Annotated in this window: 64 protein-coding genes (1 of these 64 running past the window's edge); 32 read left to right on the plus strand and 32 right to left on the minus strand. The window is 46.6% G+C overall.

All coding sequences use genetic code 11. From position 1 onward, the window contains the following. The 4 genes from QUA90_RS08610 to QUA90_RS08625 all read left to right on the plus strand — a co-directional run. Positions 1-327, plus strand: the 3' end of a protein-coding gene (locus tag QUA90_RS08610) for a DNA-binding protein (protein WP_333324099.1). Its footprint begins 435 nt before the window's first position; the window shows 327 of its 762 coding nt (coding positions 436-762); its start codon lies off the left edge, out of view; it ends in the stop codon at positions 325-327. A 334-nt stretch (positions 328-661) separates the two neighbouring features. Continuing rightward, positions 662-1,360 carry an aquaporin Z gene (gene aqpZ, locus QUA90_RS08615; RefSeq protein WP_333324101.1) on the plus strand — a complete coding sequence of 233 codons (699 nt, stop codon included), beginning with the start codon at positions 662-664 and terminating at the stop codon, positions 1,358-1,360. Beyond that, complete coding sequence (locus tag QUA90_RS08620) at positions 1,357-1,479, plus strand: hypothetical protein (protein WP_333324103.1); 123 nt, start codon at positions 1,357-1,359, stop codon at positions 1,477-1,479. The genes aqpZ and QUA90_RS08620 overlap by 4 nt, the downstream gene beginning before the upstream one ends. Before the next feature lie 9 nt (positions 1,480-1,488). Then, complete coding sequence (locus QUA90_RS08625; RefSeq protein WP_333324105.1) at positions 1,489-1,977, plus strand: gluconokinase; 489 nt, start codon at positions 1,489-1,491, stop codon at positions 1,975-1,977. Between the two features lie 319 nt (positions 1,978-2,296). Here QUA90_RS08625 and QUA90_RS08630 read toward each other — a convergent pair whose 3' ends face one another. Beyond that, positions 2,297-3,274 carry a carbohydrate kinase gene (locus QUA90_RS08630; RefSeq protein ID WP_333444940.1) on the minus strand — a complete coding sequence of 326 codons (978 nt, stop codon included), beginning with the start codon at positions 3,272-3,274 and terminating at the stop codon, positions 2,297-2,299. Positions 3,275-3,717: 443 nt separating this feature from the next. On the opposite strand from QUA90_RS08630, the gene QUA90_RS08635 reads away from it, so the two are divergent. From QUA90_RS08635 to QUA90_RS08650, 4 genes are all read left to right on the plus strand, one after another. Continuing rightward, a complete protein-coding gene (locus QUA90_RS08635) occupies positions 3,718-3,993 on the plus strand; it encodes a photosynthetic electron transport-dependent transcriptional regulator PedR (RefSeq protein WP_006633901.1) in 276 nt (91 codons plus the stop codon). Between the two features lie 34 nt (positions 3,994-4,027). Continuing rightward, complete coding sequence (locus tag QUA90_RS08640; RefSeq protein WP_333083165.1) at positions 4,028-4,309, plus strand: hypothetical protein; 282 nt, start codon at positions 4,028-4,030, stop codon at positions 4,307-4,309. Between the two features lie 108 nt (positions 4,310-4,417). Then, the gene (gene hisS / locus QUA90_RS08645) at positions 4,418-5,695 is read left to right on the plus strand and encodes a histidine--tRNA ligase (RefSeq protein WP_333444942.1); all 1,278 of its coding nucleotides are present in this window, start codon (positions 4,418-4,420) and stop codon (positions 5,693-5,695) included. Positions 5,696-5,959: 264 nt separating this feature from the next. After that, positions 5,960-6,730 (plus strand): Uma2 family endonuclease, encoded by a 771-nt coding sequence (locus tag QUA90_RS08650; RefSeq protein WP_333444944.1) that lies wholly within the window; start codon positions 5,960-5,962, stop codon positions 6,728-6,730. A 110-nt stretch (positions 6,731-6,840) separates the two neighbouring features. On the opposite strand, the gene QUA90_RS08655 is transcribed toward QUA90_RS08650, so the two are convergent. The 3 genes from QUA90_RS08655 to QUA90_RS08665 form a co-directional block, all read right to left on the minus strand. Then, positions 6,841-7,164, minus strand: coding sequence for a hypothetical protein (locus QUA90_RS08655; RefSeq protein WP_333444946.1), 324 nt, complete (start codon positions 7,162-7,164; stop codon positions 6,841-6,843). A 298-nt stretch (positions 7,165-7,462) separates the two neighbouring features. Then, complete coding sequence (locus tag QUA90_RS08660; RefSeq protein WP_333444949.1) at positions 7,463-9,631, minus strand: hypothetical protein; 2,169 nt, start codon at positions 9,629-9,631, stop codon at positions 7,463-7,465. Continuing rightward, positions 9,607-11,205 carry an ATP-binding protein gene (locus QUA90_RS08665; protein ID WP_333444951.1) on the minus strand — a complete coding sequence of 533 codons (1,599 nt, stop codon included), beginning with the start codon at positions 11,203-11,205 and terminating at the stop codon, positions 9,607-9,609. The genes QUA90_RS08660 and QUA90_RS08665 overlap by 25 nt, the downstream gene beginning before the upstream one ends. A gap of 175 nt (positions 11,206-11,380) precedes the next feature. Between QUA90_RS08665 and QUA90_RS08670 the strand changes: the two genes are divergently transcribed. Next, complete coding sequence (locus QUA90_RS08670; protein WP_333444953.1) at positions 11,381-12,514, plus strand: DNA cytosine methyltransferase; 1,134 nt, start codon at positions 11,381-11,383, stop codon at positions 12,512-12,514. Between the two features lie 79 nt (positions 12,515-12,593). Further along, on the plus strand, positions 12,594-13,241 hold the full coding sequence (locus tag QUA90_RS08675; protein ID WP_333444955.1) for a hypothetical protein: 648 nt from the start codon (positions 12,594-12,596) through the stop codon (positions 13,239-13,241). A gap of 26 nt (positions 13,242-13,267) precedes the next feature. Here the strand turns inward: QUA90_RS08675 and QUA90_RS08680 are convergent, their stop codons facing one another. Together QUA90_RS08680 and QUA90_RS08685 are read right to left on the minus strand one after the other, a co-directional pair. After that, complete coding sequence (locus tag QUA90_RS08680) at positions 13,268-14,482, minus strand: class I SAM-dependent methyltransferase (RefSeq protein ID WP_333444958.1); 1,215 nt, start codon at positions 14,480-14,482, stop codon at positions 13,268-13,270. Positions 14,483-14,714: 232 nt separating this feature from the next. Then, a complete protein-coding gene (locus QUA90_RS08685; RefSeq protein WP_333324118.1) occupies positions 14,715-15,899 on the minus strand; it encodes an NAD(P)H-quinone oxidoreductase subunit H in 1,185 nt (394 codons plus the stop codon). Positions 15,900-15,956: 57 nt separating this feature from the next. Here QUA90_RS08685 and rsmH point away from each other — a divergent pair, with 57 nt between their 5' ends. The 3 genes from rsmH (at position 15,957) to QUA90_RS08700 (ending at position 20,028) form a co-directional block, all read left to right on the plus strand. Then, positions 15,957-16,859, plus strand: coding sequence for a 16S rRNA (cytosine(1402)-N(4))-methyltransferase RsmH (gene rsmH / locus QUA90_RS08690; protein WP_333444960.1), 903 nt, complete (start codon positions 15,957-15,959; stop codon positions 16,857-16,859). 562 nt (positions 16,860-17,421) lie between these two features. Then, positions 17,422-19,095 carry a SpoIIE family protein phosphatase gene (locus QUA90_RS08695; protein ID WP_333083089.1) on the plus strand — a complete coding sequence of 558 codons (1,674 nt, stop codon included), beginning with the start codon at positions 17,422-17,424 and terminating at the stop codon, positions 19,093-19,095. 510 nt (positions 19,096-19,605) lie between these two features. Further along, positions 19,606-20,028, plus strand: coding sequence for an ATP-binding protein (locus tag QUA90_RS08700; protein ID WP_006633914.1), 423 nt, complete (start codon positions 19,606-19,608; stop codon positions 20,026-20,028). A gap of 355 nt (positions 20,029-20,383) precedes the next feature. Here the strand turns inward: QUA90_RS08700 and QUA90_RS08705 are convergent, their stop codons facing one another. Together QUA90_RS08705 and QUA90_RS08710 are read right to left on the minus strand one after the other, a co-directional pair. Then, positions 20,384-20,809 (minus strand): nuclear transport factor 2 family protein, encoded by a 426-nt coding sequence (locus QUA90_RS08705; RefSeq protein WP_333324123.1) that lies wholly within the window; start codon positions 20,807-20,809, stop codon positions 20,384-20,386. A 347-nt stretch (positions 20,810-21,156) separates the two neighbouring features. Then, on the minus strand, positions 21,157-22,119 hold the full coding sequence (locus QUA90_RS08710; protein ID WP_333444962.1) for an orange carotenoid protein N-terminal domain-containing protein: 963 nt from the start codon (positions 22,117-22,119) through the stop codon (positions 21,157-21,159). A 207-nt stretch (positions 22,120-22,326) separates the two neighbouring features. Here QUA90_RS08710 and queG point away from each other — a divergent pair, with 207 nt between their 5' ends. Then, the gene (gene queG, locus QUA90_RS08715; RefSeq protein WP_333445014.1) at positions 22,327-23,292 is read left to right on the plus strand and encodes a tRNA epoxyqueuosine(34) reductase QueG; all 966 of its coding nucleotides are present in this window, start codon (positions 22,327-22,329) and stop codon (positions 23,290-23,292) included. A gap of 171 nt (positions 23,293-23,463) precedes the next feature. After that, positions 23,464-24,102 carry an HAD-IA family hydrolase gene (locus QUA90_RS08720; protein WP_333444964.1) on the plus strand — a complete coding sequence of 213 codons (639 nt, stop codon included), beginning with the start codon at positions 23,464-23,466 and terminating at the stop codon, positions 24,100-24,102. Between the two features lie 151 nt (positions 24,103-24,253). Here QUA90_RS08720 and QUA90_RS08725 read toward each other — a convergent pair whose 3' ends face one another. Together QUA90_RS08725 and QUA90_RS08730 are read right to left on the minus strand one after the other, a co-directional pair. Next, positions 24,254-25,081 (minus strand): SWIM zinc finger family protein, encoded by an 828-nt coding sequence (locus QUA90_RS08725; protein ID WP_333324128.1) that lies wholly within the window; start codon positions 25,079-25,081, stop codon positions 24,254-24,256. A gap of 213 nt (positions 25,082-25,294) precedes the next feature. Beyond that, positions 25,295-28,657 (minus strand): DEAD/DEAH box helicase, encoded by a 3,363-nt coding sequence (locus QUA90_RS08730; protein ID WP_333444966.1) that lies wholly within the window; start codon positions 28,655-28,657, stop codon positions 25,295-25,297. Between the two features lie 311 nt (positions 28,658-28,968). Here QUA90_RS08730 and QUA90_RS08735 point away from each other — a divergent pair, with 311 nt between their 5' ends. From QUA90_RS08735 to QUA90_RS08750, 4 genes are all read left to right on the plus strand, one after another. Beyond that, a complete protein-coding gene (locus QUA90_RS08735) occupies positions 28,969-29,151 on the plus strand; it encodes a hypothetical protein (RefSeq protein WP_333324132.1) in 183 nt (60 codons plus the stop codon). Beyond that, on the plus strand, positions 29,105-31,258 hold the full coding sequence (locus QUA90_RS08740) for a polyribonucleotide nucleotidyltransferase (protein ID WP_333444968.1): 2,154 nt from the start codon (positions 29,105-29,107) through the stop codon (positions 31,256-31,258). Before QUA90_RS08735 ends, QUA90_RS08740 begins: the two co-directional genes overlap by 47 nt. Before the next feature lie 376 nt (positions 31,259-31,634). After that, positions 31,635-31,850, plus strand: coding sequence for a hypothetical protein (locus tag QUA90_RS08745; RefSeq protein WP_333163907.1), 216 nt, complete (start codon positions 31,635-31,637; stop codon positions 31,848-31,850). Positions 31,851-31,854: 4 nt separating this feature from the next. Beyond that, on the plus strand, positions 31,855-32,232 hold the full coding sequence (locus QUA90_RS08750; protein ID WP_333444970.1) for a hypothetical protein: 378 nt from the start codon (positions 31,855-31,857) through the stop codon (positions 32,230-32,232). 61 nt (positions 32,233-32,293) lie between these two features. Here QUA90_RS08750 and QUA90_RS08755 read toward each other — a convergent pair whose 3' ends face one another. From QUA90_RS08755 to QUA90_RS08790, 8 genes are all read right to left on the minus strand, one after another. After that, positions 32,294-33,607: a Rid family detoxifying hydrolase gene (locus tag QUA90_RS08755; protein ID WP_333444972.1), complete on the minus strand. Its 1,314-nt coding sequence runs from the start codon at positions 33,605-33,607 to the stop codon at positions 32,294-32,296. Between the two features lie 163 nt (positions 33,608-33,770). Then, positions 33,771-39,074 (minus strand): response regulator, encoded by a 5,304-nt coding sequence (locus QUA90_RS08760; RefSeq protein WP_333444974.1) that lies wholly within the window; start codon positions 39,072-39,074, stop codon positions 33,771-33,773. Between the two features lie 51 nt (positions 39,075-39,125). Further along, positions 39,126-40,028, minus strand: a complete 903-nt coding sequence (locus tag QUA90_RS08765; RefSeq protein ID WP_333444976.1) for an HNH endonuclease — start codon at positions 40,026-40,028, stop codon at positions 39,126-39,128. A gap of 57 nt (positions 40,029-40,085) precedes the next feature. Beyond that, a complete protein-coding gene (locus tag QUA90_RS08770) occupies positions 40,086-43,178 on the minus strand; it encodes a methyl-accepting chemotaxis protein (protein WP_333389463.1) in 3,093 nt (1,030 codons plus the stop codon). Positions 43,179-43,325: 147 nt separating this feature from the next. Beyond that, complete coding sequence (locus QUA90_RS08775) at positions 43,326-43,859, minus strand: chemotaxis protein CheW (protein ID WP_039887356.1); 534 nt, start codon at positions 43,857-43,859, stop codon at positions 43,326-43,328. Beyond that, positions 43,859-44,023, minus strand: coding sequence for a hypothetical protein (locus QUA90_RS08780; protein ID WP_333324146.1), 165 nt, complete (start codon positions 44,021-44,023; stop codon positions 43,859-43,861). Before QUA90_RS08780 ends, QUA90_RS08775 begins: the two co-directional genes overlap by 1 nt. 534 nt (positions 44,024-44,557) lie before the next feature. Continuing rightward, positions 44,558-45,796 (minus strand): response regulator, encoded by a 1,239-nt coding sequence (locus tag QUA90_RS08785; protein ID WP_333324148.1) that lies wholly within the window; start codon positions 45,794-45,796, stop codon positions 44,558-44,560. A gap of 478 nt (positions 45,797-46,274) precedes the next feature. Beyond that, positions 46,275-46,439 carry a hypothetical protein gene (locus QUA90_RS08790; protein ID WP_333324150.1) on the minus strand — a complete coding sequence of 55 codons (165 nt, stop codon included), beginning with the start codon at positions 46,437-46,439 and terminating at the stop codon, positions 46,275-46,277. A gap of 988 nt (positions 46,440-47,427) precedes the next feature. Here QUA90_RS08790 and hmpF point away from each other — a divergent pair. Beyond that, a complete protein-coding gene (gene hmpF, locus QUA90_RS08795) occupies positions 47,428-49,173 on the plus strand; it encodes a pilus motility taxis protein HmpF (RefSeq protein ID WP_333444978.1) in 1,746 nt (581 codons plus the stop codon). Here the strand turns inward: hmpF and tilS are convergent. The 3 genes from tilS to ccsB all read right to left on the minus strand — a co-directional run bounded on the left by tilS (position 49,170) and on the right by ccsB (position 52,216). Then, positions 49,170-50,315, minus strand: a complete 1,146-nt coding sequence (tilS, locus tag QUA90_RS08800) for a tRNA lysidine(34) synthetase TilS (protein WP_333389459.1) — start codon at positions 50,313-50,315, stop codon at positions 49,170-49,172. The genes hmpF and tilS overlap by 4 nt on opposite strands. 127 nt (positions 50,316-50,442) lie before the next feature. Then, a complete protein-coding gene (locus QUA90_RS08805) occupies positions 50,443-50,868 on the minus strand; it encodes a KGK domain-containing protein (protein ID WP_333444980.1) in 426 nt (141 codons plus the stop codon). Positions 50,869-51,145: 277 nt separating this feature from the next. Continuing rightward, positions 51,146-52,216, minus strand: a complete 1,071-nt coding sequence (gene ccsB, locus QUA90_RS08810) for a c-type cytochrome biogenesis protein CcsB (protein ID WP_333389455.1) — start codon at positions 52,214-52,216, stop codon at positions 51,146-51,148. Positions 52,217-52,898: 682 nt separating this feature from the next. On the opposite strand from ccsB, the gene QUA90_RS08815 reads away from it, so the two are divergent. Continuing rightward, positions 52,899-53,807: an Rpn family recombination-promoting nuclease/putative transposase gene (locus QUA90_RS08815; protein WP_333444982.1), complete on the plus strand. Its 909-nt coding sequence runs from the start codon at positions 52,899-52,901 to the stop codon at positions 53,805-53,807. 175 nt (positions 53,808-53,982) lie between these two features. Beyond that, on the plus strand, positions 53,983-54,162 hold the full coding sequence (locus QUA90_RS08820; RefSeq protein WP_333444984.1) for a hypothetical protein: 180 nt from the start codon (positions 53,983-53,985) through the stop codon (positions 54,160-54,162). A 106-nt stretch (positions 54,163-54,268) separates the two neighbouring features. On the opposite strand, the gene QUA90_RS08825 is transcribed toward QUA90_RS08820, so the two are convergent. The 5 genes from QUA90_RS08825 to QUA90_RS08845 all read right to left on the minus strand — a co-directional run bounded on the left by QUA90_RS08825 (position 54,269) and on the right by QUA90_RS08845 (position 64,472). Beyond that, positions 54,269-55,510, minus strand: a complete 1,242-nt coding sequence (locus QUA90_RS08825) for an ATP-binding protein (RefSeq protein WP_333444986.1) — start codon at positions 55,508-55,510, stop codon at positions 54,269-54,271. A 99-nt stretch (positions 55,511-55,609) separates the two neighbouring features. Next, complete coding sequence (locus QUA90_RS08830) at positions 55,610-56,044, minus strand: DUF262 domain-containing protein (RefSeq protein WP_333444988.1); 435 nt, start codon at positions 56,042-56,044, stop codon at positions 55,610-55,612. 144 nt (positions 56,045-56,188) lie between these two features. Next, positions 56,189-60,166, minus strand: coding sequence for a CHAT domain-containing protein (locus QUA90_RS08835; RefSeq protein WP_333444990.1), 3,978 nt, complete (start codon positions 60,164-60,166; stop codon positions 56,189-56,191). 1,207 nt (positions 60,167-61,373) lie between these two features. Further along, on the minus strand, positions 61,374-63,128 hold the full coding sequence (locus tag QUA90_RS08840) for a DUF3352 domain-containing protein (RefSeq protein WP_333444992.1): 1,755 nt from the start codon (positions 63,126-63,128) through the stop codon (positions 61,374-61,376). A gap of 252 nt (positions 63,129-63,380) precedes the next feature. Continuing rightward, positions 63,381-64,472 (minus strand): hypothetical protein, encoded by a 1,092-nt coding sequence (locus QUA90_RS08845; protein ID WP_333389446.1) that lies wholly within the window; start codon positions 64,470-64,472, stop codon positions 63,381-63,383. A 262-nt stretch (positions 64,473-64,734) separates the two neighbouring features. Between QUA90_RS08845 and QUA90_RS08850 the strand changes: the two genes are divergently transcribed. The 3 genes from QUA90_RS08850 (at position 64,735) to QUA90_RS08860 (ending at position 68,717) form a co-directional block, all read left to right on the plus strand. Next, positions 64,735-65,973 (plus strand): LL-diaminopimelate aminotransferase, encoded by a 1,239-nt coding sequence (locus QUA90_RS08850; protein WP_333445016.1) that lies wholly within the window; start codon positions 64,735-64,737, stop codon positions 65,971-65,973. Positions 65,974-66,277: 304 nt separating this feature from the next. Further along, complete coding sequence (locus QUA90_RS08855; RefSeq protein WP_333444994.1) at positions 66,278-67,786, plus strand: AAA family ATPase; 1,509 nt, start codon at positions 66,278-66,280, stop codon at positions 67,784-67,786. Continuing rightward, positions 67,776-68,717, plus strand: a complete 942-nt coding sequence (locus tag QUA90_RS08860) for a hypothetical protein (RefSeq protein ID WP_333444997.1) — start codon at positions 67,776-67,778, stop codon at positions 68,715-68,717. The genes QUA90_RS08855 and QUA90_RS08860 overlap by 11 nt, the downstream gene beginning before the upstream one ends. A 31-nt stretch (positions 68,718-68,748) precedes the next feature. On the opposite strand, the gene QUA90_RS08865 is transcribed toward QUA90_RS08860, so the two are convergent. Continuing rightward, positions 68,749-68,991, minus strand: a complete 243-nt coding sequence (locus QUA90_RS08865) for a helix-turn-helix transcriptional regulator (RefSeq protein ID WP_333444999.1) — start codon at positions 68,989-68,991, stop codon at positions 68,749-68,751. Positions 68,992-69,122: 131 nt separating this feature from the next. Here QUA90_RS08865 and QUA90_RS08870 point away from each other — a divergent pair, with 131 nt between their 5' ends. Beyond that, positions 69,123-69,470 carry a hypothetical protein gene (locus QUA90_RS08870; protein WP_333445001.1) on the plus strand — a complete coding sequence of 116 codons (348 nt, stop codon included), beginning with the start codon at positions 69,123-69,125 and terminating at the stop codon, positions 69,468-69,470. A gap of 166 nt (positions 69,471-69,636) precedes the next feature. Continuing rightward, positions 69,637-70,299, plus strand: a complete 663-nt coding sequence (locus QUA90_RS08875) for a Uma2 family endonuclease (protein WP_333445003.1) — start codon at positions 69,637-69,639, stop codon at positions 70,297-70,299. 44 nt (positions 70,300-70,343) lie between these two features. Here the strand turns inward: QUA90_RS08875 and cofH are convergent, their stop codons facing one another. Continuing rightward, positions 70,344-71,489, minus strand: coding sequence for a 7,8-didemethyl-8-hydroxy-5-deazariboflavin synthase subunit CofH (cofH, locus tag QUA90_RS08880; protein WP_333445005.1), 1,146 nt, complete (start codon positions 71,487-71,489; stop codon positions 70,344-70,346). A gap of 140 nt (positions 71,490-71,629) precedes the next feature. Here cofH and QUA90_RS08885 point away from each other — a divergent pair, with 140 nt between their 5' ends. Both QUA90_RS08885 and QUA90_RS08890 read left to right on the plus strand, forming a co-directional pair. Then, positions 71,630-72,847 carry a glycosyltransferase gene (locus tag QUA90_RS08885; protein WP_333445007.1) on the plus strand — a complete coding sequence of 406 codons (1,218 nt, stop codon included), beginning with the start codon at positions 71,630-71,632 and terminating at the stop codon, positions 72,845-72,847. Positions 72,848-72,964: 117 nt separating this feature from the next. Further along, on the plus strand, positions 72,965-74,740 hold the full coding sequence (locus tag QUA90_RS08890) for a glycosyltransferase family 39 protein (protein ID WP_333445009.1): 1,776 nt from the start codon (positions 72,965-72,967) through the stop codon (positions 74,738-74,740). 153 nt (positions 74,741-74,893) lie between these two features. Here the strand turns inward: QUA90_RS08890 and QUA90_RS08895 are convergent, their stop codons facing one another. The 3 genes from QUA90_RS08895 to QUA90_RS08905 all read right to left on the minus strand — a co-directional run bounded on the left by QUA90_RS08895 (position 74,894) and on the right by QUA90_RS08905 (position 77,571). Continuing rightward, a complete protein-coding gene (locus QUA90_RS08895; RefSeq protein ID WP_333389432.1) occupies positions 74,894-75,166 on the minus strand; it encodes a hypothetical protein in 273 nt (90 codons plus the stop codon). Positions 75,167-75,213: 47 nt separating this feature from the next. Next, on the minus strand, positions 75,214-75,819 hold the full coding sequence (locus tag QUA90_RS08900) for a DUF3318 domain-containing protein (RefSeq protein ID WP_333389430.1): 606 nt from the start codon (positions 75,817-75,819) through the stop codon (positions 75,214-75,216). A gap of 210 nt (positions 75,820-76,029) precedes the next feature. Next, a complete protein-coding gene (locus tag QUA90_RS08905) occupies positions 76,030-77,571 on the minus strand; it encodes a nucleoside transporter C-terminal domain-containing protein (protein ID WP_333445010.1) in 1,542 nt (513 codons plus the stop codon). A gap of 221 nt (positions 77,572-77,792) precedes the next feature. Here QUA90_RS08905 and QUA90_RS08910 point away from each other — a divergent pair, with 221 nt between their 5' ends. Continuing rightward, entirely contained in the window at positions 77,793-78,083 is a 291-nt protein-coding gene (locus tag QUA90_RS08910) for a hypothetical protein (protein WP_333210323.1), read from the plus strand. Positions 78,084-78,193: 110 nt separating this feature from the next. On the opposite strand, the gene QUA90_RS08915 is transcribed toward QUA90_RS08910, so the two are convergent. Beyond that, positions 78,194-78,388, minus strand: a complete 195-nt coding sequence (locus tag QUA90_RS08915) for a hypothetical protein (RefSeq protein ID WP_333085563.1) — start codon at positions 78,386-78,388, stop codon at positions 78,194-78,196. Positions 78,389-78,787: 399 nt separating this feature from the next. On the opposite strand from QUA90_RS08915, the gene QUA90_RS08920 reads away from it, so the two are divergent. Continuing rightward, on the plus strand, positions 78,788-83,638 hold the full coding sequence (locus tag QUA90_RS08920; RefSeq protein ID WP_333445012.1) for a CHAT domain-containing protein: 4,851 nt from the start codon (positions 78,788-78,790) through the stop codon (positions 83,636-83,638). 356 nt (positions 83,639-83,994) lie between these two features. Beyond that, positions 83,995-84,960 (plus strand): protein kinase domain-containing protein (locus tag QUA90_RS08925; protein ID WP_333389424.1); only part of this gene is annotated, 966 nt, incomplete at its 3' end.

An 84,960-nucleotide genomic window follows, 5' to 3' on the forward strand; every position in this document is an offset into this window, starting at 1 on the left:
ATTAATCGGCTTCAAGTGGGCGAACTTTTGTATTTAGCCCACGAATTTCAAAATCCGCGCGCTTCCCGTCTGCTTCTGTGTACTAAAGATCACTGGATTGTCGGCTATTGTCAGCGCTATCTGGTGGATGATATTTTTGAAATTATTTCGCAGCATCGAGAATTGGTTCGCGTAGAAGTCGATCATCTCAATCAACCCCCAACGCCGCTAAATTTCCGCTTGCTGTGCAAGATGACTGCCGATTGCCAGCAAGGCTTCCGCCCCTTCCAAGGCCCGATGTACCAGCCGGTTAGCAGTGATGTTTTAGCTGCAAGTGCGATCGGATAATCAGCAACAATAAGTAAAATTACGATCGCCGAATTAGGGAAGAAGTCAAGTTAATTGTTGTGAATTGAATACATAAAATTGCACAATTTAGACGAATAATTAGCTATGTCTTGACATTTTTTACATAATAGAGTATGTTTGAGCTAATTTATCGATTCCAAATTTCGCATTCTCAGTTAAACCCATACAATTTCTGAAAATTAGAGCTACACATTGCTAATGATTTGGATTAGTATTGTTGCGCTGAGTGAAACAAATTCGAGTTCTATTTTTTATACTTAGAACTCATATTGATGTGAAATTGAACCATCACAAACTTCAGATAATTATGAGTATGAACAAAAAAATAAAGATTGGGGTTGCTGAAGCTTTTGGTACTTTTGTGTTGGTATTAGGTGGATGCGGCAGTGCGGTTTTAGCTGGAGACAAAATCGGATTTTTGGGAGTATCGATCGCTTTTGGTCTATCCCTCTTAATCATGGTTTATACCATCGGCCCTATCTCTGGATGCCACATTAATCCGGCGGTAAGCATCGGTTTAGTAGTTGCCAAACTGATCGATGCTGTTTTGCTTCCTTATTATATAGGAGGTCAGATTGTAGGGGGAATTTTAGGCGGTCTTGTTTTGTACATGATAGCATCAGGAAAACCCGGTTTTGATGCGGCTGCTTCGGGATTTGCATCTAACGGTTTTGCAGAACATTCTCCCACTGGTTACGGACTTTTGGCAGCAGCATTGACAGAAATTGTACTAACTGCTTTTCTGTTATTTACAATCATGGGTACTAGCCATCCCAATTATCCCGTCGGTTTGGGCGGAATTCCCATCGGCTTGATGCTGGTCTTGATTCACTTAGTCGGAATTCCCGTAACCAATACTTCAGTTAACCCCGCTAGAAGTATCGGTGTCGCACTTTTTCAAGGCGGATGGGCAATCCAACAGTTGTGGGCGTTTATTGTATTCCCAGTGATAGGTGGAATTATCGGCGTTTTGGCTTATAATTTCATTAAACCCACTATGGAAGAAATTTGAGCAAAAATCAGAAACAAACCGGGTTTATTGAATTTTTTATGGTGGTAGAATTCATCCTGCAACTTAATAAACCCGGTTTGTCGATCGCACAAGTTGATAAAATTGCAAGTATTCGGTAAATATGCGCCATGATTACGATCGTGATGGGAGTCTCAGGTTCTGGGAAAACTACTGTTGGCAAGTTGCTGGCGCAATCTCTCAATTGGGATTTCAGCGATGCCGACGATTTTCACCCATCAGCTAATATCGAGAAAATGAGTCGGGGCATTCCTTTAGAAGATGCGGATCGCCTTCCTTGGCTATTACAATTGCAAGCTACAATAGACAGGTGGCTGTTAGAAAATAAAAATGTGGTTTTGGCTTGTTCTGCTTTAAAAACATCTTACCGCGAAATGCTCTACCGAGACCACAAGCGAATGAAGATAGTTTATCTAAAATGTTCTTTTCAGCTATTAGCCACAAGGTTAAAAACTCGCGAAAATCACTACATGAAAGCAGATTTGCTGTTAAGTCAGTTAGACAGTCTCGAAGAACCTGAAGATGCAATTATCATAGATGCTTCGCAGCCGTTAGAGTTAATCTTGCGCCAAATTAAAAATTATCTGAGGTGCGGTTAATTGCCCACAATAAAACCTCTAATACCAAATCTGACTTAAATACCCCTTGATTTCTTAGTTTTTCTCAGCTAGAAGGAGAGTTTGTATAACAATCCTCGCATCATTTGTGAATTTCTTACTCCCGAGCGGGTTCGGAGAGGGTTGCGCTGGGGTAAAAAATTTACGACTCCTGCAAGGATTGCTATATAGTATGGATTTCAAACAGCCGGATTGAGGTTTTTTAAGGCGGATTTAGTATAAGAGTTATTTTTTCTGATTAACCGAGTTTCTGAACCACATTTAGCCTCCTCTCCGTTTCCAGGCTGATAGGTTTGCGGCCCTAATTTTTGTACAAATACAAGAAAGCTTCTACTTCAGCCCCAGTAGGTTGAGCTCTAATTGCCCCGGGTTTCATCGCTGTCATCGCACCTACCGCACTGGCATAAGTTACAATTGTTTGGGCTATTTTTGGATCGGCTAAATTCTTAATTCCCTGCTTGCACAACTGTCGCACAAAACCAGCCAGAAATGCGTCGCCTGCACCTGTTGTATCCTCAACATCTACTGTAAATGCGGGGATTTTTCCTTCATTTTCCGAGATACAATAAGCGCAACCTTTCTCGCCTGCTGTTACCAAAACGCCTTCTACAGAATCGAGACGGTAGGTAATAGCTCCAGCGTCGGTAGTGTCAAACAACCATTCGGCTTCTTCCTCAGATAACTTGACAAAATCAACTTTTTTTAAGATTTTTCTAATGCGCGCTTTTGCTTCGTCTGGATTTGGCCAAAATACGGGACGCCAATTGATGTCAAGTATAATTTTAACGTCATATTGTTCTGCTAGTTCGATCGCTCGGACGATCGCCTCTCGACTTTCAGGATAAGCTAATTCTAAAGTGCCTAGCACTAAATATTCGGCATTTTCAAACAGCACTTCGGGTAGTTGTGCAGCGAGGAGGCGGGTGTCAGCAAAATCCGCAGTATCAAATTTGCCAAAACCGGCAAAAGATCGATCGCCCGCTTCATTCCGCAAGACATAAACTTGTCGCGTCGGCGCACTTGGATGTCGCTGCAATCCAGCAAGATCAACCCCTACTTCTTGCAATACCTGCACTAGGGAATTCCCCAATTCATCCCCACCTACAGCACCGATAAATCCCGCCGCCGTCCCCAATTTAACCAAAGCACAGGCAACATTAGCAGGAGCTCCGCCGGGATATGCCGTCCAAGATTCTACCTCTTCGAGAGAGACTCCTGGTTTGTCTGCTAAACAATCAAATAAAACTTCACCCAGACATAGAACGCGAGGATAAGTCATAGGAATTTTAGATTTTAGATTTGAGATTTTAGACCAGCAGTAGACAGGTCAATAATGATTTTTAACCCATCCCAGAAAAATTGCCAGCTATTTTTTTATGGCTGCTCCTATAATATCAGACTTAGTGATATTGGCAGTTACTCTCTCAACGCACAAGTGCAGTGCGGGCGTATCAGTTGTTTTACCTGAAAACATCTGCGGGTTTTGCCCGGATGTCAGATGCGCGCAGGTAAAGGGATCACCCGCCACCCTCCGGTGCCAGCAGTGCAAGTCGGTGCGACTCATGCTGTGTCAGCGCTGGGTTTGCACTCCTGGCGATTCTGCAAGCGAGTTGGTGCTTCGGGCCCGAAAGAGTAGCACAGCAAATTTAATTTTCTCTTCATACTTGATCCCTCATCCTTTAGAATTGTAGATAGGTAAATATGCAGACATAGGAAAAATTTATGAGTGGGATTGTCTCTGGAACCCCTGTCACCCTGTCGGACAGAGAATTGCAAGTGGTAGAGTTAGTAGCGGCGGGATTGACTAATGAGAAAATCGCCGAAAAGCTAGAGATTAGCAAGCGTACTGTTGACAACCACATTAGCAATATCTTGAACAAGACGCGGGCTGACAATCGAGTTACCCTTGTACGCTGGGCGTTGCAGTGGGGAAAGGTATGTTTGGACAATATTAACTGCTGCCCTTTACCGCGGCCGATCGATAAAGAAGTATCTTAAGTAGGGATTTTGGTTGGGGACAGGCAAAGAAATGATGCAAACGGCACAAGAAAAACAACTCCGCTATCAAATTCAAAGCCCTGGATTGCCGCTGGCGGTGTATCGCGAAGTGGCGACCCATTTGCGTCAAGTTGAAGGGGTGCAAACCGGTTTAATTCCGCAGCAGTCGCAGCGGTTTGATTACTACGACAGCCAAGTTGGGGGTTTGTGGATACAGTATCCTGAAGGGTTCGATTTGGCAGGTCGCGAGCGGGTCGATCGCATTTTGGCTTATTATGGCGATCGTTACGGAGCGTGGGAATTATTAAGTCATTAGTTATTGGGAATTGTTAGCTGTTGACTGTTGACTGTTGACTGTTAACTAATAACTAATGACTATTACTAATGACAACTGACAACTGCCAACTGACAACTGACTAACAAAATGAGTGCAATTAAAACTTTACCGGGAACGCGGGATATTTTGCCCGCTGAAATTGAATATTGGCAAAATATAGAAGAAGTCGCTAGAACAATTTTGAAAAAAGCGGCTTATCGAGAAATTCGGACGCCAATTTTTGAACAGACATCTTTATTTGAACGTGGCATTGGCGAAGCTACCGATGTTGTGGGCAAAGAAATGTACACTTTTAAGGATAAGGGCGATCGATCGACTACTTTGCGACCAGAAGGCACAGCCGGAGTAGTTCGAGCTTTTATTCAAAACAGTTTGTACGCGGCGGGAGACGTGCAGCGTCTGTGGTATGCGGGGCCGATGTTTCGCTACGAACGCGCGCAAGAGGGAAGACAGCGGCAGTTTAATCAAATTGGCGTGGAAGTCTTGGGGAGTGCGAATCCTCGTGCGGATGTCGAAGTAATTGCGATCGCCTGTGATATCCTGCAAACTATCGGTTTAAAAAATTTGCGACTCGATATTAACTCTGTCGGAAATAAGCAAGACAGACAAAATTACCGCCAAGCTTTGATCGATTATTTTACACCGCACAAAGACGAATTAGACGCCGATTCTCAAGACCGCTTAACTCGCAATCCGCTGCGGATTTTGGACAGCAAAAATCAGCGCACTCAAGAAATTGTAGCTGGTGCGCCGAGCATTTTAGAATATTTGGGCGACGAGTCGCGATCGCACTTCGAGCAAGTGCAGCAAATGCTCACAAATTTAGGAATTAGCTATCAGTTAAATCCCAGATTAGTGCGCGGTTTAGATTACTATACCTACACCGCCTTTGAAATTATCTCCGACGATTTGGGAGCGCAAGCCACAGTTTGCGGCGGCGGTAGGTACGACGGTTTAGTCGAGGAATTGGGCGGCCCAGATACGGCGGCAGTCGGTTGGGCAATGGGTATCGAAAGGTTGATTATCCTACTGCAAAAGTTGCAACCTTTGCCCGCGCCCAAGCAGGATTTTTATTTGGTATCCAGGGGCGAAAAAGCCGAACAGCAATCGGTATTGTTAGCTCAAAAATTGCGAAGTGCCGGGTTTAGCGTAGAGATAGATTTGAGCGGTAGTGCTTTCGGAAAACAGTTTAAAAGGGCCGATCGCAGTGGTGCTGTTGCGTGTTTAGTTTTGGGAGATGCGGAAGCTGAAAACGAGACGGTACAATTGAAGTGGTTGGCGAGTGGTGAACAAAGTGCGATCGCCCAATCAGAACTACTAGCAATGACCACCGAACTACAGCAGAGGATCATAGCTGCATATTAAGTCCGGCAGGGAATGAATTCCCTGCCTCAAAGCTAAAGTCCTCTAAAGAGGACTAATTATTTTAACAGTCTTCTTCTCAGTCCTCTTAAGAGGACTTTCGCTATTAGCCAGGGGTTTCAACCCCTGGCGGACTGTCGGCTTAAGTCGTTACTAATTAGCTCTGCTTGGCAAGCCAGATCCTTTGGATCTGCCTCGCCATTAACATGAATCCCAAAAACCAAAAGATATAATTTAAACATTAAAACATTTAACCTCTGATAAACTATGTCTGTAGCAACTAAAAATTATAAAACACAAATCACAATCACCTGGCCGCTACTACCAGAAGATTTTCAACTACCAGACGACCCCGTGGAAGACGAAAGCCAACCATTATTAGCCGCCGCTTTGCGCCAGCCGCTAACAGGATTTCCTGAATTAATGCAGGATGCCTTAATTGTTTCCAACTTTGCTTTGTGTGCCGGCATAAGTTTCCCAGGTTCAAGCAGCGACGAACAGCGCATTATTTGCAAATCACCAGATTGGATGTACGTGAAACCAGTCAATCCAAAAAATGTCTCTCAAATACGCCGTAGTTACACGCCACACACAGAAGGAACCATCCCCCAAATCGTGATGGAATTTCTTTCAGAAACCTATGGAGAAGAATACTCCGTTGAATTTACGTCGCGGGTGGGAAAGTGGTATTTTTACGAGCAAGTAATCAAAGTCCCCAGATACGTCATATTCCGAGCAAAAACAGCTCATTTAGAAGTTTACGCTTTAGAATCAGATCACTACAAATTGCAAAAACCCGATGAAAATGGACGTTATTGGATACCGGGATTAAACTTGTTTTTAGGAGTTTGGGAAGGAACCCACGAAGGGAGAACAGGCTGTTGGTTGAGATGGTGGGATGCAGAAGGCGAGTTGTTGCTGTGGTCGGAAGAACGAGTAGAACAAGAACGCCAGCGGGGCGATCGCGAACGACTCCGCGCTGAAAAATTGGCCGAAAAACTGCGTCAAGCGGGGATCGAGTTAGATGATGAAGAGTGACCAAAAATTTGGGTTGCCAGATTAATATCTTCAAATAACTCTTGAGGCGATCGCCCCTTTAGAATAGAAAGGAGCGATCGCGTTTGTCGAGTGAACGTAGAGAGTGATCGCTAAACAGTCACCTTTAACAAGTTTTGCTTAAGTAGCTCGATAATTTCTTCGCCCCACTTAACTTGATTGCCACTCCAGTTGCTATAACTGGATTCTACTTTATAGACTCGTCCGTATTTTTTGCCTTCTTCTGTCAGTTGCCACTGCCACTTACCTCCTGTGCTCTTTAATTTTTGCTGCAAGCCCAGTTTTTCCAAAGTCTCGTTGACTTTGATGCAGGAAATCTTTTTTCTTGTCTGCTGGCTGAGTTTGGTGGAAATTTGCGTTGGAGTCAAATCGACATTTGACAGCAAAGCCGAGTCAGCTACCTTGTGTTTAGACATGGTAAACTCCTTTTAAGTTAATTAATTGAACTTCAGCCAGACACCCGCGACGGCAATCGCTAGGGCTGGCTTTTTCATTGCCAAGCTGCAACAGATCGGACAATCGCTTTTCGGAAGCTATTTGTCGCTGCTTGCTGCAATATCACTTACAAGAAATAATTATTGCAAAAATTGATGTAGGTGTCAAGTCTGTTTGCCCTTGTAATTGCGGATTTCTCAAAACCCTGACAGCATGGACACTGGCTGTATCGCGACCCGATTTAACCATCAATACTGAGAAAATCAGGCTGCTACATCCTCAGCGTGCCTTTTCAAGACGTTTTCTCAATTCGGCAATCAGTGCTCTAATGCGATCCTGTACCTCTTCACCCAACCTGTCGCGGGTAAAGGTCGCAGCTTCATGGGCGCGAACAATCACATCAGGCACTAGGATAGGAAGGCTATGTTCTTGATTTCCCGTATCAAAACCTGATTGCGTATGGCTGCGATCGAGCTCTATATGTCCCGCCGCTAACCAGGAAAGCAAACCATCCAAACACTCTTGTTCGTGGTGTTCTGCCTCCTGTTCCAATCGCTGTGTATTGATGGCGACTTCCAGTCGCGGTAGCAAGAAATGTGCTGAAATACCGCTGTTTCCTGACAACAATGCGTAAGCAGAAGAGGGAGCAGCGTAGCACATAGAAACGCCAACTTTAGAACAAAGATAAATGAACGGTCCGTAGTCGTCTATATCTAGATTGGTTGACTGATAATGCTTTCTTTTCTTATTAATGTGCTGCTCGATAAACTCCGTCCAATCTTTCGGATTGTTCTCGATCACTCGCTTAATTTCATCGCCTTCTGAGATTACTGGAGACATTTCCTCTGCTTCGAGGGCAATATCTGAGAAACGTCGCAGAACTCGGCAGGTAATAAATAGGCGATCGGGAGAGAAGTTTCTCGCATTCTTTGCTACACCCAAAAATAGTAAATGCGATACTGCTGTATCTGCAAAAGGATATTGATAAACTTCCTCAGCATTGCTAACTGCAACTCTCCCGTCTACGGCACATTTATTAACGTACAGATACCAAAATACCAAAGGTGCGAGCCACGACATCCCAGGATTTTTAACAGCAGCACCGTACACAATATTATCTAATCCTGAGCCTAATAGAGTATTGTGAAAAACTTGCATGAATTTCTCAATCTCGCTGCGAACAATTTGCCCATACAAACCGCCAGTTTCATAATCTCTCAATCGGTGTACCAAGGGAAAGATTCGACCATCACGTATAATCAATGTCGGCTTGTTTTTAGTTCCTAACTCTGGCGAATTGCCCATTGGTCGCCAATCCGCTTCTTTAGTAGCAATCCGAAAATCCTGCCAGTATTGGCGGAGATCCATTGCAGCCTTGCGAGTATGCTGTAAATTACTCTCTTCCACAAAGTTTCGTGCCAGAGTTGGCGACAAGACTAAGCCATTTGCAGCAGCGGTATGGTCGTCATAGTCCTTGAGTTTATCTGGAAAGATATCGAAATCTTGGTATTCGTCTGGAAAGCCGTATTTGGAGTTAGTCACTAACGCTGCCGCTGAAGTGGGAACCACCACAGGATCGGGGGGAATAAAACTGCCAGATGTGTGTTCTAAAAACAAGTCTGCTACAGAGGCATCTGTACCTGCTGCTGATTTGTGCAAGTTGGTGGGCAACAGTTTTTCTTCTATTAACCGATCGCCAAAAATGCGTTTTTTCAGTTGATACCTAGCTTGTTTTTCATCTAATTTAGCAGTTTCTCCGTACAAGCGAAAGCGCTTGGCTTGAGACGGCAATTCCAAAATACCAGGCAGTTCTTCGACGCGATCGTATAGCTTCCAGAATTCTTGAAAATAACGCTTTGCCCATCCTAACTGCGAATCGAGTTTCACAGCCATTTTTTTCGCTTCATCTACTGCCCCACGTTTCAATTTGCGCTCTATTTCAGCCGCCAGCTTGTTCAGATCGTCAACTAGCCAACGCGCCATCCCAATTACTAACTCTACCGGATTTTCGGCTGCTAACTTAGGCGCAGCTTCAATAATTGCTCGCGCGTAAGATTCTTGATGTAAATGACCGCTGGCGATACTTTCTAAAACAGAAACAGCTTTTTGCTGTTGCTGTCGTTCTTCCTGATTTAATTCCCCAATTTCAAACTCTGTTTTACTATGAACTCGATACTCTTTAATACCCGGAATTTCAAGTTGGCGCGGTTGGGTTTTAGGGTGACAGTAAATATAAGGCTGTGCGCCCGGTTTTGTACTCCAACCTTTGCGTCTAATTAGCTTTCCTTCTTTTGCCAGTCGGTTGAGGAGATTGCGTACACCTCTTTCTGAGCCTACATCTTGGGCTCGACTGAGTTGGTCGAAAATCTCTGCAAATTCTAATCCATCTGGCTCTTTATCCAGCAATTCCATAACATTTTGAATTAGAATTCCTGCATCTTTCGCCATTTCATTACCTCCTCTGCTAAGTTGGGCGTTGGCGCGCCGTGCCTGGTTTGGCGCTGGCGAACTTTAATAAGCGCTGGATGGCGCATGATATCGGTAGCAGACGAGATAATGGCAGTTCCTTTTGCTAATTTGGGAATGCGGGCTTTCATCTCTTCTGAAACATCTCCCATCGTACCTGACACTAATCTAAGGTCATCTGGATCGAGGGCAAATACTACCCGCGTATTGCACGTTAAAATTACTTGTTTGTCCATAGATGCTGGACTTTGAGTAATTAATGCGATCCCGATTCCGTCGTGGCGAGCAGTGCGGATCATCTCTCGAATCACCAAAGTTGATGGCGTTGTTTCTCCTGCTGACGGCAAGAAGAAATGAGCTTCATCCAGAACAAATACAAAGGGCGGAACTTGTTCTCGCTTTCGGAGTGCTTGCAGCAGTCGGGCTGTCGCTCCTACTATTAAATTGCGCTGCTGTTGGCTCAAATGTCCGACAAAGATGTTAGTTATCGGTTTTTTTACAAATTCGCTCAACCATTCTTCGGTTTTCGCAGTTAACAGCGAGTTGCGGTTGAAAGCAGTTTCAACCTTCTTTGCCGCCCGCCCTCCTACGGCAGTTTGACCAAATTCTGCGGCTAGGTTCTGAATTTCGCCGAGTAGATTTTTAATGGGAATGTTGACTGCTGCTGTCTCGTCTAAGGTCTTGAATGCTTTGTTGAACAGAGCATCATAAGCAAAAGACACTATCTCCAGTTGGTCGGGTGTTAAATTTGGGACAAATCCCAGAAATTCTTTCCCTCCAATAACAGAATAGGGTACTCGAAAGTTTTCTCCTGCTTTAAAGTTGCAACCTCCCAAATCTTCTGTTGCTTTGACCATATCGCCGAGCACGTCAAAGGCAATGACGGGAATGCCATGTCGTACCAATTCCTCCACCAAAACCCCGACAAAATAGCTTTTACCTACGCCAGTTTTTCCAACTACTGCCAAATGCCGCGCGATCGCCTCCATTGGCAATATAAAGTCTACTGAACTATTCCCCGATTCGATTCGCCCAATGTGAAATCCCCGATCGAATGAGTCGGGATCGGATGAGTCGGGAATATTGAGCAAATGCGGAATCTTATTTGCTGGTAATTCATAGACACCTTTGCCAGTTTGTGCTAAATGATTTGGCTCTTTGACAGTTATATTTTTGTCATCGTGCAGGTGTATTTCGCCCAAGACTTCGGCGGCCATCACGCGGGTAACGTGAGGTGCTTTATCCGTTGGTCTCGGATCTCTCAAACCTACTTGAAAAGCCTGATTTTGTTGCAGGGATGATGGGTTGGCACGCGGGTTATTTTCTGTACCGCTGATGATGCGTCCGTAGTGAACAAACTCGTCAGCATCACCCACGATAATGATGTACGTACCCAAAGCGGGCCTGCATCCTACATGAACGTGAAACGGCACCTCGTCAAAGGTTGGAGAACCCAAATAGGGGTCTGAGGAGGTTGTCCCAATCTGCATCTCCTCTGTCAAACCCAGTATTGCTTTGATGCCTGTGCCAGTGTCACTTCGCTCGGCTACCTGCATAAATTATTTGTTGTAATTTTACCTGTATTGTGATTATAGCAGGCTCTCCTGGCTGCGACCACCCCACAAATTTTCTGTTACAAAGCTTTACATTTAGGCTGTGATCCCTCATCTATGATGAAAAAGCTGTTACTGCCTCAGTAGGAAAGGAGGCTAAAAGGAAGCGATCGCCTCTATGTCACTCGAACGTCTCAAGCGCACCTGGGAGAAGCCACCAAAACTGATATCCTTGTTTTCAGGTTGCGGTGGCATGGATTTGCCATTTAAGATGGCGGGATTTGAAGTAGTTTGGGCAATAGACTCAAATAAATATGCTTGCGAGACTTTCAAAAGGAATATTTCTCCGGTAATTATCCATAACTCAATAGAAAAAATTAATGATATTAAACAAGACGTTCCCGATGCCGATATTATTATTGGAGGCTTTCCCTGTCAAGATTTTTCTCTGATTTGGAAGCGTTACGGACTGGATGTAGAGAGAGGAAATTTGTACACATACTTCCGAGAGTTTGTTAAACAGAAACAGCCTAAAGCATTTGTGGCTGAAAATGTCAAAGGTTTGTTAAGTGCTAATAATCATCAGGCTATCAAGCAGATTATACAGGACTTTGAAAACATAGAACCTGGATACCTAGTCAAGCCTAAGCTATACAACTTTGCAGATTACGGAGTTCCCCAATTTCGGGAAAGAGTGTTATTAGTCGGAATTCAGAAGGATACAGGATTTAACTTTATTCATCCTCAACCTGAATATGGACTAAATCGTAACCCTTACCGAACTGCTGCTGAAGCACTTAAAGGTGTCGAGAAAGTACGAGAAAACAATGAAAATCATAAAATTCATCCAAAAACTCAACAAAGATTGGCACAGATAAAACCCGGTGGAAATTTTAGTGATATTCCCAGAAATAGTCCACTCTACGTTAAAGGCTTGATCAGTCACGTTTATCGGAGATTAGATCCGAATCAACCCTCTAGCACAATCATTGCTGGTGGCGGCGGTGGCACTTGGGGATATCATTATAAAGAACCGAGAGCATTGACTAACCGAGAGAGAGCAAGATTGCAAACATTTCCCGATGATTTTGTTTTTGAAGGTTCTACGACTGAAGTGCGGCGGCAGATTGGGAATGCAGTGCCGCCGGAGGGAATTGCTGCTGTTGTTGATGCTTTAATTCCGCTATTTAAGGGGGATTATCCGCAAGTGGATTTATATGAAATGAGTAAAAAGTTGCAGGGGATGTCTATTCAACAACGATTAAAATGGGCTGAATCCGAGGGATTCGAGCAGAGTTTGCAGTTAATTTGAAATGGGCGGTAGATGGGAAGCTTAAGATTAGCTTTTTTTGGGTTTATGATTAAAAAAAATACATCATGAGGGAAAGTCAATGATACAGTTTGACATAGGTCATTACACCGATTTCAAGTTGCCCAACAATTCAGATATTCCAGAGCAATTACAACAAACACTTCATACAGTTTGGGACAGAAAGTATCGCGATTTATACGAACGAGATGGAAAGTGCAATGTAGAAGAAGCTTTTGTAGAAGTAATGACAGCCTTTGGAATGCCTAATGATGCAATATCCCATCAGCGATACGTCTATATGGCTTATGGAATAGCATTAGCAGCTAAACCGACTATTAAACATTACTTTCCTGAAGAACACAAAGCTGATATCGTTGAAGGAATTGTATCTTGTTGGCTGAAGAATAGTTGTGAAATCCCAGAAACTTGGGCTGATACGTTGTTTCCTAATATCAACAAAATCGGAAAATATCAAGCTACTGACGAAGCTTACAATATCTTTTACGGCTTGCTGCAAACACTCAATACGAAAACAGCTTATAATGCCATCTTAGATATTCTGTATGATGGGATTACTGGTGATGCCATTTCTGGTTTTACTGAAGCCAGACGAGATATGTTTAATTGGTGGCTGATCGAAGTAATTCCTGCTGCTTATTGTTTAAAGCTGCCATCTACTTTATATTCGGGAAAATGGGAATTTCCGCCGTTGAGTAAGCTTGCGTAATCGATATAAGCAAATCGATCGAATAACTAATCAGGCACCATCAAACCCTTCAATATTCTCCCCTTTTCCTCCTCCCTCAACCCCTTCGACTGCACCAAAACCCCAAAACCCCCCAAACCCATCGGATCGATTAATTGATGCAAAGCCTCCCGGCGCCGCAAAAACGTTGCCACATCCAATACTTCGGCATCATTTGTAGACAGAGAAGCAAGGCGATCGCCCAAACCCAACGCCATCAAAAACAAAGCCTGCTGAGTAAACCCTACTACCTCCAAGCCGCACAATTCACCCTGCCTTTCCAGCGCCGTAAAATTAACATGAGCCGTTAAATCCTGCCACCCCACATTAATATAAGGATTATTGTGATATCGGTGCAGATAATAACACTGTAGCGTCCCCTCCCTGCGCCTCGGATTGTAATAGCGGTGCGCCGGATAACCGTAATCAATAGTTAACAAATATCCCCGCTGCAACTTTTGAGAAACTGTACTCATCCAGTCCAAAGCCGCCAAATTCACCTCACTGCGATAACCATCCCCGTAAACACTCGCCGACAAATCGAGTCCCACCAAATCAAAATATTCAGCAATTTTAGGCGTAGAAACTTCGCCAACTATCTCAACAAATTTTATTTCTTCTTGCTCATTTTTTGGTGTTTCTGCGGCAACGTAAATCTCCCTAACTTGCCCTTGTTCCAGAATAAATTGATGCACGGGTAAAGCATCCACTAACTCATTAGAAAAGAAACAACCCACAATTGAGTTATTAATTAACTCATCCCAATTACACCACTTAACACACTTGATATCGGCTAACATTTGCCGCTGTTCCGCTTGGAGTACAGGGGAAACTTCAATAATGATATATTCTAAAATCTGAAATAAATCGGGATATTGCCGTTGCAGATATTGCAGCACATTTTCGGCAAAATTTCCCCGCCCAGCGCCCATTTCTACGATCGCAAAATTGAAAGGGCGATCGAGCAATTCCCACATTTCCACAAACTGCTCTGCCAAAACCTCCGCAAAATCAGCCCCCCAATGAGACGACGTGATAAAATCGCCTTGTTTGCCGATCGACGGGCGATCGCTATTATAATAACCGTGCTGCGGATGATATAATGCCAAATCCATATATTCAGCAAAAGTAATACGCTGCTGGGGACTGGCGGCAATTCTTTCGCAGATTAAAGCACACAGTTCCGGGTTGCTGTCATTGATATCTGGTTGCTGAACTTTCATAATTTATCGAATCAAAGTTGATGTTATTTCATTTGTGAAGGAGAGATTTTTTTTATTGACCGCAGAGGGCGCAGAGGGCACAGAGGAAGAGAGAAGAGAGAAATAAGGTATATTTTAGCTACGTTAACAGCAAAGTTAATCGATATCTATCCGCGTTTATCTGCGGTTCTAAAAAATCAACCCGGTTCCCTAAAAAAACCGGGTTAAATTCTCAGATTAAAACCGACAAAACCTACCTGTCAACCGAACCCATAATAATGTCGATACTCCCCAAAATCGCCACCAAATCGGCAATCTTCACGCCGCGCACAATGTGAGGCAAAATCTGCAAATTATTAAAATCCGCAGCCCGAATCTTCCAGCGCCAAGGAAACACACTATCATCCCCGATAATATAAATCCCCAACTCACCCTTGCCGCTTTCAACGCGGACATAATGTTCGCCCTTGGGAATCTTAAAAGTCGGGGCAACTTTTTTGCCAATAAATTGATAGTCAAAACCATTCCATTCCGATTTTGGCCCGCTTTCTAAGCGCTTCGCTTCCAAATTCTCGTAAGGGCCGCCGGGGAGTCCTTTCAAGGCTTGATAGATAATCTTAACAGACTCGCGCATCTCCCGAATCCGTACTAAATACCGGGCTAAACAATCGCCAGCAGCTTCGGTACAAACTTCCCAGTCGAAGTCGTCATAACATTCGTAATGGTCAACTTTCCGCAAATCCCAATTTACGCCGGAACCGCGCAACATGGGGCCGGAAAGTCCCCAGTTAATCGCTTCGTTGCGAGAAATCGTACCCAGGCCTTCAATCCGGCGGCGGAAGATTGGATTGTTGGTAATTAAACGTTCGTACTCGTCAATTTTGGGAACGAAATAATCGCAGAAATCTTGGCACTTATCTACCCAACCGTAAGGCAAATCGGCGGCAACTCCGCCAATGCGGAAATAGTTATTATTCACCATGCGATAACCTGTGGCTGCTTCCCACAAGTCGAGAATTGGTTCGCGATCGCGCATAGTATAGAAAAAAGGAGTTTGCGCGCCCACGTCCGCCAAAAACGGCCCTACCCACATCAAGTGGTTAGCAATCCGGTTCAACTCCAGCATAATTACCCGAATATAACTAGCCCGTCTGGGGACAGCAATATTTGCCAACTTTTCCGGTGCATTCACTGTCACCGCTTCGTTAAACATCCCGGCAGCGTAGTCCCAGCGACTCACGTAGGGCACGTACATCACGTTGGTGCGGTTTTCGGCAATTTTTTCCATCCCCCGGTGCAGATAGCCCAAAACTGGCTCGCAGTCCACCACATCTTCCCCGTCCAGGGTGACAATTAACCGGAGTACCCCGTGCATTGAAGGGTGGTGCGGCCCCATGTTGAGTACCATCGGTTCGGTTCTAGTCTCAATTCTTGACATAATTAAATGAATTAATGATTACTAGCTATTGTTGATTTTTGTTTGGCTTTTATGATTATGAAGGATATCGAGCTCTCTGAGAAGGATACCCCTGGATCAGATGTCAGTATTGACACCTATCACGTTCCAGTTTTGGGTCAAGAGTTAATTGCCGGTTTAGCTGTGCGTCCCGGCGGCCGCTATTTGGACGCGACGCTTGGGGGCGGCGGACACACGAGTTTGATTTTAGCGGCAGCGGCTGATGTTACAGTGGTGGTGATCGACCGCGATGAACAAGCCATCCGTTTTTGCCAAGCCCGATTTGCCAACTCGCCCGTTGAGTTTTGGCACGGCAACTTTGCTGAATATCAGTCCCCAGAGGCTGAATTTGATGGTATCATAGCAGACTTGGGCGTCAGCTCTGCTCAGTTCGATACACCGGAACGAGGATTTAGTTTTCGCCACCCAGCTCAACTAGATATGCGTATGAACCAGCAGCAATCTTTGACGGCAGAAGAGATTATCAACCACTGGGAAGAAGTTAAACTAGCAGATATTATTTACAGGTACGGCGAGGAGCGACTGTCGCGGCGCATCGCAAGGCGGATTGTGCAAGGGCGCCCTTTTCAAACTACAACAGAACTTGCAGGGGCGATCGCCTCCAGCTTCCCCCCCAAGCAGCGCAACGGCAGAATCCATCCGGCCACCCGTACTTTCCAAGCTTTAAGGATAGCTGTCAACTCCGAACTCGCTTCTTTAGAAACTTTCCTCAACCAAGCGCCCAGGTGGTTAAAACCAGGTGGGAGAATCGGAATCATTACATTTCACAGTCTCGAAGACCGACCAGTCAAGCACCAACTCAGAGGAACACCCAATTTGCAGGTACTGACAAAAAAGCCGATCGTCCCACAATCCGAAGAAGTCGCTAGAAATCCCCGCTCTCGTTCTGCTAAGCTCAGACTGGCAGAAAGAATAACTTGATTCGGCAGTAGTAATATGCTTGCTGCAAAAAGTTCAGAGATTAAGGAGACTTGCATGCAGCAATCAAGTACGATTCGGCAAAGATGTAGGCAATAGCGCCAACAACCAACCACTAACCCTCCGGGTACAGTGGGGCTTGAAATACAGCCGGTGTTGACCAGACTTAGGTAGCAATACCTGCCTTAGTAGTAAGTGTTAAAATTCACACCGAGGACAGTGCCCAGCTAGTTAAGAACTCTGCAATCAGAGCATTAATTAGCCGTTTTGAATGCTGGTGTGTTTAGAAAAGTACCAACTGCTAACAAGATCATTGCTCGTATCACAGCGTGAAAGCTGACTCGGGAATTTTCCCTATTGAAGCGGCCTACCGAGGCGGGTTACAGTATCGAAAGCCTCTCATCTGTGCGAACAGATGGTGCGAAAGGAATGCTCACCTTGAGGTAAAACGGGTTTCTTTAACTCAACTTGACGTAACTGATATGTTGCATATATCCAGCCCCCCTTTTCCTCCCGCCACCTTGCTGATTACAGCTATGGTGGGGGTTTTCAAGGGGGAAGAAAGATGAGTCGGGGAGATGGAAGCAAGCTGAAACTGATGGTAGTCGATGACGAACCCGACAACTTGGATTTATTGTACCGGACGTTTCGACGCGACTTTCAGGTTTACAAAGCAGATAGCGCCCTCAGCGCCCTGGAAGTTCTAGACGAACAGGGTGAGATGGCGGTGATTATATCTGACCAGCGGATGCCAGAAATGAATGGCACCGAGTTTTTGGGGAAAACAGTCGAGCGATTTCCCGATACGATTCGGATTCTGCTAACGGGATACACCGATGTTGAAGATTTGGTTGAGGCCATCAACTCAGGTCAAGTTTTCAAATACATCACCAAACCGTGGAATCCAGAAGAACTCAAATTGGTGATCAATCAAGCCTCAGATACTTACAAATACTACAAGCAGCGCAGCGTTGCATTGCGCCGCGCTTTACGCAAGGAATCTCTGTTCAATGAGGTAATGAGCGTGATTCGCGGGTCGCTTGATTACTCTAGTATGGTACAAACTATTGTTCAAACCGTAGGTCAAACTTTTGAGGCCAACTATTGTATGCTGCGGCCGGTAGAAGCCGATCGACTATTGCCAAGTACCTTCCCCTACCAATCCCAAACCTCTGAAGCCAGTAGCTTTTCTTTTGATGAAAATTTGCTGGTTCAAGCCGTAGCCAGCCGCCAAACTCAAGTGAACCCAAACAGTGGGGGGGATGGTAACTCGGTTGAGATTGCCGTGCCCCTGACTTACCAGCAAGAATTGCTGGCGGTACTGGCTTTGTGCCAGATTGGCGGCGCTAACCCTTGGTCGGCAGAAGATATAGAGTTAATAGAAGGTGTAGCAGCTCAAGCTGCTCTCGCCCTGTCTCAAGCTAAGCTCTACCAGCGGACTCTGGATTTAGCCAAGCAGATGCAAAACGAGTTGGAAGTGGCTCGCCAAATCCAAACAAACTTGTTGCGCCAAAGTTGGCCGGATTTTGAAACAGTCAGGGTGCAAGCTTGCTGTTATCCCGCGCGGGAAGTTGGCGGCGACTTTTTTGAAGTCTACGTTCACTCTCAGGGGGATATTTGGATAGCGGTGGGAGATGTTTCGGGTAAGGGAGTTCCGGCTGCTCTATTTATGGCCAGCGCGATTTCGGTGATGCGGCGGGAACTTTCCCAAGAAGTTTCTCCAGAGCCCGATCAAGTTATGCAGAACATGAATAGCACTATGTCTGACGACCTGATCGGCAACAACCATTTTATTACAATGGTTGTAGCTCGTTACACTCCGTCAACCGGACACCTCGCCTTTGCTAATGCCGGTCACATTTACCCGATCGTGTGGTCTCACTCGGAGGTGAAAGCTCAAGCCGCTAGCGGTAAAACGCCTGTCGAGCCGAATTTCCTGAAAGCTCGTGGCATTCCCTTGGGGATACTACCAGTTTGGAGAGGCAAAGCAGGTACGATCGAACTAAAGTCAGGAGATGTATTTCTGCTGACGAGTGACGGAATTACTGAAGCTAGCGTGACAAGTCAAGCGGTAGCAGGGGGTGTACCAACCCGTTCTATGCTACAACAAGAAGGGCTTTGGCAACTCTTGATTCAGGAACCTGGTTCTTTCAACTTGGACAATTTGTTGGCTCACATCCGAGCCGATAATCCCGTTCAGGAAGACGACCAAACCATACTCTCTCTGGAGGTTCTTTGAATCTGTCAGCGACTCCCGACGCATAGTCGGGGGTGAGAGCCGAAAAAACTTAAGCCCTGCTTGTTGACGGCCCATAGGGTAGTCCTGCAAAAGACGGCGTTATCGTCAACAGTCAAAAACCACAGTAAAAAACCTAGCCAGCGATGGCGCTGCTAGTTTCCTGAATCGCTTTCCTGGGGGATTAAATACCTGTCAAGGGTTAAGGTAGAAGGCATTCGTCAGAAAAAACCAACGCTTAAAAGCCAAGGATTGAAACACAGATTTTTTATACCTCGCTGCTTGCAGTCTCGGTATAATTATCAATTGTTAATGGGTTTTAAGCCCATAACAAAAATTTTCAACTATACTCTTAACTTCTGCCTTCTACCGACTGACGAATGCCTGATTTTTAAACAGAAAAGGCTAGTATCCCCCGAGTAGCGACAAGTATTGAGGCCGAATCCATTCGGCGCGTCGTGTTTCATACCTGGTGTGAAGACACAGGGGTTTTCAAACTTACGGGATTTTTTTATGAATACTGAGCTTCATGTGCCAAGCGACTTGCGGTTTTTAACAATTGTTGAAAACTGGTTGCTGAGCAGTTTGGAAGTAGAGCTAGGAGAGCACGTCGATTGGCCACGTCAGTCGAATCGTTTGCGCTTGGTGTTAGCAGAAGCCTATTCTAACGTGATCCGCCATGCTCACAAAGATCAACCCAATTTGCCCGTGTTAATTCGCTTGAATTTAAAAAATAGGGATATTGGTTTAGAAATTTGGGATTACGGTAAAGGTTACGAAATGGATACTTACAATCCCCCGAGGCCGGAAGCTAAACAGGAAAGCGGCTACGGCTGGCTGATTATGAGTAGACTTATGGATCGGGTGGACTACACTTTGCAAATAGACGGTCGCAACTGTCTAAAGTTGGAAGCGAGTTTGCCGGAAAAATCTTAATTAGTCGTTAGTCATTAGTCATTAGTCATTAATGATTGGCAATGCACTTTTAGACTCGCTTTGGCTGTCTGTCGCACGCGCTGCGGTGACAGCCAATTTTCCGTGCAGTAGCGTCAGCCCAAGGCGAGACTGTAAGATTGTAGGGGTACAGTCCCGATCGCACAAATACCGCAGAAACGGGATTTTTATACCGTGAGTGGCACTTTACCAAAGATTTGGAAAAAACCCGGTTTCTGCCTGATTCTGGCGATAAAGAGCCGATTAACCTGGCGATCGCACGACTTTAGCTATTACGTGCGATCGACAGGTCAAACCCAAATAGGCAATTTAAATCTGAAACAGATTATCAAACAGCTTATTTCTTATGTGACCGCAGATTTAGCAATTCTTGGGGAGAAGCTAACAGTTTGACCGTAACAGAAAGGATTTTTTGGTCAGAATTGAGCAAGAACAGCCATCCGACATTAACACCAAAGGCGGAAGTTTGCACCCGGCCGCTGACCTGAACTTCCACATTGCCATCTTCTAAAATTTTGCTGACACCTTTCTGGGGTTCTAGCTGCATTCCTCGTGCTTCTTTTTTTAGATAAGTGGCGATCGCAATCCTGCCGATAATTGGATCTTCAAACGGCGCGTGCAGAACCCCATCATCGGCAAACAAATTAGCCGTCGCTTCAAAATCCCCCGCGTTTAAAGTTTCAAAATATTGCAGTATCCCTGGCATTGTGATGCCTGCAATCTTTATAGAGTTAGTTAAAATAGGTCGAGTTGTTGCGGTCATAAAACAAGTGATTTCAAATGAATGATTATACTGTAATCATTCTCTTTGTCGCAGCAAATCCCTCAAAAGATATAAGTAGGGGTAGGAAAATAATTCTCCGACAAAAGGAGGAATCGGGAACCGGAGAGCGTCGATCGCAGATTTCAGAGCGATCGACCAAAATCAATCCTACTTTCAAAAAATACAAGTGTAGCCAAGCTGTAAACCCTGATACAATCAGTCATTTTTCATCCTTCAATTCTTGAATCTAAAATTTAAAATCTAAAATCTAAAATGATAGAAACCCAGATGCCTTCAGGTGTCTGGGTTTCTGGCCAAGTCTGTTTGACAGACCGAACCCGAATATTCTATTTACGCATCAGATTGAGCAATTCTTTAGGAGATGCCAACAAGTCGATCGCCACAAAGAAAATTTGACCTTGGGGATCGAGCAAAAACCGCCACGCGATGTTCATACCCACATTCGATCCGAACCAGGGAGTTTCGACTTTGCCAGTGACTTTCACTTGGCGGTAGCCATCTTCTGCGGGTTCCGATACGCCTCGCTCGGGCATCATTTTCAGTCCGATGCACTCTTCGCGCATATAGTTGAGGATAGCGTCGCGACCAACGATCGGCTTTTGGAAAGGTGGTTGCAGGGCACCTTCTTCAGCAAATAAACCGACGGCTGGGGTGAAGTCGAAGGCGTTCATGTAGTCGATGTAGCTGAGCACTGTCTGCTCGCTGATACCCTCAATTTGGGTTTTCACCCGCTCTTCTGGAGCGGTGGGAGTGCTGCGGGGGGCTGAGCGTTTGCCGTACTCTTGGTTAAAAGCAGGGTCATAGCCCATGTTAACTACGGTATTCCGAAGTACGGTAATTTGTTGACCCGGATCGAGTTTTTTGATGGTTTCGAGAACTGTAGTGGCTTCGGGAGACATTTGATAGCCAGCGGGGATCGGAGCGACAAGGCCCTGTTTCATCAACTGTCCCAACTCGTACCAGAAACCGAGTTTGGTATTGACGCGCAAAGAAGTGTAAATCCGGCCAATTGTTGTGTCGGCGTTGCTGGCTAGGTCAAACATGGTTTTGCTTTGAGCAGCCGGCGACATTTGCTTGATTTCGCTCAGAATGCCTTCGACAAGCGCCATGCTTGCTACTCCCGGTGCTGCTGCGGTAATGGAAACGCCCATTTCGGTGTAGGCATACCAGAGCAGTGCGAGTTGGTCTTCAACGCTGAGTTTGTAGAACGCTTCCGTGGTAGCCGGAACAACGCTAGCGATCTCGGTGTTGGAAAAAATAGATTGAGCTGATTGAATACTAACTGCCATATGTATGCTGTGGGATTCGCTGTCGGTTTTACTTGCGTACTTGAATTAGCGAATCGAATTCTCCCTAAATTAAATTATGTAACATTTTTGACATTTTGGAGTTCAAACTTATAAATATAAAGATTGTAAAAGAATTATCAATACTGTCCCAAAATTACTCTTAAAACTACTAGACTTATGGCACAAATTGTGCAGTGGTTTCTTATGATGAAAAAATCAATTAATAGCGATCGCATTAAGCAAAAAGCCCTTGAGTTGGGATTTCACAAAGTGGGGATAGCCTCAACAGACGCGGATTTTGATTTAGAAAAACAAAGATTGCAAGCTTGGCTGGACAAGGGTTATCAGGCGGATATGGCATGGATGGCAAACCCGAAACGGCAGGATATTCGATTAATAATGCCAGAGGTGCAGTCATTAATATGTGTCGCCATCAACTACTACACGCCCCACCAACGCCCCGAAAATCCCCTGCGCGAGGGGGGGGACGATGCAGCGGTTGAATATGCTAAAATCTCTCGCTACGGTTGGGGGCGGGATTACCATAGAATGTTGCACAAAAAACTGAAGGTTTTGGCAAATTGGGTGCGATCGCAAGGCGAGGGAATTGAAGCGCGGTATTATGCTGATACCGGGCCGGTTCAGGATAAAATGTGGGCGCAGCGTGCCGGGATTGGCTGGATTGCCAAAAATGGTAATGTAATTTCGCGCGAATACGGTTCTTGGGTGTTTTTGGGCGAAATCTTGACTAATTTGGAGTTAGCGTCGGATGAGTCTCATACGGAACATTGCGGTACTTGTACTCGCTGCATTGAGGCGTGCCCGACGGGAGCAATTACTGAGCCTTTTGTGGTGAATGCCGATCGATGTATAGCCTATCACACGATCGAGAATCGAGCCGAAAAATTGCCCGACGAAATTGCATCTAATTTACAAGGTTGGGTAGCAGGTTGCGACATTTGTCAGGATGTTTGTCCTTGGAATCAGCGATTTGCTAAACCAACTGATGTGGCAGAGTTTGAGCCTTATCCTGAAAATATAGCACCGACACTTGCAGAATTAGCCGACATTTCCGACGAGGAATGGAACCGCAGATTTACAGCTTCGGCGCTGCGGCGCATTAAACCGGAAATGCTGCGGCGAAATGCCAAAGCCAATCAAATTAACCCTTAAAATTTGAGATGTTCGTCAGGGTGCTTAGGGGCCACATTATAGATAATAAACCTAGGGTATGTACGGAGCGCCAATAGTCAATACATTATGCCGTAAGTCATTCCCCATCTAAAATCTAAAATCTAAAATCTAAAATTGTATGATCCCCGGTTCCTTATTTGCTATTGTCCCATGACCAAAGTAATTATTTTTGATTTTGACGGTACTTTAGCAGATACAATCGATATTCTTCTGAACATCACCAACCGTTTGTCAGTAGAATTGGGCTTTAAGTCTGCGACCAAGGAGCAAATCGCTCAACTGAGCAATTTAACTTCTTGGCAACTCCTTCAGTATTCTGGCATTTCTATCTTCAAATTCCCGCTGTTGATTAGAATGTTGAAAGCAGAGTTACGCAGCGAAATTCCCAACATTCAATTATTTCCGGGAATTAAAGAAGTTTTACTGGAGTTAAAAAAACTGGGATTTCAACTGGGCATTATCACATCTAATTCTAGAGAAAACGTCTTGGCATCGCTGGAAAAAAACGGTTTGCAAGACACTTTCACATTTATTTACTCTGGTTCAACTTTTGGCAAACATAAAGTTATTAATAGCTGGCTAAAAAGAGAAAATATAAATGCTAAAGAAGTTGTTTATGTGGGAGATGAGATTAGAGATATAGAAGCTGCTCGAAAAACAGGAATTAAGGTAATGGCTGTAGCTTGGGGTTTTAATTCTCAGGAGGCTTTGGCTGCACACAATCCCGATTTTTTGATTAAACGCCCCCAGGAATTGATAGAGATTATGAGTAATTTGCGGGAAGTGTAAACTGAAATTGCCAAAAGTAAGACTCCTCGGTTGAAATCAATTCTACACAAACTCTCGTTCCAGCAGAGAGGAACTAAAGAATAAAAGGGGTATTAAAGTCTGATTTGTTATCAGCTATAGTTTCTATTATCCTCTGTAAAATTAAAATGTTTTAATCTCCTTCGCCCCGTTTTAGTGCTGCTAAAACTGCTTGCTGGCTAACTGCTTGGTAGATTTTGCTAAAATGTTGCTTGAGTGCGTCAGATGCGGGCGAGGATTTACTAGCGCTTCCTTTTCCGTCGGTGGCGATGGGAATTGGGCCTAAGATATCTAATACTGTTTCGCTGCTGGGTGGGGGTACAATAACTACTAAAGATGATTCTAGCTGCTGATTGTATTCCCAAAAGCGATCGACCTTTGGTAATTTAGAATTCGCTGTGGGGGCATTTTCGCCGGAGTTGAGTTGGGAATTTTCCTCTCCTTGCGTACCGCGTCTTTGACGAAGTGCTGTCAAAATTTGCTCTTTGGTTCTCCCCCGCAATTGAAAGAGTACGAAGGGGTCTTCGCTGAAGCGATCGCCCAATAAGTAGTATACTGCACTGATGTGTTTGCAAGGGTTTTTGGGGTCAGGACAGCTACAGCGCGATCGAATATCAGATAAACTTAACGGAAATAGCGTTTTGCCTGCTGCTGCAAATACATCCTCAATATTGTGTGGCATTTCTCCTGCTAGTAATTTAGCTGAAAAAACTGCTCTTTGCGACATATTTTCAATCACGTAATCCCAATCTTCATCGCTCAATGTGTCGAGTCCTAAAGAAACTTGATAGGGTTTGGGATCGGTTCCTTGAACTACGGCAATTACTTCTTGGTTAGGGAATTTAATGCTGAGAACTTTACCTTCGCGCGCATATTGCCAGCCACGTTCTAAGCGCTTTTTGAAGCGATAGGTGTTGATTAAATCTAACCACTGTTGTGTCCACCATTCTCTGTCAATCATAAGCCGAAGGAAGAAGGAAGAAGGAAGAAGGAAGAAGGAAGAAGGAAGAAAGCTTTAGTTATCTATGAGAGTCAGAAATCGAGTCTTTTAGTAAAAAACTGGACTATAACTTTTAATCCTGGTAGAAAACCCGGTTTCTTTGGTCAGAGTGTATAATTACTCTGATTTTTGACAACTAAAGTCCTCACTAGAAATCGAAGAAAATTAAATACATTATTCTTCTTCGCTTTCTATAATAGCATTGCGATCGAGGATTAGTAAATTCCGAAGTTGGTCTGTATCTAGCTCGGTGAGCCAGTTTTCGCCGGCGCTGACTACTTGTTCGGCTAGAGCTTTCTTACTTTCGATCATATCGTGTATTTTCTCCTCTAACGTACCTGTGCAGACAAATTTGTGGACTTGCACGTTGCGAGTTTGACCGATGCGAAATACGCGATCAGTTGCCTGATTTTCTACTGCTGGATTCCACCATCTGTCATAGTGGAAAACGTGGGTTGCTCTGGTTAAGTTCAAACCTGTGCCGCCAGCTTTTAAAGATAAAATCATAATCGGCGGGCCTTGGGGGTCGTGCTGGAAGCGATCGATCATTTCTTCCCGCTGCTGTTGCCGAATTCCTCCGTACAAAAACAAAATTTCTCGCCCTAAATGCTTTTCTAGATGCGGTTTCAGGAGTTTTCCCCATTCCGCAAATTGAGTAAAAATTAAAGCCCGATCGCCCTCAGCGAGCACCTCTTCTAACATTTCCACCAACCGCTGCAATTTCCCCGATTCCTGACTCTTAATCTCAAATTCTTTCGGCTTAGCTTCTGCTTTCACAAGAGCCGGATGGTTGCAAAGCTGCTTGAGTTTTACCAGCAAAGCCAGAATCATTCCCCGGCGCTGAATCCCTTCGGCTGATTCTAATTCCGCTATTGACTCTTCGACTATTTTCTGATATAAGACCGCCTGTTGACCCGCCAGCCCACAAAATACAGTCATTTCCTGTTTTTCGGGCAAATCTTGGATGATTTCTTTGTCAGTTTTCAAGCGGCGGAGGATGAAAGGCCGAACGAGCGATCGCAAAGTCTGCAAAGATTCCCTATCTCCGTATTTCTCGATCGGAATTGCAAATCGGCGCTGAAAGAAATTGCGCGGCCCCAAATAGCCAGGATTGAGAAACTCCAAAATAGACCACAATTCTTGCAGCCTATTTTCCACCGGAGTTCCCGTCAGCGCAATTCTAAAAGATGCCTCGATTTGCCGCACCGCTTGCGACTGCTTAGCCTCAGAATTTTTAATATTTTGCGCTTCATCCAAAACCAATCCTTGCCATTTAATGCCTTGAAATTCCTTCGCATCCCGAAATACCAGCGCGTAACTTGTAATGATTAAATCCTTTCCCTTAATTGCCGTCGCAAATGCTTTGCCTTTAGCGCGTTTGTCTCCGTGGTGAACTAACACTTTCAGCGTCGGGCCAAATTTCTTGACTTCCCGCTCCCAATTACCTAATAATGATGTTGGACAAACCAGTAATGTCGGCGCCTCTAGGGCATTTTGTTCTTGTAAGTGCAGGAGGAAAGTAATTAACTCGATCGACTTTCCTAATCCCATATCGTCCGCGAGACAAGCACCCAAACCCCAGCGTTCTAAGAATGCTAACCAGCCTGCTCCTAGGGCTTGATAAGGCCGCAACTGTCCTCGGAAACTAGCCGGAGTTGCGATCGCACTTACCGCTTGATTATCGCTCAAAGTATTCAACAATTCCTGAAGTTGACCAGTGGCCTCAAAATTCACCACAGGCAATTTCTCGATCATCTGAGTATCGCCCGACGCCAAACGCAAAGCATCCTCCAAAGAAAGAGTCATTTGCTCTTTGCGGCTGGCAAAAAAAGTTTGAGCCGCTTTCACATCTGGCGCGCGCAACTCCACCCACTCACCGTTAATTTCCACCAAAGGCGAATTCAACGAAGTCAATCTGTCAAATTCTGCCTTAGAAATGCGCTGTCCGCCGATCGTCAATTCCCACTTAAAATTTAGCAGACTTTGCAATCCCAGCCCACCTTTCGCCGGAGTCACTTTCGGAGTTTCCGCTTGAATGCTCAAACCCAAACGACTCGCCCAACCATCCGTCTTTGTCAAACTCGGCGGCAAAACTACGCCCAACCCGCTATCAGCAAACCGCCAAGCTACAGACTTAATAAACTCGTATGCTTGCAGCGGATTTAATTGGCAAGATTGAGGCCGCTGTGCTTGCAAACTCGGTTCAATTAACGGATAAAGTTTCGAGGCTAAACCCAAGCCGCTGAGCAAAGTTTCTTGAGGTAATTCTATTGTCCGCCCCGCATAAGCCAAACGCTCGACTGAGTTGTTCCAAACAGTTGTCGCGTCAACCAAAAATTCGGTTTCATCTGCTGCTTGCAAGCAATAATTTAAATTCCAGTTGGCTTTACCGGGCGCTGGTGGTATGAGTTGAAAGCAAGTGCGAAATTGACTTTGTTGAGATAATTGGTTTTGCAGCGGTGCAGTCCAAGCACTAAGCTTGGTTGCCAAGTTTTCCAATGCTGCTGTTTCTACTTGCACAATCCCAGATTCCTGCTGCAAAGCTTGCAGCCAGTCGCGCACAGGAGAAACTGCTTTGATGTCTAAAGTAGAGCTACCAGCCGTTAGCGCAGCCCTCGAAGAGGATCGCACTTGACTATCTACAATACTACTCAAAAAGCCTAACACCAATTCCTCCGCCCCCATAGGCAAATCCACCGCTAAAGGCAATTGACTGGATTCTTCTTCCTTTTCCCCTCTTCCTTCTGCTTTTTCCCCTCTTCCTTCTGCTTTTTCCCCTCTTCCTTCTTCCTTCTTCCCTCTTCCTTCTTCCTTCTTCTGATATGTTCTGCAAGCCGTCGGCATTTGCTTGACAAAAGTGGCGAGGCGGAGTGTATCTGTAGAACTATCTAACAGCGGTTGCCATTTGGCAATAGCAGAACCGTCGGACTGTTTCTCCAATCCAGGCAAAAATTTGCATCTTGCCAACAAATCCAAACTCCACCTAGCAACATGAGACCAAAAACGCAAATCTGAGCCAACAAAAGAGTCGGGTTCCGTGCTGTTAAGCGGTAATGATTGCAAGAAAACAAAAGCTGCTTGAGGGTTGAGACAAAAACCCTCGACTTGCCAGGGATAAAGGTAAATATCCTCGGTTTTTGCCGGTTCCTCAAGTGCTGCTGCTGAGTGCTGCGGCATCAGAGTTGCGTTCGATTCTGAGATTTGGGTGGGAAGTGCGATCGCCCGAATTTCCCTTTTAATTGAGGAGTTGGGTGGGCTAATTTCTGCTGCGTTTTGAGTTTTGGGCGATCGCCGAGTTTTTTTGCTTTTTTCCGGTGGAGTTTCGGCGGTTTCCGGTAATTGCCAATCCAGTTTTCCCGACTGCCGCAAGGAATTTAGGAAAGTCTTAAATTCCGATTCGGTCATTGCTAAGGGATGCGGTAGATTTATCCCCGATTCTATGGTGTCAATTGTCCCGATTTTTCGCCACGTTTCTCCCCAAATAAATAAGCCAGTTTTTTCATTCTCTAGTACCCAACTGCCGTGTAAAATTGCCATTTTTTAAATCCTGATATTTTTATTTAAGTGGGATGTTGACTACTACATTTATATGGATTTATGAAAATTTTATTTAAAACAAACCGAGGATATTTTAAGCCTGATAGGAATTAGGTAGAACCTGTATATTTAGGTACTTATGGCACACCTTACGGCTTATTCCCTAACTTAAATAACTAAATCCCTGTTCCTTCTTCCTTCAACGTCCCAATTCCCAAACGAAAATTCATAGTACCATCTATTTCAGGCGTTTAGCGGACGATCGACCGGAGAATCGAGCCCTGAGTGCAAAAAATAATTATCGAGTATAAATGCTTACAATTGAGGCGGGGACAGTCGATCGCGAGGCGATTATCCCTGTCTTTTGGCGTCGGACTCTCAAACATCCTGTGGTAATGTTACGATCCCGACAGAGAAAGAATGTGGTAGATAAGGAAGCAGTGCTACATGGTAGAGATAGACAAGTCAATATCCTTCGATGGACGGGATATTAGACTGAAGATTGGTTTACTAGCGCCTCAAGCAGGCGGTGCAGTTTTGATTCAGTCGGGTGACACGGCGGTTTTGGTGACAGCGACTCGATCGCAGGGGAGAGAGGGAATTGATTTCCTGCCCCTGTTGGTGGATTACGAAGAGAGACTCTACGCTGGCGGTAAAATTCCCGGTGGATTTTTGCGCCGGGAAGGGCGTCCCCCAGAAAAAGTGACTCTGACGGGTCGTTTGATCGATCGACCCCTGCGTCCCCTATTTCCAAGCTGGCTGCGAGATGACATCCAAGTTGTAGCCACAACGGTTTCGATGGACGAACAAGTGCCGCCGGACGTTTTGGCGGTGACGGGGGCTTCGGTGGCGATACTGCTGGCGAAAATGCCGTTTTACGGGCCGATGGCGGCAGTGCGAGTCGGTTTGGTAGGGGACGATTTCATCATCAACCCCACCTACAGCGAAATCAAAGAAGGCGAGTTGGATCTGGTGGTAGCCGGTTCTCCCGATGGAGTAATCATGGTGGAAGCCAGCGCTAACCAATTGCCGGAACAGGATATCATCGAGGCGATCGACTTCGGCTATGAAGCAGCCTGTGACTTGATTCAAGCCCAGCGCGAAATTATGGCGGAATTGGGAATCGATTTGGTGGTAGAGGAACGGCCATCGCAAGATTCGGCCCTGGAAAACTTTATTCGCGATCGCGCCCAAGAACCCATCCGCATCATTTTGTCAAGATTTGAAAAAGACAAAACAATACGGAATGCAGCATTGGACGAAGTTAAGGCAAATGAAGTCGAAGCTGCGATCGCCGAACTCCCGGAAGAGGACCCGGTAAAAGTAGCCGCCACTGCCAACAGCAAGGCGATCGGCAACGTTTTCAAAGACGTTACCAAAAAAATGATGCGGAAGCAGATCCTCGAAGATGGCATCCGCGTAGACGGTCGCAAGCTAGACGAGGTGCGACCCGTTTCTTGTCGCGTAGGCGTGCTGCCGTCGCGAGTACACGGCTGTGCGTTGTTTAATCGAGGCTTGACTCAAGTCTTGTCTGCTGCTACCCTGGGAACCCCAGGCGACGCCCAAGACTTAGGAGACGACTTGCACCCGCAGCAAGACAAACGCTACCTGCATCACTACAATTTCCCGCCGTTTTCTGTGGGAGAAACTAAGCCGATGCGATCGCCCGGCCGCCGAGAAATCGGTCACGGAGCCCTCGCAGAACGCGCTTTACTGCCCGTGTTGCCATCCAAAGAAGATTTCCCCTACGTGATTCGCGTAGTTTCCGAAATCCTTTCTTCCGACGGTTCCACCTCAATGGGTTCAGTTTGCGCCTCAACGCTAGCATTAATGGATGCAGGCGTTCCCCTTTCCCAACCCGTCAGCGGCGCGGCAATGGGCTTAATTAAAGAAGGCGATGAAGTCCGAATTTTGACTGACATTCAGGCAATTGAAGACTTTTTAGGCGACATGGACTTTAAAGTAGCCGGTACCGACACCGGGATTACTGCTTTGCAGATGGACATGAAAATCAAAGGTTTGCCCTTAGATGTGATTGCCACCGCCATCCGCCAAGCAAAACCAGCCAGACTGCACATTTTAGAAAGAATGCTGGCAACCATCGACACTCCCCGCAAGGAAATGTCGCCGTTTGCACCGCGTTTGCTAACCCTGAAAATCGATCCAGAATTTATCGGTTTGGTAATTGGGCCTGGTGGCAAAACGATCAAAGCCATCACCGAAGAAACCGGTGTCAAAATAGACATCGAAGACGACGGAACCGTGACAATTGCTGGCAACGACAGCGAAAAAGCTCAACGGGCTTACAACATTGTCCAAGGCATGACACGCAAGTTGAATGCAGGAGACGTGTATGTTGGCCGCGTAACTCGAATTATTCCGATCGGCGCTTTTGTGGAAATTTTGCCCGGAAAAGAAGGAATGATTCACATTTCGCAGTTAGCGGACTACCGCGTTGGCAAAGTGGAAGACGAGTTAGCTGTGAACGACGAAGTGATTGTCAAAGTGCGAGAAATTGACAATAAAGGTCGAATTAATTTGACCCGCTTGAATATTCATCCCGACGAAGCGGTAGCCGCCCGCGAAGCGCTGAATAAATAGTTGAGAGTTGGTAATTGGTAATTGCTTTTAGAGTAATTGCTAATTGCTAATTGCTAACTCGTGATTAGTGATTTTTAATTGCTAATTGAGATGAAATCTGATTGTTTCAGATTGATTTGGGAGTAGGTGCGCGACAGCGACAGATCGACAATAGTGCGATCGGCTGTAGAAGTTAATAAAGTCGCGCACTTTACCCTCGGCGGTTGAAACCGCAACTACATAAATTAAGTCCCAGCAGAGAGGGACTGAATAAAATATAAAGTATGCTTAGATAGTTACTATAAAGGATATGATATAGGCTTGTAAACCGCAGACATCGCAGGTGAAAATAGCAGGTTTGATTTTCATCAGCGTCTGTAGAAAAACGCAGATAAAGATGACATTAAGACCTCGCTACGATCCAGACGAGAATATTAGCCGTCATAGTGCAACTGATCCAGAGAAATGCGATCAAATGGCTAAGCGTCAGGGATGGGAATTAATCCGATGGGAAAAAACAAACGATTCGATACTTAAGGTTGATTGTGTTTTTGAAGGGTTGACAGAGTTTCCACCAAGTCCATACGAACCCGAACACGAGAGAGAGGAATAAATCAATGCCAAAACGGTTGATCATTTTCAAAACAGAATCGCTTTCTTCCCCTGGATGGGAGGATAGATTGCTTTCCCATACAGGTGCTCTCACAAGTATCCTAGCAGAACACTACGACTACTCAAACAAACCTCTCCCTCAAACGGGCGATCGCCTGCGAAACTTTGGCCAATTTAAGGAGAGTGCAGATCTTAAATCCCCTGCTGCGAGCACTCACGTTCGCTGGGGAGATTGGGAGGTTTCGCGCGTAGAGGAGTACAGGCCTGAAATTCCGAATGCTGAATACGACTGTTTAGCGGTGTGCTACTGTTGCTACTCACCTATTGATCCCGAATGGAAAGAATTGCCGAAAATTCAAGTTTCCCAACTGCAAAAACATTAAAAAAACAGAATTCCAGATGCCCGACTTCTTGAAAAAGTCTGGCATCTAAAAGAAGATGAAATCAAATCACAGCAATGCAGTCAATTTCAACTAACACATCTTTCGGCAAACGCGAAACCTCCACACAAGCGCGCGCCGGTGCAGTTTCCGCATCAAAATATTTCGCATAAACCGCATTCACGGCGGCAAAATCATTCATATCTTTGAGGAAAACCGTAGTTTTTACTACATCCAACCAAGTAGCGCCGGCTTCTGTGAGAATGGCTTCGAGATTTGCCATAACTTGTTCGGTTTGTTTTGCCACATCGTCGGTGTAGACAATATCGTTTAGTCTAATGTCGATCGCAATTTGGCCAGCTACAAACAGCATAGTGCCCGTAGCGGCAATGGCTTGATTGTAAGGGCCCACGGGTGCCGGTGCTTTGTCAGTACGAATAATTTTGCGCGTCATAGATGTTCCTGTTTGGGATAATTTTTCCGAAGTTTCTTGATTGTAGATTTCTCCATCAGGCATGATCGCACCAGTGAAGTCTGCATCCTCAATACTTACTGCATAAATGTTTGCATCTGTCAATTCTGCTTGTTTCAGGTTGGCTCCATCCAGGTTTGCTTTAATTAAGTTTGCCCCTTGCAGATTGGCTGCTTCCAGACTTGCACCTTGCAGGCTGGATTTTTTGAGATTTGTCCCTTGAATATCAGCTCCAACCAGATAAGCTTCATCCAAATTCACCCCTGATAAGTTAGATTTAGAGAGCTTAGTTAACTGGAGTTTAGCTCCCTGTAAATTTGCGCTTTGAAGCGTCACACCAGTTAGGTCTGCCCGACTTAAATCAGCTTTAGTCAAGTCTGCTTGGGTCAAGATTGCACTACTTAGGGTAGCTTTACTTAGGTTGGCCTCAATCAAGGAAGTTCTAGTTAAATTTGCACTACTCAAGTTAGCACCGCTAAGGTTTGCCTCCTTTAAGTTGGCATCCCATAACTTAGAACTATTGAGGCACGCTCCGCTTAAGTTAGCACCGCTAAGGTTTGCCGAAATCAAATTTTGTGAACCTCCCTGCACTCCACTCAAATTTGCTCCTGTCAGGTTTGCCTTACTGAGATTTGTATTGCCAAGGTTTGCCTTGGTCAAGATTGCCTCACTCAAGTCAGCTTCCGTCAAATTTGCACTGCATAAGTCTATTCCACTCAGCTTTGCACCTTTGAGGTCTACCCCACTTAACTCTGCTCTTTGAAAGTTGCGCTGTCCTGCTGCATATTTTTCTAAAAGTTCTTCAGCATCCATAAATAACCTCGATCGCCCTTCCGCTACACCCCACATTCCCAGCCTACCACCAAAACCCAACCCGCGATCTAAATCTGCGTCAATCCGCGTCAATCCCTTTTCATCTGCGGTTAAGAAACTCCCCTTTTGCAACCGCAGATAGAGGCAGATAAACACAGATAAACGCAGATAAATTAGAGATTATCTGCGTTTATCTGTGTTAATCCATTTTCATCTGCGGTTAACAAATTCCCTTTTTTAACCGCAGATTTACACATTACACACCAACCGGAGCACCAACAACCTCACCTTTCAACATCCGAGAAGCAGCATCAAGCAATTGCTCCTCCAAATAAGGCTTAGTGAAATAGCCCTTCGCGCCCAAACTGTAAGCCATTTGGCGGTGTCTGTCAGCACCGCGAGAAGTTAGCATCGCGATCGGCAATTCACACAAAACAGCATCCTTCTGCATCCGAGAAAGTAGTTCCAAACCGTCCATTCTCGGCATTTCAATATCGCAGAAAACGATATCGCAAGGCAGACCAGATTTCATCTTTTCCCAAGCTTCCTTACCGTCGCGAGCTTCTTCCACACGATAGCCAGACTTCTCGAAAGTAATCGACAAGAGCGATCGCACCGTAATCGAATCATCGACAATCAGCACAGTCGGCTCAGTCTTCTCGATTTCCGCCTCGGCAGCAGCCCGATCGCCCTCATCCCAAAGCGTACCGCCAGTATCCTTCCGCAGCCTTCCAGTAGCCAAATCGATCAGTTCCAGAACGTCTGCAATTGCCACGATCCGACCGTCCCCAAGCACGGTGGCCCCAGCAATCCCGATCGGCTTCGGCACCGGCCCCTCCAACGGCTTGATCACAATTTCCTGTTCCGTCGAAACCTGATCCACCTGCACCGCCAAGAAATTGCCAGCAGAGCGCAGCACGATCACCGAAATCATGTCATCGTCAGTATTAAACCCGTAAACACTGCCCCGACCCAAATGGCGGCTGTAAGCCAGCAGATCCCGCAGCGGCCGGAACGGCAAGCTTTGACCCCGCCACTCAATGCAAGGCAAACCATCCGCCCCCGTCGTCACCTGATCGCGAGGGACATCGATCATATCCTCGACCCCATCCATCGGGAAAGCAATGCGAGCTCGATCGCTAATGCAAGTCAGAGCCTTAGAAATGCTCAACACCAGAGGTAAACGGATAGTAAACACAGTCCCCTTGCCGATGGTTGAATCGATCGACACAGTGCCCCGAATTTCCTGCAACGAAGTCTGCACCACATTCATACCGACCCCCCGGCCGGCGTACTCCGTCGCCTGTTCCTGAGTGCTGAAACCGGGCATAAACAGCAAATCGTAAACTTCCGAGCGAGACATCCTCTGAGCCTGAGCCGCCGTCAGCATACCCTGCTTAATCGCCTTCGCCTTCACCCTTTGCGGGTCAATTCCGGCCCCGTCATCAGAAACCGAAACCACGGTTTGGTTCCCTTGGTGGAAAGCGCGAATCGTAATCCTGCCGACTGCAGGCTTCCCAGCAGCCAGACGCACCTCCGGCGCTTCGATCCCGTGAGTAATCGCATTGTTCACCAAATGAGTCATCGGGTCATATAGTTGATCCACAATCATCTTGTCGATCAAAATATCCTTACCCTCAACCTGCAATTGAGCCTGCTTGCCGCACTTAATCGCGATTTCCCGCACCGCCCGGAACAGCCTGTCCGTCGTCTCCGCAAACGGCTTCATCCGGGCGCGAGTTAAACCTTCTTGCAGTTGAGTAGTGACTTGTCGCAGTTGGCGAGTCACCTGATCAGCCTCATCCACCAAAAACTCAATGTCCGCCGCCGACTCCCGTACCCGCACGATCAGCTCAATAATCTCCTGAGCCAAACTGTGGAAAGGAGTAAACCTGTCCATTTCCTCCGGTCTCCAGGCACTTTCCCTGGTGTGCGCCGAATCCTCAGAGCGCCAGGCCGATCGGTGTCCCTGCCGGTTTGCCAGCAAAGCAATCTCCAAAAGACTCCGCTCGTAGAAATCCTGAGTCCGCTGGCTCACATCGCTCAGCAGCGTTACCTGGTGCAGCAAATTGTCCAAAAACTGCCGCATCCGTTCTTGGTCTTGCTCCAAACTGTTGCGGTTCACAACCAGTTCCCCCATCAAATTGCTGAGGTTGTCCAGTTGCTTGACGGGCACCCGCATCGTCTGGTCGCCGAACCCGCCCGCGCGAGCATTCCGCCTGGGTCTGTTGATCGCCGACGGCCCCATATTGCCTTCCCCTTGGCGGCCGCTCTCCTTGGGATCTTCCAGCAGTTTTTCCAAATCGCCAAATTCGTCGTCGCTCTCCTCGGCAGCAGCGCGCGAAGCTTTACTAGCAGTTGTCGCCGGTGCAGAAATTTCCGGCATAGTTGCGCTCTCGCTGAGGAGTTCTTCGAGATCCGAGAAAACTTCTGTATTTACCGGACTCTGATTTGTGTTCCCAGAAGCTGCTATGACAGCTCCCGCACCCCCGGCAATTAACAGTGCTTCTAAATCGTCAAAATTGCCTTCGGCATCCTCATCGCCTGATTCGCCCTCGCCAAAAAAGTCTGCCAGCGACGCCTCTTCTAACTCCGAGGAATCGGCCTGGGCCGACTCGTCCTCAGCGTCCCAAAAGCCCGTCGTCAGTTCCGAAGTCACCAGAACCTCAGCATCGATCGAATCCAACAAATCATCAAAACCCTCCAACTCTTCGTTGTTGAGAGTAGCCCCGGTTTCCATCGCCGAGAGCAAGTCAGCATCCCCATCAAACATACCATCGAGAGATTCTGCAGGCAGTGCCTCTAAATCCACACTCGAAAAATCCGTTTCCAGGGCATCAAACAAATCATCTTCGCCCTCAAACTCCCCGGCGGCATCTGTTTCGGCTCGATCAAACAAATCCGCACTCACCCCGCCTGCCAAACCATCGGCAGGTTGGGCAGACAACTCCTTCACATCCGCAGCGCCGTCATCTGGCGCCGATCCAGCATCCCCCTGCTGCACCATGCCTTCCCCAAACATATCCTCCAAGAAATCGAAAGCTGCGCCCTCATCAGATTCGACATTTGAAATTTCCGACTCAGGACTCTTGTCGGACAAAGCCCCAAGTTCAACCGCTGCCGAATTTGTCAAGCCTTGGTCGGAAACATTCGCACCATTGTTCTCGAACAAACTCCCCAAGTCGCCCTCATCAACTCCCACATCCGCACTCAGCAATTCTGAATCCCCATCATTCTGCCAACCCCCACGGGCTTGCCCCGAAGCTTCTCCGTCATACTCGGTACCCGTAGGTACAGAACCGAACAGCTCAGCCAAATCTGCCGCTTCTCGGGAAGTAGCAGCTCCTTGCCGATCCCGCACAGTCTGTTCATCCTCAGAAATCGCGTCCGAGGTCATATCCCCAAACAGCGCATCTAAATCCGTATCGTCTACTTCCAGGTTGAGCGATTGCACAGACTCGTCTTCCATGCCGAAAGCATCTTCTAGCCAGTTTTCATTCGCAGAGATATCTAAATCAGAATTTGATGTCATGTTAAGAACGTTGCCCATTTCCTCATTTTGTGCGGTGCCTGCAGCTTGAGCTCGATCGCCCCCGTTCTCCCCACCTTCGTCTTCTGAAGATAGGAAATTAGAAGTAATCCCCAACAACTCGCTCAAATCCGAATCCTCGCCAAGCTCAGAGAACAACTCGAAATCATCGATTTCAGGCAGACCAACCGCTTCGGCCTCCGCTGAATCATTGCCCCCCCCTGCTGCAGGCTTCTTCGATTCTCCGTCTAAAGCCTCAGACTTCAGGGAATACTCCGAAGAGACTGCCAGCCCACCTGTTGCCTCAGATAAGCCTAAATCGCCGAACAAGTTCTCGAAATCAGCATTGTCCGTACCACCTGCAGAAGTTTGGGCAGCCACTTCGTCCAAAAGCGTACCGAGAGCATCTTCGTCAGCTTGTCCCCTGGCTGGGGCCACCGTCTCGTCTCGCCGCTCCAAACCGCGCTTACCGTTACCCGTTTTAACCTGTTTGCGAGTTAACCGCTGGCTCGAACCCGCATTTTTCTGACCGACAGCTACTGCCGAGCCCTCTGCCTCCTCTCCAAACAGCAAATCCTCCCCAAACAAACTCGTCAGGTCATCAATCGGAGGCTTCGTGTTCGTTTCGGAACTTTCCGCATCGTATTCGTCAAACAACAAATCAGTAAAATCGCCGGAATTGTCATCGTCGGACCCCAGCATTCCCGCCGATATCCCAGAAGACTGTGCATAGTCGAGGTCTTCTTCTTCTTCCCAAGCGCCGTCGAGATCCGGGGACTCGCCGTCAAACAAGTCAGCTAAAGTGTTGAGTTCTGCCGCGCCCACTTCCGGGCCGGTGCGGGTCGAACCTCTAAAAGCACCCGTCTCTATATCCGATTCTGCGAAGGCGGAATCCGCGTCGAACTGGGACGATCGAATGCCAGTGTCATCGTTGCTGTCGCCACTGTCGAGTTGGTCGAACAGCTCGTCTATACTCAGCCCAGAAATAGTCGGCAGCAACTTGTTCAATCCATCCGGGGCATCGCCCGAACCCACCAGATCCCAGGCCTCATCCTCAACAGAAACCACATTTTTCCCGGATTTACTCGGTTGAGCGAAGGCCAGCAAATCTTCAAAATCCGTTTCTGGAACTAAAACAGCCGGCTGTAGCGCCAGAAGTTTTGCGCTTGGTGCGATCGACGATTCTAGACCAGAAATTACCAGTTCTTGCGCTTGTTTGATGTCTTTGATCACCGTTGGCGCTAAGGTACGGTAGGTATTGTCTGGGTTGGCGATCGCCTTGGATACAGCTTTGATCAATTCTATCCAGCAGGGCAGTTCAAATTCTTCCCCCGCCCTGAGCAAGTTCCGACAAATGTTCTTGAGTTGCCGCCTGCTTTCTGGCCCTTCGGGCTGTTTGAACTCTTGCAGGAGTTCCCGCATCCTCGCCGGCACGTCCGAGTCAAATACTAGCTGCAGCGCGCTGTCTTCTGTTGCTCTGGCATCAGGTGCGTAAACTGACCGCGAATCCTGAATACTCCTTGATGAGGCCAACGCCCCGACTCCCATCCCCGCCATCACTGGTTCGGGTACGGCCAGAGCGCTGCTCTCGTATGCATGGTATTCTCCGTGTCCAACGAGTCCCCCCAAGTGCCCATTAAGTTCTTCAAATACTGGTTCTAATTCTCGAACCATCTGTTCTCCCAATTCTTCTGTCAGTCCAAAAGGCCCCGACAGTTGCTCTAACAGCCCTTGCAATGTGTCAAAAATTCGCAGAAACAGGGACTCTAGCTGTTGGTCTACTTTAACGCTGCACTCTTTTAATACTTTAAAACTATCTTCTAGTCGGTGAGCTGTTTGCTGAATGCTGGTCAGCCCCAGCATTGCTGCTCCTCCTTTGACAGAGTGAGCGGCCCTAAATACTTCGTTGACGAGTTCTGGGTCTTCGATCGTGGTTTGCAGATTCAGCAAGCCTTGCTCGATCGTATTGAGGTGGTCTTTTGCCTCCTCAATAAAGTAGCCCATTATCCTCTGTTGTTGCTCCGGTAGCATAGTTTTATTCCTGATTTTAATCGTTATTGTATTGGGTCTATGTTAGTAGTTCTAGAGAATGTCTCTGTATATCTCGCCCCTTGCCAAGAGAATAATCTGACTGCGAGATATGGCAAATGTCCTGGCTATTTTTCTTTTCGATATGCCCTCACTTAAAAGATAGCGAATCTTTCGCACCTGTTCGGGTTGGAGTTTGCGGTGGACAGATATCTTGCCGGGAACGAAAGGAAAGCGGTTTTTTTCTATAGCATCGCGGGAGTTATCGGCGGGGGTTCCTTCCCACAAATGGTCGGGATTGACACAACCGCGATCGTCGCAACTGTGACACGCAAAATAACCGGGTTTAACAGGCCTTCCCAGTTTGTGTTCCAGTACAAGTCTGTGGGGATAGAAACTTTGATTTTTCCCGTTAATCTTAATAGTTTTCACCGAGTAACCATCACTTCTTTTAGCCAACGTACAAATCATGCAGCCGTTCGGCTGTATTTCAGCGCGAATACCTGGAATTACTTCTATGCCTCGCACTTGTTTTTGAGGTTTCGGCGCCGATGTACTTCCCACATCTTTAATACGTCCTTTTTTAAACCTATCTTGAGAATTTTCCAGCCGAGAACCTTCCCACAAATGGTTAGGATTAATGCAGTTGCGGACATCGCAACTATGGCAAGCAAAGTATTCCGGTCTAATCGGACGACCTAAGATATTTTCTAATACTAAACGGTGGACAGTAAACGTTTTCCATTCACCGTTAATGCGAAGTCTTTTGTTTGCATAGCCACTGCTAGATTTGGTTAGGGTAGAGATAATACAGCCCGTCGGCTGAACTTCACCAAAGATGCCCGGTATTACCTCTACTATGTTATCGTCCATCTGTGCAACTCCTACTTCCTTTAGGTGTTGAATTGGCATCCCCGCAGGGGTTTCAAGACTGCGAGGTTGCTTTTTGTATGCCATTATTGCCACACTAACGTGCTTGTAAATCAGCCCGCAAAAAAAGCATGAGACAATTGATTATTGTCTTTCTGCTGTTTCTACTCGGAATCTTTCCACCGATGTCAAAAGGTCGCGAGCAACGCCCACCAAGTTTTGCAAAGCACCAGAAACTCGCTGCGCTTCTTGGGAGGTTTCCTGAGCGGTCAGCTCGACTGCTTGCATCACAGAAGCTACGGCGCGAGCTGTTTCGTTTTGCTCTACAGTGTCGGCAGTAATCGATCGCACTAGCACGTCAATTCGATTAGTAACTTGAATGATATCTTCAAGCGATCGCTTCGCCTGTTCTGCCAATTTTGTCCCCTCAATAACTTGCTGCGTCCCTTCTTCCATCGCCGTCATTACCGCGCCGGTTTCGCTTTGAATTTGCATCACGATCTGTTCGATTTCTTTCAAAGACTTCGCCGATCGGTCTGCCAATTGTCGCACCTCGTCTGCCACGATCGCGAAACCCCTGCCCGCTTCCCCAGCTCTCGCCGCCTCAATACTGGCGTTGAGGGCCAACAAATTCGTCCGGGAGGCAATAGTAGCGATTAAAGCCACAATCTTAGAAATTTCTTGAGAAGCTTCCGCCAACCTCTTGACTTTTCTCGTGGTTTCTGCTACAGTTTCTCGAATTTCCAAAATCCCGGCCACCGTCCGCTCCACAGCCTCGCCCCCTTTCAGAGCCGTTGCCGCCGCGCCCCGGGCGACTTCTTCCGCCTCTCTAGCGCTCTCTGCGACCCGCTGAATCGCATCGGTGAGGACTTGCACGGAATTCAGCGTTGCCGCCAGTTCCTCAGCTTGCCGCAGCGCGTCGGAAGACAAATCGCCCGCAAACTTGGCACTATCCGTAGCGCCTTTGCTGACCTCCCGAGCCGCCTGCTTCACCTGATGGACGATTTCGCGCAGATTTTGAATTGTCAAGTTAAACGAGTCAGCAACAGCGCCCAAAACGTCTGCGGTCACTTCTGCAGTCACCGTCAAGTCACCCCGGGCCGCTCCTTCCACGTCGTCTAGCAAGCGAATCACTTGGCGCTGCAAGTCTTCTTTTGCCTGTTCCTGCTCGTCAGACTTGCGCCTGGTATCGCTAATCGTGGTTTGGATGACCTTCGCCATGTGGTTGAATTTAGCAGCCATTTTGCCAAATTCATCTTCCGAGTAAACCGTAGCGCGAGCGTCCAAAGTTCCTTGAGATACGGCATCGAACTGAGCTTGCAAATTGTCCGACGACTTGCGTACCTGCTTGGCGATCAACTGGCCGATGCCCCAAGAAGTTAAAAAACTGGTAAAGCCTGCGGCTGCGGTCATTACCCAGCCTGTTTGGCGCAGGTAAACGATCGCCTCCGGTTTGTCTTGCCGCAGAGCTTGATAGGAGGCAATGTTGGTGACGAAAGCCACAGCTACCAGAGAAACCAGTCCCGCCCCGATTGCCGTGTACAACTGTTTTGTAAACAAAGGGGCATTTTCCAAGAAAGCCAGTCCCCCCTGTTCTACTGTTACCGAAGTATCGACCGCTTCTGTTTCGGTGGGAGAAAAACTCGACACAGACGCATCAGCCGGGCCGCTTATGCTAAATATTTCGTCATCCCGAATTGCTGAGCCATCGCTGTTGTCAAAGTCCAGGCTGCTGCCCGTCGTTCCCATCATGCCGCTGGTCGAGTTGCCGAAATTGGTGTTACCTCTAGTCAAGATCGAACTGGTGGCATCTTCTGAGATATCAAAGTCCGGCAAATTGCCCAAATCGTCAAATTCGTCAAATTCGTCTAAAAAGTCGCTGTGTTCTTGACCGTTCCCTGTTTTTGACGACCAGGCGCTGTTGTTCTTGTCGGACGCCCCGAAAGCTGTCGCTTGTTCGTTTTCGTCGAAAGAGAAAGAATCGCTAAAAGCGTCGTCTTCAAAAGCATCTAACTCGAAGTTGTCTCTAGAGCTAAATGCCGGGGGTTCCGAGTCGCTGTAACCGTTGCTGTTGGCGGAAGCTCGATCGACTGAATTAAATTGCCCCCGGCTCGACCTTTGACTTTGAGAGTTGGGGACAGCACCTCCCATCAACAGCGTTTCGTCTTCCGCCAGCGAATAGTTTGACGAGTAGTCCGACCCGTTATTCGGCTGTTTGTTTTGAGGTCGAGAAGACCCGAAACCCGACGAGGGCATCGCCTCGGCAAAAGGGTCTTCCTCTTCGGCATCAGGTGCGTTATGACCGTAATTTTGACCACTCTGGGGCGGGGATTGGTAGTCGTAGTCGGAGTTATCGTCGAATTCGTCTGGCAAATCGAGCGCAGCAAAAGGTTCGCCAAAATTGTCCGAGGGCGCGATGGGGGAGTCTAGTTGGTTCGAGTCGAAGGAATTCCCGACTTCTGAAGAGGCAAAACTTTGACCGTTGAGCATCTGAGTCGGAGCTTCTGAAAACGAATCTCCTGAGTAAGGTGCGCTTGAACCAGACACTTTGCTGCTAGACACGTCAGCAGCATCAAACCCTCCATCATCTAAGGCAAAAGGGTCTCCAAAGTCCGAGTCGGCAAATTCGTCTATGTCTAGGGAGCCGGAGTTCTCAGCATAAGCTGCCATTCCGCCGCTGTCGCCACCAAAGGGGTTAGAATGTGAGGCTAAATCTGGGACTGAGCCTGGGCGATCGTCGTCTTCTGGTTCCCACCCCAAGCCACTCATGCCCAAGTCGGCCAAATCCTCGTTTTCCATGTCGTCTGGGGATTGACTTCTATAGGAAAGGGATGGGGAATTTCCTTGGAAAAGTCCCAAATCCGGGTCTTCTAACCCTTCATCAAGAGATAAGTCTGGATAGAATTCTAATTCAGTTTCAGCAGACAAAGCCTCGAAATTTTCCGTTTGTAGTTCTCCAGATAAAAATTGGTCAGTGTAGGTAATTCCGCTGTGAGCGTGTTCCACCAAACTCTGGTCATCACTCAGGCCTAGCACAACCGTGTACTGTTCCCGCGCCACCTCATACTGTTGCAGTCCGTAGCAGTAAATGTGTCCGCACAGCAGGCGAGCGCTGGGGTCTTCGGGAAAATCTTCGACTAATTGATAAACTAGGGCTGCGGCTTCTGAATAATTGCCATCCATGTAGGCCGCTTCTGCCCGTTGGTAGTCCTGCTGAAAGTTGGTACTTGTTGCCATTTGCCGCCCTCTTTGGATTTTAGATTTTAGATTTGAGATTTTTGATTTTTATCTTGAATTGAATGTTTAGATGCGCGCCTCAAGTCGTGTGACTGTTGATGGTTAGACCTCAATCGAAAATCGCAAATCGCAAATCTAAAATCGATTTCACGCTGCCCACCGCGCCGAGCGCAGAATTTTCACTTGATCTAGCAGTCGGAGCACTTTCTGGGCTGGTGCACCTAACATCCATTCTCCCCTCAGAAATGGAATCATGCCGTCTGGTGCATTGTTCTGAGAGTGCAGTTGCTCTACGTCGAGCCAGTCCATCCCCACAATTCGATCGACTGCCAGCCCCAAAATCGTGTCTTGGTCTTCCACAGCCACGATCGGGATTTCGGGTCTATCTGTGTTCAGAGGTGTTTGGTCTCCCAGAAATTGACCCAGGTCTGCCACCCAAATCACTCGTCCTCTCATATTTAGCGTACCTAAAAGCAAAGAGGAAACGTTGGGGATCGGGGTCATGCGGTCTGGGGAAGGGGATAGTACCTCTCTAATCCCTGTCGCCGGCAGAGCGAACTCGTTCCCCGAAGGAACGTAGAACCGCAGGTGCAGCTCGCCTTCGGGAGTTTCTAGTTCTTGGAATTCCGGAGCCGGATCTACGCCTAGTCCTGGTAATATAAAGTCTGGGCTACCGCTAATCATAATTCTGACACCTGCATTTCTAGCAAATTGTTGAGGTTTCCGGCCAAGAAGAACCCGATCGAAACTTCGATCGTCGAAACTTGACACAGCCAAGCTTGACACAGCCAAGGGGTGAATGGCGCTACTGCCGGAGGTACTTGGCAATAAATTTGCTCCGTCAATAATTGACTGCCATCAATAAATTCGCGCGACCAATGCTTACAAATTAGCTCAAATAGAGTACGAACAATTAATTTGAAACCCCTAAAGCTTCACTTTGTAATCCCACCGCCGTCTCCATTGGTAAAACTCTGGGTAATTTCTGCGATGAATGCTAAACCGATACTCGGATTAGCGAGGAGTTGTTGACATGGCTGGTGTCGCGACAATCATAAACGGAGTCACTTAAGACTGACAATTGCACTCTCTGACTTTGTACAGAAATACCTAGCAATAAGTAGCTCTGTACATCAGTTTTTCGGAGCGGCTACAAGTGGAGAACAAGTATATTATATTTGCACTTTGAGCGTGTTAGACCCACTTGGGTCTAGAAATTGAACAGAGTTTTACCGACGCCCTTATGCCAGCGCGCGGATTAATACATTCTAGTTTATGGTGCGATCGCCAATAGTACCCCCAGCTTTCTCTTTGTGGTGGCCGAGACTTGAGCTAACCGCAGGTACAAAAAAGCTCCCATCCTGCCATCGGTGCGAAAGTTATTTTTCTTCTAATTGGTCTTCTGGCGATCGGTCTAATAATCTTTCCGAGAGATTGAGCCGAGGGTAGCCCGGGCCCACATATTTTTCTACCAGCATCAATAACTCGCTTTCACCAAAAGGTTTGGTGTAAAAGTCTGTAGCTCCGGCCATGCGGGCTTTAACGCGGTCGATAAATCCGTCGATCCCCGTCAGCATCACGATCGGCGTCTGCCGGAAAGCGCTAGAACTACGCAGCATAGCGCAAATTTCGTAGCCGTCGAGTTCTGGCATGGCGATATCACACAGAATTAAATCGGGTTTGAGTGGAAACACCAAACTCAGGGCTTGGAGGGGATTGCCGATCGTAGTAGCTTCGTAACCGTGTTCATTTAAAATTGACTCGACTGTTTTGCGAATAGTATTGTCGTCGTCAATACAGACAACTCTCGGAACCTTGGTTTCTGGGGACGACCATTCTTTTTTATTGTTGGCCGGGGCAACAGAGGGTTCGTAAAATACTTGCACCAATCCCTGCTGCACAAAGGGGTAAATCGCCTTAGCGACAGTGAGCACGTCTCGGTTGAGGTAGCGCGCCATTTGGCGGATCGAAGTGTGCCCATCGGCCCAGCGTCGGAGAGTATTAAAGGTATTGACAGGCAGCGCGACTCGCAGCTCGGAGGGGTCTGAAATCACCGGGCATTGGTTGGGCGACTGAATGTGAGGGTGAAACTGCTTCCACTGCTGCACCTGTTTGACAATCTTGGCCAGCAGGGAGCTAATTTCTAAGCTGGTCAGTTGAGGAGCCAAAGCTGGGCCCATTTCAAAAGTGAAGGAACCCTGGTGGAGACTGAGCAAGTCAAATAGGGTTTCGTGGATCATGCTCTGGATGATGTTGCGCCCTTGAGCTGGGGTGAGGATGTGGTTTTCTAGCAGGGCCCATAGGTAGCCGTATTCTGGGGCATTGGTAGATGCCATATAGGGAACTTGGATTTTGTCGAGGGCGGTATCTGCTTTGTAGCGGCGCAGGTAGTCGCGCAAGCGAAACAAACTGCCCGCACTCTGGGTAGCGTAAATAATCTGACCGTTGAAGCAGAAGACATACCAGGATTGTCCTGCAAGGGAGCGCGGGGTAGGTTGAGTACCCGTGCTGCTGCCGGTGGAGGTGTAGGCCTCTACGAACAGTTCTCCGGTTCGCTGACCTAACTCAATCAATTGCAGGATGCTGCGGATGTCTATTTCACTCAAATTTCCCTGCATGCAGCTAAAGTATCCTCCTTAAAACCGTTGGTGTCTGAGATCGGAAAGACTGTGTGCTGGCGAAAAGATTGACTTTAGTTTCCGTCAATAATTTACGCGCTGATGCTGATCTCACAATTGGGAATTGACGAAAGGGCGATACTTGCTGCGGCTCCTCGGCCGCACTACCAGTCCACAAGCTGAAACCGCGAAAGTCGCGACATTCTCTAAGTGTAGAGTTTCACCTGAGTATTCCCACTGCTGCCTAAACTCGTAGAATCCACTTCGCACGATTGCACGGGTGTTTCGAGTATGCAACGCTGGCCTTCCCGACTGGTTCAAGTCTTCGATAGCCAAAGTTTTGAAGTTTTTGGCTGAGTATGCCGTCAGTTTATCCAGCACATCTTGGCGTAGGTCAACTTCAAAATACCGAGGATTCTCTCGTTTTACCGCTGCTACCAGCAGCAAGTGCCGATCAAGCCCCGATGGGAACTTGAGGCTAGTCTGTTGGGTTGGATGAGTTGCGATCGAGGTTTTTTGGGTTTGCCACAGCCCTAAAATCAGGTGCAGTCAAAATGAACCTTTTTTGGCAATTGTCAGGAAAACCCTCAGTGCCGATCGACCTTTTTGCTCGCCCGCGGCGATCGTCATAGGCTCCCGTCATTACCTTATTCTAAGGCAGCGCGGTTCAAATCCCTAGTCCGCCGGAGCCAGGCACCAGCTTGGGGGCAGCAACGGCTTTTTTCACGATCGACCCATAACTAAAGCGTTGTAAAATCAATAGAAAGTTTTGGATCGAAACGCCAGAGGCAAGCCCTGGGCTAACGACATGGGGATTTAGACTTGGGGATCAGTCGGTAGGGACTTGTAAGTCTCGTGAAACGATTGTGTTGCTAAAACCAGAGTGGTATAATTGGTACAGAGCAATTCGCCAGAGTAAGAATAACTTTCAACCCATTGAAATATCCTAGAGGGTGAGCAACCCCGGTAACGCACTAATCCGATTAATTCGGAATAGTTAAAGGGCAAATAATTGCAGCATAGGTCACGTTCAACCTTAAAAATATGAAGGACTCAGCAAGTATGCGCTCCGGGATCAGTAAAGTTCTTTGAGTGAGTAGAGGGATATTTGAATGTCCCGTTGTCGTCTAGAAGGTGGGCAAGAATCCTCCGGCTTTAGATGTGGGGAGGTTCAAGGACTGACCTTTTTCAGGTTTGGTCTATGGCAGTCTCCGCAGTGAGAGCTAGTCTTTAATCAAGCGGCATTCGTACTGCTCTCTCATTCCTCCAGACAACTGGCGGCGGCCGTACTTTCTGGAAGTTCTCCCGTGAGAACGTGCTATGCGTGAGTGCTGAAGAAAAGTTAGAAAAAAATGCTATCCCCCGATTGGGCAAACGACACCAAAAAGTAAGACTTTATTGGCAAAAAGTTATCCTTACTTGTCTATACTTGTTTACTTTAGGTAAGTTGACTAAAGATCACACGCAGTGTTATGTTTAGCCAAGAACCTTTGGCTTAAGGGGGATAGCCTACTTATGTTGGAATTAGCCGTCTACCCAACAGCGTAGGAAGTAAACACCACTTATCTTTTAGGCCTTTAAGTAACTTAAAGTAAGTTGGGATAGGTTTTACGAAGCAGAGGACTATTAGTGTGCTGTATCTAGCGGAAGTACAAAAACAGAGAAGCGGCTTTGGTCTCGGTGGCGGTAAGGCTGAACTGAAACTGCTAGCTTGTCAGCGGGGCGAACATAACTGGAGCGCCGTACCAGGTGATGACGCGATCCCAGTTGAGGAAGCTAATAAGTTTAACGACGGCACGCTGGTGCTGGTTGAGTTGAGCGCTAGCAAGCAAGTGCAGCGGATTCAGGAGGCGGCCCGCCAGTTGGTGAGCATTCTGCAAAATTTCTCGCGATTGCAGGACAAGTTTAAGGATAAGGAAGAGGAAATTGAACAGTGGAAGGCTTCTCTGACGTTTTCGAGTCAGGAACTCAATCGCCGGGAAATGGAAATGCAAGCCCGCGAAGAGCAGTTGGCTCAAATGGAAGAGGAGTTGGAGCGGCTGGAGGCTCAGCGCTCAGAAATTGAAAATACTAGAGATGAAGCTAACCGACTGCGAGAGGAAGTCGATCGCAGTCGTGTGGAAATTGAGACGGCTTGGGAACAGTTGCGGGGCGAGCAGCAACGGGTGGCCCAGCAGCAGTCTGAGGTTCCGCAGGGGGCAGTAGTTGATGAGCAGCAGACGCAGAGGATTCAGGAGTTGATGCAGAAGCTGGGAGGGGCAATTGCTTCTGCCCACGGGGTGCGGGAACAACTGAATCAGTCTTTTAGTGCCGTGGGCGCTCAACAGGCAATTCTGGATCAGCACTGGCAGCAGTTGGAGCAAAAACAAAGCATAGCTCAACAGCAACAAGAAGAGGTCGATCGACAAAATCAGAGCCTCCAAAACCGCTGGCAAGAGTGGTACCAATCTCAAGAAGCTTTGGCCGGGGCTCGGGCGGAGCTTAAAGGGCAGCAAAGTACCCTCAGCGCTAAGCAGGATCAGGCTCGGTCTGTGTCTTTGCAGGTGCGGGCTGTTGAGGATATTTACCAGCAAGTTTCCAGGCTCGCATCTGCTTCGGGTGCTGCGGGTACGGAGCAAAAAGTAGATGTGTCAGCTTTGGAGAAGATGCCTGTTGACGAGTTACAGGGGCTGGTGCAACACCTGCAACAGGATTTGGAAAAGGTGTTCCGGTTTGTTAACGATCAAGAGGAGGAGTTGACTCTGCAGCGGGAGACAATCGAGGAGCTGCAAGAGAAAATTCAAGCGGCTTCCGAGTACGATCGCATGGCTTTGGAAAATGAAATGGCAGATGAACTCGAAAGTTATCAGATGTTAAACGAAACTCTGGTGGGACAGCGCCTCCGGTTGCAGGAACGGGAAGATGTTTTAAAGCAGCATCAGGCGGTGCTGTGGCGGCGGCTGGGTACTGCTAATGCTCCCAAACAAGAGCGAGGAGATATTGATTTGGGGCCTATTGTCGCACAGCTCAATACTCAGCGGGAGCAGCAAAGCCAAGAATTGCAAAGACTGGAAAACGAAATTCAGCAGGTGCGGGAAGCCCTATCCCAAATTGAGGCAAATGTCAACCGCCAAAATGGGGAAAGTGAGGCGAAACGCTACGAACTCAAGCAGTTAGAGCAGAATTTGTTCAACCAGAAAGGTGCAGTGGCGCAACTCTGGGGCAGGGTGAATGTTTATCAAGAAATGTTGCAGCCGGTGCAGGACAATTTGAATGCGCTACGACAAAAGCTCGAAGCGGCGGCGGGGGAACTCGATCGCGTGCAGCAGACAGGAGAGGAGCAAGATCGGGTAGTTTCCGATTTGCGGCAAGTCCTTTCGGCTTTGATCACAGCTTAAAATTTAATATGTAAAATTATCGCAGGGTGTTCGACTCGACCGATCGCTCCTCCAGGAAATGGATCGGTTTGCGATCGGTTGGGCGCTACGATTAAGCTGGTTAGTTTTTCTACGCTTTCAAAACTGGGCGCCGAGGGCAATATTTGTTGCAGTAGTTGCCGCATTGCCCGTCGCTGCAAGGCTAGGGCTGCTTCGCGCAAAATCGGGCGATTTAACTTGACGGGAAGTTTAAAATTCACCTGCGGGCTGTCTGCAATTGCAGACATTGCTCGCTGTAGCAAGTCGCTGGCTGCAAGTTCGAGATATTCTACGTCGGCGCGGAGGAGTTCGGCTGTTTGAGCTAGCGCTTGTTGGGCTTTTGGGTTGAAATGAGTTTCCAAATAAGGCAATAATTCCGATCGAATCCGGTTGCGTGTATATTGCAAGTCTTGATTTGTGGAATCTTCCCAAATGGGTAGTTTTTGCTCTTGACAAAATTGACCTGTTTGCGATCGAGTTATTTCCAGCAAGGGACGAACTAAATAGATTTTAGATTTTAGATTTTGGATTTTCGATGGGGAATTTTCATCCTGATTTTCCAATGTAAAATCGGCAGGTATTTGGGAGTTGGGATTTTCGCTGGAATTCCCCAATCTAAAATCGGCAATCGGCAATCGAAAATCGAGCAGGGGTCGTGTCCAGGTGAGGGCGGAAAGTCCGTCGGCACCGCTGCCGCGAATCAGGTTGTAGAGGAGTGTTTCGGCGCGATCGCTGGCTGTGTGGCCTGTAACAATGTAGGGGTAGTTGTGGGCGATCGCAATTTCAGTTAAAGCTTGATATCGCCACTTTCTGGCCGCTGCTTCTGTTTTGGAAATGTCCGAGGCTGTTTCCAAATAATAGGATATTCCCCAGTTTTTAGCTAATTGTTCTACATGATTGGCCGAGGCTTCCGAGTCAGAACGCCAACGGTGATCGCAGTGAGCAATCCCTAGATTCCAGCCCCATTTTGGCTGCAAATCTAGCAGTAATTTAATTAAACACAGAGAATCTTGTCCGCCCGATACTGCTACTAGCAATCGCTGATTTGATGGCAATATTTGTCGGTACAGCAGCGTCCTGTGAACTTGAGCGTGCAGGTGCGTCCAATTGGAAGATTCAGCCATGAGAGCAGTTTTTCATTAAGCAAAAATAAGGAAGTTAGACAACGAGCCGTGTACGGAGTTTGACCTATGGATTTTGAGCAAAGAAGGGGAAGCATCCCCCTCTCCCAATCTCTCAGTCTTTGCCTTCCTAGCTCCACATTCCTATACTTTGGGGGTCGCGGTCTGGATACCTAGAAATAGGAAAATGATTATTTATTTCTGTTGAGTCACATTGATTTAATGGCTCATCTATATCGGTTTGCTTTGAGCTATCTACGGCATAGTTTTGCACAGTGTCTGATCTTTCGGCAGCCGCAGGAAGGGCTTTTTGCTCTTTGATTTCAGGTTCCAGCGGAATGAACTCCAGACGCATTCTAAGTTTTCCTTTAGTCCAGTCTTTGCCAGCACTTAATAGCTCGCAATCCAGGCCGTCTGAAAATAATTTTTCGTCTACCAATTTTGACTGCATAATGGCCATAAATTCGCTGACTTTGAATGTACATTGATACATCAAAGCGCTGGTAGGGGCAGACACAACATCGTCTTCTTGGGGAAATATTGGCGATTCGTCCATATTAATTGTCCTTATTTTAATGAAGGAAGTTCGGCAACGGATTTTGTAACGGATGCAACGGATGTAACGGATGTGAGGAAGACCGAAGTTATAAGAAGGAAGAAAGGTCTTCGGCGAAGCTGATCGGGTAAAAAAAGGGAAGAAGGAAGAGGGAGTTAATTATTAGAATCTCGCTGGTTGAGTAAGGTGGGAATTGCCCACCCTACAACCGGAGATGATATTAATCCCGATTCTTTGACTTATCCTGTGCTTCTTTGGCCCATTGGTGGATTAGGAATTAGAAAAACCAACCGTAGGAATGTAAACCTTTGCCTAACAGATTGACGCCTAGATAGCAAATCCAAACTACCACAAAACCTGTGGCTGCTAAAATTGCTGGGCGTCTTCCCTGCCAGCCACGAGTAATGCGGGCGTGCAGGTAGGCCGCAAATACCAACCAAGTAATTAGCGCCCAAGTTTCTTTCGGGTCCCAACTCCAGTATGAGCCCCAAGCTTCGTTAGCCCAAACCGCACCGGCAATAATGCCAACTGTCAGTAAGGGGAATCCTAAACCGATGATGCGATAGCTAATGTTATCAAGAGTTTCTGCTAGATTCAATCGCTGGGGCGAGAGAAGTTCTGCGGTTTGAGTTGGGGAGGTTGATGCGGTTTGAACGGTTGCTAATTCAAGGACTGCGGTGGTGGCCGAACCGTTATTGTTGGAGTTGAAAGAGGGTTCGCTGAAAGCTAACGCGCTGTCGGCGCTGGTTTCTGCAATTTGAGGTTCGGGGTTTTGAGGGCGTTGGAGGCGGTAGTTGCCGTTGCGGTTGCTGTTGGTGCCGAAGGAACTACCGGTGAGTTCGATTTTTTGGCCGCGGGTGACGATTAAAAAGGCGATCGCCAGTAGCGCTCCTACCATTAAAGTTGAGTAACTGAGCATCATGACGCTAACGTGCATCATCAGCCAGTTTGATTTGAGGGCGGGTACTAGGGGCTCTGCAGATTGCATGGTGGCGGGCAGAGTCAGGGCTGCAAAGGCGGATATTGCCATTGCTACGGGGGATGTGGCTACTCCTACTAAGCGGGAACGGCTCATGTTTTCCGCGACTAGGTGGATGGCGGTGATTCCCCAAACTAGGAAAAATAGGGATTCGTAGAGGTTGCTTAAGGGGAAGTAGCCGGCTTCTATCCATCGAGAACCGAGTAAAGCGGCGATGGATAGGTTGGCGACGGCCATTCCTGCGGTTCCTAGGGCTGATAGGTAGGGAATGCCGGGGAATGCTGCGCCAACCCAGTAAATGAGCATTGTGGAGAACAAAACGGCAAAGGAGATGTTGTCCAGCCAGTTCTGGAGTACGACCAGATCCATAAAAATTACTCCGGTAGTGTTTTTACTTATTTTTGCTAACTAGATCGATCGTACTGGGGTTGGGCAGTTTTGGGTTTGGGATTTTGAATTTTTGTGGCAATTATGAGTGGTTGGCGGTTGTTGAGGTGGGAGCGGGCGATCGACCGGACGCATCAAACAAGCTACTATTGACCCACCAGACGAGTGTCACCCCGTCAAGTCACGCTGGTTGATTCTGGCTGAGGGCTTGAGGTTGGACGAGTTGAAAGTAAGGAAACACGGAATGCTGATGGGCGAAATTCGATCGCCGATTAACAAAATTAGGACTTACGCAGAGGGGGCCAGAAACCGGGTTTTTTTTAGGAAAATCCTTTGTTCGTACTCGAAGATTAAGTAAAAAACCCGGTTTCTTTGTCGGGAGTGCGTCTAGGACTGAAAATATAGGATGTTTTTTGATCTGGGGCTATCTGGAATCCTTTAGAATTGATTGAGCTGATTACCGACTTGCTGTTTTTGCAACCAGCAAAAAAACGGGTATCGTGCCACGTACAATCGTTGTGGATACTCCCCAAATTTTAGGCTAAAGCTCAACCTCCCAGATTTATCAAGGCGAGTCAAATCTAAAATCTAAAATCTAAAATCTAAAATCTAAAATCGACTGACGGTTGGAGCAGTTGTATAGGCTAGAGGAGATGTTGGGTTAATGCGTCGAGATTCAATATTTTACAAGTTATTTCAAGAAGCTCCGACGCTGCTGTTTGAGCTATTGGAACAGTCACCATCGAATGCGGAACAGTATCGATTTGACTCCGTTGCTGTGAAGGAACCGAAGTTTGAAATTGATGGGGTGTTTTTGCCGCCGGATGCTGAGCCTGGAGTTGTATATTTCTGTGAGGTGCAGTTTCAGCGGGATGAATTGTTGTATGAGCGATTGTTTGGGGAGTCGTTTTTGTATTTTTATCGCAACCGTCAGCGATTTACAGATTGGGAAGCGGTGGTAATTTATCCTACTCGATCGACTGAACAATCAGAAACACATCCGTATCGATCGCTCTTGAACTGCAATCAGGTGCATCGCGTATATTTGGATGAGTTGGGGGAGATTGAACAGTTGCCGCTGGGGGTGGCGCTGATGGCTTTGACGACTATCGACGAAGCGAGTACGCCGGAAGTGGCGCGATTGTTGCTGGCGCGATCGCAGCGGGAGGAATCTGAGGCAGCGAGTCGCGCCATAATAGAGATGCTGACGACGATACTGGTTTACAAGTTTACAAATTTGAACCGAAGGGAGGCAGAGGCGATGTTAGGGATTACGCTTGAGGAAACTCGGTTTTATCGGGAAGCGAAGGAAGAAGGCCTTGAGCAAGGCATCGAACAAGGCATTGTACAAGGTATTGTGCAAGGCCGCGAACAAGAAGGAAGAGCCTTGATTTTACGTCTGTTAAATCGCCGTCTGTTAAATCGGCGAGTTGGAACATTACCGGAATCTATCACCACTAGAATTGCTGATTTGTCGATCGAGCAAATTGAAACTCTAGCAGAGGAATTGTTAGATTTTCAGTCGATCGAGGATTTAGAGGTTTGGCTGGAGAATTTGCCGCAGGGAGAGTGAAACGAGGTTAGGAATTGCATTTGAGGGGGCGATCGCGCCATTTACGCGCACAAACACATCAAACGTACTCCCCCTCTAATTCCTGGGTTTTAGGGTTTTTTTGGTGCATCCGCCGTTGCTGAGAGGATATTAAGGGTGCGATCGGGCATTCTTCCGGCGGATTAGAAGCGGATTGATGATGGTGGAAGATGTTTTGGGCGATCGGGCTTTCTCAAATTTCCGTAAAGCTTCTGTAAAGCAATTTACATCTTTAAAAGTTTGGGTAAATCTCAAAAAAGCAATCAAGGGTAGTCCTGCATATAGCCTTTCTCAGAAATATGGAGTAGCAGAAACCCTGTGTTCTCAAGCTTTTTAAGTGGGATTGTGTACCGCTATAGTAAGGATACTTAAGGCTTTCACTCTCTAGATAAACTGGCGTTATGCTAAAGATTCCCTACTATCTCATGCCCTCTCTTCGTAAACTACTTTTGAAAAAGTTGAAAAACAGCAAGTAGTTTGGGTCCTTCAGCTTCTACAGTTGAAGAGTCCTCCCTAATAAAAGCTTTTTTACCTACAAAAGAAACCTCTTTTTGAGATGGAACATGAATTCTAATCACAAACAATTCTTTGTAGCATATAGGCTCAATTTTCATCAGAACCTGAGTTTTTAAGGGGTCAGTCAAATCCGATTTTTTTATTGCATTAATTAATATCCCAACATAATCCTCTAGCGTTTTACCTGAAACCCTAGCTTCTCTATCAATTCCTACAACATATCTATCATTGATTTCAATAGGATCAATCCCATCTAAATTTTTAATTTTTTCTGCGTCTTGCTTTTTATCCGCCACTCCCAAGAAAATATATCCATCAGTCTCTGGATCGGAGTTAGCAATGCCGCAAATTGTCTCCACAAGTCTCTGGGGCAAATCATTATTTAGTTTTCTACTTGCTGACAGATCAAGCAAACCTTGCTTGCACTCATACTTGGCAGTTTCTATACGAGAACGAAGTAAGGAATTTTTGAAGGCTTGTATCAACTCAGCACCTTGTCCTAGAGTGGATTTATCTTTTTCCGCGAAGTAGTCTTGTATCAATCCCTTTGTTTTATTAATATTCTTAATACGATCCGTTATCTCTGCATATCGCTTGCTTAGCTGTAAGCTCTTCTGAAGATTTGTGAGTGCTTCCATAATCTTTTGAGGGTCGGCAGGTAGACGTTCGGACTCAATTATTAATTCAAAAAAAGCCATGAATATTGTATAGAAAGCCTGCGGTATTGGATTATTAATGCCTGGGTTTACGATATTTTGTAAACACTTATTATCTGAGCTATATCTTTCAATAGTTTCTCCCAAAATGGAGAAGGTTTTGACAATTTCTTCTTCTAGTCTATTTGAGCCATAACTTGCAAGCTTCTTCTCTATTAACTGGAAGTCCTTGCTGTCTTCATCATACAGACTATCTAGCCTCTCTCTGCTTCTTTGTAGGGGCTTATTAAGTAATATCGATGCTGCAATATCTGCGATCATATCTTCATCGTTACTATCACGCAGTTGAGATATTGTAAGAATTCCTTGCTTGCACCACAAAGTGTCTTCTGCTTGAATGCCATAACCTTGATTATTCTGTTTGGAATCAATACTAACCTGGGGCATATCAAATAGGTGAAGCGTTTTCCGAGTATCATCCCCCCGCAACTGCATAGCAATTGTACGAACCACTTCTGCGAATGATGTCGTTACACCTGCTTGTCGTCTCTCTTGATTGCTTAAATGCTTACCACCGGAATTTATTCTGCCAAAAACCTCTGTTATATCGCTTTAATCCATTGCAGTGTAAATGGTTACTGCAAGCTGATAATCTAAAATATCTGCACATTCTTTTCTATCTAATTTATCAAAATTTTCTTCAAATTCAAATACCTTGTCATCAGCTAATTGTTTGGCATGGGAGAACTCGTTAAGATCGAAATACCTGCCCTTAAATGCAAATAAATTTTCAATGAAACCACAAATAGCATTAATTCGCTGCATACCATCTATGATCTCATACTTTCCACTTCCATGAACTTGAGGACGTTCTGCTAGTAGAATTAAAGGAATTGGATATCCCTTTAAAATGCTTCCAATCAGTTTTTCTTTTTCTTCAACTGACCAAATTAATTTTCTTTGATACTTTCTGTTTACCAATAACTCACCTGACCGATAGTGCCGATAAGCCGTAGTGACTGTCATTCCGCGTGGAACAATGCTCATACTTATGCTCGCTTTAAGTCAAGATTTTGAGAATAGTATAATACTATCGATCGAGTAAAACCAATATTGTTACCAAGGATTGCCCCGCGGTAAGATGCACAGAGCGCACCCTACAGATAGAGGTTCTGCATAAGTCCTCTCTTTTCACCAAGGATTGCCAATCATTCTAAAAGCAGACCAATAATAAGGATGAGAAAAATTCTGACTCCCCACGTTTGCCAATTCCGGGGGTAAGGGCAGATTGCCAACAGAAGTGTGCAGCATCCCCCCTTCAATTCGCACCTCTTGTCGCAACATCGCTAATTGCGCTTGCCGGAGTGCTTCTGCTTTAATCGGAGCAGTTTTTAACTGCGCGTAAAACTCCGACATCAACCCCAAACTGCCCTCGTCGCTGACATACCAAAGAGTCGCCATAGCCGATTTAACCCCGGCTTGCACGGCTAACCCGCCAAAGCCCAACTCGGCCTCTCGATCGCCCACAGCAGTCCTGCAAGCGCTCAAAACTAACATTTCCACTTGCGGGCTGTGCCATCCCATTTGTCGTAACTGATTTAAACGCAGTTTAGTATCCCACAACTGAATAAAGGATTGGCTGGGGTCTCCCGATCGAAATTCGGCGTGAGTAGCCAAGTGAATCATCCCAAAAGGATACTGCTGGCGCTGCGATTTCAAATTAGCCAGGGTAAAAGCTTCATTCAAGAAAGACTTGCCCGGCCACTGCTGCGGGGTGATGGTCGATACTTCTATTTCCGCCGCGGGCAAAGGACTCATATCTGCAAATTGCGACGCCCCCATTGCCAGAACTTGGGTATTTTTGAAATTGGTGGCGCTGGTATCTGTCAAACTCAGACTCGGCATCGATCCAACACTGTAACGCTCTACCAGAAAGCCTTTACCGTCGTGCAGCGCACCCATCGGTATCGATCGCAACCCCATATCTGAGATAAAAGATAAATTCTCAATTCCTTTGGCTTGCAGTTCTGCTTCGAGTGGCGCTACCATCCACTGGTAAAGTTGCTGAGCCAAGGGCAAATAACTTGTAGTCTTGCGCTTTACCGGATTAGTCAGTTCATCGCGAAATTTCCGAACAGCTTCCATTACCTGGGCGCGAGAGGTTCCAGGGATGCGCTGGCGAACGGGCACACCTTCCGGGGTGATCACAATCATTTCCAGTTCGTCAGAGGCTTGAATTTGCTGTTCTACACGCAAGATGGACGAACTGCTGTAAGGCCGATCGACTGTAGAACCCCTGGGTACAAAGCTGATATAAATGAGAGCTGGTTTGATGCCTGTGGCTTGTTGGACACTGCGAAGGGTATTTTGGGCATCTTCTAGGGTGGCGATCGTATTTGTTGATGGCAAATTTAGGTAATCGACAAACTCCCTGGTGAATCTACCCTCGACGGGAAAAATAACGGCGCCGAGGTCGGTTGGCAACTTGGAAGCGTCAAGATTCCCAAACGCGGGAGGTGAAATGCGCTGTTGCAAGGAATTAGATATCTGGTTTTGCTCTTGCAAGCTGGGCGAAAATAAAGGATTTGTGCTGGGTGGCTGGTTGGCTGCGAGCTCCGGTGTCGGTATCGGTGCGAGATTTCTGGGCGCAGCAGCAGGCGCAACCACTGGATTTTGAGTAATTGTTGGTGCTGGCGCTGGCGCTGGTGCTGGAGTTGGTAGGGATGATCGCGGGGGAGTCGGCGCTGGTGCGGGCGCTGGTGCTGGTGCTGGTGCTGGTGCGGGCGCTGGTGCTGGTGCGGGCGCTGGTACAGGAGCGGGCGCTGGTGCGGGCGCTGGTACAGGAGCAGGCGCTGGTACAGGAGCAGGCGCTGGTACAGGAGCAGGCGCTGGTGCGGGTGCGGGTGCGGGTGCGGGCGCTGGTGCTGGTGCCGGTGCTGGTGCTGGTGCTGGAGTTGGTAGGAATGCTTGTGGGGGAGTCGGCGCGGGTGCTGGGGCGGGGGCGGGTGCTGGTGCCGGTGCTGGTGCGGGTGCGGGTACTGGCGCGGGTGCGGGTACTGGTGCGGGTGCTGGTACTGGTGCGGGTGCTGGTACTGGTGCGGGTGCTGGTACTGGTGCGGGTGCTGGTGCGGGCGCTGGTGTGGGCGCTGGTGCGGGTGCGGGTGCGGGTTCAGGTGCGGGTTCAGGTGCTGGTGCTGGTGCGGGTTCAGGTGCTGGTGCTGGTGCGGGCGCTGGTGCGGGTGCTGGTGCGGGTTCAGGTGCTGGTGCGGGTGCTGGTACTGGTGTGGGCGCTGGTGCTGGTGTGGGCGCTGGTGCTGGTGCGGGCGCTGGTGCGGGCGCTGGTGCGGGCGCTGGTGCGGGTGCGGGCGCGGGTGTGGGCGCTGGTGCGGGCGCTGGTGCGGGCGCTGGTGTGGGCGCTGGTGCGGGCGCTGGTGTGGGCGCTGGTGCGGGCGCTGGTGTGGGCGCTGGTGCGGGCGCTGGTGCGGGCGCTGGCGATACTGAAGAAGCCGTAATGTTAATTTGGGTCGGCTGTACTATCTGAGGATCGGGGCTGAAATAACTTCCCTGTGTAATCACATTTTCCTTCTTTGGACCGCCGGTGGCAATGCTGCCAGCAGTACCGTTGACTCTGTTATAGTCTGGCCCGATGCTGAAAAGAGTGTTCGAGGCTTCGCCACCGTGGCGAATGGTGATATCTCCACCATTAGCGCTACCAGTAGTGGATGCGGAAATGCTGCAAGCTTGCGACAAGCAGTTGCTATCGTTTGTGAAAGTGCCTGTCGCTCGGAAATTACCGCCGGCTGTAATGTCAATCTTTCCTCCGCCTGTTAGGCCTTCGGTGTTGATATGGGTTACTTCGATGTCGTTGCGGGCGTTGAGGGTGACTTCGCCACCTTGTTTTTCTTGGGAGTTGGCGTCTATGAACCCTGTTTGAATGCTGCTTGAGGGTGCTGCAATACTAACGTCTCCGGCGTTGCTGTTTTTGTCGATCGACCCTGCCTTGATATTGCCTGTTTCTACTTTTCCGGTACGGCTGGTGACGGTGATGTTGCCGCCTGCGGTGGTGTCGGAATGGGAGTCGAGATCGACAGTGCGAATGTCGCCACTAGCTTGTAGGGCGATTTGGCCACCTTGGGAACTTGTCAGGTTTCCGCTGACTGTAATGGTGTTGGCTGCTTGAATGTCGATCGCCTGAGCGTTTGCATCTTTTAGTGCCACGTCCCCCGCAGCTACTGCTCGGTTAGAGGCCGTGAGTACCACTTCACCGCTGGCATTGACGCTGATGCCTGTAGCGTTTGTTTCACCAATGCCGGTGAGCAGTTCGGGCAAGGATGCGATCGAGAATGTCGAAGCTGTTGGCGCTGTTCCTGGGCTCGTCGCTGAGGGCGGCTCGATTTCCAAACTCAGCAAATTGCCTCGCTGGCTGACGCGGACTAAATTTTTCCCGATGACTGATGCTACGGTAATTTGACCGCCTGGGGCAGAAAGGCTGCCGGTGCTGACAACGGTGCCGCCCACCAAGGTTAAGTTCTGCCCTGACTTCACTGCTAAGTCGGCTGTGCTGATAATTGCCCCTGCTTGATCGGCCCCAAAAGTAAAGGAATTGGGCGCGCCTGTCAGAGATGCGTAAGTGCTACTACCGACAGCGTTAAACGAGTTTGAACCAAATCCAATAGCGGTGGCGGTGGTTGCTGTGAAAGAAGCCGGCACGTTTAAGCTGGCACTGTTGCCAAATATGATGCCGGATGGATTCATCAGAAACAAGTTAGAATTGCCGCCGGTTACTTGAATTAAGCCGTTAATAATCGAGGGGTTGCCGCCGCCTATGCCCGCTAAAATGTTGCGAATGTTAGGGTTTGATATAAAGTTGGCAATCTGATTTTCCGACAAGCCGAATTCTGTAAAGCTGTGGAAAAGATTTTGTCGATCGCTCGATAATTGTCCGCCTTCAATATCGAAGCGAGTTGGCTGCCCAGGAGTTCCGTTTTGCGCTGCGGGAGTGACGGTAGTACCCGTTGCGTCCGCCGCTGGAACAATTGTTTGACCTTCGGCTTTTGCTTGCCAAAAGTAAAGATTTATTAAGACTATTTGCAGAGCAAGTGCCAGTTTGCTTATTCTTGCTTTTGATAGAAATTTCGACGTTTTTTGAATATTTTTGACGGTTTTCATAGGTTTTTAATGGGTAAAATATATAAATCACAGAAATTAGGTAAAAAAATCGGCTTTTTAGAAAAAACTTGGGTTGACGGCTGTGTCACTAAATATCTGCACATCTGTGCTGTGTCTGGTCAATGTGCGTAGAAGATTGGAAATCCACCCCTCATTTTCAGAGGGGGTATTAGTGAGTTATTCTGTGAGTTTTATTGCTAAGTAAGCTTGACCTGGTAAATGTTCACGTTCCCTTGTTAGGAAAGCGATACGCTTTATCAACCTGTTTACTCGTTCCTTAATCGCCTTCGACACTGCATAATGCTGGTGTTTACATCACGGTGTTATGACCAGATGAAAGTGGTCAGTTAAGACGCTTGACGGCAGGTTCCGATGTTGTACAGGTGCTGACTAGGAATGCCAATATCTGCATAGGTTTTTCGGAACAGTTGAAGACGCTATATTTATGAAGCAACCGGGTTCCTGACTGCAAGTGCATTTAGGAGTCAATGGGTAGAATTTGCCTCTGCTTTTGCAATTTTTTCAGAGTATCTTCTCCACATTCTAAATATAACTTGAAATGCCTAGGCTCTGTATCTTCCGCATGACATATTAATAAAACATAACAAAAACGGCCTTTCTAGAGGCTATCCGACGCCTAGAAACCCGGTTTTTTAAATATTATTGATAGTCTGAAGGAAGGATGGGGGTTCAAAAACTAGGTTTCTGCGTCCAAGACTGACCGGGAAACATCCCCAAATATTTTATACACAAGAAAAAATACTATACGCTTGCCGAAAATTAAAATTATGGAAAGAAGAAATGAGAAGGAGTCAAAAGACAGAATTCAGAAGGTAGAATACCCCCTGCCTGAAGTGAGAGTTAAGGGTCACGGAAAGAATTTTTGTGATCCACGATTAAAATCGGGGCTTTAAACCTCGATTCTCGATCCTGTCGCACAGAATCCCTTATGGATTCTGGCTGCTGAATTGTTCTTCAGTAAGTCAAATTGTTAGAGTGTTCAGAAACCCGGTTTATTTAAAAAACCGGGCTTTTGGGTTTATTTGTGTGAGGTTTTGTGAAGTAAAACTCCTTAAATCCGACTCTATTTCCTTCTTGCAGTCAACTCCACTATTGCCGATTTTGAGCTGCTGCTTTTCGGTTTTAATCGATCGCCCTGTGGGTGTTTAAGGGGGTGTGCAGGCGGATTTGTGGCAGGATTTAAGAGTTAATTGGGTGAAGTTTGGACAGTGGGCGAGGGACTGGGTGAAGCAGAGCGCGGTGAAGCAGGGCGCGGTGAAGGATTTGCAGAAGGAGTGGATGGGGTGGATTTTTTGAGACCGACAAAAGCGTCATAACGGGTGGTACGATCGCCAATCACGGCCGCTGTAACGCCGATCGACCGCGTGGCGTCTATCCACATTTTTTGGTTGGGAGGAAACTCCGGCAAAGCTAGGTTTTTCGGGTTAAACGCACTCTCGGTGTCAATGAAGAAATTGCCGTTGTGGGGTTTAAGTTCCGATCGGACAGTTTTCTGGAACAGTTCGCTGCTTAAAAGCGGACTTTTCGGTTCCGGAATGATCGAATCAACCACGGGAGCTCCTACTGTCATAAACGCTACATTGTTCATCCAGCCGCGAGTTACCGTAATCCCTCCAAACGGCGATGTCCATTTAATCGCCGGTTTGCCGCCGACTTGAATTTCCTCCACTCTAAATCCTTTACTTTTCATCGTTTCATCAAGCTGTTTCAGGGATTTGTTCGCTGCGCCCTGGTTGTTTGTTTCCACCATAAATACAAATCCGGCAGCAAATTTGTCTCTGGGATTCTGGGCGGGCGCTGGTATTAATGATAGAGAAAATTCTCCCGCCATCCAGTTCATCAAGTCTTTATCTAAATCCAAGCCGGTAGTGGATTTTAAACCTGTGCGTAAAACTTGGGGATTAATTGGGGAAATCGGGTTTGCATCGGCTCCTAATACGTAGTCTTGCCACAAACGCTGCAAGTTGCCGCCGGATACCATCATTATTGTATTGTTTGGCAGGCGGTTAACCATTTTTAGAGCATTGTTTTCTACTGCTATCCTTCTGGTAGAATCTGGTTTTAGCCAAGAGACTGATTTGAACGCAATTCCTTCTACATCCAGCGTCGCTGTGGTGGCAAATCCCTGATTTTGTTGCAGTTTTTCGAGGCTTTCTGGCGAAATTTCACGGGCTGAGTTGGCGGCGGCATAGGCGGTGGCAACGGGCATATTGACGTAGATTTGACCGAAAGCGCCCGGACTTTTTATTTTGTCTATGGCGTCTGCATAGCCAGGGGTTTTTGCTAGGGAAGGTTCGCCTTTGTAGGTGTCGATTATTCTGTCTGTAGCGCTAGGATCTGTGGTGACTGCTAGATAGCTTGTGCCGAGTACCGCGACGGAGAAATTGCGATCGGGTACGCCTTGAGTTTCTGTGACTTGGACGCCTTTATAATTACGCTCAACTATTTTTCCTTGGCTGAGAGGCCTGGGTTTTGTTAATAATTCTTTGGCTTTGATCGGGTTGGCAATTGGCAGGATAATTGCCACTGACTGTTGAATTGGCGGAGATGGTGGCGCGTTGGGTGCGGGCGGGGGGGCTGGTATAGCTATTTTGTTGCGGAGAAAGGCTACCATTGCTGTGTTACCCACCCAGGGTTGAATGTCTTGCTGGTAGACGTAGCCGTTGCTTGTGAGCAGGCGATCGCGCATTTCCGTTAAAAACCTCTCAAACGAAGCTTTTGACTCCAGCGTGCCAAACTCTCGCAGTTTATTCCACTGGGATTCATCGGTGGTGATGGATAGGGCCATCATCGTATCTTGCGGGACAACCGTTGCCCCCGGCGGCAAATCTTTGGCGGGCCCACGGGAAATGACGAGGTAGTAGGTGACAAAGCCTAAACCGATCAGAAGTGTGGCGGCTCCGATCGTAAACAGCAGGGAAGATTTATCTTTCTTAAACATTATTCGTAAGGTTCGGGTGCTCGCAACATGATAGATTATTTTCTTGGCTCATGTAGCAGATACATTAGCAGATACATTAGCAGATACATTTAACCGGGCAAATTTAGGAAACTCGAATTTACCCCTCCGGGAACAACCAGAAAAACAGTCCTTACTTGCATCAGACAGTAGGTTAGGCTCGTGGAACGAAACCTAACACAAAAAATGTAGCAAGACTTTTGTGCCAGTTGGCCTTAGTCCTGATTAATCGAATCAGTTTCTGGCCTTAAAGTCTTTAAAGATAGTTTGAAACGAGTACATCAGCCGGTGGACATCGTTTGTGGCTCTCGGAAAAATGTTTAGCTCCCATTTTTTGCGAGCGGTAGTTAGGAGTTTTGCGACGGGTTGAGAGTAACTGTTTGAAATGAAATAGCTGCCACCTTCGTAGCGAATATCTGACGCTAAGCCGATAAAAGCACCAGCCATTTCTAGTTTTAGTTCCGAGGTGCTGTGTTCCGACTTTACTGCTAAAATTACCTGCGAGTGTCGGGGTTCGCGGTTGAGCAAGCGGCAGATATTTGCTTCTTTTTGGGACAAAATTAAAACGTTGCAGTTGTGCAGAACTCCGGCTCTACCTTGGACTTTTACTCCTAGGTGAACTTCCAGGGCGGGTTTGTCGGGAAATTCCACAACAGCATGAGTATAGGGATGTGCAGTTCCGTGAATTTTTCCCGCTGTTTTTCTAAAGGTTAAATATTTCGGTGTTTCGTCGTCTAAAACATTGTTGTAATAAATGGTACCGCCTTCATTAGCAACTGCTTTTAGCAAGATGGTAAAGAGGTAAGTGTCAAAAATTCTGGATTGTTCTGCCGCTGTGTTAAATTCGGGATCGATCGAGCTTTTTAATTTGCTTTTAATTTCGGAATTTATGGCGTAGTTGCTGGGCCCGGAGGGCAGTTTTTCGAGCAAGTGCTTGAGGGCGATCGCCTGTTTGTGGCGGGGGGCTGTGACGCTGGAGGTAAACTCAATTGTTTTGGCAGTTTCGGCACCTGAATTGGCAAAGGTAATTTTTGTGCCGAGGGGAGAGGTTTCGGATTCTACTTTTAAGAAATAAGCAATTTCGTCTTCCATTTCGGAAGTGTTGACCGTCGCTTGCTCGACTGCATCAATTAACAGCAAAAGTTGTTCTTTTGCTGTATAATCTTCTATCTTGAGCAGGGGTGTTTTTCTTTTGAGCGATCGCTCTTCAATTACTTTGCCTATCTCTACAGTATCTGCTACTTGTTGAACTACCCAACCTAAATTAAACTCATTCAGAATTGCCGCCAGTTCCTGATAGAGTTTGGCGTACTCAATCTCGTCCATAATGGTTTCTGCACTGCACACTATTCTGATTATACAAGATAGTTTGATTTTTTGGTCAATGGCTGGTCAGCAACTGAGAAGATTGCCTGTAATGGCTGAGTATCCGAGTGTTTGAGTGTCCGAGTGGGGAAAATCTTCCTCTTCCGTGAACCTCTTCCGTCACATCGGTTAAATCCTTTACAGCATCGGTTGCCGAACTTCCTGCTTCTGGAGAGAGACAATTGGGAGTAAGCTATTGTACGACATTTGTAGCGATCGAACTATGGCAACTATCAACGACAACTACCTCAAACTCAAAGCCGGCTACCTGTTTCCCGAAATTGGGCGCAGAGTGAAAGCCTATGCAGAGGCGAATCCCGAAGCGCCCATCATCCGGCTGGGGATTGGCGACGTGACTGAACCGCTACCGGCTGCTTGTCGGGAGGCGATGGTGAAGGCGGTGGAAGATATGGGCTCGCGGGATACCTTTAAAGGATACGGCCCGGAACAAGGTTATGAGTGGCTGCGGGAGAAAATTGCCGAGCACGATTTTAAGTCGCGGGGATGCGATGTTGATGCTTCGGAAATCTTTATTTCTGATGGTTCTAAGTGCGATTGCGGCAATATTCTCGATATCTTTGGCAACAATAATACGATCGCAGTTACCGATCCAGTTTATCCGGTGTATGTAGACACTAACGTGATGGCTGGACACACGGGAGATGCGAACGAAAATGGCGAATACGGCGGCTTAGTTTACCTGCCAATTACAGCCGAAAACAATTTTACTGCCCAAATTCCCACCGACAAAAAAGTCGATTTAATTTACTTGTGTTTTCCGAATAACCCGACGGGGGCAACTGCAACTAAGGAACACTTGCAAGCTTGGGTAAATTATGCTAAAGCTAACGGTTCGATTATTTTCTTCGATGCGGCCTACGAAGCGTATATTACCGATCCGAGTTTACCGCATTCTATCTACGAAATTGAAGGTGCACGGGATTGTGCGATCGAATTTCGTTCTTTTTCCAAAAATGCTGGTTTTACGGGTACTCGCTGTGCGTTAACCGTTGTACCGAAGACTTTGACTGGAAAAGCAGCAGATGGTTCCGATATCGAAATTTGGAAGCTGTGGAACCGCCGCCAATCTACTAAGTTTAACGGTGTTTCTTACATTGTGCAGCGCGGTGCTGAGGCGGTTTATTCGGAGGCTGGCAAGGCACAGATTCAGGCTTTAGTCAATTTTTACATGGAAAATGCTGCGATTATTCGCGAGAAATTGACAGCGGCGGGAATCGAGGTTTTTGGTGGCGAAAATGCACCTTATGTGTGGGTGAAAACGCCTCACGGTTTGTCGAGTTGGGATTTCTTTCAGAAGTTGCTGGAAACTTGCAATGTGGTGGGAACTCCGGGTTCTGGTTTTGGTGCAGCGGGTGAGGGTTATTTCCGCATTTCGGCGTTTAATAGTCGGGAGAATGTGGAGGAGGCGATGAGACGGATTGTGGAGAAGTTTAAGGTTTAATCTCATCTCCTGCTTAAACGGAAAGGCCGCCAGCCCGCCAGGGAATTCATTCCCTGGCTAATAGCGAAAGTCCTCTGAAGAGGACTAATGATTTCTTCAGTCCTCTTCAGAGGACTTTCGCTTTGAGACAGGGGTTTCAACCCCTGGCGGACTGCCGGAATCAGCGAAAAATCATTAATTTAATATGTTGTGGAACCGGCCGGAAAGCCTGTTCATGAAAATAGTAGAAGATGTGAGTTATAATCTAAAATGATTGTGGCTCAGGGTTTCAAGAAAAAATCCAACCCCACACTAGGAGTTTATTATGCACTTGCTACGAGTTCAAGTTCCTGATTTTCGCGGTTTAAAAGATATTGACATAACTTTTGAAAAAGATTTTTTTCCTAAAATTTTTCCGCTGGGTAGTCAAAATGGTGGCGGGAAAAGTACGCTGTTGCAGTTAATTTTTGTACTACTGCACTGTTCTGTCGATCCAGCTCGGAAACAGTTTTTGAAAAATCTGCTTCGGGGATTAAAAATTGATGAAACTTCTCCTCAAAAAACTCTAGCTATCATGGATATCTGGGATGGAGAAAAAATTGTAAAACTGAGTTTTATTTGTGTAAAAAATGATATTTTTATAGAAAAAATACCTCTTTTAAAAGACGCAACGGAAGCAACAAGTAATTTTTCTAAATTTACCTTTTCTATTTTAACAGAAATAGAATCAATTAAGAATGTCATTGCCAGAACAGAAGAAGAAAATCGCGAGTTAAAAAAAATCATTAATGAATATTTGGAATTAGCCAAGCCTTTCTCTGAAAGTAATAGAGAAACAGCATGGAAATTAACAGTAGCACTTATAGGTACTAAAAGATTATTACAACAAATAGGACAAAAATTTGGCTGGGCTTCTTCATCAATTATTGATTCTTCATCTTCTTTAGAAGAACTTATATTAGAAGTGTTAAAAATCTCGCAAGCTCAACTGGATCATCATTATAATGAAGAGCAAGAACTTAATACTAGCTCACAGCAATTTATAAAAATTTTGGAACTTGCTAAATTGAGATACCTACTTAGTTACGCAACTGATGATAGTGAAAATAACAATGAGGTCTTACTTTGTCATATTGATAACTTGAATATAAATGAAGCAGAAAGTTTTTTAAAGAGATTATCCGAAAATATTTTTCTAGCTGCTCCTGCAACCCAGGTTTTTCTTTTTCTTTCTAGAGGTGCCAGAAATTTGTTATTTAAAAATAGTGAGAGTAATAACTATTATTCAGAACTTGATTCGGCTAAATCTCAACTTCCCAGCTTTTTTACCTATGATTTTTTTATGGTAGACCTCCTGATAGAATCCTTTGAAGACGCTCGCGATCGCGATTTTATAAAAGCGATAGAAACAGGCGAGTATGGCAATAACTACAAAACTTTAAAAAACGATTTGAACCAAATGTTAGTAAACAAAAAAATTAATCTTGACAGAGATTTTGCTGGTGTCAACTTTAAATTGGATAATAATGGTGAAACTAGAGAACTATATCCAGAAGATTTAAGTCACGGTGAACTCAAAAGACTTAGCATTTATATATGGCTCAAGTCTCGTAACATAGAAGATGCTATTATTTTGATGGATGAAGTTGAAATTGCTTTTCATCCAGATTGGCAATATCAAATTATATCAGACCTCAAAGAGTGGGCGCCCAGCAATCAATATATTCTCGCAACTCACTCCTACGCATTGTGTGAAGCTCTGACACCAGCTCACGTTAAAGAAATCGAGCCAAAACTTATCAAACAAGAATCTAATATTACAAATGAGTCTTAGTCCAGAACAGCTAAAAAAACATTGCGAGGCAATTCTTCAGTCTCGCAGAATTAAAAACAAAATTGTGGTATTGTGCGAAGGTGATATTCGGAAGACGCAGGGTAGAGAGTCACCTCAAGCTTATAAAGCAATGGAGCAAATGCCTGATGCCAACTTTTATAAGGCTTGCGTTCCGACATGGTGGAGACAGAAGTTACCGGAATTTTTCAACTGTGGCGATCGCAAAGATGTATTAGAAACCTACTCTACTCTTTCAATATTACACGAAAAGGATACCACTAATTCATATTTAGATCCTGCTCGACTTTTTGCAATGATAGATTTAGACTTGCAACTGCAAACGATCGACAATTATATTTTTACCGATACAGAAGCAATTTTTCGGAATCTTTACGAAAAATCGGAGGTGAAAGAGCAAAACGCAGCACAGCACCGGATCTGGATTACAGGTTTGATCCACAAAGAAGCATATTTTCTGACACCTGAACTTCAACCAATATTTGACAATTGTTGTAACGAGCCGATGTATCAGGGAAATCCTGCGGTACTCGCAAATATTTATCTGGATATGGCTGATGCAATTTGTACTGACTTCGATTTACAGAATAACCTACAGAGAGCCTTCGATCGCATTAGTTACTGTTCGGGATTGGATTGTACCGAAGTTAAAAACTTTCAGGCTTCGTGGAAAGAGCGGTTTCAAAATGCTGTAGATGAAACGCATAAAAATCAGTCGATCGCAGTTTTGCTGACAATTAAAAAAGCTAAGGATTATTGGCATCAAATTAAGCCATCCGGTGACTTTAGCCGGGAAGATTGGGTATTTAGAGAGCAACTATCGTTAGAAATTGGGAGATTTTATTCAGAGCAAAGTAGCGATGTTAAGTCTCATATTCCTTTTTTTTTCAAAACATTGTATGAGTTCGTTTAAATAAAACGCCTCAATTATAATATTCCATTTTCTATCCATCAGCATCGCTAGGAAAACCAAATTGGTCTGGTAATTCAGCAGAGGTAATTTGCAGAATCTCTAGCAACTTCTTGTATTGAACAGGCGTTAGCTTCGGTACCGATCGCCCAGCTTCCCAGTTGCTTACCGTCGCTTCCGTAACGCCAAGTGCTTCTGCTAGCTGCTTTTGAGTCATAAACCGCTGAACTCTCAGTCGCATTAGGGGCGATCGATCGGCTCTTTCTGAGATTTCCATAGGCTATTTGTTAAGTTATATTAATATATTTGGGTTTTGTCTAAAATGATTGACATCTACCCTAAATCAATTTAGATTTAATCTAATAGAGATTAGACAGCACCAGCTAAGCCACTTGTGCTGTAGGGGAATTGCTGTCTTTTCTTCAACTTGTTATTGTACGCGGTTTTACCGTTACAAAGCATCAAACCTATCCAAAATTATTAGTCAAAGCTATGTTGCAAGATTCATCATCGAACCAAACATCGCCCAATGTTTTAACCAACCAAACCTTTGAGGGCGATCGCGAAGCAGTCCGTCACGTCATCATCGGTTCGCCGCTGGGGGTACGCCGAACTATCCACCAACTGCACGCATTGCGCTACGAAGAAGCTGTTCGTTGGACTCATCCGATCGCCATTCCCGACAACCGCATCATTATTACACCCGATCAGGGAGAAATCATGAGTCTGTTAGTCAAATTAATCCGGCTGCAATGAAGTCATAAATGTGCGATCGATCTTTCTAGAATTGAGTCAAAAGTGCGATCGCGAATCTCTTCTCGTTGCCCGTGCTAAACTCAACAGATATATCCAAAAACTCTTGTGGGGTAGGCATCCTGCCTGCCCTTGGCACAAACTTAACAACTAGCTCGCAATTCAGCTTATGATTGTTATCACCCCCGTCCTCAAACCTGTTAGCAAAATAACGCTTACTCCCGGTAGTGTCGTAACTATTCCCAATATAAGTTGGCTCGAATTCGAGTCGATTTTGGAGGAATTGGGAGAAAAGCGATCGGCACGAGTTGCTTACAGCAAAGAAACTTTAGAAATTATGGTTCCTTTACCCGAACACGAAAGACCAACAGATTTAATCTCTGATATTGTCAAAATTTTACTCAAGTCGGCGGGCAGAAGATATGAACCATTTGGTTCTACTACTTTCAAACGGGAAGGTGCAGCAGGAATTGAACCTGATGCTTGCTTTTATATTCTAAATTATCAGCGGATGATTAGCCGCCGCCGACTTTTGCCGGACGATCCGCCGCCGGATTTAGCAATTGAAACGGATGTAGCTTCTAAAACTACGATCGATGCCTATAAAATTATTGGAGTTCCAGAAGTATGGGTTTATGACAGCGGCCGACTTCGCATTTATTTGCTGCAAGATGGAGAGTATGTAGAATCGGATATGAGTCCGAATTTTCCAGGAATCGCGATCGCACAACTTATCCCCACTGCGGTAGAACGTGCTTTGCAGGTGGGAAGTTGTCAAGCGCTAGAAGAATTTGAAAGTGCGATCCTCTCCGAGGGCTTCGCTAACGGCTAAACTCGTAGGAGACGTTACGCACTTCGCACTTCGCATCCGAAAAATTAAACACTTACTGCCACATTGTCAACCCCTAAAGGTCGATAAATTGTATCTCTTTGCTGATAACTCCGCCCCAAAGAACTAATTGCATTTTGCAAATCTTCGACAGATTGACAACTGCCGCCAACCGCACCGGCCATCGTTGTAATGTGCTCTTCCATCAATGTACCGCCGATGTCGTTGCAGCCCCATTTCAGCGCTTCTGTAGCTCCGTCTAAACCTAATTTTACCCAACTCGGTTGGTGATTGGAAATCAAATTGCCTAAGAAGATTCTCGATACTGCGGTGAGTAACAATGTATCTGCTAAAATTGGTTGGTCGCGGCCGACTCGACTCCGCAAAGGTGCCGGTGCTTCCTGTCCGACAAATGGTAGTAAAATAAATTCTGTAATGCGTGCCCCATAGTTTTGGTCGATCGCAGTTTGTTGGAGCGATCGCACTTTTTCTAAATGCAAAACCTGCTGTTCGGCCGTCTCAATATGCCCGCAAAGCATCGTACTCGTTGTCGGCAAACCCAGACTGTGAGCAGTTCCCACAATTTCCAGCCAAGTTGCCGAATTTAGTTTTTCCGGGCAAATCACCCGTCGCACAGAATCGTCGAGAACTTCCGCTGCGGTTCCCGGCATCGAACCAACTCCCGCATCCCGCAAAGCCGAAATTACATAGCTGAAACTAAGATTATCTTCTCTGGCAATAAATTCTATTTCTTGCGGCGAAAAAGCGTGCAAGTGCAACTGAGGAAACTTATCCTTAATAGTTTTCACCAATTGCAGATAATAAGGCAAAGATGCGCCGTTGAGCTTAGCTTGAAGATTTAAGCCGCCCTGCATACAAATTTCCGTTGCACCCCGCTGCACTGCATCAGTTGCCTTTTCCTGAATTTGAGCTGCATCTAACCAAAAAGCGCCCTCATCTCCTTCGTCGCGGCGAAATGCACAAAAACTGCAATGCTGCTCGCAAATGTTAGTAAAATTAATATTCCGATTGATAACGTAGGTGACAGTATCTCCTGATTGTTGGCGGCGGAGCAAGTCAGCGGTTGTTTGAATAGAAGCTCGCGCGTCTGGCTCTGTTTGCTGCAAAAGTACCAAGGCTTCTGCAGAAGAGATGTTATAACCTTGTAAAGCTCGATCGAGAATTGCATCCACAGTTTTCTTTTTAACTCAGCTACAGAATTACTGACTAGAATTAAGGCGTTTTTATATTTTAACTAATCAATTATGGAGGAACGATATTTTACAATCTCAAGTGCTACCAAACTATTCTTAACTTTCTGAACACTCAAATTATGGGCAGCTACCAACCAAATCAGGTCTTGCCAGTGCCGTCGGGGCCTTTGCAAATTCCTGCTATACAGACTTTCGGTTCAACTTTTGTACACGCAGGCACACCGCCAATTTATTTTTCCCTGGTAATTCCCACCTACAACGAGCGCAGGAATATCCAGAGTATTGTGGAAAAATTGAGCCAATTGCTCGATGGTATCCTTCCCGGCCACTACGAATTAATTGTAGTCGATGACGACAGCCCCGATCGCACCTGGGAAATCGCCCTGTCCCTGACACCGGAATATCCGCAATTGCGGGTAATGCGCCGGGAAGAGGAGCGGGGACTTTCCACAGCGGTAATTCGCGGGTGGCAGGTAGCTCAGGGTGAGGTTTTGGGCGTCATCGATGCCGACTTGCAGCATCCCCCGGAGACGCTGTTGCAGCTTTTAGCAGAAATTCAGCGGGGAGCAGATTTAGCTGCTGCAAGTCGTCACGTGGGCGAGGGCGGGGTGAGCGACTGGAGCGTTGTCAGGCGATTTTTATCGCGGGGCGCTCAAACCGTGGGGTTGGTGATCCTGCCGGGAGTGGTGGGCCGAGTTTCCGATCCGATGAGTGGCTATTTTATGGTGCGTCGCACTTGCATAGCCGGCAAAACCATGAATCCTGCTGGTTACAAAATATTGATTGAAGTGCTCGGCAGGGGCGATATCCGCTGGATTGGAGAAGTTGGTTACGTGTTTCAGGAGCGGCAAGAAGGCGAGAGCAAAGTTACCTGGAAACAGTATATTGACTATTTGCGACATTTGCTTCGGTTGCGGTTTGCCCGCTGGCCGATGAGCCGATTCCTGCGGTTTGGCGTGGTTGGTTTCAGCGGCGTGTTTGTGGATATGGGAGTTTTTTACCTGCTGCGGACTGTCCTTGGTTTGGGGCTGACTCGCAGTGCAATCTTTTCTGCTGAAGTGGCAATTATCAATAATTTCTTGTGGAACGATTTATGGACTTTTCGTGATATTTCTAAGCGGCAGCCTGGAAAGCGCCAGCGCTTGAAACGGCTGTTGAAATTTAATGTGATTTGTTTGATTGGCTTGATTATGAATGTGCTGCTGGTGAATCTGCTGTTTAATGTTTTTAAGGTAAACGAATATTGCGCTAAGTTGATTGCGATCGCGACTGTCACTCTGTGGAATTTCTGGATCAATATGAAGCTGAGTTGGCGGGTGACGGACGTTAAAAAATAGTTTTTAGTTTGGCTATTCGTTAGTTGTTAGTGGTTATTGGAACTGACAACTAAAAACTCCCAACTGACAACTGACAACAGCCAACGACCAACTGCCTTTAAATGAATGAATGAATTAATGATTAAGAACAAACAACTGTTGTTGCTATTTCTGTGGACGGCGATCGCCTTTATTTTGCGCTTTGCCAATTTAAACTCGAAACCGCTGTGGACAGACGAGTTTTCTACTCTAGTTTTTAGTTTGGGCAACAGTTTTCGAGGGGTGCCGGTCGATCGCGCGATCGACCTTTCTACATTATTACAACCCCTACAATTGCGCCCCGATGCTGACACCGCCGACGTGCTCCGCAATTTGCTGCTAGAAAGCAACCATCCACCAGTGTATTTTATGCTCGCCCACTGGTGGATGCGACTGTTTGGGCCGACCGAGGATAGTTTAGTTTGGATAGGGCGAGCTCTTCCTGCATTATTGGGCGTGATTTCAGTTCCAGCTATCTACTTTTTGGGGAAATTTGCTTTTAGTTCTCGTTTAGTCGGTCAATGTGCAGCCGCGATGATGGCAGTTTCTCCCTACGGCATTTATCTCGCTCAAGAAGCTCGCCATTACACTTTAGGAATCTTATTAGTTATTGCCTCTCTTTTTTGCCTCACATTAGCTGCAAAAAAGCTGCAACAGGGCGCTCCTCTGCCTATTTGGGCGGTGCTACTTTGGGTAGTTGTTAATTGTTTGGGAATTGCCTCCCACTATTTTTTTACACTGGCTTTGTGTGCGGAAGCAATAGCATTAATTGCTGTAATCTGGCAGCAGTTTAATGGAAATTTGCCAATTGACAACAGCCAGCAGCCTAATATTTTGCCATTTCAAATCCTCTGGCGGTTTTTCGCAGTAGCGATGGGTACTTTAGCTGGCGGTTTAGTTTGGTTGCCGGTATTTTTGTCCAATAAATACGGCAGCGAACTAACTAATTGGATTGTCAGCGGCGATCGCACATTTTTAAATTGGATCGCGCCGATTTTTCAAGCTTTAGCTGGATGGATCACTGTCATCTCTCTGCTGCCGGTGGAATCGCCAAATTTGGTAGTAGTAGTAGCATCGGCGATCGTAATGACAATATTTTTTATATTGGTGCTTCCCATCCTGTTTAGCGCTCTTAAAAAGTCCTTAACAGCCCCCGATACTCGTTTAGGTACTGTTATTTTCGGCGGATTTGTGCTAGGAGCAATTTTCCTATTTTTCAGCTTTGCATATATTCTTGGCATTGACCTCACTCGCGGCGCACGATACAATTTCGTCTACTTTCCGGGGGTGATATTGCTTTTAGGAGCAACCTTGGCGGTTATTTTTAACACACCTACAGCAAAAAGTCAATCGTTTAATTTACGGGCGATCGAAGTTTCGGGCAAAAAAGCAGTGGTGCTAATTTTAGCAATGGGTTTTTTTAGCGGTGTCACAGTAAATTCCAATCTCGGCTATCGCAAATATTACAAACCAGACCTTTTAATTCCGGTTATCCGCGAATTATCGAAAGTTCCCGTGTTAATTGCCACTACTCAAAAGACTCATGTAGAAATAGGAGAGTTGATGGGGATAGGGTGGGAATGGGAAAGAAGTTCGACAACGGATTTTGTAGCAGATGTAACGGATGTTAGGAAGAAAGAAGAAGTTAAAGCCTTTGATTCTCCACTGTTTCTTTTGGCTAATCAGAGAAGGGATGCACCAGAAATAGCGGCAGGAACACTTGACAAAACACTCAGTCAATTAGAACGTCCGCTAGATTTGTGGTTTGTTAATTTTCGCGCACCTTTCAATCTAGAAGCACAAAAGTGTCAGCTTGAATCGCGCGAGTTGCCTGCGGTGGATGGGTATGAATATCAAGTTTATCATTGTTCTTGAGTTGGCGATCGCCCGCAACGACAGTTCAATCGACTAGAAAGAGCGATCGATAAATTTATGACTCCGAGGCATGACAATATTCGCACAGACCTTTTGCTCTCTGACGAACTTGATTTTGGATATTTTCAGGGATTTGAGGGCGAGGGGACATTTCTACACAGTAGGCTGAATCTGACCCAAGAAAAGATTGCGGACAGTCCGATTGACAAAACTGAGGTAATCGTCGATTTCTTCGTAAAGATTGAGTTCTTGTTCTTCGTCAGGATTTAGGGGGAAAGTTTGTTGTTTGTCCAACAGTTCTTGGATGCGATTTTTGACAGTTGTGGAGGCTTTAAAAATTGGTATGTCTTCCACTAATTCAATTCGGACAGCTCCTTCTATAGGTAGAGTATCGCGCAGGTTTTCCAGTTTTGGCAGGATTAGCATCGTTGTGAATTTTATGGGCTTCCATCTTGATTATATCTAGGTTTTTTTCAATCTTTCCTTACACTATCGGGCACGCCCACCGTCGAAATACCCGATATCGCCTTTAAGTTTTGACACCGAATCAACTCGTTAAAATCTAAACTGCGCCCTTCAATTTGCGCCACAGCCTCGATCGCCCCAAGCAAATGTCCGGCCGCTTCCGCTTCGTTGTAACCACGCCTTCCCGCTACTCTAATCGCCCCTTCGTCAGCATCTAATTCTACTTGGGAACTGCGGTTGTCGCGCCAAATTCGAGTCATGGCGAGTCCTGTCAAACCGCCCGCGATCGCAGTGCCGATCGCATCTCCCTGCAACAATTCTACAACAGTCCCGACAATTCCCGCCAGAGCCGCACCTTGATAAATATCCGGTTTAAACCACTTAAAATTGCACAGAAAACTTACATTCCGCAATAGCAGTAAATCCCGCTGCGGCTTAGATAGCAGCCGCCACAAATCAAAATTAATATAAATCGGGCGAGATTGATTCCAAGGCAAAGGAAAATCGCAGTCAATTACCGTTGATTGTTGGGGCTTATTAATGATTTTACACATCATGCGGCCCGAAGCGGGCATCACATCTAACAGGCGGCGAATTTCTGGATCGGGATTCATATTTTTGGGGAATTGGTTATTGGTAATTAGACCTATAGCAGAAATTTTTGATTAATATGTCAACCGCAGATTCAAGGCAGATAAACGCAGATAATTTTTAGATAGTTTGGGAATGCTTGCAATTTGAGTCTAATCTGTAGGGACACGGCATTGCCGTGTCCTTTTCCCATAGCTCATTTAATGACTTTTCTTAGAGTCTGATTTGGGAGATTATTGAGCTTTCGGAGTTGCTTTTTCACTCTTCGGCGAAGGCTTCGGACTGGCAATTGATGGGGCAACTGACGGCTTTGAATTCGCGGCTGGGGATGGCAGTGGTTTGGGAGAATCAGGGGCTGTTAGCGGGGCAGCAGGGGCTGTTTTAGCGCCTAAAATGCTGGCGTCTCCGGTGTCGAAGGTTCCCGCGATGCAAGCGATCATCATTGTCGCTAAGGTGCCGACAAATAATGCTTTCCAACCGAGTTCGGAAATGTCTTTGCGACGGGATGGAATTAGGGCGATTGTGCCGCCGACAAATATGCCGACGGATGCTAAGTGGGCAAAGCCGGAAAGGGCGTAACTGACAATTAAAACTGTACGATCGCTCACCAGTCCTTTTGCCGATGCTTCTGCTAAACTTTGATAGGGCGGAATGGCTGTTTCTAACAACCTGCGACCGATAATTACTGACGCTTGCCAAGAGTCGTCTAATGAAACTCCTGTTAATAGCGTCAGGGGATAAAATAAAAATCCCATAATGTTGGCTAAGGTGACAACTTTGAACAAGTCACCAATGGGGCCGGGCAAAATTGCCAGCCAACCAAAGAATTGATTGATTAAGGAAACTAAGCCTAAGATTAAAATCAAAACAGCGGCAATTGCTACTGCCATTTTTACACCGTCCAATGCACCAATTATCGCTGCATCGAGAGGGCTGACTCTTTCGATGGGTTCTCCCCCAACAGTCTCTTGTGTGAATTCTTCGCGCTCCCTGTCCGAAATTTCTTCGCCCACAAACTCGCGGCCTTTAGGCTTGGGTTCTTCCTTGGGAATGCCACCCATTGTCAGGGGCACTCCTGTTTCGGGTACTAAGATTTTGGATAGAACAAAACAAGCGGGAATAGCGATAATTGAGGCTGAAACTAAGTGTCCTAAAATATTGGGAAAAACTGGCTTGAGAAAACTAACGTAAATTGCTAAAGTTGAAGAAGCAGCGGTTCCAAAACAGCAAGAGAGGATTGCACAAAGTTCCGAACGAGTCATTCTTGGCAAATAAGGCTTGACGACTATTGCCGCTTCAATTCCTACGAAAATATTAGCCGCACCGCTGAGGGCTTCCGCGCCGCTCAACCGCATTGTCATATAAAAGATTTTTGCAAAAAGTTCGGTGATAATTTGAATCACGCCGATGTTGTATAGCAAGGCCATGAGGCCAGAAAAAAAGATGACTGTCGGTAAAGCTCGAAAGGCAAAAATATATCCTAAATTAACTGCCGGATCTTTACCAGGTATCGGTACAACATTGCTCCCGAATACAAATCTCGCTCCAGCGTCAGCAGCGGTGAATACTCCATCCAGTAAGCTAGTAAACCATTCTAAAGCGATGCGAGTTGGGGGGAACAGGAATACTAAAAATCCTAAGACTAATTGCAGGCCAATGCCCCAGATGATGACGCGCCAAGGTATATACTTCGACTGTCGGTTTTCTGAAAAAACCCAGGCGATCGCACATAAGCCAAAAATGCCCAGAAACGAGATAAGATTGTAGATAGACATGAGCCTAGTCCTTGAAATAGTTGAGAATGCCGATCGACGGCTTGCACCACATCAGTTATACTATTCATCTGACGGCAAATGCTAAAAAAAAATAACGGGCAGATAAATTACGCACTCAACAGCGTACTTATGTCATTGCTTAGGTCATTCCGAACTCTGCGGATCTTTAGCAAGCCTTGATTTGCCGTAATTACCAGCAGTTTAAATAGAAACTCTAACACATGGAAGCTTTTGCTCCACATCCTCCTGAATGGACTGCGACGGCGGTTCACGCTAATGAGTTTTGCTGTCCCAAGTGCGGCGCTAGCTGTACGGATGCCGCTGAGGTCTGGATTAATCGCCGATCGCCAGTATACACCGAGTTCAACCGCCGCAAGTGGCAAGAATTTTACCGATGCCAGTGTGGCGGTGTGTGGTGGGCTTGGAGTAGCGATAGGCCTCCTTCTGAACTTGTGCGTCGCGATGAAATCTCGAATGACGGCCCGGATGACAGCCCGGATGATGATTTTTAGAACCGTGACAGAATTTTCGCTTTTCGCTTTGCGATTTTTTTATTTAAAATTAGGGTAAGGTGCGCGGCATGGCGCACCCTACGTTTAGATAAGTTATCGCCCGTTCTCAACTAATTGAGCACGTCAAGTATTCCCTTGACTACGCCTTCCATGACTCTTTCAATTAAGCTCAATTCATTTTCGCCGATCGACTCATTTAAGAGCATTGACTGAATTCGCTGTCTGTCATCGCGAGTCAGTTCGCCTGACGAAAATATCCGCTCTACTATTTGTTCAGTTAGAAATTGGAAAGCTGGAGTTTGCATGGTTGGTCTCTAAAAGCATTAATATTTTGTTTTTAACTTCATTAGAGCAGCCAGTTATTTTGCGGGTTTTTGCCGTCCCACCCAGTCAGTGCTGCAATCATAAGACTTTGAGGGCATTTTGTCAAGATACCTGCGACAGATAAATATAAAATCTGCATTAAATTTCCGACATTCTGGCAACGGGTGGTTTTGGAGTGCGATCGACCCCCGGCGGTGGCGGTATTCGATCGACCTTTTTAAGTTTATTGGCACTTGGGCGGAACATTACAGCTCAAAAAAAATCAAAACGAGAAGAGATTAAAATTGGTAATGGAGAATTGGCTTTTCTGAATTCCCTCTTCCTTCCGGCTAATGACTAATGACTAAGAACTAATAACTAATGACTAATGGCTTCCTCCAATGACCTATTTCCGTTCTGCTCTAATTTTGACATTAGGTTTTGGGCTGCTACCGCTAGCAGTGCGATCGCAACCCGTAGTCCCTGCTACTGATGGCACGAATACTGTTGTTAAGTCCGAGCAAAACCGCACAGACATTAGTGGCGGACAACTGTCAGGAAACGGGGCAAATCTGTTTCACAGCTTCAGCCAATTTAATCTCAGCGAAGGTCAAATAGCTAATTTTATAACTAATCCAAATATTCAAAATATTTTAGGGCGGATTTCCGGTGACAATGTTTCCGTCATTAACGGTCTGATTTCTGTAAGCGGCGGTAACTCAAATTTATTCTTAATGAATCCGGCGGGAATTGTCTTCGGTCAAAATGCTAGATTAAACGTGCCGGGGTCTTTTTTCGCGACAACTGCTACAGGTATTGGCTTCGGTGATCGCTGGTTCAATTCTGCCGGAATTAATGATTACAAAGCTTTACTGGGAAATCCCAATCAATTTAATTTTAATAACTCACAAGTTGGTGCAATTGTCAATGCGGGAAACTTGGCAGTTGGCAGCGGGCAAAGTTTAACTTTGCTAGGTGGCACCGTTGTTAATACAGGACAATTATCCGCTCCCCATGGTCAAGTTACTGTGGCTGCTGTTCCGGGACAAAATGCAGTCCGTATCAGTCAAGGTGGCAATTTATTGAGTTTAGAAATTACTCCGTCTTTGCAGTTAGAAAACTCGGTGATTGCCCCGGTTTCTTTGCCTCAGTTGCTGACGGGACCCGGCGTAGCGTCAGCCACAGGTTTAACGACTAACGAACAAGGTCAATTGGTACTGACTGGCAGCCAAACAGTGCCGGCAGTTGCCGGAAGTGCGATCGTCTCCGGTTCGGTAAATGTATTTGGCCCTTCTGGGAATGCTGGCGGCACAGTCAATATTTTAGGGGAAAAAGTCGGACTCTTCGGCGCAAATATCAATGCTTCCGGGACAGATGGCGGAGGTACTGTGCGCGTCGGAGGCGGTTTCCAAGGGATGGAACCAGTGCCGAACGCACTGGTAACTTATGTTAGTCCTGATTCTACGATCGCAGCAGATGCGATCGACCGTGGCAATGGCGGCACTGCGGTAATTTGGTCAGACAATACAACTCGCTTCTTCGGCAATATTAGTGCTCGCGGGGGCATCGCCGCAGGTAACGGCGGAAGAGTAGAAGTTTCCGGCAAAAATGCTTTAACTTTCCAAGGACAGGTCGATACCCGCGCGACTAACGGTGCGATCGGCAATTTGTGGCTCGATCCGGCAAATATTACGATCGTCAGCGGTAACGGCGACACCAGCGCGCCATCTGGCGGGGAACTCGCATCGGCACCCGAACCCAATGAAACATCGATCTCAGAAGTACAGTTGGAACAGATGGCAGCCGGCAGCAACGTGGTTCTAGAAACCCCCGGCTACATCACCCTCCAAGACTTACCCGATAACCAACTTTCCCTGCAAGCAAGAACGGGAGACACCGTAACATTTAGATCCGGCGGAGTGTTTGTTGTCAATGACTTCCAGGACGCAATCGAGACTCAAGGCGGCAACATCAACATTTTTGGCAGCAGCATCTCTCTGGGCGGACTTAATGCCAACGGCGGCAATATCGCTATCACTGGTAACGGCATTGACTTTAGAGGTGGCAGCAATTCTGTCAGCAGTGCGGGGGGAACAATTCGCTTGCAACCCAACGATAGCCGATCGATTCGGATCGGTGGCACCGGCGATATTTTGGGCATTTTGGACTTGACGGCAAGGGATCTCGGCGCTTTGGCGGGGGATTTCGGCTCGATCGCGATCGGGCGCGAAAACGGTAGCAGCTCCTCGATCGCGATCGTCGCACCCATTACCTTCAACAGCCCGCTGACACTTCAAGGCAGCTCGATCAGGATCGACAATCCCCTGAGAACAAGTGGCAGCGCTAGCTTGACTCTCGACGCGCCCCAAACTGATCTCAACGCCAACATTGCGACATCCGGCGGCGATCTCACTTTTACAGGAAACGCATCCCTCAATGCTGACGTGGCTTTGAGCACGGAACTTAGCGGCAACATTCTGTTCTCCGGCAGCCTAGACGGATCTCACGCCCTAAGACTAGACGCTCAGCGAGTGCTGTTCGGCGGTACAGTCGGTCAAGCTGCACCGCTGGCGAGTTTGACTGTAAACGCCGGCAGTACCCAGGTATCGGGCAATATTGCGACATCTGGCGACATGACTTTCAATAGTAACGTCACAGTCGATCGCACCGCCGCCCTAGCCGCCACTACCGGCAATATCACTTTTGCCAATACCCTCGACAGCAGGCCGGGCCGAGCAAATAATTTGACGCTGCGCGCTGGTGGCAACATTACTTTTGACGGCAGAGTCGGTCAAACTCAGAGGTTGGGCCTGCTCTCGGCTGATGCTGCTAGCGTGACGGCTGCTTCCACAATTGCCGCCCGCATTTTGAGCGTTAACGCGCGAGATGCCGTTACCTTCGGGGGGGACAGCACGGCCGCTTTGGGAGCCGATATCAAGGCAGAAAACGTCCTTCTAGAGGGTAATTTAAGGACGGATGGCGGCAGTGTGAATCTGCAAGGAAGCGGGGAGGTTCGGACTGGTAATATTACCTCGAATGGTGGGAGAATTCGGGTTGAGGGAAATACTGTTGCTGCAGGTACGATCGACTCGTCATCGGCGGGCACAGGAGGCGCGATCGCTCTCCAAACCAATGCTGGGCCTTTAACTGCCGGAGCTTTGAACGCTTCGGGGGCGATCGGCGGAAATATCGATGTCACCTCGAAAGCGGGCATTTCGGCTCTAGATATCAACTCCAGCGGCACTTCAAACGGCAACGGCGGAGGCGTTTCCCTGAACGCGACTGATAACATTCAGTTGGGCTTTATCAATGCTCAAGGTGGCACTGGTGGCGCTGGTGGCAGCGTTGATGTGACAACCCTCGGTTTGTTTCGCTCGAACAATGTTTTCAACGATATATCGGGCAATTCTTCGAGTATTTCTACTGCCGGAGGTGCGGGGGCGGGGGCGATCGCAATTGGGCACGGAGGCGGTAGCGATCGACCGTTTGTAGTTGGCGGCGCGATCGACAATGGAACCCTGGGAAGCATTAATGCTGGCGCGGGAAACGCCATTTTGCCCACTTTTTCTTTTGGACAAACTTACACCCAAGGAAATTTACCAAATCAGATTTCCCTAATTACACCGGGCCCGCCCTCTACTCCTGCACCAATTCCCGCACCAATTCCCGCACCAATTCCCGCACCAATTCCCGTACCAATTCCCGCACCGCCTGTAGTTCCCGTAAATCCTGAGCCTCCCCCATCACTTCCTGCATCTTTGCAAGTAGAATTAGAGTCGCAAAGTAGATACAAACATTCCCCAATTAGGCCGGATATTTTCGCTCCTTCTCGCAGATTCGATTCGGTCGGAGCGGGAGTTTTAGAGTTTGAGCAAACCTTTACTCGCGAGTACGAAAAATATCTAGACTTGCCCGCAAGAACGCCGATTAGTAATATGTCGGTAATTTACGAAACTCTTCGCAAAAACGAAAAAATTACCGGGATAAAATCTGCCATTATTTATATGAATTGGGTCAGCGGCTTGGCTGCCACCACCGCCAAAGAAAATGGTTCAGTGCTGGTGGCCACTCAGGATTTATCTAATCTGTTGCCTGTGAGAAAAAACCTCACCTCCGGGCCCCCTCGCGTCTTAGAAGATAAGGTAGCCCAGAGGTTGCCGCCGGATGGCACAGAAGTTTCCGATGTTCCTAACGGGGAGCATTTAGAATTAGTGTTAGTAACAGCTAACGATGAACCGAGGCGCGTTTTAATTCCGGCGACAACGCGCTGGCAGGTGTTGCAACTAGCCGAGGCCCTGCAAAGCGAAATAACTAATCCCCGAAAAAGAAGCAGCATTAGTTATTTGGATACGGCGCAAAAACTTTATCGGTGGTTAATTGCGCCAGTTGCTGCAGAATTGACAGCTTTAAAAATTGACAATTTAATTGTAATTCCGGCAGCAGGTTTGCGGAGCGTGCCGTTTGCGGCACTTCACGACGGCAAAGGCTTTTTAGTTGAGAAATACAGCATTAGCGTGATGCCGAGTCTGAGTTTGACTGATACTCGCTACGACAATATTGCGGATGATGAAGTTTTGGCAATGGGGGCGTCGGTATTTGAAGATAAAGCGCCATTACCAGCGGTACCGGTGGAGTTAGAGTCGATCGCGCCGCCCGATCGGGGAAAATCATTTTTGAATCAAGATTTTACTCTCGGAAATTTGCAAGCTCAGCGAGCAAATCGACCTTTTGGTATCATTCACTTAGCAACTCACAGCGAATTCCAGCCCGGGGAACCAAAAAATTCTTACATTCAGTTGTGGGATAGTAAATTGCGTATCGATCAAATGCGGCAGTTGCGATGGAATGAACCGCCGGTCAATCTGTTAGTTTTAAGCGCGTGCAGTACCGCCTTGGGCGACGAAGAGGCGGAGTTGGGGTTTGCGGGTTTGGCGGTAGCTAGCGGTGCTAGATCCGCTTTAGCGAGTTTGTGGGAAGTCAGCGATGAGGGGACTTTGGGGCTGATGACTGAGTTTTATCGCCAGTTGCGGACACCCAAACGCGGTGGCAATTTGATGATTAAAGCGGAGGCTTTGCGGCGCGCGCAATTGGAGATGCTGCAGGGGCGCGTGCGGATTCAAGACGGGATGTTGCGAGTCGAAGGGCTTTCTGAAAGTCTAATTTTGCCTCCGGAAATTGCGGCGCGGGGCGATCGCGTGCTTTTGCATCCTTATTATTGGGCCGCCTTTACAATGATTGGTAATCCTTGGTAATGAAGATGTGGAATGAAGAAGGAAAAAGAGGCGATTTGCACTCGCTTTCATGGCATGGTGATTCGCCCTATTTATACTCTAATTATGCAACGCCCACATCTGCTATGAAGACCAAGGGCGATCGCACTTCACTCTGTTTTGCCGGATTTTGCAGGAAACTGGGGAGCGATCGTACTCCTGACCGGAACGTTTAGCCGTCTTATTTTTAAGAAATGTTAATAAACAATAACTTTTCTTTTTAAACTTAAGTTTTTATTAAATTTTCCGATATTATGTATTAGATAATACATATACTTAATTAATTAACAATATATAAAAAAATAATTGAGTATTAATACTGACAAGAGGCTGTAAGAATGATTAACTTACCGGGCTACGAGATTACCAACCAAATCCATGAAAGTAATAATTCTTTAGTTTACCGAGGACGGAGAAAGGAAGACAACCAACCGGTAATTATCAAATTTCTCAAACAAGATTATCCGATGCCAGCTTCGTTAGTCAGATACAAGCAGGAATACGAAATCACACAGAATCTTCACCTAGAAAGTGTGCCTAAAACCTACAGCTTAGAAAGATACCATAACAGTTTGGCTATCATTTTCGAGGATTGTGGTGGAGACTCATTAAAGCTCTTGTTGGCTTCTCATCAACTTACCTTAGAAGAGTTTTTATTAACAGCTATTAAAATAACCAGGGCTTTAGGTGAAATTCATCGACATAAAATTATTCATAAAGATATCAATCCCAGCAATATTATTATTAACTCAAGCACAGGGCGAGTTCAAATTATAGATTTTGGCATCTCTACAGTTTTAAAGCGCGAAAATCCTAGCCTGAAAAATCCTAATGTTTTAGAAGGCACTCTTAGCTATATATCGCCGGAACAAACAGGCAGAATGAACCGATCGATCGACTATCGCACTGATTTTTACTCATTAGGAGTCACTTTTTACGAACTGCTAACGCGGCAATTGCCATGGGATTACAGCGATGCAATGGAATTAATCCACTGTCACATTGCCAAACAAGCAGTACCGCCCCATCAAATCAATCGAGAAATTCCTAAAGCTGTTTCTGATATTGTGATGAAGCTATTAGCGAAAACCGCTGAAGCCAGATATCAAAGCCCTTGGGGAATTATAGCTGACTTAGAAGAATGCCTAGAACAATTAAAAACTATGGGAGGAATTGCAGATTTTGCGATCGCCCAAAAAGATATTACAGATAAGTTTCAAATACCTCAAAAACTCTACGGCAGAGAAACAGAAGTTGAAACCTTATTAGCAGCCTTTGAGCGAGTCAGCAGGGGCAGCACCGAA

Origin of the sequence: Microcoleus sp. D3_18_C4, assembly GCF_036702355.1 — a bacterium.
Taxonomy (GTDB): Bacteria; Cyanobacteriota; Cyanobacteriia; order Cyanobacteriales; family Microcoleaceae; genus Microcoleus.

Excerpts from the sequence above, each read along its gene's own strand:
- QUA90_RS08710 (WP_333444962.1), bottom strand. The coding sequence starts at position 22,119 with ATGGCAGTTAGTATTCAATCAGCTCAATCTATTTTTTCCAACACCGAG.
- QUA90_RS08830 (WP_333444988.1), bottom strand. The coding sequence starts at position 56,044 with ATGAGCATTGTTCCACGCGGAATGACAGTCACTACGGCTTATCGGCAC.
- QUA90_RS08845 (WP_333389446.1), bottom strand. The coding sequence starts at position 64,472 with ATGGACGAGATTGAGTACGCCAAACTCTATCAGGAACTGGCGGCAATT.
- QUA90_RS08685 (WP_333324118.1), bottom strand. The coding sequence starts at position 15,899 with ATGTCAAGAATTGAGACTAGAACCGAACCGATGGTACTCAACATGGGG.
- QUA90_RS08640 (WP_333083165.1), top strand. The coding sequence starts at position 4,028 with ATGCAAACGGCACAAGAAAAACAACTCCGCTATCAAATTCAAAGCCCT.
- QUA90_RS08765 (WP_333444976.1), bottom strand. The coding sequence starts at position 40,028 with ATGGCATACAAAAAGCAACCTCGCAGTCTTGAAACCCCTGCGGGGATG.
- QUA90_RS08760 (WP_333444974.1), bottom strand. The coding sequence starts at position 39,074 with ATGCTACCGGAGCAACAACAGAGGATAATGGGCTACTTTATTGAGGAG.
- aqpZ (WP_333324101.1), top strand. The coding sequence starts at position 662 with ATGAACAAAAAAATAAAGATTGGGGTTGCTGAAGCTTTTGGTACTTTT.
- QUA90_RS08785 (WP_333324148.1), bottom strand. The coding sequence starts at position 45,796 with ATGCAGGGAAATTTGAGTGAAATAGACATCCGCAGCATCCTGCAATTG.
- QUA90_RS08680 (WP_333444958.1), bottom strand. The coding sequence starts at position 14,482 with ATGAAAGTTCAGCAACCAGATATCAATGACAGCAACCCGGAACTGTGT.
- QUA90_RS08730 (WP_333444966.1), bottom strand. The coding sequence starts at position 28,657 with ATGGCAATTTTACACGGCAGTTGGGTACTAGAGAATGAAAAAACTGGC.
- QUA90_RS08660 (WP_333444949.1), bottom strand. The coding sequence starts at position 9,631 with ATGGCGAAAGATGCAGGAATTCTAATTCAAAATGTTATGGAATTGCTG.
- QUA90_RS08750 (WP_333444970.1), top strand. The coding sequence starts at position 31,855 with ATGCCAAAACGGTTGATCATTTTCAAAACAGAATCGCTTTCTTCCCCT.
- QUA90_RS08840 (WP_333444992.1), bottom strand. The coding sequence starts at position 63,128 with ATGTTTAAGAAAGATAAATCTTCCCTGCTGTTTACGATCGGAGCCGCC.
- QUA90_RS08655 (WP_333444946.1), bottom strand. The coding sequence starts at position 7,164 with ATGTCTAAACACAAGGTAGCTGACTCGGCTTTGCTGTCAAATGTCGAT.
- tilS (WP_333389459.1), bottom strand. The coding sequence starts at position 50,315 with ATGGCTGAATCTTCCAATTGGACGCACCTGCACGCTCAAGTTCACAGG.
- QUA90_RS08670 (WP_333444953.1), top strand. The coding sequence starts at position 11,381 with ATGTCACTCGAACGTCTCAAGCGCACCTGGGAGAAGCCACCAAAACTG.
- QUA90_RS08650 (WP_333444944.1), top strand. The coding sequence starts at position 5,960 with ATGTCTGTAGCAACTAAAAATTATAAAACACAAATCACAATCACCTGG.
- ccsB (WP_333389455.1), bottom strand. The coding sequence starts at position 52,216 with ATGGATCTGGTCGTACTCCAGAACTGGCTGGACAACATCTCCTTTGCC.
- QUA90_RS08900 (WP_333389430.1), bottom strand. The coding sequence starts at position 75,819 with ATGAATCCCGATCCAGAAATTCGCCGCCTGTTAGATGTGATGCCCGCT.
- QUA90_RS08725 (WP_333324128.1), bottom strand. The coding sequence starts at position 25,081 with ATGATTGACAGAGAATGGTGGACACAACAGTGGTTAGATTTAATCAAC.
- QUA90_RS08720 (WP_333444964.1), top strand. The coding sequence starts at position 23,464 with ATGACCAAAGTAATTATTTTTGATTTTGACGGTACTTTAGCAGATACA.
- QUA90_RS08850 (WP_333445016.1), top strand. The coding sequence starts at position 64,735 with ATGGCAACTATCAACGACAACTACCTCAAACTCAAAGCCGGCTACCTG.
- QUA90_RS08745 (WP_333163907.1), top strand. The coding sequence starts at position 31,635 with ATGACATTAAGACCTCGCTACGATCCAGACGAGAATATTAGCCGTCAT.
- QUA90_RS08790 (WP_333324150.1), bottom strand. The coding sequence starts at position 46,439 with ATGACGGGAGCCTATGACGATCGCCGCGGGCGAGCAAAAAGGTCGATC.
- QUA90_RS08860 (WP_333444997.1), top strand. The coding sequence starts at position 67,776 with ATGAGTCTTAGTCCAGAACAGCTAAAAAAACATTGCGAGGCAATTCTT.
- QUA90_RS08875 (WP_333445003.1), top strand. The coding sequence starts at position 69,637 with ATGATTGTTATCACCCCCGTCCTCAAACCTGTTAGCAAAATAACGCTT.
- queG (WP_333445014.1), top strand. The coding sequence starts at position 22,327 with ATGAAAAAATCAATTAATAGCGATCGCATTAAGCAAAAAGCCCTTGAG.
- QUA90_RS08920 (WP_333445012.1), top strand. The coding sequence starts at position 78,788 with ATGACCTATTTCCGTTCTGCTCTAATTTTGACATTAGGTTTTGGGCTG.
- QUA90_RS08815 (WP_333444982.1), top strand. The coding sequence starts at position 52,899 with ATGCGTCGAGATTCAATATTTTACAAGTTATTTCAAGAAGCTCCGACG.
- QUA90_RS08895 (WP_333389432.1), bottom strand. The coding sequence starts at position 75,166 with ATGCTAATCCTGCCAAAACTGGAAAACCTGCGCGATACTCTACCTATA.
- QUA90_RS08885 (WP_333445007.1), top strand. The coding sequence starts at position 71,630 with ATGGGCAGCTACCAACCAAATCAGGTCTTGCCAGTGCCGTCGGGGCCT.
- QUA90_RS08740 (WP_333444968.1), top strand. The coding sequence starts at position 29,105 with ATGGTAGAGATAGACAAGTCAATATCCTTCGATGGACGGGATATTAGA.
- hisS (WP_333444942.1), top strand. The coding sequence starts at position 4,418 with ATGAGTGCAATTAAAACTTTACCGGGAACGCGGGATATTTTGCCCGCT.
- QUA90_RS08855 (WP_333444994.1), top strand. The coding sequence starts at position 66,278 with ATGCACTTGCTACGAGTTCAAGTTCCTGATTTTCGCGGTTTAAAAGAT.
- QUA90_RS08630 (WP_333444940.1), bottom strand. The coding sequence starts at position 3,274 with ATGACTTATCCTCGCGTTCTATGTCTGGGTGAAGTTTTATTTGATTGT.
- QUA90_RS08705 (WP_333324123.1), bottom strand. The coding sequence starts at position 20,809 with ATGACCGCAACAACTCGACCTATTTTAACTAACTCTATAAAGATTGCA.
- QUA90_RS08915 (WP_333085563.1), bottom strand. The coding sequence starts at position 78,388 with ATGCAAACTCCAGCTTTCCAATTTCTAACTGAACAAATAGTAGAGCGG.
- QUA90_RS08865 (WP_333444999.1), bottom strand. The coding sequence starts at position 68,991 with ATGGAAATCTCAGAAAGAGCCGATCGATCGCCCCTAATGCGACTGAGA.
- QUA90_RS08770 (WP_333389463.1), bottom strand. The coding sequence starts at position 43,178 with ATGGCAACAAGTACCAACTTTCAGCAGGACTACCAACGGGCAGAAGCG.
- QUA90_RS08700 (WP_006633914.1), top strand. The coding sequence starts at position 19,606 with ATGAATACTGAGCTTCATGTGCCAAGCGACTTGCGGTTTTTAACAATT.
- QUA90_RS08820 (WP_333444984.1), top strand. The coding sequence starts at position 53,983 with ATGATGGTGGAAGATGTTTTGGGCGATCGGGCTTTCTCAAATTTCCGT.
- QUA90_RS08905 (WP_333445010.1), bottom strand. The coding sequence starts at position 77,571 with ATGTCTATCTACAATCTTATCTCGTTTCTGGGCATTTTTGGCTTATGT.
- QUA90_RS08665 (WP_333444951.1), bottom strand. The coding sequence starts at position 11,205 with ATGCAGGTAGCCGAGCGAAGTGACACTGGCACAGGCATCAAAGCAATA.
- rsmH (WP_333444960.1), top strand. The coding sequence starts at position 15,957 with ATGAAGGATATCGAGCTCTCTGAGAAGGATACCCCTGGATCAGATGTC.
- QUA90_RS08625 (WP_333324105.1), top strand. The coding sequence starts at position 1,489 with ATGATTACGATCGTGATGGGAGTCTCAGGTTCTGGGAAAACTACTGTT.
- QUA90_RS08835 (WP_333444990.1), bottom strand. The coding sequence starts at position 60,166 with ATGAAAACCGTCAAAAATATTCAAAAAACGTCGAAATTTCTATCAAAA.
- QUA90_RS08890 (WP_333445009.1), top strand. The coding sequence starts at position 72,965 with ATGATTAAGAACAAACAACTGTTGTTGCTATTTCTGTGGACGGCGATC.
- QUA90_RS08695 (WP_333083089.1), top strand. The coding sequence starts at position 17,422 with ATGAGTCGGGGAGATGGAAGCAAGCTGAAACTGATGGTAGTCGATGAC.
- QUA90_RS08635 (WP_006633901.1), top strand. The coding sequence starts at position 3,718 with ATGAGTGGGATTGTCTCTGGAACCCCTGTCACCCTGTCGGACAGAGAA.
- QUA90_RS08675 (WP_333444955.1), top strand. The coding sequence starts at position 12,594 with ATGATACAGTTTGACATAGGTCATTACACCGATTTCAAGTTGCCCAAC.
- QUA90_RS08805 (WP_333444980.1), bottom strand. The coding sequence starts at position 50,868 with ATGGACGAATCGCCAATATTTCCCCAAGAAGACGATGTTGTGTCTGCC.
- QUA90_RS08735 (WP_333324132.1), top strand. The coding sequence starts at position 28,969 with ATGCTTACAATTGAGGCGGGGACAGTCGATCGCGAGGCGATTATCCCT.
- QUA90_RS08910 (WP_333210323.1), top strand. The coding sequence starts at position 77,793 with ATGGAAGCTTTTGCTCCACATCCTCCTGAATGGACTGCGACGGCGGTT.